At 40.1% G+C, this 115,343-nt stretch carries 101 protein-coding genes, 1 other RNA gene and 3 pseudogenes (2 of these 105 only partly in view); 87 read left to right on the top strand and 18 right to left on the bottom strand.

Annotated elements, in window-relative coordinates; all coding sequences use genetic code 11:
- From cls to QR40_RS00460, 15 genes are all read left to right on the top strand, one after another.
- Nucleotides 1-1,002: the 3' portion of a cardiolipin synthase gene (gene cls / locus QR40_RS00530; protein WP_027293802.1), read on the top strand. It extends 549 nt beyond the left edge of the window; 1,002 of the gene's 1,551 nt are visible here — the last part of the coding sequence; its start codon lies off the left edge, out of view; it ends in the stop codon at nt 1,000-1,002.
- Nucleotides 1,003-1,105: 103 nt separating this feature from the next.
- Nucleotides 1,106-2,047, top strand: a complete 942-nt coding sequence (gene metA / locus QR40_RS00525; RefSeq protein WP_044292891.1) for a homoserine O-acetyltransferase MetA — start codon at nt 1,106-1,108, stop codon at nt 2,045-2,047.
- 446 nt (nt 2,048-2,493) lie between these two features.
- The gene (locus tag QR40_RS00520) at nt 2,494-4,074 is read left to right on the top strand and encodes an SH3 domain-containing protein (protein WP_052430639.1); all 1,581 of its coding nucleotides are present in this window, start codon (nt 2,494-2,496) and stop codon (nt 4,072-4,074) included.
- Nucleotides 4,075-4,266: 192 nt separating this feature from the next.
- Nucleotides 4,267-5,205, top strand: coding sequence for a metallophosphoesterase family protein (locus QR40_RS00515; RefSeq protein WP_044293422.1), 939 nt, complete (start codon nt 4,267-4,269; stop codon nt 5,203-5,205).
- Nucleotides 5,202-5,963, top strand: coding sequence for an endonuclease/exonuclease/phosphatase family protein (locus QR40_RS00510; RefSeq protein ID WP_044292890.1), 762 nt, complete (start codon nt 5,202-5,204; stop codon nt 5,961-5,963). The genes QR40_RS00515 and QR40_RS00510 overlap by 4 nt, the downstream gene beginning before the upstream one ends.
- A 74-nt stretch (nt 5,964-6,037) precedes the next feature.
- A complete protein-coding gene (locus tag QR40_RS00505) occupies nt 6,038-6,991 on the top strand; it encodes an ABC transporter permease (protein ID WP_027293806.1) in 954 nt (317 codons plus the stop codon).
- A 69-nt stretch (nt 6,992-7,060) separates the two neighbouring features.
- A complete protein-coding gene (locus QR40_RS00500) occupies nt 7,061-8,812 on the top strand; it encodes an extracellular solute-binding protein (RefSeq protein ID WP_044292889.1) in 1,752 nt (583 codons plus the stop codon).
- A gap of 33 nt (nt 8,813-8,845) precedes the next feature.
- A complete protein-coding gene (locus QR40_RS00495) occupies nt 8,846-9,775 on the top strand; it encodes a carbohydrate ABC transporter permease (protein ID WP_081820230.1) in 930 nt (309 codons plus the stop codon).
- A gap of 51 nt (nt 9,776-9,826) precedes the next feature.
- Complete coding sequence (locus QR40_RS00490) at nt 9,827-12,919, top strand: alpha-mannosidase (RefSeq protein ID WP_044292888.1); 3,093 nt, start codon at nt 9,827-9,829, stop codon at nt 12,917-12,919.
- 112 nt (nt 12,920-13,031) lie between these two features.
- Nucleotides 13,032-14,456, top strand: coding sequence for a M17 family metallopeptidase (locus QR40_RS29365; RefSeq protein WP_052430637.1), 1,425 nt, complete (start codon nt 13,032-13,034; stop codon nt 14,454-14,456).
- A complete protein-coding gene (locus tag QR40_RS00480; protein WP_044292887.1) occupies nt 14,457-16,040 on the top strand; it encodes a hypothetical protein in 1,584 nt (527 codons plus the stop codon).
- Between the two features lie 40 nt (nt 16,041-16,080).
- Complete coding sequence (locus QR40_RS00475) at nt 16,081-17,727, top strand: DUF4091 domain-containing protein (RefSeq protein WP_044292886.1); 1,647 nt, start codon at nt 16,081-16,083, stop codon at nt 17,725-17,727.
- An 88-nt stretch (nt 17,728-17,815) separates the two neighbouring features.
- Complete coding sequence (locus QR40_RS00470) at nt 17,816-19,597, top strand: sensor histidine kinase (protein ID WP_044292885.1); 1,782 nt, start codon at nt 17,816-17,818, stop codon at nt 19,595-19,597.
- Complete coding sequence (locus QR40_RS00465; RefSeq protein WP_044292884.1) at nt 19,597-21,213, top strand: response regulator transcription factor; 1,617 nt, start codon at nt 19,597-19,599, stop codon at nt 21,211-21,213. Before QR40_RS00470 ends, QR40_RS00465 begins: the two co-directional genes overlap by 1 nt.
- 2 nt (nt 21,214-21,215) lie before the next feature.
- The gene (locus QR40_RS00460) at nt 21,216-22,490 is read left to right on the top strand and encodes an MFS transporter (RefSeq protein ID WP_242858425.1); all 1,275 of its coding nucleotides are present in this window, start codon (nt 21,216-21,218) and stop codon (nt 22,488-22,490) included.
- Nucleotides 22,491-22,547: 57 nt separating this feature from the next.
- Here the strand turns inward: QR40_RS00460 and arcC are convergent, their stop codons facing one another.
- Nucleotides 22,548-23,480, bottom strand: a complete 933-nt coding sequence (gene arcC, locus QR40_RS00455; protein WP_027293815.1) for a carbamate kinase — start codon at nt 23,478-23,480, stop codon at nt 22,548-22,550.
- Between the two features lie 1,453 nt (nt 23,481-24,933).
- Here arcC and spoIIIAA point away from each other — a divergent pair.
- From spoIIIAA to QR40_RS00410, 9 genes are all read left to right on the top strand, one after another.
- Nucleotides 24,934-25,899 carry a stage III sporulation protein AA gene (gene spoIIIAA, locus QR40_RS00450; protein ID WP_027293816.1) on the top strand — a complete coding sequence of 322 codons (966 nt, stop codon included), beginning with the start codon at nt 24,934-24,936 and terminating at the stop codon, nt 25,897-25,899.
- Nucleotides 25,893-26,411 (top strand): stage III sporulation protein AB, encoded by a 519-nt coding sequence (locus tag QR40_RS00445; RefSeq protein ID WP_027293817.1) that lies wholly within the window; start codon nt 25,893-25,895, stop codon nt 26,409-26,411. Before spoIIIAA ends, QR40_RS00445 begins: the two co-directional genes overlap by 7 nt.
- A 112-nt stretch (nt 26,412-26,523) precedes the next feature.
- The gene (spoIIIAC, locus tag QR40_RS00440) at nt 26,524-26,718 is read left to right on the top strand and encodes a stage III sporulation protein AC (RefSeq protein WP_027293818.1); all 195 of its coding nucleotides are present in this window, start codon (nt 26,524-26,526) and stop codon (nt 26,716-26,718) included.
- A 15-nt stretch (nt 26,719-26,733) separates the two neighbouring features.
- Nucleotides 26,734-27,120, top strand: coding sequence for a stage III sporulation protein AD (gene spoIIIAD / locus QR40_RS00435; protein WP_027293819.1), 387 nt, complete (start codon nt 26,734-26,736; stop codon nt 27,118-27,120).
- A gap of 82 nt (nt 27,121-27,202) precedes the next feature.
- Nucleotides 27,203-28,345 (top strand): stage III sporulation protein AE, encoded by a 1,143-nt coding sequence (locus QR40_RS00430; protein ID WP_242858445.1) that lies wholly within the window; start codon nt 27,203-27,205, stop codon nt 28,343-28,345.
- 21 nt (nt 28,346-28,366) lie between these two features.
- On the top strand, nt 28,367-28,930 hold the full coding sequence (locus tag QR40_RS29360; RefSeq protein WP_052377773.1) for a stage III sporulation protein AF: 564 nt from the start codon (nt 28,367-28,369) through the stop codon (nt 28,928-28,930).
- Between the two features lie 5 nt (nt 28,931-28,935).
- The gene (locus tag QR40_RS00420; RefSeq protein ID WP_027293821.1) at nt 28,936-29,514 is read left to right on the top strand and encodes a hypothetical protein; all 579 of its coding nucleotides are present in this window, start codon (nt 28,936-28,938) and stop codon (nt 29,512-29,514) included.
- A gap of 13 nt (nt 29,515-29,527) precedes the next feature.
- A complete protein-coding gene (locus QR40_RS00415; RefSeq protein WP_027293822.1) occupies nt 29,528-30,346 on the top strand; it encodes a SpoIIIAH-like family protein in 819 nt (272 codons plus the stop codon).
- A 205-nt stretch (nt 30,347-30,551) separates the two neighbouring features.
- Nucleotides 30,552-32,150 (top strand): peptide chain release factor 3, encoded by a 1,599-nt coding sequence (locus tag QR40_RS00410; RefSeq protein ID WP_081998779.1) that lies wholly within the window; start codon nt 30,552-30,554, stop codon nt 32,148-32,150.
- Here QR40_RS00410 and QR40_RS32915 read toward each other — a convergent pair.
- Nucleotides 32,068-32,286: pseudogene (locus QR40_RS32915) on the bottom strand (DUF6783 domain-containing protein); the annotation flags it as partial. The gene QR40_RS00410 and the pseudogene QR40_RS32915 overlap by 83 nt on opposite strands.
- Between QR40_RS32915 and QR40_RS32910 the strand changes: the two are divergent.
- Nucleotides 32,209-32,412 (top strand): annotated as a pseudogene (locus tag QR40_RS32910) (DUF6783 domain-containing protein). The pseudogenes QR40_RS32915 and QR40_RS32910 overlap by 78 nt on opposite strands.
- A gap of 38 nt (nt 32,413-32,450) precedes the next feature.
- Here QR40_RS32910 and QR40_RS00405 read toward each other — a convergent pair.
- Nucleotides 32,451-33,050 carry a hypothetical protein gene (locus QR40_RS00405; protein WP_027293824.1) on the bottom strand — a complete coding sequence of 200 codons (600 nt, stop codon included), beginning with the start codon at nt 33,048-33,050 and terminating at the stop codon, nt 32,451-32,453.
- Nucleotides 33,051-33,203: 153 nt separating this feature from the next.
- On the opposite strand from QR40_RS00405, the gene QR40_RS00400 reads away from it, so the two are divergent.
- The 16 genes from QR40_RS00400 (at nt 33,204) to QR40_RS00325 (ending at nt 47,863) form a co-directional block, all read left to right on the top strand.
- Nucleotides 33,204-33,590, top strand: coding sequence for an Asp23/Gls24 family envelope stress response protein (locus QR40_RS00400; RefSeq protein ID WP_027293825.1), 387 nt, complete (start codon nt 33,204-33,206; stop codon nt 33,588-33,590).
- Nucleotides 33,591-33,683: 93 nt separating this feature from the next.
- Entirely contained in the window at nt 33,684-34,082 is a 399-nt protein-coding gene (nusB, locus tag QR40_RS00395) for a transcription antitermination factor NusB (protein WP_027293826.1), read from the top strand.
- An 8-nt stretch (nt 34,083-34,090) separates the two neighbouring features.
- Complete coding sequence (xseA, locus tag QR40_RS00390; protein WP_044292879.1) at nt 34,091-35,365, top strand: exodeoxyribonuclease VII large subunit; 1,275 nt, start codon at nt 34,091-34,093, stop codon at nt 35,363-35,365.
- A gap of 18 nt (nt 35,366-35,383) precedes the next feature.
- Complete coding sequence (gene xseB, locus QR40_RS00385) at nt 35,384-35,605, top strand: exodeoxyribonuclease VII small subunit (protein WP_044292876.1); 222 nt, start codon at nt 35,384-35,386, stop codon at nt 35,603-35,605.
- A complete protein-coding gene (locus tag QR40_RS00380) occupies nt 35,595-36,482 on the top strand; it encodes a polyprenyl synthetase family protein (RefSeq protein WP_027293829.1) in 888 nt (295 codons plus the stop codon). The genes xseB and QR40_RS00380 overlap by 11 nt, the downstream gene beginning before the upstream one ends.
- 11 nt (nt 36,483-36,493) lie before the next feature.
- A complete protein-coding gene (gene dxs / locus QR40_RS00375) occupies nt 36,494-38,359 on the top strand; it encodes a 1-deoxy-D-xylulose-5-phosphate synthase (protein ID WP_044292875.1) in 1,866 nt (621 codons plus the stop codon).
- Between the two features lie 24 nt (nt 38,360-38,383).
- Nucleotides 38,384-39,196, top strand: coding sequence for a TlyA family RNA methyltransferase (locus QR40_RS00370; RefSeq protein WP_027293831.1), 813 nt, complete (start codon nt 38,384-38,386; stop codon nt 39,194-39,196).
- Nucleotides 39,197-39,224: 28 nt separating this feature from the next.
- The gene (locus tag QR40_RS00365) at nt 39,225-40,085 is read left to right on the top strand and encodes an NAD(+)/NADH kinase (protein WP_027293832.1); all 861 of its coding nucleotides are present in this window, start codon (nt 39,225-39,227) and stop codon (nt 40,083-40,085) included.
- A 10-nt stretch (nt 40,086-40,095) separates the two neighbouring features.
- On the top strand, nt 40,096-40,557 hold the full coding sequence (gene argR / locus QR40_RS00360) for an arginine repressor (RefSeq protein ID WP_027293833.1): 462 nt from the start codon (nt 40,096-40,098) through the stop codon (nt 40,555-40,557).
- Between the two features lie 32 nt (nt 40,558-40,589).
- Nucleotides 40,590-42,272 carry a DNA repair protein RecN gene (gene recN / locus QR40_RS00355; protein WP_027293834.1) on the top strand — a complete coding sequence of 561 codons (1,683 nt, stop codon included), beginning with the start codon at nt 40,590-40,592 and terminating at the stop codon, nt 42,270-42,272.
- A 199-nt stretch (nt 42,273-42,471) separates the two neighbouring features.
- Nucleotides 42,472-43,725 (top strand): SpoIVB peptidase, encoded by a 1,254-nt coding sequence (spoIVB, locus tag QR40_RS00350; RefSeq protein WP_242858423.1) that lies wholly within the window; start codon nt 42,472-42,474, stop codon nt 43,723-43,725.
- Between the two features lie 132 nt (nt 43,726-43,857).
- Nucleotides 43,858-44,655, top strand: a complete 798-nt coding sequence (gene spo0A, locus QR40_RS00345) for a sporulation transcription factor Spo0A (RefSeq protein WP_027293836.1) — start codon at nt 43,858-43,860, stop codon at nt 44,653-44,655.
- A gap of 73 nt (nt 44,656-44,728) precedes the next feature.
- A complete protein-coding gene (gene glgA / locus QR40_RS00340; RefSeq protein ID WP_027293837.1) occupies nt 44,729-46,168 on the top strand; it encodes a glycogen synthase GlgA in 1,440 nt (479 codons plus the stop codon).
- 69 nt (nt 46,169-46,237) lie between these two features.
- The gene (locus tag QR40_RS00335) at nt 46,238-46,423 is read left to right on the top strand and encodes a hypothetical protein (RefSeq protein ID WP_027293838.1); all 186 of its coding nucleotides are present in this window, start codon (nt 46,238-46,240) and stop codon (nt 46,421-46,423) included.
- Nucleotides 46,424-46,442: 19 nt separating this feature from the next.
- Entirely contained in the window at nt 46,443-46,691 is a 249-nt protein-coding gene (locus QR40_RS00330; RefSeq protein WP_027293839.1) for a spore coat protein, read from the top strand.
- Between the two features lie 341 nt (nt 46,692-47,032).
- Nucleotides 47,033-47,863, top strand: a complete 831-nt coding sequence (locus QR40_RS00325; RefSeq protein ID WP_052430636.1) for an acyltransferase domain-containing protein — start codon at nt 47,033-47,035, stop codon at nt 47,861-47,863.
- On the opposite strand, the gene QR40_RS00320 is transcribed toward QR40_RS00325, so the two are convergent.
- Nucleotides 47,858-49,660, bottom strand: a complete 1,803-nt coding sequence (locus QR40_RS00320; RefSeq protein WP_044293413.1) for an ABC transporter ATP-binding protein — start codon at nt 49,658-49,660, stop codon at nt 47,858-47,860. The two genes, QR40_RS00325 and QR40_RS00320, sit on opposite strands and share 6 nt — an antisense overlap.
- A complete protein-coding gene (locus QR40_RS00315; protein WP_044292873.1) occupies nt 49,647-51,368 on the bottom strand; it encodes an ABC transporter ATP-binding protein in 1,722 nt (573 codons plus the stop codon). The genes QR40_RS00320 and QR40_RS00315 overlap by 14 nt, the downstream gene beginning before the upstream one ends.
- A gap of 236 nt (nt 51,369-51,604) precedes the next feature.
- Here QR40_RS00315 and QR40_RS29355 point away from each other — a divergent pair, with 236 nt between their 5' ends.
- Nucleotides 51,605-52,477 (top strand): hypothetical protein, encoded by an 873-nt coding sequence (locus tag QR40_RS29355; protein WP_052430634.1) that lies wholly within the window; start codon nt 51,605-51,607, stop codon nt 52,475-52,477.
- Between the two features lie 25 nt (nt 52,478-52,502).
- Here QR40_RS29355 and QR40_RS00305 read toward each other — a convergent pair whose 3' ends face one another.
- Complete coding sequence (locus QR40_RS00305) at nt 52,503-54,026, bottom strand: putative polysaccharide biosynthesis protein (protein WP_027293844.1); 1,524 nt, start codon at nt 54,024-54,026, stop codon at nt 52,503-52,505.
- 286 nt (nt 54,027-54,312) lie between these two features.
- Here QR40_RS00305 and QR40_RS00300 point away from each other — a divergent pair, with 286 nt between their 5' ends.
- The 36 genes from QR40_RS00300 (at nt 54,313) to QR40_RS00125 (ending at nt 93,635) form a co-directional block, all read left to right on the top strand.
- Nucleotides 54,313-54,771, top strand: a complete 459-nt coding sequence (locus QR40_RS00300) for an RrF2 family transcriptional regulator (protein ID WP_027293845.1) — start codon at nt 54,313-54,315, stop codon at nt 54,769-54,771.
- 13 nt (nt 54,772-54,784) lie between these two features.
- Nucleotides 54,785-55,972, top strand: a complete 1,188-nt coding sequence (gene nifS / locus QR40_RS00295) for a cysteine desulfurase NifS (protein ID WP_044292872.1) — start codon at nt 54,785-54,787, stop codon at nt 55,970-55,972.
- Nucleotides 55,973-56,051: 79 nt separating this feature from the next.
- Nucleotides 56,052-56,495, top strand: coding sequence for a Fe-S cluster assembly scaffold protein NifU (gene nifU, locus QR40_RS00290; RefSeq protein WP_027293847.1), 444 nt, complete (start codon nt 56,052-56,054; stop codon nt 56,493-56,495).
- Nucleotides 56,495-57,571, top strand: coding sequence for a tRNA 2-thiouridine(34) synthase MnmA (gene mnmA / locus QR40_RS00285; RefSeq protein ID WP_027293848.1), 1,077 nt, complete (start codon nt 56,495-56,497; stop codon nt 57,569-57,571). The genes nifU and mnmA overlap by 1 nt, the downstream gene beginning before the upstream one ends.
- A 59-nt stretch (nt 57,572-57,630) precedes the next feature.
- Complete coding sequence (locus QR40_RS00280; RefSeq protein WP_044292871.1) at nt 57,631-58,440, top strand: histidinol-phosphatase HisJ family protein; 810 nt, start codon at nt 57,631-57,633, stop codon at nt 58,438-58,440.
- Between the two features lie 273 nt (nt 58,441-58,713).
- Nucleotides 58,714-59,727, top strand: a complete 1,014-nt coding sequence (gene gap, locus QR40_RS00275) for a type I glyceraldehyde-3-phosphate dehydrogenase (protein WP_027293850.1) — start codon at nt 58,714-58,716, stop codon at nt 59,725-59,727.
- Nucleotides 59,728-59,927: 200 nt separating this feature from the next.
- On the top strand, nt 59,928-61,118 hold the full coding sequence (locus QR40_RS32155) for a phosphoglycerate kinase (RefSeq protein WP_044292868.1): 1,191 nt from the start codon (nt 59,928-59,930) through the stop codon (nt 61,116-61,118).
- A gap of 72 nt (nt 61,119-61,190) precedes the next feature.
- Nucleotides 61,191-61,940 carry a triose-phosphate isomerase gene (tpiA, locus tag QR40_RS32150; protein ID WP_027293852.1) on the top strand — a complete coding sequence of 250 codons (750 nt, stop codon included), beginning with the start codon at nt 61,191-61,193 and terminating at the stop codon, nt 61,938-61,940.
- A 381-nt stretch (nt 61,941-62,321) separates the two neighbouring features.
- Nucleotides 62,322-63,620 carry a homoserine dehydrogenase gene (locus QR40_RS00255; RefSeq protein ID WP_027293854.1) on the top strand — a complete coding sequence of 433 codons (1,299 nt, stop codon included), beginning with the start codon at nt 62,322-62,324 and terminating at the stop codon, nt 63,618-63,620.
- A 26-nt stretch (nt 63,621-63,646) separates the two neighbouring features.
- The gene (locus QR40_RS00250; RefSeq protein WP_044292864.1) at nt 63,647-65,026 is read left to right on the top strand and encodes an NCS2 family permease; all 1,380 of its coding nucleotides are present in this window, start codon (nt 63,647-63,649) and stop codon (nt 65,024-65,026) included.
- 457 nt (nt 65,027-65,483) lie between these two features.
- Nucleotides 65,484-67,025: a 2,3-bisphosphoglycerate-independent phosphoglycerate mutase gene (gene gpmI, locus QR40_RS00245; protein WP_044292862.1), complete on the top strand. Its 1,542-nt coding sequence runs from the start codon at nt 65,484-65,486 to the stop codon at nt 67,023-67,025.
- A 104-nt stretch (nt 67,026-67,129) separates the two neighbouring features.
- Nucleotides 67,130-67,456 (top strand): DUF3837 family protein, encoded by a 327-nt coding sequence (locus QR40_RS00240; RefSeq protein ID WP_044292860.1) that lies wholly within the window; start codon nt 67,130-67,132, stop codon nt 67,454-67,456.
- Between the two features lie 61 nt (nt 67,457-67,517).
- Nucleotides 67,518-68,783 carry a phosphopyruvate hydratase gene (eno, locus tag QR40_RS00235; protein WP_044292859.1) on the top strand — a complete coding sequence of 422 codons (1,266 nt, stop codon included), beginning with the start codon at nt 67,518-67,520 and terminating at the stop codon, nt 68,781-68,783.
- An 81-nt stretch (nt 68,784-68,864) separates the two neighbouring features.
- Nucleotides 68,865-69,086 (top strand): preprotein translocase subunit SecG, encoded by a 222-nt coding sequence (gene secG / locus QR40_RS00230; protein ID WP_377140450.1) that lies wholly within the window; start codon nt 68,865-68,867, stop codon nt 69,084-69,086.
- A 184-nt stretch (nt 69,087-69,270) separates the two neighbouring features.
- Nucleotides 69,271-71,409: a ribonuclease R gene (gene rnr, locus QR40_RS00225; RefSeq protein WP_044292858.1), complete on the top strand. Its 2,139-nt coding sequence runs from the start codon at nt 69,271-69,273 to the stop codon at nt 71,407-71,409.
- On the top strand, nt 71,410-71,874 hold the full coding sequence (gene smpB, locus QR40_RS00220) for an SsrA-binding protein SmpB (protein ID WP_027293861.1): 465 nt from the start codon (nt 71,410-71,412) through the stop codon (nt 71,872-71,874).
- 114 nt (nt 71,875-71,988) lie between these two features.
- Nucleotides 71,989-72,222 (top strand): hypothetical protein, encoded by a 234-nt coding sequence (locus QR40_RS00215; protein ID WP_027293862.1) that lies wholly within the window; start codon nt 71,989-71,991, stop codon nt 72,220-72,222.
- Between the two features lie 102 nt (nt 72,223-72,324).
- Nucleotides 72,325-72,861 (top strand): rubrerythrin, encoded by a 537-nt coding sequence (gene rbr / locus QR40_RS00210; protein WP_027293863.1) that lies wholly within the window; start codon nt 72,325-72,327, stop codon nt 72,859-72,861.
- A 433-nt stretch (nt 72,862-73,294) separates the two neighbouring features.
- Nucleotides 73,295-73,645: a transfer-messenger RNA gene (gene ssrA, locus QR40_RS30520) on the top strand.
- 292 nt (nt 73,646-73,937) lie between these two features.
- Nucleotides 73,938-75,962 carry an Ig-like domain-containing protein gene (locus tag QR40_RS29350; RefSeq protein ID WP_052430633.1) on the top strand — a complete coding sequence of 675 codons (2,025 nt, stop codon included), beginning with the start codon at nt 73,938-73,940 and terminating at the stop codon, nt 75,960-75,962.
- 124 nt (nt 75,963-76,086) lie between these two features.
- A complete protein-coding gene (locus QR40_RS30630) occupies nt 76,087-77,700 on the top strand; it encodes a CpsB/CapC family capsule biosynthesis tyrosine phosphatase (protein WP_081998732.1) in 1,614 nt (537 codons plus the stop codon).
- Nucleotides 77,701-77,716: 16 nt separating this feature from the next.
- A complete protein-coding gene (locus tag QR40_RS00195; protein WP_044292857.1) occupies nt 77,717-78,451 on the top strand; it encodes a YveK family protein in 735 nt (244 codons plus the stop codon).
- A 10-nt stretch (nt 78,452-78,461) separates the two neighbouring features.
- On the top strand, nt 78,462-79,217 hold the full coding sequence (locus QR40_RS00190) for a CpsD/CapB family tyrosine-protein kinase (RefSeq protein WP_044292855.1): 756 nt from the start codon (nt 78,462-78,464) through the stop codon (nt 79,215-79,217).
- 31 nt (nt 79,218-79,248) lie between these two features.
- Nucleotides 79,249-80,655 (top strand): sugar transferase, encoded by a 1,407-nt coding sequence (locus QR40_RS00185; RefSeq protein WP_027293868.1) that lies wholly within the window; start codon nt 79,249-79,251, stop codon nt 80,653-80,655.
- Between the two features lie 231 nt (nt 80,656-80,886).
- Nucleotides 80,887-81,669 (top strand): glucose-1-phosphate cytidylyltransferase, encoded by a 783-nt coding sequence (rfbF, locus tag QR40_RS00180; RefSeq protein WP_044292854.1) that lies wholly within the window; start codon nt 80,887-80,889, stop codon nt 81,667-81,669.
- 18 nt (nt 81,670-81,687) lie between these two features.
- A complete protein-coding gene (gene rfbG, locus QR40_RS00175) occupies nt 81,688-82,749 on the top strand; it encodes a CDP-glucose 4,6-dehydratase (protein WP_200889727.1) in 1,062 nt (353 codons plus the stop codon).
- A 16-nt stretch (nt 82,750-82,765) separates the two neighbouring features.
- Nucleotides 82,766-83,803, top strand: a complete 1,038-nt coding sequence (locus tag QR40_RS00170; RefSeq protein WP_044292852.1) for an Ldh family oxidoreductase — start codon at nt 82,766-82,768, stop codon at nt 83,801-83,803.
- Complete coding sequence (locus QR40_RS00165) at nt 83,778-84,935, top strand: acyltransferase family protein (protein WP_044292850.1); 1,158 nt, start codon at nt 83,778-83,780, stop codon at nt 84,933-84,935. Before QR40_RS00170 ends, QR40_RS00165 begins: the two co-directional genes overlap by 26 nt.
- Nucleotides 84,922-85,938: a beta/alpha barrel domain-containing protein gene (locus QR40_RS00160; protein ID WP_044292848.1), complete on the top strand. Its 1,017-nt coding sequence runs from the start codon at nt 84,922-84,924 to the stop codon at nt 85,936-85,938. The genes QR40_RS00165 and QR40_RS00160 overlap by 14 nt, the downstream gene beginning before the upstream one ends.
- A gap of 32 nt (nt 85,939-85,970) precedes the next feature.
- A complete protein-coding gene (locus QR40_RS00155) occupies nt 85,971-87,002 on the top strand; it encodes a glycosyltransferase family 8 protein (RefSeq protein WP_044292847.1) in 1,032 nt (343 codons plus the stop codon).
- A gap of 4 nt (nt 87,003-87,006) precedes the next feature.
- A complete protein-coding gene (locus QR40_RS00150) occupies nt 87,007-87,924 on the top strand; it encodes a glycosyltransferase (RefSeq protein WP_052430632.1) in 918 nt (305 codons plus the stop codon).
- 61 nt (nt 87,925-87,985) lie between these two features.
- Nucleotides 87,986-88,837, top strand: coding sequence for a glycosyltransferase family 2 protein (locus QR40_RS00145; RefSeq protein WP_044292845.1), 852 nt, complete (start codon nt 87,986-87,988; stop codon nt 88,835-88,837).
- Nucleotides 88,800-89,882: an acyltransferase family protein gene (locus QR40_RS00140; protein ID WP_044292844.1), complete on the top strand. Its 1,083-nt coding sequence runs from the start codon at nt 88,800-88,802 to the stop codon at nt 89,880-89,882. The genes QR40_RS00145 and QR40_RS00140 overlap by 38 nt, the downstream gene beginning before the upstream one ends.
- Before the next feature lie 79 nt (nt 89,883-89,961).
- On the top strand, nt 89,962-90,948 hold the full coding sequence (locus QR40_RS00135) for a glycosyltransferase family 2 protein (RefSeq protein ID WP_044292842.1): 987 nt from the start codon (nt 89,962-89,964) through the stop codon (nt 90,946-90,948).
- 20 nt (nt 90,949-90,968) lie between these two features.
- Nucleotides 90,969-92,426, top strand: a complete 1,458-nt coding sequence (locus QR40_RS00130) for a flippase (protein WP_044292841.1) — start codon at nt 90,969-90,971, stop codon at nt 92,424-92,426.
- 48 nt (nt 92,427-92,474) lie between these two features.
- Nucleotides 92,475-93,635: an EpsG family protein gene (locus QR40_RS00125; RefSeq protein WP_044292840.1), complete on the top strand. Its 1,161-nt coding sequence runs from the start codon at nt 92,475-92,477 to the stop codon at nt 93,633-93,635.
- A 225-nt stretch (nt 93,636-93,860) separates the two neighbouring features.
- Here the strand turns inward: QR40_RS00125 and tnpC are convergent, their stop codons facing one another.
- From tnpC to QR40_RS00105, 4 genes are all read right to left on the bottom strand, one after another.
- A complete protein-coding gene (gene tnpC / locus QR40_RS00120; protein WP_044292839.1) occupies nt 93,861-95,477 on the bottom strand; it encodes an IS66 family transposase in 1,617 nt (538 codons plus the stop codon).
- Between the two features lie 152 nt (nt 95,478-95,629).
- Nucleotides 95,630-95,917, bottom strand: a complete 288-nt coding sequence (gene tnpB / locus QR40_RS00115) for an IS66 family insertion sequence element accessory protein TnpB (protein WP_044292838.1) — start codon at nt 95,915-95,917, stop codon at nt 95,630-95,632.
- A 127-nt stretch (nt 95,918-96,044) separates the two neighbouring features.
- The gene (locus QR40_RS00110; RefSeq protein ID WP_044292837.1) at nt 96,045-97,067 is read right to left on the bottom strand and encodes a tyrosine-type recombinase/integrase; all 1,023 of its coding nucleotides are present in this window, start codon (nt 97,065-97,067) and stop codon (nt 96,045-96,047) included.
- Nucleotides 97,060-98,043, bottom strand: a complete 984-nt coding sequence (locus tag QR40_RS00105; RefSeq protein ID WP_044292836.1) for a tyrosine-type recombinase/integrase — start codon at nt 98,041-98,043, stop codon at nt 97,060-97,062. Before QR40_RS00105 ends, QR40_RS00110 begins: the two co-directional genes overlap by 8 nt.
- Before the next feature lie 224 nt (nt 98,044-98,267).
- Between QR40_RS00105 and QR40_RS31245 the strand changes: the two genes are divergently transcribed.
- Together QR40_RS31245 and QR40_RS00100 are read left to right on the top strand one after the other, a co-directional pair.
- Nucleotides 98,268-98,429, top strand: coding sequence for a hypothetical protein (locus QR40_RS31245; RefSeq protein ID WP_160295750.1), 162 nt, complete (start codon nt 98,268-98,270; stop codon nt 98,427-98,429).
- A 37-nt stretch (nt 98,430-98,466) separates the two neighbouring features.
- Nucleotides 98,467-99,768: an IS110 family RNA-guided transposase gene (locus tag QR40_RS00100; RefSeq protein ID WP_027295830.1), complete on the top strand. Its 1,302-nt coding sequence runs from the start codon at nt 98,467-98,469 to the stop codon at nt 99,766-99,768.
- A 95-nt stretch (nt 99,769-99,863) separates the two neighbouring features.
- Here the strand turns inward: QR40_RS00100 and QR40_RS00095 are convergent, their stop codons facing one another.
- The 3 genes from QR40_RS00095 to rfbB all read right to left on the bottom strand — a co-directional run bounded on the left by QR40_RS00095 (nt 99,864) and on the right by rfbB (nt 103,530).
- Nucleotides 99,864-101,765, bottom strand: coding sequence for a tyrosine-type recombinase/integrase (locus QR40_RS00095; RefSeq protein ID WP_160295749.1), 1,902 nt, complete (start codon nt 101,763-101,765; stop codon nt 99,864-99,866).
- 173 nt (nt 101,766-101,938) lie between these two features.
- A complete protein-coding gene (gene tnpA, locus QR40_RS00090; protein ID WP_044292833.1) occupies nt 101,939-102,346 on the bottom strand; it encodes an IS66 family insertion sequence element accessory protein TnpA in 408 nt (135 codons plus the stop codon).
- 164 nt (nt 102,347-102,510) lie between these two features.
- On the bottom strand, nt 102,511-103,530 hold the full coding sequence (rfbB, locus tag QR40_RS00085; protein ID WP_044292831.1) for a dTDP-glucose 4,6-dehydratase: 1,020 nt from the start codon (nt 103,528-103,530) through the stop codon (nt 102,511-102,513).
- A 166-nt stretch (nt 103,531-103,696) separates the two neighbouring features.
- Between rfbB and QR40_RS33460 the strand changes: the two are divergent.
- Nucleotides 103,697-105,059, top strand: a pseudogene (locus QR40_RS33460) (ISNCY family transposase).
- A 184-nt stretch (nt 105,060-105,243) separates the two neighbouring features.
- On the opposite strand, the gene rfbA reads toward QR40_RS33460, so the two are convergent.
- Complete coding sequence (rfbA, locus tag QR40_RS00075) at nt 105,244-106,140, bottom strand: glucose-1-phosphate thymidylyltransferase RfbA (RefSeq protein WP_044292829.1); 897 nt, start codon at nt 106,138-106,140, stop codon at nt 105,244-105,246.
- Nucleotides 106,141-106,380: 240 nt separating this feature from the next.
- On the opposite strand from rfbA, the gene QR40_RS32145 reads away from it, so the two are divergent.
- Together QR40_RS32145 and QR40_RS32140 are read left to right on the top strand one after the other, a co-directional pair.
- Nucleotides 106,381-106,596, top strand: coding sequence for a helix-turn-helix domain-containing protein (locus QR40_RS32145; RefSeq protein ID WP_242858421.1), 216 nt, complete (start codon nt 106,381-106,383; stop codon nt 106,594-106,596).
- A gap of 711 nt (nt 106,597-107,307) precedes the next feature.
- Nucleotides 107,308-107,637 (top strand): hypothetical protein, encoded by a 330-nt coding sequence (locus QR40_RS32140; protein ID WP_242858420.1) that lies wholly within the window; start codon nt 107,308-107,310, stop codon nt 107,635-107,637.
- A gap of 340 nt (nt 107,638-107,977) precedes the next feature.
- Here the strand turns inward: QR40_RS32140 and QR40_RS00065 are convergent, their stop codons facing one another.
- The 3 genes from QR40_RS00065 to QR40_RS00055 form a co-directional block, all read right to left on the bottom strand.
- The gene (locus QR40_RS00065) at nt 107,978-109,162 is read right to left on the bottom strand and encodes a MerR family transcriptional regulator (RefSeq protein ID WP_044292828.1); all 1,185 of its coding nucleotides are present in this window, start codon (nt 109,160-109,162) and stop codon (nt 107,978-107,980) included.
- 201 nt (nt 109,163-109,363) lie between these two features.
- A complete protein-coding gene (locus tag QR40_RS00060; RefSeq protein WP_044292826.1) occupies nt 109,364-109,804 on the bottom strand; it encodes a hypothetical protein in 441 nt (146 codons plus the stop codon).
- A 90-nt stretch (nt 109,805-109,894) separates the two neighbouring features.
- Complete coding sequence (locus tag QR40_RS00055) at nt 109,895-110,899, bottom strand: LCP family protein (RefSeq protein ID WP_052430629.1); 1,005 nt, start codon at nt 110,897-110,899, stop codon at nt 109,895-109,897.
- Nucleotides 110,900-111,174: 275 nt separating this feature from the next.
- On the opposite strand from QR40_RS00055, the gene QR40_RS00050 reads away from it, so the two are divergent.
- Entirely contained in the window at nt 111,175-111,738 is a 564-nt protein-coding gene (locus tag QR40_RS00050; RefSeq protein ID WP_052430628.1) for a VanZ family protein, read from the top strand.
- 12 nt (nt 111,739-111,750) lie between these two features.
- Here the strand turns inward: QR40_RS00050 and QR40_RS00045 are convergent, their stop codons facing one another.
- On the bottom strand, nt 111,751-112,464 hold the full coding sequence (locus QR40_RS00045; protein ID WP_044292824.1) for a hypothetical protein: 714 nt from the start codon (nt 112,462-112,464) through the stop codon (nt 111,751-111,753).
- A gap of 243 nt (nt 112,465-112,707) precedes the next feature.
- Here QR40_RS00045 and QR40_RS00040 point away from each other — a divergent pair, with 243 nt between their 5' ends.
- The 3 genes in view from QR40_RS00040 to QR40_RS00030 are tightly spaced (at most 47 nt apart) and all read left to right on the top strand, a layout consistent with a single transcriptional unit that may run on beyond the window.
- Complete coding sequence (locus QR40_RS00040) at nt 112,708-113,382, top strand: GTP pyrophosphokinase (protein ID WP_044290089.1); 675 nt, start codon at nt 112,708-112,710, stop codon at nt 113,380-113,382.
- A gap of 47 nt (nt 113,383-113,429) precedes the next feature.
- Complete coding sequence (locus tag QR40_RS00035; protein ID WP_027294797.1) at nt 113,430-114,107, top strand: response regulator transcription factor; 678 nt, start codon at nt 113,430-113,432, stop codon at nt 114,105-114,107.
- On the top strand, nt 114,108-115,343 hold the 5' portion of the coding sequence (locus tag QR40_RS00030) for a sensor histidine kinase (protein ID WP_044292823.1). The gene runs 264 nt beyond the window's last position; the window shows 1,236 of its 1,500 coding nt (coding positions 1-1,236); the start codon lies at nt 114,108-114,110; its stop codon lies beyond the right edge, outside the window.

Here is a 115,343-nt window from a genome sequence, read left to right as displayed (position 1 = left end):
GAACGCGGTGTCATGTGGGATACAATTTTAGAGATTCTGGAGCGCAAGGTGAAAGAAGGCGTGGAAGTTCGTTTTATGTATGACGGGATGTGTTCCCTTGTTTTACTGCCTTATAATTATCCCAGGAGAATGCAGGAGCTGGGAATCCAGTGCAGGATGTTTTCACCGATTAAACCGGCGCTATCTACCATCCAGAATAATCGTGACCATCGAAAAATCCTGGTGATTGACGGATATCTTGCATTTACCGGGGGAATCAATCTGGCAGATGAATATATCAATCAAAAAGAACGCTTCGGACATTGGAAAGATACTTCTATCATGATTCAGGGTGAGGCAGTAAAAAGCTTTACGCTGCTGTTTTTGAAGATGTGGAATGTGGATAAGCGCCACAGTGAAGAAGACTACAGAAAATATGTGGACGTGCCCCAGCTTAAGATTCCTGCACCCGGGGATGGATTTGTAATCCCTTATGGAGACAGTCCCGTAGATAAAGAGCAGGTTGGGGAATTGGTGTACATGGATATCCTGTTTACGGCGAAAAAATATGTACATATCATGACGCCGTATCTGATCCTGGATCAGGAATTGAAAGTTGCATTGACATATGCAGCGAAAAGAGGTGTGGAAGTTATTATTATGATGCCTCATATTCCGGATAAGTGGTATGCTTTTGTTTTAGCGAAAACCTATTATAATGAATTACTGGATGCCGGAGTGCAGATTTACGAATATACCCCGGGATTTGTACATGCAAAGGTCTTTACATCCGATGACGAAAAGGCAGTCGTGGGGACAATTAACCTGGATTTCAGAAGCATGTATCTGCATTTTGAGTGTGCAGCACTTTTATATAAAAATGCGGAGATTGCTAATATTGAAGCGGATTTCCAGGAGACGCTGAAAAAGTGCCGGAGAATAACTCAGGAAGATTATAAAAAACTCAATCCGGTGATTAAACTCATTGGAAAAGTACTGCGATTATTCGCACCCCTCATGTAATGTCTGTGGCACACGCACAAGTGTGCCATAAAATTGGACTTTTACTGGAAGAAAAGAATGTGTTATACTAGTGGCAACGACAAAATAAGAAAAGGTGAAGATTATGCCAATTAAAGTACAGGGTGATTTACCAGCAAAAGAGATCCTTGAGCAGGAGAATATATTTGTTATGGATGAGAACCGTGCAATGCACCAGGATATCCGTCCAATTGAAATTGCGATATTGAACCTCATGCCATTGAAGGAAGAAACAGAGCTGCAGCTTTTGCGTTCCTTATCGAACACGCCGCTGCAGGTGAATATAACCTTTCTGATGGTAACTTCTCATGAATCGAAGAACACAGCAACAAGCCATCTGAATCAGTTTTACATAACCTTTGATGATGTGAAAAAACGAAGCTTTGACGGTATGATTATTACCGGTGCACCGGTAGAACAAATGGAGTTTGAAGACGTGGATTACTGGGAAGAACTGACCCACATAATGGAATGGACGAAAACAAATGTAACTTCCACAATTCATTTGTGCTGGGGAGCGCAGGCTGCCTTGTATTACCACTATGGACTTCAGAAAAAGCCTCTGGACAGGAAAATGTTCGGATTGTACTGGCACAGGGTATTAAATCGAAAGATTCCTCTGGTAAGAGGATTTGACGATATGTTCCTGGCGCCTCATTCCAGGCATACGGAGGTACCGAAGGAATCTATCGAGGCATGTGACGATCTAATGATTCTGGCTGATTCTGAAGAAGCCGGGGTTTTTCTGGCTATGAACAGGGACGGCAAACAGATCTTTGTCATGGGCCATCCGGAATATGACCGGGTAACACTGGACGGAGAGTATAAAAGAGATGTAGGCAAGGGATTGGATATCGACATGCCCATGAATTATTATCAGGGGAATGACCCGGAGAATAAGCCGGTTCTCATGTGGAGGTCCCATGCGAATAACATGTATACAAACTGGCTGAATTATTATGTATATCAGGCAACTCCTTACAGTTTAAATGAAACAGGTGATTTAAAAAAGAATGATGATGACTGACAAAGCAGAAGAATGATTTATCTGATGTAACAGTAGCTTATAAAAAGCCGGATCAGTATATGTAAACCCCATCCAAGGATAGGGTTAGCGTATATTGATCCGGTTTTTTTATAACTATTAGTACTGCAGCAAAAAATTCAAGATCTTTTTTGAAAAAGTAAGGGGCGCTTATCTTATTGATCATTACCCGCAGTACAAAGCAACTCCTTAACTGAACCCAGAGTTGTTACGAAATATTTCGATAATATTAATAAAAAATATGAATAAAGAATAAAGAAAAAATAAAATAAATGGCTAAAATCCTTTTGAATACTGGGGATTTAGAGTGGCGTAAAACAATATATCATCTTGAGGTTGACAAAAAATGTAATTATGATATAATGAAAACGTAATAAATTTAACAATTATGTAACAATTAAATATAGCAATATGGAGGTAGAAATTTCATGAAGAAAAGAATGATGATGATTGCAGCATGTCTGATGGCAGGATCTATTACGTTTTCAAGCCTGGGTCTTGTTTCAAAAGCACAGACTATTCAGGTTCCGCTGGCTGGTTTACAGGCGAGTATAAGCGGGAGCCAGGATTCGGAGCAGGGATCTGCTGACAAACAGGATGGGACGGACGGAAGCAGTGAAGCGCAGGCACAGGTTTCGAATCCTTATGACAATTTGGCGATTGCACAGATTAATGATGATGCTTATGTTAATATACGAAATAAACCAAACACGGACGAAGGAGAAGTACTTGGAAAGCTCTATGATAATTCGGCAGCCGAGATACTGGGCGAAGAAGACGGATGGTACCATATCCGTTCCGGTTCTGTAGAAGGTTATGTTAAAAAAGAATATTTTGTCACAGGTGCAGAAGCAGAGGCACTGGCTGAACAGGTGGGGAAAAAAGTCGCTACCGTTAAGACCACTACTTTAATGGTAAGGTCAGGAGCCGGAACGGATCAGGATATTGTAGGCATGGTGGGTGACTCGGAGAAACTCCGTGTACTGGATGACCAGGGAGACTGGGTAAAAGTAAGAGTAGATTCAGATATGGAAGGCTACGTGTCGAAAGAATATGTGGATTGCAGCATGCATTTTAAAGTAGCAGAATCCCTGGAAGAAGAAAGACAGCGGCTTGCAGCTGAAGAAGCAGCTTATCAGGCAGCTTTAGAAGAAGCGCGTAAGGCAGATGAAGCGGCATCCAATACGCAGGGTTCATCTCAGGGACAGAACAATGCATCTACAGATGCACAGCAGACAGAAACACCGGAGACAGGTGCCCCGGAAACCAATGTACCGGAAACAGAGACTCCGGCAGTCAATGCCCCGGAGACCAATGCCCCGGAAACCGAAGTCCCCTCGACCGAGGCACCGGAGACAGAAGCTCCGCAAACAGAAACAACCTGGACAGAAACGCCAGAGACCAATGCACCGGAAACCAATGTGCCAGAGACCAATGCACCGGAAACCAATGTGCCAGAGACCAATGCCCCTGAGACAGAGGCTCCTGCTACAGAAGTACCAGAAACGGAAACTAATGCTCCTGAAACAGAGGCTCCGGCTACAGAAACACCTGCTACAGAAACACCTGCTACAGAGCCGCCTCAGACGGAAGCTCCCGGAAACCAGGATCCATCCGGCGGCAGCGGACAGGGTTCCTCCACTTCCGGTACCAGACAGAGTATTGTAAGTTTTGCGCTTCAATTTGAAGGTAATCCTTACGTATGGGGAGGCACCAGTCTGACAAACGGAGCAGACTGTTCCGGATTTACACAGTCCATAATGGCAAACTTCGGTATCAGTATCCCGCGTGTGGCTGCAGACCAGGCTTATGGAGGAAGAAGTGTTGACTTAGGAAGCGTTCAGCCCGGAGATTTACTGTTCTATTTAGATGACAGCGGATCTATCGGCCACGTAGCCTTGTACATCGGCAACAATCAGGTAATTCATGCCAGCACACCGGAAACGGGAATCATCATTTCCGATATCAGCTATAGACAGGCATACAGCGCAGCAAGCTATATTGACTGATCATATAAATAATAAATAAGAACTGAAAAAACAGATGCTTCCGGGCATCTGTTTTTTCGTTGTAGAAATATCCACTGATTTATAAATTTCTGTCTATTGCAGAATATCCATAATACGGATAAGCTATATAGGAATTTAGTTTGCTTTATATACTTCACATAAGTATATGTGAAAAAAGAAAGGACAGTGGATATGAATAACAGATTATATTTCAAAAATGACGGGACTTTTAAAGTAATGCAGTTTACGGATATCCATTACACCAATGACGATGCCGATGATGCAAGAACGACGGCAATGATGGGCAGGCTGATTGCCCGGGAACGTCCGGACCTGTTAATTACCACCGGGGATACGGTATACGGGGAACAGAATCTTAAGTTTCTTCCAAAGGCATTGGCACCTTTTATCGAATCCGGGATTCCATGGACTTTTGTATTTGGGAATCATGATGTGGAATTTAACAGCAGCCACGAAGAATTATTTGAAGAAGTGAGAAAACTACCGGGATGCCTGGCATTTGATGGGGGAACCGGTTTGGAGGGAACCGGTAATCATATGATTGAGGTCTGCAGCAGAGAAGAAAGGCTGCGCTGGCTGGTCTGTGGTTTGGATTCCGGAGATTATAACCCAATGCCCCAGGTAGGAGATTACGCTTATCTGGGGAAAAAACAGATTAACTGGTACCAGGAAATGATGCGGGAATATGAAAAGCAGAATCCTGGCGAAGATTTTTCCGCACTTACATTTTTACACATGGCGATTCCTGAGTACCATGAATTATGGGATATGGAAGTCTGCTATGGTGAGAAAAATGAAGGTATCGGCTGTCCCCGGATCAATTCTGGATTTTTCACTGCAATGCTGGAAGAAGGGCATACCAGAGGACTATTCGCAGGCCATGACCATGCAAATGATTTCTGGGGTAAAATGTACGGAATCGTTCTGGGATACGGAAGGGCAAGCGGATACGGAGGCTATGGGAAAGAGGGCCTGAAAAGAGGGGCAAGAATATTTGTGCTGCAGGAAGATGATCTTACCGGATTTGAAACCTACGTGTGCCAGGAAGATGGAAGCGTGGTAAAAAATCCACCGCAGCATAAACCAGAGAGGGTGAGGGATGAAGGATGATAAAACTGGCTACTTTTAATATCCGATGTGATTACAATCAGGATGGCATAAATTGTTTTTCCAACCGAAAACCGTTGATTATAAAGAAAATAATCCAGGAACAGCCTCATGTTATCTGCTTTCAGGAGGTATTACCCCACGTTGCGGTGTGGCTAAAGGAAAATCTGACGGATTATTATATCATCGGGTGCGGGAGAAGCAGCTCTTTGGAAGATGAGCAGACTTCTATCGCATATCAGAAAGGGAAGTATAATCTGATCTCTATGGAAACTTTCTGGCTTTCCGAGACGCCGTCACAGCCCGGCAGCCGCTATCCCCAGCAGAGCATCTGTCCCCGGGCTTGTACGGAAGCAGTACTTCAGAATCTCCAGACTAAAGAGCTTTTCCGGATTATCAATATTCATCTGGATCATGAAGGAACCAAGGCACGGCTTCTGGGACTGAGCCAGATTTTTCAAAAGTTAAAGGCGGAAAAAGGATTCCATGATATACCGGTGATTCTGGCAGGGGATTTTAATGCTTTTCCGGATTCCGAGGAGATGCAGATTATGAAAGAATATCCAAGATTCCGTGATATGACAGAACTGGCAGGAGGAACCTTCCATGATTACGGGAACCTGTCAGAACCAGAGAAAATTGATTATATCTATGCTGAAGACAAACTGTGCAGCTGTGGCATCGAAAAGTGGATGGATTGCAGTGAAGGTGTATATTTGTCGGATCATTATCCTCTGTGTGTAGAAATGTACACTAAATAAAAAGGTTTTGTCCATTGTTGAAAATATGGAAAAAAATTTATAATAAACTCATCAAATAAAAGGAGGAGGAACAAATGCAAACTGCTGCTGCAAGAAAGCCTGTCAGGCAAAAGCCGGTCAAGGCACCGCTTGGAAAGCGGCTGCTCAAATACTGGCCCCTGTATCTGATGCTGCTGCCGTGTATTATATATTACATATTAATCTGCTACGTTCCAATGGCAGGAAGTGTTCTGGCTTTTAAAGATTATTCGTTTCGAAAAGGGATCTGGGGAAGTCCCTGGGTTGGGTTCCGCTACTTTGAATCCTTTTTCAAGAGCTATGACTGTTTCAGGCTGATTCGCAATACCTTAAGCGTTGGTGCGATTAAATGCATTCTGGAGTTTCCATTTGCTATAATACTTGCACTTCTGCTCAATGAAATCCGTAATTTAAGATTTAAAAAGATTACCCAGACCATCACCTATCTGCCGCATTTCTTATCATCGGTTATTATCGTAACCATGCTGCAGAGAATTCTGGCTCCCAATACCGGAGTATTAAATCAGATTATCACACAGATGGGCGGTGATGGAAGCACCTTCTTCCTGATGGAGGCTAAATATTTCTTCAAGATCTTATTTTCCATGGATTTATGGAGAAATATCGGATGGGATTCCATTATTTATCTGGCGGCAATCAGCAGTGTGGATCTTGCCCTGTATGAGGCGGCAGAGATGGATGGCTGCTCTAAGCTTAAGAAAATGTGGCACATTACGCTGCCAAGTATCCGGGGAACCATTGGACTGTTGTTTATTATGGGAATCGGGGGCTTGCTTTCCTCCGGATTTGAACAGATTTATTTGTTGAGAACGCCTGGCAATATGGCTTTGGCAGATACTCTGGATACCTATGTAGTTCGTGTGGGATTGCAGGGAGGTCAGTTTGGGTATGCCACGGCAATTGGTCTGATCCAGGGGATCGTAGGACTGGTAATGGTCATTATCTGTAACCGGATATGTAAAAAGACCACGGAAGTGGGACTATGGTGACAGAAATATGATAGAGAGATATAAAGTGAGCTATGAAATAGAGAGAGTTAAGAAGGAGGAATTGTTGATATGAAAAGGAAACTGGCAACAAAAATACTGGCGGTAATGATGGTAGGAACCATGGCAGCAGGGCTGCTGGCAGGCTGTGCAAAGGAAACAGGAAAGAATACGGATACCAAATCGGCGGATACGGGAGCGGAAGCAGCCGCTGACAAGCCGGATACCTGGATTGCAGACCGGACTATTAATGTGCAGGTATATGTGGATGACATTGGCTATACATTACCTGAGGACATAAACAGTACTCCGGTTATGCAGGAATTGACGAAAAGAACTGGTATTAAATTAAATATTCAGTATACACCAGGTGACAGCGATGCGAAAGTCCTGGCTTCCCAGCTGGCGGCAGGAACCATTCCGGACGTGATTGTCACTTATCTAAATGACTCCACCAGACCGGAGTTTCCGTTGCTTTTGAAAGCGGCAAAAGAAGGCATGTTTGCGGATGTATCCGGGTATATGAAAAACTCCAGGGTATATTCCAAATATTATGAAGACGATTATCTTCCTCATGATTCCCAGAAAAATATCGTATTCCGTGATGACTTTAAGGGGGCCGTGTATTTGCTGCACCTTGGAATCGATGAAATAGACCGTTCCCTGGAATACATTCCGGAAAATGAATATCTGGGCGGACCTTATATCCAGAAAAAGATTGCAGATGAACTAAAAATTGATCCAAGGGAAATACGTACCCCCGAACAATTTTATGACCTGCTTGTAAAAATTAAACAGGGCGGATTCAAAGATGATAACGGCAATGATGTATGGCCGCTTGGACCTAAATTCTGGGGAGGCTCTGTAGATGCATTGGAATTTGATATTGCAGGCCTGGACTGGGGCGTAAGCGACGGCTATAACATTGATGAAAATGGAAATGTCATGCATGAAGCAGAAACAGACCATGTATACGATAAAATCAATTATGTCAGAAAATTATTAAATGAAGGGCTGATGAATCCGGAGTTCTTTACTATGGACAGTACCCGCGCAGAGGAAGTATCCAAGACACATAATTCAGCGATTATCGGTGATGTTCATAACTATCAGGAAATTATTTACGGATCAGATGAATGGGTACCCCTTGGACCGTTAAATGACATCCAGGGCGACAACAAGAAAGTAACTCATGGAAAAACAGCAAATGGTGCCTGGGCGATATCTGCAGATGCCGAAAATCCGGAAGAGATCTTTAAATTCTTCGATTACCTGTCTACAAAAGAAGGAACACTCCTTTGCCAGTACGGGGTAGAAGGCGTTTCCTACAATATGGTGGATGGAAAGCCACAGCTGACCGATGAAGTGACCCAGAAGTTAAATGAAGGAGATACAGACTGGCTGGTAAATCAGGTTGGAGCCGGAATGGGCGGAAGCGGACTGGAATTTTTCAATTTTATATTAACCAATTTAAATCCTCTGGACAACTTTGGTGAAAGCCGTCCAGGTGCCTCATCCAGTACTACTTTTGAGCGTTCCGTTGAGGTGGCGAAAGAATACCCCAGAGTGAAAAAATTGATCGAAGGACTTGATGCAACGGCGTATCTGTCAGCAGAAGGAATGGAAGACGTTAAAGCACAGATGGATCTGTTAAACTATAAAGAAGTATTAACCCAGGCATTCTTTGCAAAGGATGACGCTGAAGTAAAATCCATCGTAGAATCTTTCCGTGCGCAGTTAAAATCAGCAGGTAATGACAAGTTTAAGGATTATCTGAAAAAGATGTATGAGGAAGATAAGACAGCAATCAATTTTTACAGCTAAATGAGGAAGCAATAGAAAGGACCGGATGCTTGCATGGGCAGAGAAAATAAACAAACTATCAAGGTGGCAAAGAAAATTAAGAAAAATCCAATGGATCGGTTTATACAGGTAATTATTTATCTGATCATCATCATCATATGTCTGTTAATCGTGCTTCCATGCCTTAACGTAGTGGCACTATCATTAAATGACGGAACCGATGCAGCCAAAGGCGGTGTATATTTCTGGCCCAGATTATTTACCCTGGACAACTACAAGGAAGTATTTGCAGATGGAAGTATCATGAAAGCATATGTAATTACCATTGCAAGAACGTTTATCGGAACAGCCGCCAGCCTGGCGGTAACATCTCTGGCAGCCTATTCCCTCCGGGAAAAGAAGCTGCCGGGAAACAAGGTTATCACCATGCTGATCACATTTACCATGCTCTTTGGAGGCGGTATGATCCCGACTTATATCCAATACAACAACCTTCATCTTCTGGATTCCTTCTGGGTGTATGTAGTACCCGGACTGGTAAGTGTTACCTATCTGCTTATGATGCGTACCTTTTTTGAATCTGTTCCGGAAAGTCTGGAAGAGTCAGCAAAACTGGATGGATGTGGATTTTTCGGGATCTATGGAAGGATTATGCTTCCCTTAAGTAAACCCGTAATTGCCGTTGTAGGATTATACACAGCCGTAAATCACTGGAATGACTGGTTTGCCGGAGCATTCTATATGAAGTCCAGTGCTATGTGGCCGGTACAGACCGTACTGCAGCAGATGCTGGCAAGAGCAATGGCAGCGCAGAAGGAAATTACATCCGTATCCCAGGCGCTGGCGCAAAATGCCAATACCGTCACATCGGATTCACTGAAGATGGCAGCGGTAGTAGTTACCACCCTGCCGATATTATGCATCTATCCCTTTGCACAGAAATATTTCGCAAAAGGTGCCATGATTGGAGCAGTGAAGGGGTGATGTCTATACACTGGAGCGTGTTTAAAATTCTGTAACATCCTGGAGGATAATATGCCATTTGATTTTCATAACAAAGACAGAATAAAGAATTTATTGGAAGAATTGGAAGAGCTGCGTTACCACAGCTTACAGGAAATACCGGAGTTTCTCTGGTATGAGGATGACGGGAAGACAGGAAACCGTACCCCCATGGGAGAACCCCGCGTGGTAAGCCCGGGATTTCGTTGGAAAGGATGGGACCGCTATAACTGGCTGTGTACCCGCATCACCATACCAGAAACAATGAAAGCGGAAGACGTAGTCGGGCTCTTTGACTTTGGGGCACGGGTGGGAACCGGAAATAACAGCCATTTTGAAAGCTTACTGTATTTAAATGGGGAACCTTACCAGGGCGTGGATGGAAACCACAGGGAAGTCTTCTTAAAGCCAGGGAAAAACGGATGCAGCCTGGAATTGAATTTCCGTGTCTGGTCTGGGTTAAACGGCGGCGGAAGACCCCGGGAAATGGCAATGGAAATAAAGCGTGCGCAGTTTGGTATACTGGATCATACGACAGACGATTTTTACTTTCTGGCAAGGACTGCCCTGGAGGCTTACGAGCTGCTGGATGACAGCCATGAGTATAGAGAATGGATTTTAAATACACTGGTGAAAGCTTTTGGGTATGTGGACTATACCGAACCCGGCAGCGGCGAATTCTATGAGAGTATAAAAAAAGCATATGCTTATTTAAACGGACAGATGGATGGAAAGGGAAAACCGGAAGTAGAAGTGACTTTACTTGGGCACACCCATATTGACGCAGCATGGCTTTGGAGGCTGTGCCATACCAGAGAAAAGGCGGCACGTTCTTTTTCCAGTGTGAACCGTTTAATGGAAGAATATGACCAGTATACTTTTTTGCAGTCTCAGGCACAGCTTTACGAATTTATCAAAGAAGATTATCCGGACATCTATGAACAGATCAAAAAAAGGGCTGCACAGGGGAAGTGGGAACCCTCAGGCTCCATGTGGGTGGAATGCGACTGTAATCTGGCTTCCGGAGAATCCATCATCCGCCAGATCCTGGTGGGAAAGAATTTCTTTATGCAGGAATTCGGCTATGAGAATGATTTTCTGTGGCTCCCAGATGTGTTCGGATATTCCTGGGCGCTGCCCCAGATACTGAAAAAGTCCGGCGTGAACACATTTATGACTACGAAAATCAGCTGGAATGACACCAATAAACTGCCCTATGATACCTTTTTATGGAGAGGGATAGACGGGACAGAGGTTACCACACATTTCATTACCACTACAGACCAGGGAGATTCATATTATACATATAATGGTGATACCAGACCATATGCTGTCAAGGGTGTCTGGGATAATTACAGCAATAAAGATCTGAACCGGGAACTTTTAATCGCGTATGGATATGGTGATGGCGGCGGAGGTCCCAATCGTGATATGATTAAGACCATGACCCAGCTGAATAAAGTACCGGGTATTCCCAAAGTCAAAACAGAAACTGCCCGCAGTTATTTCAAAAGGCTGAATCAGACCCTTTTGGAAAATCCCATGAATGGGTTCCTGCCTGTCTGGGATGGAGAGTTATATCTGGAATTTCACCGGGGAACTTATACTTCCCAGGCATATAATAAGAAAATGAACCGCAGAATGGAATATTGGTTAAGAGATACCGAACTGCTGAGTGTGCTGGCACTACAGCTTACCGGCTTACCTTATCCGTCAGAAACAATCTTAAAGGCATGGAAAATTGTTCTGTGTCACCAATTTCATGATATTCTTCCGGGTTCTTCTATTAAGGAAGTATATGAAGACAGTCATACCGAATATGAACGTGCCAAAGGGCTGTTGAAGCAGGTGAATGAAAATCTCAGCAAAGCCTTATATCAGCCGGAGGAAGGTGTGTATACGGTATTTAATAATGCAAACTGGAAGCGGAATACCTATGTCCTGATACCTGATACGGAAAAGACGGATTTCTTTATTGATGAAAATGGGAAAAAGCTGGATTCCAGATGGGAGAATGGGAGAAGTGAAGTATATTTATCGGATATAGAGCCATTTTCATTTGTATCCATTTATAAAAAAGAGGGTACAGCCGGTTCCAGACAGGAAATAGAGATCTTTGAAGCAGATACCCCGTATTATATAGTCTCCTGGAACAGACAGGGGCAGCTTACCAGAATATACGACAAGGAAGCAGCAAGAGAGGTACTCCCATCGGGAAAATGCAGCAATGTACTCCAGGTCTTTGAAGACAAGCCAAGATGTTTTGATGCATGGGAACTGGAGCCTACTATTGATTTAAAGCGAGAAGAAATCACCAATTGTATCAAAATTAAAGCAGAAGAGCAGCCGGCTGGAATTTATGTCACTTTCACCTGGTCTTATCATAAATCCAGGATCAGACAGACAATGTGCCTGTACCGGAACAAAAAAAGGATCGATTTTCGCACTGAGGCAGACTGGGAAGAACGCCAGAAGCTTTTGAAAACCGCATTTCCTGTGGATATCCGGGCGGTGGATGCCAGATTCGATATTCAGGAAGGCAATATGAGAAGACCGATTACCCGCAATACCCCCTGGGAAAGTGCCAAATTTGAAGTAGTGGCGCATAAGTGGGTAGATCTGTGGGAAACAGGATATGGAATGGCGGTCTTAAATGACTGTAAATATGGACATGACATAAAAGAAGATACCATTCGCCTGACGCTGATAAAATCGGCGGTGGACCCGGATTATACAGCAGATCTGGGACATCATGAATTCACGTATTCTATTTTGCCCCATCACAGAGAATGGTACCGGGCGGAGATAGAACAAGAGGCATTCGATCTTAACAATCCATTATCTGGAAAACCCGGAAAACCGGTTATGGAACATAGTTTTATTTCGTTTGACAGAGATGCAGTTGTAGTGGATGCGGTGAAAAAGGCAGAAAACAGCGATGCCATTGTAATTCGTTTTCATGAATTTAAAGGTTCCAGAGAAACGATCAAAATGCAGAGTGCTTTTAATATCAGGCAGTGGTGTGAATGCAGCCTGATGGAAATACCGGAAGGAACATTTCAGGAAGGGCCGGTAGAAATCTTCGTTAAGCCCTACGAGATTAAAACCATTATGGTGAATTTCTAACATAAAATACATACTTGTGGAAGCAGCCGGATGGACCCGCAGGCGCGTCCGTTTGGCTGGCTGCTCACGGGAATAAATGTCGGGCGAAAATGTCTGCGGGAGGAAAATGAAAATGCAGTTTCATATTAATGCCGGCTTAGATCCAATGGGAGAAGAAAGCAGGCTGATACTCATAGGAAAAAAAGGGGAGAAACTGAATGCCCCAATCATAAACAGCAGTATACAAAAAAGACAGATCACCAGGTGGGATATTCGAGAGAACAAAGAATATCCTTTTTGCGATTTACAGAAACAATCCCGGATACTGGGGAAAAATGCCGTGGGTGATATCCGGATTTACCTGGACGGAGTGTGCAGGGAAGAGGAAAGCGCAGCAGAACTGATTCGGCTTATGGTTAAGGCAATTGTGAAAGGCGGATATTCTTTTGCAAAAGAAGGGTTAAAAAAAATTGGAAATAATAGTATATTTATTAACAGGGAATTGTTTTCAAAATATCCCAAATGCCATTATACCTTTATTACGAGATTTGATCTGTGCAAAATCCTGGAGGAAGCAGTTATGGATGCCAGGTGTATCAGCCATGCCAGAAGTCTTGGGAACCTTCCGGGCAATTATTTTGGAATCCGGGAGATGGAAGGGTATGTCAGAGAACTGGCGGATTATTATCATATAAAAGCGGAAGTGTTTGATGACAGAGCTTTGAAAGAAATGGGATGCCAGGGAATTCTTGCAGTAAATCAGGGGAGCAGCAAAGAGGCAAGACTCCTGGTACTGTATTATGAAGGAAGTGGAGAAGGGAGCCTTACTGCCCTGGTAGGAAAATCGGTTATGTTTGACAGTGGGGGCTATCATTTAAAAAACATGGGTGACATGGAGGGGATGCAGTATGATATGTGCGGTGGTGCCAATATACTGGCGGCTTTTGAAACTGCAGTGCGTAATAAAAGCAAACAGAGAATCTGCGCCATTTTACCCTGCGTGGAAAACGTGATCAGTCCGGATGCCTGTAAAATGGGAGATGTAATTACGACCATGTCAGGTAAGACGGTAGAGATCTATAACACCGATGCAGAAGGGCGCCTGATACTCTGTGATGCGCTGACTTTTGCAGCAAAAATCGGTGCAGAGAGTATCATTGATCTTGCAACGCTCACCTATTCCTGCCAGAACGCCCTTGGGAGTGAGATAGCAGGGATATTTTCCAATTGTGACGAATTTTATGGGGAATTTCAGGACCGGGCAAAAGTCTGCGGTGAAAAACTCTGGAGACTGCCTTTAGATGCGTATTTTCAACAGGAAATCAAAGATTCTCTTACGGCAGATTTGATAAACTATGTTCCTGGAAAGGGCGGGGGTGCAAGTGTTGCGGCATCTTTTCTGGAAGAATTTATCGAGGAAGGAATCCGGTGGATTCATCTGGATGTGGTAGGACCTGCTGTAAATAAGCAGGAGACGGAAAGCTTGTGTAAAGGTGCCACCGGCGTTTTTACAGATACGATTGCTTCACTATTAGATGATAAAAGGAGTGACAAATAGATGACAGATTATATCTTCGATACGTACATAAAAAAGGATGTTCTGGAAAATTATCTTTCCAGGGCAGTGACAGCAGCGGGATTATTTGAAAGCAATACTCTGAAGGATGACTTGAGAGTCATTCGTGATCTGGGGGTGAAGTTCTTAGGCAGAGCCTCGGGAGTCTGGTATATGACAATGGACGATGAGGTACATTTTGAAAAAAGCAGGATTCTGGCGGAAAAAGTCCATGCATTAGATGAGGAGATCATATTGCAGGCTTGTATATTCGAGATAATTGTAGAAAAAATCAATGAGATTCCCATTCCAGAATATGTTTTTGAAGCATTTGGCGAGAAACCGGAAAAAAGAAATTTTTGTCTGGAAAAGACCTTGTTTCCACAGAAACCGCCGGGGTTTATACATATAAGCCGTGAAAAAGAAAAAAACGGTGGGATACCCGACCTGAACCGTCTGGAGGCGAGAATGTGGTTTTATTACAGGGCCTGCCGTTATATTGACTGTGGATATGAAGCGCTCCATATGGGGCAGATTCACTTGTATACTGCCAATGATAAAGGATTTCTAAAAACAGAAGAGCTGTTTCAACTGATCAGGGATTATGCGAAAAAACATGCCCGCCGGCATAAAGTACTTCTGGATGCCCATACACATGGTATTAATATCAGTGGAAGATTGTTGTTTGATTATCATGCCATGCCATTTACGGGTTTTCCGCTGCTTGCGCATCCGGGGCATAAGCAGGTGCTGGTAAAAGAAGGGTTTAGCGAAGGCGGCAGCAATCCCAATGGATGGAGTGCCCAGGCAATGCCCTATCTTATGGAGTATGACAACTGGGGCGGGAAAGTAATAGAGCGGTTTGATGAGTTTACCAGAGAAGAGCTGGCAAGGAAAGACTGGTGGGGATATGACCAGATCGGATGGTTTGCTAACCAGGATGCAGCAACCCGTAATCATTTTCTGGAGTATACTTATTACTGGACAGAAATACAGAATCCAAATGCCTATTTTGAAATTCCGTTTCGAAGAATGCTCAGTGATGCAGCTCTCATGATGGAGAAAGAAGATGGAACAAAAGAGATTCAGGAGTTCTACCAGATCAACCAAAAAAGTAAAGACTGCCCCATGGGATTTTCCCAGGAAGAAGCTTTGCAAAGACTCTGGAAAATGAATCACAGCCTCCGTGAAAAAGCAGCCAATCCCGGAAATCTGATGGATTATGGAGCAAGAGACGTCTATGATAAAGAAACCGGTGTGAAACTTCCGGAAAAAGTAGTGGTTTATGGAAGCTTTCAACCTTCGGCGGGAGCCGTGGAAAATGATTCCAACAGTGAAGTGACCCGTATGTATTATCTGGGTGAGGGTATGTATACGCTGACAGTAGTGATTCCCTATGCGGGAACATATGATTATGCAATATCCACTTATGGCACGCTGTCTGCAACATACTGTTACGACAGCTATCCAAGAAGCGGTTCATCAAATAAGGCAAGCCTTGTTACATACAGGGATAACGCTGTTGTGCGATTTACTTACCGGTTTACTGACAATAAAGTTTGTGCAGAAATCATAGAACCTGATTAAAATTGATATTAATTATTTTCAGTGAAAGGTAGATAACAACATGATCAAATATGAATTTAAATTTATAAGTTCCCTTACCAAAGTATTTCCAGGAATAGAACCGGAAGATGACTTAAAGGGAATAGTGTTATCCGGCTTCCTGGGAGAAACCATCTCCCTTCAATGTGCATATCGGGCAGAGACTTCGTATACCCGGTATGGGGAGGTAAAGGTGAAAGGGAGCTTAAAGGATGCGGTACGGATACGGGAAGTGAAGCTGATGCCCTCTATCCTGCCCTGCAACGGAGACTGCGATGAGCATTATCTCTCCAAAGAACCCGGACTTTATCCGGATTTATTAAGAGATATTTCGCTTGAAAAGATTCCATTTATTCCACGCCAGTGGCACACATTATGGATTGATATGGAAGCAAAAGAGGGAATGGAGGGATTACAGGATCTGACCTTGCAGTTTTATGATGAAGATAATTTACTGGTCGGTGAGGTACATACAGAGATCTGCATCTATCCGGTTAATCTAAGCCCCCAGACCTGTATTCATACAGAGTGGTTCCATTGTGACTGTCTTGCTGACTATTACCGGGCAGAGCCCTGGTCTGCGCGGCACTGGCAGATATTAAAGAATTTTATCACTCTATATGTAAAACGCGGCATTAATATGATTTTAGCGCCCACATTTACTCCTCCTTTGGATACCGTTATAGGCGGAGAACGCACCACGGTGCAGCTGGTAGATGTGAGTGTTTCGGATAAAAAATATATCTTTTCCTTTGAAAAACTTTATACCTATTTTCAAATGTGTATGGATTGCGGTGTGAAATATTTTGAAATCGCCCATCTTTTTACACAATGGGGGGCAAAAAGTGCACCCAAAGTGATGGCAGTAAAAGATGGTGTTATGGAACAGATATTTGGATGGGAGACGGATAGTCAAAGCTCTGAATACCAGGAATTTCTGGCACAATATCTGGATGCGCTGGTTCAAAAACTGGATGAATGGGATTTAAGAGGACGGGTATTTTTCCACTTATCGGATGAGCCGGAGGAAAAAGACCTGGAAATGTACCGGAAAGTAAGGGAATCCGTATCCGGCCATCTAAAGGGATACCCCATTATGGATGCAGTTTCCAGATATACTTTTTATGAAAGCGGAATCGTGGATAAACCGGTTCCGGGAATTGATCATCTGAATCCTTTTTTAGAACATCAGGTACAGGGACTTTGGACCTATTATTGCGGGGCCCAGGGAAAAGATGTTACAAATCGTTTCTTCGCCATGCCTTCGGGAAGAACACGGATTCTGGGAGTACAGATGTATCAGTACCGCCTGGAGGGATTTCTGCACTGGGGATTTAATTTCTACAATTCGCAATATTCCCTGTCCCACATTAATCCTTATGAGGTCACGGATGCAGGGGCAGCATTTCCTTCCGGAGATGCCTTCCTGGTATATCCGGGAGAGGACGGCTGCCCGGAAGAATCCATACGCCTGATGGTATTATCCGAAGCCATGCAGGATATCCGTGCATTTCAGATGCTGGAAGAACTTACGTCAAGAGAGTATGTATTAGAACTGATCAGACAGACGGCACAGATGCCGGTAACCCTTGTTTCCTATCCGTACAGCAGTCAGTTTTTTCAGAAGCTCAGAGAAAAGGTAAACAGGGAGATCGCGAAAAGGCATTAGAGCGTATTTTAAATCACGCTCTAAGACCTTTCTGAATACCCGGATAAATATAGACACAGCAGCTTATGACAGCAAGAAGGGCAGACAGATGAAAAGTAAAAAAATTTACAGTTATTCCATATTTAAACAGCTGGTTTCTTTCACTATCGTGATCAGCGTAGTACCGATCATATTAATCACCGGCTTTCTGTTTCAGAAAATAGAGCGGCTGATCGTAGGGGATCTGGTTAATTCACACGAACAAATTACAGCACAGTATATGAAAAATATTGAAGAAAAAATGCTGCAATACCAGAACAGCCTGGATTTTATCGCGAATAATACCATAATACTGGACACCCTCACAAATTCATCGGCGGCAAAGAGTCCATACAAGAAGGGACAGGAAATCAGCACAGAGGTAACGAAATCGCTGCTGCTGGACCGTCCCAGTGAGATACGAAACTGTATGATTTATTCCAAAATCGCTGAGAACCCTGTGTATGGCAACAAAGCTACCATGATAGAAGCAGCAAAAAAAGAGTCCTGGTACCGTAATAAAAAAGCTCTGAATGAAGGCTGGTTTACTTACCTGTCTGCTGGAAAAGGTCAGACGATCTTGTCCATTCTGCGGGAAATAGAAAAGATAGACCTGCTTAATTACACAAAAAAAGATATTGGAATCGTAAAACTTGATATATTTATGGAACGTCTGTTTTCCCCCGGTAAGAACTGGGAAAATGATAAAAGTAATTTTGATGTTATCGTATATGGTGCAGACGGCAAAGCCCTCTATGATTCAGACCAGAATAAAGGGGAAGTTCTCTCGGAATTTTTAAAGCGTCAGGCAGATGGAGAACAGTATCATAACGGCAAAATCCATACCATATCAGACTATGTGGTAGCCAGTACCTCATTAGAAGAATATGGAATGAACATTCTGTTCTTATTTGCAAACAGTGAACTTATGGAGAAAAAAGGAGAGATACAGCTTCTGGTGATCCCCCTTTTACTGCTGGTTATCCTGGCAATATTATTTTTTTCATACTTATTCACATACCGTTTTTCTGCAAGGGTTGGGGCGCTGGTACAAAAAATTAAAGTTGCGGAGACCGGCGACCTTACCATTACAGAGCCCATTGCCGGTAGTGATGAAATCGCTTATCTGGACAAACAATTCAGCCATATGCTGAAAAAACTGGAAAAGCTGATTCGAAAAAACTATATACAGCAGTTGGAAAATAAAGAAACACAGCTGCGTAATCTGCAGCTTCAGATTAATCCGCATTTTCTATACAATACACTGGAGACGATCAGCTCAATCGCTGCAGTCAATCAGGCGTTTGTGGTATGTGATATGTGTGAGAAGCTGGGCGAAATCTTCCGTTACAGTCTGGGTAAAAATTACGGAGAATTTGTAACAATTGCCCAGGAACTGCATCATACACAGAATTATATATTTATTCAGAAAATACGTTATAACGAACGCTTTGAAGTCTTTTATAATGTGGAGGCAGATGTGGATCGTTACATGATTCTGCGGTTTATTTTACAGCCGATTGTAGAGAATGCGATTGTACATGGGTTGGGGAATCTGACATCAAAAGGGACCCTTGAGATCTCGATACGCAGGGAAAAGGAGGCATTGCTCATTGTTATTGAAGATGACGGAGTTGGGATGGATGAAGAACGGGTACGGGATTTAAATGCTTTTATCAATGAGCCGAAAGAGGTACAGGATAATAAAAAAAGCATTGGGATCCGCAATGTAAATCAGAGGATACAATTATCGTGTGGGAATGAATATGGGATATCCATTGATAGCATGCCATATCAGGGAAGCCGGTTTTGCATTCGGCTGCCATTAATACAAAGGGGAGGAGATATGTAATGAACTACCGACTATTGATTATCGATGACGAAGAGCTAATCAGAAAAGGTTTTCTTGCCAGATTAAAGTATTTAAACCTGGAATTTGAGGAAATTCTGGAAGCTTCATCCGGGCAGGAGGCCCTGACGATTCTTCAGGAAAAAAGTGTGGAAATCGTAGTGACAGATATCCATATGCCGGATATGGACGGGCTGACATTTATAGAAAAAGCAAAGCCGCTGTATCCCCATATGAAATTTATCATCTTAAGCGGTTATGCGGAGTTCGCCTATGCGGAACAGGCAATTTCCCTGGGGGCAAAAGCTTATCTTCTAAAGCCGTTGTCCAATGATGAACTGAAAAAGGTTATGGAAAAAACCATACAATCACTGCAGGAAGATGAGATGATACGCAATACCATATCCAGCCAGACCAAACTGCAAAAAGAGAAAGAGCAGTATACACTGGAAAAAGGCATACATGCGCTGGTCAGCAAACAGGTGATGGAGACTGAAGAGAAAGGGCTCCTTTATGAAATGCTAAAAAGTGACCATCCCCGTTTTTTCAGCTCGGGCTGTTTGCATTTTCTTGGAATTATAAATATTGACGGGAGAAGCTATTCCGGCAGCAAATTTGGGCATGAAGATATTGAATTAATCCGGTTCTCCATCAGAAATGTATTCTCCGAAATCGTTTCCGCCTGTGACAAAGTAATGGTGAATAACCTGTCAAATTATAATCAGCTCTTTGCAGTATTTTCGTTAGAAAGAGAAAAGCTTTTGCGAAATGAAATAGAGCAGATTTTCCTGAAACTGCAAAATATTTTTGAAAAGCAGATGGATATTTTTCTGACCATGGGATTAAGCAAAAGTACGCTGCATTTATCTGCAGCCAGTAAAAACGAAGCGATGGAGGCATTAAAGCAAAGGCTTGTCTATGGAACCTCTAACATTTATTTCTATGAAGATGCCAGGATATTCAGTGCAGAACAATTTCCCACGGCTGCATTAAATATGCTGTATCACTATATCGAAAGGCACGATATTGGTAATATCCAGACCCTGATTCACGAAATATTTTCGGAAGAAAAACTATTCAAATATAACGTGACTTACATCCGGGTCATGTGGGTGAGGATCTTAAATATGGTTCTGCGTAACTTCAATTCAAAAGGCATCCATAATCCCAAAAGCATGGAAAAGCTTCTTTCCAGTTTCAGCATATTGGATGAGCTTCACAGCGTGGAAGAAATGGAGGGCTATCTCATCAATGTGGTAATGGAATGCATGCAGAACGAAGGCGCTGTAGATACCAATGCCAGGAATAAAATCATGCTGGCAATTCAGTACATACAGGAAAATTATAATGAGAATATAGCTATAAATGAACTGGCGGAACGATATGGGATGAGCCCCAATTATTTTTCCTCCGTATTTAAGAAAGAACTAAAGCAGTCAACCGTAAATTATATTACGGAATTTAGAATCAAAAAGGCAAGGGAATATCTGGTGGAAACAGATAAAAGCGTTGTAGAAATCGCAAAGAAAGTGGGGTATGAGGACAGTCAGTATTTTTTCCGGGTGTTTAAAAAGTCCACAGGGCTAACGCCTCTGCAATACCGGCAGCAGAACAGGTAAAAATGATGTATCAGGGAGGAATTACATTGCATAAATATAAGAAAATAGCAGATGTGCGAATGACAACCATGTTGTTTGTATTATGCTGGATTGCCTATTTTACGTCCTATCTGGGGAGGCTCAACTATTCCTCAGCCATGACGGTCATGATCAAAGAAGCAGTACTTTCAAAATCCCAGGCAGGATTTATCAGTATGACTTACTTCTTTGCATATGGAATCGGGCAGCTGTTAAACGGATTCCTGGGGGACAAAGTAAATCCCAGAAAAATGATTTTTTTAGGGTTGTCAATTTCGGGGGTAGCAAATCTTGTTATGGGATGTTTTGCTGATTTTGGTATCATGGGGCTAGTCTGGTGTATAAATGGTTATGCCCAGTCTATGATATGGCCGCCCATTATCCGCATTTTTGCAGAAATGTTAGAAGAAAAAACGAAACTCCGTTTTTGTATTAACATTATATCCACGCAGGCACTGGGAACGCTGGCGTCCTATCTGCTGTCTGCTGCCGTAATTTACCTGAATGGCTGGCATGGGGTGTTTTTTGCAGCAGCAGCATTGCTTATAGCAGCGGCACTTTTATGGGATATTAAATTTCGAAAAATAGAAAAGTTTTCCAGGGAATTTGGTGTGGACGTTGAGAAAGAAGATAATAATCGGAATAATATACAAAAGCCGCAGGTTGCCTTTCACAGGATTTTGGCAGGAAGCGGAATTCTTGTCATTCTGATTCCGGTAATTGTACATGGGGTTTTAAAAGACGGTGTAACCTCCTGGGTTCCTACTTATATCAGCGAAACCTTTCTGACATCCCCGGCACTTTCAATTCTGGTGACAACCATTCTGCCTGTTATTAATCTGACAGGTGCTTATGCGGCTCAGTATCTGTACCGAAAATGGAAAAAGCAGGAGACAAAGACAGCAGCATGCTTCTTCATGGCAGCAACGGTATCACTGCTTTGTCTGTGGCTCTTTGGCAGTAAGTCATTGATACTTACCGTTATTTTATTATCCGTCATTACAGCATCTATGATGGCTGTAAATACGGTCTTCGTAAATCTTCTTCCTTTAAGGTTTGAAAAAGCAGGAAGGGTCTCAACCGTATCCGGTTTCCTGAATTCCATGGCATATCTGGGCTGTGCCATTTCTACATTTACAATCGGGATTCTGGTACAGCAAACAGGCTGGGACAATACAATTTTAAGCTGGCTTGGAATCACCTTCTTAGCACTAATAATGTGTATGCTGTTTCGCAATAAAAAGATTGCAAGTGAATAACGGAGAAAAGGGACATGCTTTGACGCATGCCCCTTTTGTGATTAATATTAATTTATATTATTTTGTGATAACAGTACCCGTCTTACCAAGATAAGCATCACAGGCATGTTCCATATTTGTAATAATTGCCTTGCGGTCATTGCCGGATGCAACAAAATCAATGGATGCCCGAATTTTAGGAAGCATGGCAGCCTCACCGAATTCATGATGGTCAATGTGTTCCTGTGCTTCTGCAGAACTAATCCGGTGGAGTTCCTTCGGTGCATCGGATTTATAATCAATGCAGACATATTCTTCGTTTGTTAAGATGATCAATGCGTCAGCGTCAATCAGTTCAGCTAATTTTCCGGCTGCATAATCTTTTTCAATAATTGCGCTGGCACCTTTGAGCTCGCTGCCCTGTTCCAGTACCGGAATACCGCCGCCGCCGCATGCGATTACGATCTGGCCGGCATTTACAAGGGCTTTAATGGCATCGATTTCAATAATATCCTTAGGTCTTGGAGCCGCAACAATTCTGCGGAAACCCTTGCCGGGTTCTTCGATAACATAGTTGCCCTTCTTTTCTTCTTCTTCTGCTTCTTCCGCAGTAAGATAACGTCCGATTACCTTAACGGGATTATAAAAAGCATCGTCATAAGGATCCACCAGAACCTGTGTGAGAATCGTGCTTACCGTATTGAAAATACCGCGTTTAATTAACTCTGCACGGATTGCATTCTGTAAATCATATCCAATATATCCCTGGCTCATGGCAGAGCATACGGACATAGGAGCCTGTGTATAATCCTCATGAACCTTCCCGAATTCATTCATGGCTGTATGGATCATCCCTACCTGGGGAGCATTACTGTGAGAAATTACCAGCTGGCATCCTTCTTCTATTAAATCAGCAAGGATCTTGGCAGAATTTTTAACTGCAATCTTTTGATCCGGAAATGTAGTGCCAAGCGCTTTATGGCCAAGTGCAATAACAACCTTTTTCTTCATAATTCAGTTACCTCTTTCAATCTGTATTCTTTGTTTCACTCCGTAAACTTATATTCTATTATATAGTTAGGGGAGGGAAAAAGCAATATTTTTCAAAAGAAGGTTGGGATAAACTTTTACGGTGCAGTGGTATTGGAATGGGTTATATCAACAAGAACTGTTCTTTTCTGTGTAAGATATAAAATATAAAATATTAGAATAATTTAAAATTATCAGATAATTAACACAAAAACAAAGCATAAAAAATTAATATAAAAAAATATAAAAAAGAGGTTGACAAATTGGACTATGGGGAATATAATGAAGACAACAAAAAGATAAAAGATCAATTAAAACTTAATTAACTAAGGAGGAGAGTCCCATGGGAACTTAATCTTAACATTTTAATTTACAAAAGTGAAACGAATGGAAAAGTAGATGTTGATAAGCAAATGTAGAAACAAAAGCGAAAGCAAGCAGTATACAGATGTGGTAAACCAAATACAAAGTACAGAAGAGAACAGATGTAAGTTTAAATGATATAATCTAAGAAAGCGAGGTATGGACCACCAAAATATTAAGCGCAGTTGCTTTTGTAAAACACAGAAGTAACCAAGAACGGATGACATTGTAAGCAATGTATATAAAGTTTTAAGAGCTCAAGAAACAAATGGTTAAGAGGTAGAAAGTTTTAATCATGTAACAAACCGATTTGAAAGCGTCAGCTTTCAGAATCAAAAGAGTTTAAAGTTAACAGTTTTAAACAGAAGAAGTTTAAAAGAAGTTATTTAAGTAAAAAGAATTAAAAGGTTTTAAGCAGCAAGAGGTTTGAAGTGAGCAGTTTTAAGCAATTGTAGTTGAAGTAGAAGAATTTAGACGAATCGTTTAAGAGATTGGAGTTTTTAGGAAGTAATTTAATATTTTTGATCAGGGTGTAAATGATCAGAGGTTTTGGATGAAGAGTTAAGAGCCAATACTTAAAAAGCAAATGTTTAAATAAGTATTTTAACAAAGTGGTTTGAAATGAAGTATCAGAACCAGAAGTAGTTTAAGAATTTTATGAAAACTTAGAAAGCGAGGAATTTAAACAACAGAAGTTTAAAACAGAATGATTTTAAACAAAAGAAGTTTAAAATGTAAGAGTTTTAAACGGAGAATTAAGGTATAATCAAAACCTTAGAAATTGTAATTGAGAAAAGTCGACGAATAAGATTACAAAGATGAAAAAGAGGTAAAAGAATGATTGAAGTTCATTAGGGACGAGTATCAACAAGGTGATGTATAGTTGATGCTCGTTCCTATTTTTTTGCGTTCTGATATATATTTACAAAAAGCGGGGCTTTGCCGGTGATCGGGAAGTATAAAGCTGTAAGGGGGAAACTCTTTGCGGCTTTTTTTGCGGATGGAATAAAAAAATTTTCCTAAAGGTATATTTCATGTACAACCTCATATATTGGTTAAAAGGGGTGAGGGCATGAAAGGAAAAGATGATTTCGTTAGAATTTTTGCGACGGGAATCCGGGACATTTTACAGAAGATAGATGTTGATTTTGAAAAACTCCAGGAGATCAGACTAAGAGTTGATAAGCCGCTGTTGATTACCTGTGCGGGCAGAGAGTATTTCGTTTCCGGTAAGGGACGGTTAAGTACAAGGGAAGCAGATGGCTACATGGTTCAGAAGAAAGAACTTCTTGAGACGATGGAATATATTTCAAATTATTCCCTATATGCTTTTGAAGATGAATTGAAGCAGGGATTTATTACAATACAGGGCGGGCATCGGGTTGGAATAGCAGGAAAAATTATTATGGATGGGGAAAGGATTAAAAGTGTGAAGTATATTTCTTTTATAAATGTCCGTTTGTCACATCAGATAAAGGGATGCGCAACAGAAGTGCTTCCTTATGTAATACAGGGGGATGAAATCTGCCATACGCTGATTATCTCTCCGCCCAGGTGCGGAAAGACAACCTTATTAAGGGATATGATCAGGCAGCTTTCCAATGGGACTTCTTATTTTCAGGGGAGTACGATTGGGGTAGTAGACGAACGGTCGGAAATTGGAGGAGCATATCTTGGAGTGCCCCAAAATGATCTGGGTATCCGGACAGATGTGCTGGACTGCTGCCCAAAAGCGGAGGGGATGATGATGCTGGTGCGTTCTATGTCTCCCAGAATTATTGCCGTGGATGAAATTGGAGACTATGAGGATATTCATGCCATTGAATCCGTGATACATTGCGGCTGTAAGCTGCTGGCTACGGTGCATGGAAGTTCCATTGAAGATGTAAAAAGAAAACCATTACTTCAAAAACTGGTTCTAGAACGGGTATTTGAAAGATATATTATTCTACACAACTACAAACAGATAGGCAAGGTCAAAGAAATATTTGATGAACGTGGGACAAGGCTGTATGAAAAGGAGGTACTTTCATGCTGAAGATGCTGGGAATAGGTATGGTAATCGCAACATCCTCGGCGATTGGTTTTTCAATGAGCAAAGACCTGGAGAAGAGGGTAGTGCAGTTAACTGAGCTAAAGCGTATGTTTGTAATGCTGCAGGGAGAAATAAAATATGGAAAAACACCGCTGGCAGAAGGGTTTGGCAAAGTGGGACAACGATCAGGCCCGTTGTTTCAGGGGTTTCTGCAATATCTGTCAGAGGAAATGGAGAAGCGGGATGGAAGAAGCCTTTCCAGGATTTTTGAAGAGGGGGTGGATTTAAAGCTGGAGCACTGCTACCTTGCAAAAGAGGATCTGGAACAATTGAAAACGGTGGGAAGCCATCTGGGCTATCTGGATATTGACATGCAGCTTAGAAACATTGACTTGTATTTAGAGCAGTTAAATGAAAATTGTATACAAGCCAGGCAGAATTACCAGAATAAATCAAGGGTTTATCACTGCCTTGGCGTGATGGGAGGGCTGTTTCTGGCAATCATCTTAATCTGACAGCGTGCCGGCAGTATGGCACATATTATGGAATATAGGCAGGGTCAAAAAGCCAGGTACTTCGTTTTGATTAGAAAACGGTGTATCAGCAGATGAAGGTGAGGGGAAAAAGATGAGTGTAAATTTAATATTTAAAATTGCGGCGGTCGGAATTCTGGTTTCGGTACTCAGCCAGGTACTAAAGCATAGTGGAAGGGAAGAACACGCATTTTTGACTAGTCTTGCCGGACTGGTGCTGGTGCTTTTCTGGATACTGCCTTATATTAATCAATTATTTGAAACAATTAAGAGTCTGTTTGCGCTTTAAGGGGGTGCATCGGTAATGGATATGATGAAAATAGGAATTCTTGGGATAGCAGGAATTCTGACAGCTCTGTTTATCAAAGATGTAAAGCCCCAGTTTGCCGTATTTATCAGTATGGCAACATGCATATTAATATTTTTCTATGCAATTGAAAAACTAACCTTTTTGACCCAGACCCTGGAGACGTTGAAAAATTATATTGCATTGAAAGATTCTTACCTGAGTATCTTACTTAAAATAATCGGCATTACCTATATCGCTGATTTTTCCTCAAATGTCTGCAAAGATGCCGGATACTCGGCAATTGCCGGGCAAATTGAAATCTTTGGAAAGATCTCCATTTTTGTGGTAAGTGCTCCGGTGTTAATGGCGCTTTTAGACACGATTCATGATTTTATGAGTTAGAGCCTGTTTGTAAATTTATTTCTGCACTCACCTGTCAGAAAGCAATTTCCAAACACGCTCTGGAAGGAGGAGTATGGGGGTGATGAAAAAATTCTGGTTTGTCCTGACCTTAATCGGCCTCCTCTTCCTTGGGACATCCATGGTGGTACAAGCAGAAGCGAAAGAAGAGGAATTGCAGGAGTCCTATTTGGACGAGCTGGATTTAAATGAAATTGAATCTACGCTGGACAACATACTGGGGGATACAAAATTTGATTTTAAGGATGCACTTGGGAAGCTGATAAAAGGGGAAATGCCCATGACGCCGTCCAGTATCCTGCAAATTGTAAAAGAAGCATTTTTTGCAGAGTTAAATCAGTATAAATCAACTATGATGCATATCATAATGATCGCTATAGCGGCAGCTATTTTTACAAATTTTACCGGGGTATTTGAAAAAAGCCAGATAGCGGATATTAGCTTTTATATGATGTATCTTCTGCTGTTCACGGTTTTGATTAAGGCATTTTGGGATATGAGCCAATTGACAATGGACACACTGGGACAGGTTCTGAATTTCATGAAGGTACTGCTCCCCGCTTATTTTGTAGCAGCCACTTTTGCAGCTGGTTCCATAACTGCAGCTGGATTTTATGAATTGACGCTGATTCTGATTACTGTGATTCAGTGGGTTTTAAAATATCTGCTGCTGCCGGGAGTAAATCTGTATGTGCTTTTCCTTTTATTAAATCATCTGGCAAAAGAAGAGTATTTATCAAAAATGGCAGAATTATTAAATTTAATGATTTCCTGGGTATTAAAAACGCTTTTGGGAGCTGTGATTGGGATACAGACAGTACAGTGTCTGATCATGCCGGCAGTGGATTCTCTTAAAAATACCCTTTTGCATAAAACTTCCGGGGCAATTCCTGTTATCGGAAATGTGTTCAATGCAGTTTCTGAGGTGGTGGTGGGGTCAGCAGTGCTGGTCAAAAATGCTGTAGGTGTTGCAGGACTGATTGCAGTATTGATAATCTGCCTGATGCCCTTAGTCAAGCTGGTGATAGGTACCTTTATGTACAAGCTGTTAAGTGCAGTGATACAGCCTATTTCGGACAAGCGGATGATTGACTGTATTGCCAGTATAGGAGATGGGGCGGCACTTCTTGTGAGAATCCTGTTTACTGCCGGGGCGTTATTCTTAATTACGCTGGCAATGGTAACTGCGTCCATTCGGGGATTGTAGCGTTTATAGGGAGGTGAAGGAATGTCCGGGATTTATACCTGGGTGCGCAATATTGCCTGCTATCTCTGTGTCTTTAATGTGATCCTTCATATTGTGCCAAATGAAGGCTTTAAACGGTATGTACGGTTCATTGGCGGCATCCTGCTGGTAATACTGGTTATGGCACCACTTGCTAACCTTACAAATATGTCGGAATCTTTTGACCAGGCACTGCGCATTGAGGGGCTTAAGGAGGAACTGGATAATGTAAAGACAGCAAAAGAGGGACTGGAGGGTTTAAAATCAGATAAGATCGAACAGGCTTTTTCAACAGAAATAAAGAGGCAGGTCGAACAGATCGTGATCCAACATGAGTATTATCCGGTTTCTACTTCGCTGGAATATCAGAAGGATGGAGAAAGTATCGTCGGTATTGAATCTGCCGATCTGGTGATTTCCAAAAAGAATACAAAAATTGATATTCACGTGGGACAGGCAGCAAAAGGGGATGGAAAGGAGAATGAAGCTGTGAAAAGTATAAAAAAAGAGATTGAGGAAGTATATCAGATACCGGTTGGACATATAAATATTGATGTACGGGAGTAGTTCACATGGGAAAAGGATTAGGGCCGATTATTGAAAAATTAAAACATATGAATAAAGACCATCTTCTGATTGCCCTGCTGGCGGGGGTGCTGCTTCTGGTTATTGCAATTCCAACACAGGATAAAAATAGTACGCCGTCCGTTCCGACTACTGAAAATACGTCAGGACTTACAAATACCACAAAGAAAGATGATCTGGATGTTCTGCAAGGGCGGCTTGTACAGACACTGAGCAAGGTGGAAGGGGTGGGTAAAGTAGAGGTAATGCTTACGCAGAAATCTTCAAAAGAGAAAATTGTGGAAAAAGACTCGCCGGTAACAGATAAAAATACGGAAGAGAAGGACAGTGAAGGGGGAATCCGTTCCACTATGGAAAATGTAACGGGGGAAGAAACTGTCTATGAAAAAGACGAAAATGGAAACCAGGTTCCATATGTAGTAAAAGAATTGGAACCGGAAATTGCGGGAGTACTGATCGTGGCAGAGGGCGGAGGTGATCCGGTGACAGTTAATAATATTACTGAGGCAGTTATGTCATTATTTGATATCGACGCGCATAAAATCAAAGTAATGAAGATGAATTAAGGAGGGGGAAAGTGTGAAACATATTTTTAAGAAGAATCAAATTATTATTACGGCACTTGCAGTCATGATTGCAGTTGCAGGGTACTTAAACTACTCGGGAAATAAGCTTGGCAAGGATGCCACACAATCTGCACTTGATAAAAATGGGGTAGTAAGCCAGAAGGAAACGGAAAGTGAGATGAAAAATGAGAGTGCATTAGTGGACATTCCAAGCCTGGATCAGGATTTGGAAGACGTATCAAGCGACAGTGCATCTGCAGACATTACAACGGGAACTGAGAGTGCATCCGCAGACATTTCTACGGATGGAACGGCTTTGGCAGATACATCTGATTCCAATACCGCTTCAGCTGATCTCTCATCAGAAGACACTGCATCGGCCGACACGGCTTCATCAGATGCCAGCATTGAAACAGCAGAAGGCGAAATCAGCGATACACCAGGGGAAGCAGTTCTTACAAGTTCAGCTACCAGTTCCGGATTTGCTGCAGAGGCCAAACTGTCCAGAGAACAGGTTCGTGCTAAAAATAAAGAAACTCTTCTTGGCGTTATAAACAACGAAAGCATCAGCCAGGACCAGAAACAAAATGCAATTGATGATATGACAGCTATGACGGATATCACAGAACGTGAAGCAGCAGCAGAACTGATGCTGGAAGCAAAAGGATTTAAGAATTCCGTTGTCAGCATTACAGATGATAAAGCAGATGTTGTTATCGGTATGGCAGAAATCTCTGATTCTCAGAGAGCCCAGATCGAAGATATTGTAAAACGTAAAACAAACATCGCCGGAGAAAATATTGTAATTACACCTATGACGCAGAGTGAATAGTGTATTATCAAGGGGAGCCAGACTGAAAAAAGTCTGTCTTCCCTGATTGACAGTTGACAAGAACCTTGTTAAAATAGCTAGTGCATCCCGACGTATTTACGCCGGGATGCACTAGTGGCTGTCAAAAACTGCCTCAAATTGGAAAGCACATCCTGATACGAGCAATTTTCAGACACGATCAGTGAAAATAGATATATATGGAGGAATTACCGTGGGTAACAATATAACAAATGAAATAAAGAAAAGAAGAACCTTTGCCATCATTTCACATCCGGATGCTGGTAAGACTACATTGACGGAAAAGTTCCTGCTTTATGGAGGAGCAATTAATTTAGCCGGTTCCGTAAAAGGAAAAGCGACTTCCAGACATGCGGTGTCAGACTGGATGGAAATAGAAAAGGAAAGGGGTATTTCGGTAACTTCCTCTGTACTGCAGTTTAATTACGGCGGTTTCTGTATCAATATTCTGGATACACCGGGACATCAGGATTTCTCGGAAGATACCTATCGTACACTGATGGCGGCGGATTCCGCAGTTATGGTAATCGATGCTTCCAAAGGTGTGGAGGCACAGACCAGAAAGCTTTTTAAAGTATGTGTGATGCGTCATATCCCCATCTTTACATTTATCAACAAGATGGACAGAGATGCAAACGATACATTTGAATTATTAGATGACATTGAAAAGGAACTGGGAATTGCAACCTGCCCGGTAAACTGGCCGATTGGTTCCGGTAAAAACTTCAAGGGTGTTTACGAGCGTACAAGCCATAAAGTAACCACGTTTACAGATACAGAGAAGGGAACAAAAGAAGGAGAAACCAGAGAATACGATCTGGATGATCCCCAGTTGGAAGCCTTTATTGGTACGGAAAATAAAGAACAGCTTCTGGAGGAAGTAGAGCTTTTGGATGGAGCCAGTGCTGAGTTTGATCAGGATCTGGTAAGCAAGGGCGAATTATCCCCGGTATTCTTTGGATCTGCTTTGACGAATTTTGGAGTTGAGATTTTTTTAAAGCACTTTTTAAAGATGACAAGTTCTCCCCTTCCCAGAAATGCAGACATTGGAGAAGTAAATCCGATGTCGGAAGATTTTTCAGCATTTGTGTTTAAAATTCAGGCGAATATGAATAAGGCACATCGGGACAGGATTGCATTTATGCGTATCTGTTCCGGTAAATTCGATGCGGGTATGGAAGTTTATCATGTGCAGGGTGAGAAAAAGCTGCGCCTTTCCCAGCCACAGCAGATGATGGCACAGGAACGCCACATTGTGGATGAAGCATATGCAGGAGATATCATCGGCGTATTTGACCCGGGTATTTTTTCAATCGGAGATACCATCTGTATGCCGGGGAAAAAATTTGCATATGAAGGAATCCCTACCTTTGCGCCGGAGCATTTTGCACGGGTACGCCAGGTGGATACCATGAAGAGAAAGCAGTTTGTGAAGGGAATCAATCAGATTGCCCAGGAAGGTGCGATTCAGATCTTTCAGGAATTTAACACCGGTATGGAAGAGATCATTGTGGGGGTAGTAGGTGTCCTGCAATTTGAAGTATTAAAATACCGTCTGGAAAATGAGTACAATGTGGAAATCCGTATGGAAACTCTGCCTTACGAACATATCCGCTGGATCGAGAATAAAGATTATGATATGACGAAACTGATTGGCACTTCTGATATGAAGAAGATCAAAGACCTGAAAGGTAATCCACTGCTTATCTGGGTAAATTCCTGGAGTATCCGAATGACCCAGGAGAGAAATGAAGGGCTTGTGCTCTCAGAATTCGGAAGATCCTAAGTAAAAATACTAGAGCCTCCCGGCGTTTACGTCGGGAGGCTCTAGAGCGTGTTTTAAAATTGCTTTCTGGCAGCTGTGCGTCACAGTTTGTGGGAGATTTGTCCCGGATGAAGGGCGCGTAGCGGGCTACGTAACCTGAATTCGGGGCAAATATGCCGCAAAGTGGGGCGTGCAGATGGCAGGAATGAATTTTCAAACACGCTCTAGTGCTCCTGCTAGGCAGAAGTTAAATTTCTGTCCGGCCGTACCTGGTCTGTTATGAAAAATTTTCTATCCCCGAAGCTGGACGGGCACAGATTTTTAATACTCCTGTGACTGCTTTTCCTCAAGAACATGGGAATCAAATGCACTCCAGGCATCTCCCTGGGGAACCGTAGAAAACCAACCGCCGCAATATGGGCACTGTGCAGTGCTATCCTGCTGGTTTTCCGTGATGTCATAATTATTGCCTTCCTGGGCCACATGGCGGCCATAAGGGCTTGTACCGCTTTCATCCTGTATGGTGGAGAACCACTCGCCGCAGTACTGGCACTGGGCATCCGCATCGGTTGGGATGCTTACGGATGATTCTGTGGTATTAGCAGAACTTGTCTGGGATTGTGTTTCGGTAGTTGCTTCCTGAGTCACAGCTTCCGTTGTCTGAGGCGTTGTCTCGGGAGTAGTCTGCGGTGTGGTGACAGGCTCTGTTTCCGGTGCGGTTGTTTCTCCTTTTAATATCGGTGTATTTTTTTTGTTTTTAGAAGTATTACTGCTTTTCTGGGTTTCTTTTGCAGTAGTCTTTTTTGTGGTTTCAGTTTTAGCTGTTGTTTTTTCTGTGTCTCCGGAAGAATCCCTCTGGCATGCAGTTATACCAAGAGATAAACAAGTCAATATTAAAATTAATAGTCCTTTTTTCTTCATGAATAGTACCTCCTCATATATGTATGGTTATATTTTAGGCGAAAAGGAGAAAATAGGCAAGTAGAACTGCAAAATATTTTCATTTGCAAAAATCAGAAAATTTGGTATAATAAACATAGTGTAATAGAACAACGTGAGTAGGAGGTTGTTATTATGAGTAAAGAAGATAATCAATACGGTTATAATATACCAACAGATGAGAGTTTCGGACAGGTTCAGATTGCTGATGAAGTAGTAGCAATTATTGCCGGACTGGCAGCCACAGAAGTAGAAGGTGTAGCCAGCATGGAAGGAAATATTACTAAAGAGCTGGTAGGAAAGCTCGGAATGAAAAATTTATCAAAGGGTGTAAAGGTTGCGGTGCTGGATGGCATTGTAAATGTGGATATGACTTTGAACCTGGATTATGGTTACAGTATCGTAAAAACCAGTAAGAAAGTTCAGGAAAAAGTAAAAGCATCCATAGAAAATATGACAGGACTAACCGTGGCAGATGTAAATGTCAGAATTGCCGGCGTGACTATGGAAAAACGCAAATAATCAGTGGGATGTCTGAGACAGGACATCCCTTTTTTGCATGGATAGAATATTTGTGGTAAGATACGAGAAAAAGGAAGACCCGGAGGAAAAATAATGGGCAGAAGAGAATTACGAGAACACATATTTAAATTACTGTTTTTTACGGAGTTTCATGATGCAGAGGAAATGGAGCAGCAGCTTTCTATTTACTTTGAGGATCTGGGTGATGTGGAAGAGAAGAACCAGGAATATATTGAAGGAAAGTACCAAATGATCCTGGAGAAAGAAACGGAAATTGATGCGTCAATCGATCAGATCGCGGAAGGCTGGAAAACCACCCGTATGGGTAAAGTGGACCTGACGATACTACGTCTTGCAGTATATGAAATGAAATTTGATGAAGAAATTCCCGTAGGAGTTGCCATTAACGAGGCAGTTGAACTTGCAAAGAAATTCGGTGGAGATGATTCACCTGCATTTGTTAACGGAATTTTGGCTAAACTAGCTTTATAGGAGATAAAATGCAGAATGTTTATTCCGTAGGCCAGGTGAATGCGTATATTAAAAATATGTTTACGCAGGATTTCATGCTGGCACGTATTTATGTAAAAGGAGAGGTTTCCAACTGTAAATACCACATTTCAGGGCATATCTATTTTTCTCTGAAGGATGAAACGGGCACAATGGCCTGTGTGATGTTCGCAGGTGCAAGAAAAGGGCTGGCGTTTCCAATGAAAGACGGACAACGTGTAATTGCCATGGGCAGCGTCAGTGTATATGAACGGGACGGGAGGTATCAGCTCTATGCCAGAGAAATTATTCTGGATGGGGCAGGGCTTCTCTATGAAAAGTATGAGGCATTAAAAAAAGAACTGGAAGAAATGGGTATGTTTGCGGCGGAATATAAGCAGGAAATTCCGGGGTTTGCCAGAAAGATTGGGATCGTAACGGCTCCAACCGGTGCTGCAATCCGTGATATTATGAATATCTCTTACCGCAGGAACCCTTATGTCCAGTTGATTTTATATCCGGCACTGGTTCAGGGGGAAGGTGCAGCTGACAGTATTGTTAAGGGCATCCATACTTTGGACAGAAGCGGTGTGGATACTATTATCGTAGGAAGAGGCGGCGGATCCATTGAGGATTTGTGGGCATTTAATGAAGAAAAGGTTGCCCGTGCAATTTTTGAATGCCGTACGCCTGTGATCTCGGCAGTGGGACATGAAACCGATGTTACAATAGCAGATTATGTGGCGGATCTTCGGGCGCCCACTCCTTCTGCGGCAGCAGAGCTTGCAGTGGCAGACATATATGCCGTAAAAGAACAGTTGCTGCAGTATAAGAGAAGACTGGATGGAAGAATGCAGGAGTCGCTGGTGAGAAATCAGGAGAGACTTACGAAGTATCAGCTGAAGCTGAATTATTTAAGTCCCCGGAACCAGATTCAGGAAAAGCGCCGGGCATTGACAGAAAAAGAAGAAAAACTGAAGCGCCTAATGGAAAGCCAGTTACAGGAAAAGCGCCAGTTTTTAATTGATAAAGAAGATAAAATACAAAATCTGATGAATGACCGCCTCTTGGAGAAGCGGCATCAGTTTCGAATATATATAGAAAAGATGAAAGGCCTGTCACCCCTTGAAAAGCTGAATCAGGGATATGCTTATGCGACAGATGATAAAGGAAGTACCCTGAGCAGTATCACGCAGGTAGAGCAGGGAGAAAGGCTTAAGATATATGTAACTGACGGACGGATAGATGCAGAGGTGAAAAAGAAAGAGCCGATGGACTATCGATAACAATCAGGAGTTTGACCAATGGAGAAAAAAGAAGAAGCAAAAGTCCTTACTCTGGAAGAATCCTTTGCACAGCTGGATAAAATGATAGAGGCGCTGGAGAGCAGGGATATTTCACTGGAAGATTCTTTTAAGACTTATCAGTCGGGAATGGAACTTTTAAAGAGCTGTAATGAAAAAATTGACACAGTGGAAAAGAAAATGCAAGTGATTAATGAAAATGGTGAGCTGAATGAATTTTAATGAAGAGATGAAAGAGCAGATTGCTCAGGTAAAGAACGTAATCAGACAGTATCTTCCACCGGAAGAAGGTTTTCAGAAAACACTGCTGGAAGCCATGAATTACAGCATGCTGGCAGGAGGAAAAAGACTCCGGCCGCTGCTTATGATGGAGTCTTACCGCCTGTTCGGCGGGACAGGCAGAATAGTGGAGCCTTTTATGGCGGCGATGGAGATGATTCATACCCATTCCCTGATTCATGATGACCTTCCTGCAATGGATAATGACGAATACAGAAGAGGAAGAAAAACCACCCATGTAGTCTATGGTGAAGCCATGGGAATCCTGGCTGGTGATGCTCTTTTGAATTATGCTTATGAGACAGCCTCTAAAGCATTTGACATGGAACCTGAAAATGCGCGCATTGGACAGGCTTTTCGGGTATTAACGGTAAAAACAGGGATAAACGGCATGATCGGCGGACAGTCAGTGGATGTGGAAGCATCCGGAAAACCTCTGGAACGGGAGCGGCTGGATTTTATTTACAGATTAAAAACCAGTGCCCTGATCGAAGGTTCCATGATGGTTGGAGCTGTCTTGGCAGGTGCAGACAAGGAAGAAGTTAATCTGATGGAAGCGATTGCTGCGGATATCGGACTGGCATTCCAGATCCAGGATGATATCCTGGACGTTACCAGCACCACGAAAGCGCTTGGAAAACCGGTAAAGAGTGATGAAAAGAATCATAAGACCACATATGTAACCCTGCGGGGACTGAAAGAAGCGAAACAGGACGTGGCACAGATTTCAAACCGTGCAATACGTATCCTGGATTCTCTTCCCCAGAAAAATGAATTTCTGCGCAGTCTGATTCTGCAGCTGGTGAATAGAGAGAATTAGAAGGTGAACCAATGGTTTTAGATAAGATTCAAAAAGAAAATGATATTAAAGAACTGAATGCAGAAGAGCTTACTCTGCTGGCAGATGAGATTCGGGAGTTTCTGATTCATAAAATCAGCATCTCAGGGGGACACCTTGCCTCAAATCTTGGCGTAGTTGAACTGACCATGGCAATGCATCTGACATTTAACCTGCCGGAAGATAAAATGATCTGGGATGTAGGCCATCAGTCCTACACTCATAAACTCCTGACAGGCAGAAAGAATGGATTTGACCATCTGCGTAAATATGGAGGCATGAGCGGTTTTCCCAAGCGTAAAGAAAGTCTTTGCGATGCATTTGACACCGGTCATAGTTCTACTTCCATATCAGCGGGGCTTGGATATGCCCAGGCGAGGGATATCAAAGGAGAGAAGCACTATGTAATCTCTGTTATCGGAGATGGTGCCCTGACCGGAGGAATGGCTTATGAAGCCCTGAATAATGCTTCCCAGATCAAAACCAATTATATTATAGTACTCAATGACAATAACATGTCCATTTCGGAAAATGTAGGCGGAATGTCCTCTTATCTTGGAAATCTTAGGACGGCAGATGCTTATACCGAACTGAAATCCGGAGTGACAAATACCCTTTCTAAAATTCCGGTATATGGTGACCGCATTGTAAAACGGATCCGTAAAACCAAAAGCGGGATCAAACAGCTTTTCATTCCGGGAATGCTGTTTGAAGAGATGGGGATTACCTATCTGGGTCCTATCGACGGGCACAATATGGAACAGGTATGTAAGACCTTTCGAGAGGCAAAGAAAGTAAACGGAGCTGTCTTGGTGCATGTGTGTACGAAAAAGGGAAAAGGCTATGAACCTGCGGAGCGTCATCCCGCCAGATTCCACGGGGCAGAGCCCTTTGAAATTGAGACAGGAATTCCAAAATCAAAAAGAGTAAAATCTAATTATACCGATATATTTTCTACAGTTATGCGAAAGCTGGGAGACCGGGAGCCCGAGATAGTCGCAGTGACAGCTGCGATGCCCGACGGCACAGGATTAAAGAGGTTCCGCAATATGTTTCCGGACCGGTTCTTCGATGTGGGAATTGCGGAAGAGCATGCGGTCACCTTTGCGGCAGGTCTGGCGGCAGCAGGACTTAAGCCTGTAGTCGCTGTGTATTCCTCATTTTTGCAAAGAGCCTATGATCAGGTGCTTCACGATGTCTGCATACAGAATCTTCATGTGATTTTTGCGATTGACAGAGCAGGGCTGGTTGGAAGTGACGGAGAAACCCATCAGGGAATTTTTGATCTTTCCTATTTATCCAGCATTCCCAATATGTGTATAATGGCACCAAAGAATAAATGGGAGCTTTCTGATATGATGAAATTTGCGGTGGCCTATCACGGACCTATTGCACTGCGTTATCCCAGAGGAGAAGCTTATGATGGACTCAGGGAATTCAGGGAGCCTGTGAAGTATGGAAAAAGCGAAGTAATCTATGATGAAAGTGAAATCGCCCTTGTGGCAGTTGGGAGTATGGTCAAGACAGCCAAAGAAGTCCGGTCACGGCTGCGGGACACGGGTTACAGCTGTTCTCTTGTGAATGCCAGATTCGTGAAACCCTATGACAGCGAACTTTTATTGGAACTGCAGAAGGAGCACAGGCTGGTGGTAACACTTGAGGAAAATGTAAAAAGCGGTGGATTCGGTGAAGCAGTACTGGATTATTTTAACCAGATCGGAAGCCGGGTGAAAGTCCTGAATATTACCTTGCCTGATGACTATGTGGAGCATGGAAATGTGGATATGTTAAAGCAGGAAGTGGGAATTGACGCAGATTCTGTGGAGAAAAAGATTCTGGCGGCTTATATTGGATTGTAATAAAGCTGCCAGTAAGGAGATACAATGAAAGAACGTTTAGATATATTATTAGTGCAGCGGCAGCTGGCTCCTTCGCGTGAGAAGGCCAAGGCGATTATTATGTCCGGAAATGTCTATGTTAACGGACAGAAAGAGGACAAAGCCGGTTCCACTTTTGATGAGAAGTCAGAAATAGAAGTAAAAGGAAATACCCTGAAATATGTCAGCCGTGGAGGGCTGAAGCTGGAAAAAGCGATGAGCCATTTTGATATTACCCTGGAAGGAAAAGTCTGCATGGATGTAGGCTCTTCCACCGGTGGTTTTACAGACTGTATGCTGCAAAACGGAGCAGTTAAAGTATATGCGGTGGACGTAGGCCATGGTCAGCTGGACTGGAAGCTTCGACAGGATGAACGGGTAGTCTGCATGGAAAAGACGAATATCCGCTATGTGGAGCCGGAAAACATAGAAGAATTAGTGGAGTTTTCCTCCATTGATGTTTCTTTTATTTCTCTGACAAAAGTCCTGCTGCCGGTGCGGAATTTACTGACGGATCAGGGGCAGATTGCCTGCCTGATAAAGCCGCAGTTTGAAGCCGGACGGGAAAAGGTCGGAAAAAAGGGAGTGGTCCGTGACAGTGCGGTCCATGAAGAAGTAATTAGAAAAGTCATTGCCTATGCGGTCAGTATTTCCTTTGAAGTACTGGGACTGGAGTTCTCCCCCATTAAAGGTCCGGAAGGCAATATAGAATATCTGCTCTATCTGCAGAAACTGCCGGAAGGCACACAGAATGAAGAGATTCCATTTTCTGTGGAAGATATTGTAAAGGAAGCACATAAAACGTTAGAGCGTGTTTAGGCACACTCAGAATTAGAGGTATATCAGTATGGATAAATTTTATGTGATAACGAATTGCTTAAAAGATCCGGATATGGAGACTACAAAATCTATCCGGGATTATCTGGAAAGTCAGGGAAAAGTCTGCATGATACAGCAGCGTCCGGGCAAAAATAAATTACATAATTATAAGTATACCAATGCAGCGCTTATCCCTCCGGATGTGGACTGTGTATTGGTGCTGGGCGGTGATGGAACGCTTTTGCAGGCATCACGTGATCTTGTCGAGCGGAATATACCTCTTCTTGGAATTAACCTGGGAACACTGGGATATCTGGCTGAGATTGACCGTTCTAATATTAAGCCGGCGCTGGATAAGCTGCTTCTGGATGAGTATGAGATTCATGAGCGGATGATGTTAAGCGGAACGGCATATCATCAGAATAAAAAACTGATGAGTGACATTGCGTTAAATGATATTGTAATCGGACGTAATGGAAGGCTTCGCATTATAGATTTAAATATTTATGTAGATGATGAGTTTTTAAATTCTTACAGCGCAGACGGCATTATCATCTCTACGCCTACCGGATCTACCGGGTACAGCCTGTCCGCAGGCGGTCCGATCGTATCTCCTGAGGCAGAGATCATAATGATAACGCCGATTGCGCCCCATACATTAAATACCAGAAGCATTGTACTGCCACATAATGCGAAGATAACAGTGGAAATCGGAGAAGGACACAGTACCAGAGAGGGTGCGGAAGCCACCTTTGACGGAGACACTTCTGTAAATTTAAACTGTAATGATCAAATTGTCATTACAAAGGCAGACCGCTGTGCAAGACTGGTCAAAATAAATAATATCAGTTTTTTGGAAATATTACGAAAGAAAATGTACCAGACATAGGAGGTGTGGCATGAAAATAGCAAGACATGCTAAAATAGTAGATATCATCAACCGCTATGAGATAGAGACACAGGAAGAACTGGCAGAGCGGTTAAACCAGGAAGGTTTCCGTGTGACCCAGGCTACTGTGTCCAGAGATATCCGTGAATTAAAACTTACTAAAATTGCCATTAACGGCGGACGGCAGAAATATGCGGTGATGCAGGCAAACGGAAATGGAATGAACGAAAAATACCTGCGGGTATTAAAAGACGGTTTTGCATCTATGGACATGGCGCAGAACATCCTGGTTGTGAAAACGGTATCCGGGATGGCTATGGCGGTAGCAGCAGCCCTGGATGCCATGCATTGGCCTGAGATAGCGGGATGTATTGCAGGAGATGATACCATTATGTGTGCCATCCGAAGCGTGGATGATACACTGCTTGTTATGGATAAAATCCGTAAAATTGTAGGAACAGAGCACAAATAATCTTTTGTCGGGAGAGGTAGAAGGATAAGCTTATGTTACTAAATCTACATGTAAAAAATATGGCGTTAATACAGGAACTGGAAGTGGACTTCAGGAAAGGTCTGAATATACTGACAGGTGAGACAGGAGCTGGTAAATCTATTATTATCGGCTCTGTTAACGTTGCACTTGGACTTAAAAGTTTTAAAGAATTCGCAAGAGAGGATGCAGATTACGCATTAGCCGAACTGGTGTTTTCTGTTGAACAGGAAAATCAGAAAAAGCAGATTCTGGATATGGATATACCGATTGAAGACGATCAGGTGATCATCTCCAGGAAGCTGATGAATGGAAGAAGCATCACAAAAGTAAATGGGGAAACGGTTCCGGTTTCCGTTGTTAAGGAACTGGCGGAGATTTTGATTGATATTCATGGACAGCATGAGCATCAGTCACTGCTGAATAAAAAAAATCATTTACAGATATTGGATGAATTTGCGAAAGAAGAGCTGGCAAAATATAAAGATAAAGGTGCTGCTCTGTATAGAAATTATACAAAAATTAAACATCAGCTGTCAGACACCAGAATGGACGAGGCACAAAAGGCAAAAGAAATGGATTTTCTGCAGTTTGAAGTAGATGAAATAGAAGAGGCCGGGTTAAAAATCGGGGAGGATGAGGAACTGGAGGCTCAGTTTCGAAAACTTTCTAATGGTAAGAAGATTATTGAATATATTACTGAGATTCATGATCTGTGTGGAAACGACAGTATGTCAGGAGCCGCCGAAAATCTGGGCAGATCCTTAAGGAATCTCTCCCTGGTTACGGAATATGATAAGGAACTGGAAGGACTGTATAACCAGCTTGCCGATGTGGAAAGCCTTCTGTCGGATTTTAACCGGGAACTCAGTGCCTATATGGGAAGCATCTCATTTGACGGAGAGGATTTTGCCAAGATAGAAGACCGCCTTGATTTTATTAATCATTTAAAATCAAAGTGCGGCAACAGTATCAAAGCGATATTGGCATATAAGGATGAAAAAGAAAAGAGGCTGTCAGAACTTCGGGATTACGATGCCTATATGGAACGTTTAAACGGGGAATTTGAGGCTTGTAAAGCAGAACTGGATAAGAATGCCGCTAAGATGTCTGCGATCCGTAAATCCTATGGTAAAAAGCTTGCAAAGACTATCCGTGAGGCTTTGGTGGACCTGAACTTCCTTGAAGTGCAGTTTGAAATAGCCGTAGACCAGACCGGACAGGCAGATGCAAATGGATATGACGAGGTTTGTTTTATGATCTCCACAAACCCCGGGGAAAGTGTAAAACCGCTTGGCAGCGTGGCATCCGGAGGGGAACTCTCCAGGATTATGCTTGCGATTAAAACTGTTCTGGCGGATAAGGATGCTACGGAAACCCTTATTTTTGATGAAATTGATGTGGGAATCAGCGGCAGGACTGCCCAGAAAGTATCGGAAAAGCTGGCAGTTATTGCCAGGAACCATCAGGTTATCTGTATTACCCACCTGGCTCAGATTGCATCCATGTCAGACAGCCATTATGTCATCGAGAAAAAAATTGTTAAAAACAATACGATTACATCCATCCGTGAACTGTCTGAGGATGAGAGTATTCATGAGATTGCCCGGATTCTGGGCGGTGCAAAAATCACGGAAACGGTTATGGAAAGTGCAAAGGAAATGAAAGAATTGGCATTATGTACAAAAAAATACTAGAGTGAATCTGCTGCGATACTCACATACTAAAAAAGGATATACCAAGTGTATATTCTTTTTATTTTTGCAATCTTTTGATTAGAAAGTGTAAAAGATAATACACTACTGATTTGGGAATAGTACAAGAGAGCTTGTGTTAATTCCGGGGTCAGGCATGAGAATGCGAAATAATTGAATGATGATGAAAGGATGTGAGCATGTGGCAAAGAATAGAAAGCGTTGCAGGAAGATCATTATTTCGGTTTTAACAATTGTTCTTTTTGTCAGCGCAACGGGGGCATTTTTAATAGACCGCAGCATACCGGATCGCTTACAGGTGGTATCGGGCGACAGGAAAACTCAGATTTTAAGATATCCATTTGATACGTTTATTGAGGAAAACGTAGCACAGGCCGCCAGTCAGAACGGTTCTAACATTCCGCAGGATAACCTGAAGATGAGTTCTCAGGAACCGTATACTATTGAATGTAAATTGTTTGGAGTTATTCCGGTAAAGAACATCCAGGTAGATGTGGTGGAACGAAGTAAGGTAATCCCTTGCGGCAGCCCGGTGGGAATCTATATGAAAACAAGAGGAATTCTGGTGGTAGGAACAGGAGCAGTAAATGGAATGGATGGGGTAGATTATGAACCTGCGGCTTCCGTTGTTCAGTCCGGAGATTATATATTGGGGGTAAATGGAAATCCAATATCCGATAAAAAAGAATTAATTTCCCGTATAAATGAATCAGGCGGATCGGATATAACGCTGGAAGTTCAGAGAAAAGGGGAAATCACGGATTTAAAGGTAAAACCGGTTATGACCGGAACGTCTGAATACAAGACCGGCATCTGGGTACGTGATGACACTCAGGGTATCGGAACCCTTACGTATGTGGATGAAAATGGAAATTATGGAGCTCTGGGACATGGAATCAGTGATGTGGATACCAGTACGCTGTTATCACTTCAGGAAGGAAAATTATATCCTTCAGACATTATTTCTGTAGTAAAGGGTGAAAAAGGCACACCGGGTGAACTGGCAGGAGTAATCCGCTATGACGAAAACGAAGTCATGGGCAGTATTACGGCAAATACTGAGGCAGGCATATTTGGTAAAGTGACAGAATCTTTTAAATCCCAGCTGAAAGGGACACCAATAGAGGTTGGCCTTAAACAGGAGATCGAAACAGGCCCTGCAACGATACGCTGTACCGTAGATGGTACTGTAAAAGAATACGACATAGAAATCGAAAAAGTTTTATTAAATAGCAGCGATGTAAATAAAAGCATGGTGATTAAAGTGACAGATGAGGAATTACTGCAGAAAACAGGCGGAATTGTCCAGGGAATGAGCGGAAGTCCCATCATTCAGAACGGAAAATTAATCGGCGCAGTAACCCATGTTTTCATCCAGGATTCGACAAGCGGATTCGGTATATTTGCGGAAAACATGATTTTTGTCGATTCTTGATGACAAGTTTTTCTTGATAATAGGTTCAAATGTTATATAATACAATTAGTTTTTGTTCGTGACAATTTATGGTATGGGCAAACATTAAATTTAGCGTACAATGACAAAAAAGTAAAATTGGAGGAGAGATTTGTGGAAAAATTAAATATAGCGATCGCTGACGATAATGAAAGAGTCGTCCAGTTACTGGATAATATTGTTGGCAGCGATGACGAACTTAACGTTGTGGGGAAGGCGGCGAATGGTGAAGAGCTTGTAGACATTATTAAACAAAAAGAACCGGATGTAGTACTATTAGATATTATTATGCCGAAGGTTGACGGTTTAACCGTCATGGACCGGATCAATAAAGATAAGACGGTTAAGAAACATCCGGCATTTATTGTCATTACAGCAATTGGACAGGAAAAGATTACAGAAGATGCATTTGATCTTGGGGCGGATTATTATATTTTAAAACCATTCGACAACGATATGGTAATCAACAGAATTAAGCACGTAAGAAGAAATAGAGAAAGAAACTTTGCCGAAGTGCGTAAAGTAAATGCGTATGAAAGCAAGAATGAATATATGGAACGCAATCTGGAGACGGATGTAACAAATATTATTCATGAGATTGGCGTTCCGGCACACATTAAAGGATATCAGTATTTAAGAGATTCCATCATCATGTCGGTAAATGATATGGAAATGCTGAACTCAATTACGAAAATTTTATATCCAACAATCGCGAAAAAGCATCAGACGACACCGAGCCGTGTAGAAAGAGCGATTCGCCATGCGATTGAAGTAGCCTGGAGCCGTGGTAAGATGGACACAATCGACGAACTTTTTGGCTATACGGTAAGCAATGGAAAGGGTAAACCAACGAACTCAGAGTTTATTGCCCTGATTGCAGATAAGATCAGATTGGAATATAAAAACAGATAATGCTTTTCATAACGCCTAAAATGAGGTATAATGTATGATTATAAGACTAAATCTACATTAGGGAGGGTATGGTATGAAGAAAGTATTATTTGTCGCATCTGAGTGTGTCCCTTTTATTAAAACGGGAGGTCTTGCGGACGTAGTAGGATCACTTCCAAAATGTTTTAACAAAGAAGAATTTGATGTGCGTGTAATTTTGCCCAAATATATGTGCATGAAAGAAGAGTACAAGAGCCAGATGAATTATGTGAGTCATTTTTACATGGATTTAGCATGGCGTTCTCAATATGTGGGAATACTGGAAATGAAATATGAGGGAATTCAGTTCTATTTTATTGATAATGAATATTACCTTTCAGGACCTAAGCCCTATGGGAATATTTATGAAGATATTGAGAAATTTGCTTTTTTTTCCAAGGCTGCGCTCTCTGCGTTACCGGTAATTGGATTCAGGCCTGATATTGTACACTGCCACGACTGGCAGACAGGGTTGATACCGGTTTATCTGAAGGATCGGTTCCATGAAGGAGAATTCTTCAGCAGCATGAAATCTATTATGACCATACATAATCTGAAATTCCAGGGAGTCTGGGATATGAAGACTGTAAAAGATATGACAGGACTGCCTGCATACTATTTTGCTCCGGACAAATTAGAAGCTTTCGGGGATGCAAATTATTTAAAAGGCGGCATCGTATATGCCGATGCAGTGACAACAGTCAGCGATACTTATGCGGAAGAAATTAAAACACCATTTTATGGCGAGCATTTAGACGGGCTTATGAGAGCCAGAGCTAACTGCTTGTCAGGGATTGTCAACGGTATTGATTATGAAGAATATAATCCGGAGACAGATCAGTATATAGTTAAGAATTATAATGCGAAAAATTTCCGAAAAGAAAAGATTAAGAATAAACGCGCTCTGCAGCAGGAATTAGGCTTGGAACAAAATGATAAGAAGTTCTTGATAGGTGTTGTATCCAGGCTGACAGATCAAAAAGGGTTTGATTTGATCGCCTATATAATGGATGAAATGTGCCAGCAGCAGGATTGGCAGTTCGTTATATTAGGTACTGGTGAAGAGAAATATGAGAATATGTTCCGGCATTTCGCATGGAAATATCAGGGAAAGGTAGCGGCTTGTATCTATTATTCCGAAGCGATGTCCCACAAGATTTATGCTTCCAGTGATGCGTTCCTGATGCCATCTTTATTCGAACCATGCGGACTCAGCCAGTTAATGAGCCTTCGTTACGGTACCGTACCGATTGTAAGGGAAACAGGAGGTTTAAAGGATACCGTTTGGCCATATAATGAATATGAAAGTACAGGAACCGGATTTAGCTTTGCAAATTACAATGCCCATGAAATGTTTAATACGATTAAATATGCATATTACGTATTCAATGAGAAAAAACGTGAATGGAATAAGTTGATCGACAGAGGCATGGCAGCAGATTTCTCCTGGGATACTTCTGCCCAGAAATATGCAGAGCTTTATAACCGCTTATAAGAATAGTTTTCCTCCTTTTTAGACATACTAGTAAAGTAAAATAGATATGTCAAAAAGGAGGAATTTTTTATGGCAGAAATATCAGAATTAGATTTACAGAACCTGCGTCATCTCATCGGTGGTTGTGCTACTACGCACTGTAAAATGACTGCATACGCATCTCAGGCTCAAGACCCGGGTGTAAAACAGTTTTTCCAGAAGTCAGCTCAGTCTGCAATGGAAACAAAGCAGCAGTTAATGGGATTCTTACAGTAATCAACAGGAGGAAAAAAACATGGATGAAAAAACAATGGTATCTGACACGCTTGTAGGTATTAACGGTGAATTAACACGTTATGCTGAGATGATTACCCAGTCTGAAAATCCACAGCTGAAACAGACTTTAAAACAGATCCGTAATCAGTGTGAAATGTCTCAGGAAGAAATTTACCAGATTGCAAGAGCAAAAGCTTATTATGTGCCGGCTGCAAAAGCAACGGCAGAAGAAATCTCTCATGTACGTTCTATTCTGACTCAGGGTTAATTAATGAGCCTCGGCTGAATATATTGGCCAAATAGAATGAAAAAGAAAGACCCGGATTGTCGGCTGTGGATTGATATGCAGCCTGCTTGTCCGGGTCTTTCTGTGCTGTTTCAAAGTTTTTCCTCCGGATACTGTAAACCAGGCTGTACATCTTACTTTAGTCGAAGCGAAATTATCCAATTATCAAATAAAGTTAACTTAAATAAACATTAGTTCTTGTCTGCCTTGAATAATATAGTTATAATACAGATAGTTTTTTATATAGTCATCAGAACAGGATGCCTAATGGATGTTCCTGGTCACTTTGCCGACTGCAATTCCGGCTGCAAATGAAGTTATCAATGAGCAGAATAGAAAGGTATAAGATAATGAGTATGAGTTTAAAAGATTTATGTGAAAAAATAGAATTACCCGAAGCAGTAATCAGCAATGTAATATTACTGGAACAAAGTTTAGAGTTGGATCAGTTAGACGAAGTGAACCTGCTTATGGATTCCGGAAACTGGGATACCGGGCTGAAAATACTGCGTACCCGGCTGGGGGAAGATAAAGAGGGATTTAAAATTCTTACCGTGATGCTTTATGCAGCATTAAAAACGAAGATGACTTATGACCGGCTGGGGATTGAGGAGTCTGTTTTCTTAGATACGATGAAATGTTTTACGAGATTTGTCAATGAATACAGGGAAAGCTATGGTGACTATGGTTTTGACCGAGATTTTTGGGTACCCAGACAGTTATCCTGTCTGTTGTTTCGGCTTGGAACTCTTGAATTCGAAATGAAAGTGATTGATAATGACGGGGTACTGGATATACACATACCCTCAGACGCTGATCTATCCAGAGAAAAGTGTGATGAATCTTACGAAATGGCAAAGCGGTTTTTTTTACATTATTTTCCGGAGTTTCAATACAAAAATATCTGCTGCAGCTCCTGGCTCCTTTCTCCTGAATTGAAAGAGGTGCTTCCGGTGGAATCAAAAATTATTCAGTTTCAGAATCAGTTTAAAATCACAGAGGTATATCCGGATAACCAGGAGTATTTGATCTGGATTTTTAAAAGTAAGGATATTCCATTTGAAAAATTGCCTGAAAATACTTCTCTGCAAAAAAATGTGAAGCGGTATCTCCTGGAAGGAAAACACATTGGTAGTGCAGATGGGATATTATAATCCCATCTGTGTTTGATACATATCATAATAAAGACCTCTTCGGGTAAGCAGTTCTGTATGGTTCCCCATTTCAGCAATTTCTCCATCTTTTAATAAGAGTATAACATCTGAATCCCGAATCGTTGATAATCGGTGGGCGATTATAAAAGAAGTACGGTTTTGTGTCAGATTCAATACGGCTTTTCGGATCTTCTGTTCTGTTCGGGTGTCTACGGAGCTGGTTGCCTCGTCCAGAATAAGGATAGGAGCATCTGCAAGGATTGCTCTGGCTATGGTAATAAGCTGGCGTTCGCCCTGGCTGAAACTGCCAACCTCTTCTCCCACTAGTGTATCATATCCGTTTGGCAGGCGGCTGATGAAACTATGTGCTCCTGCGGCTTTCGAGGCGGAAATCACTTCCTCATCCGTTGCATCTTCCCGCCCATATCGGATATTTTCCCGAATGCTTAGATAAAATAGTGCCGTGTCCTGCAATACGATGCCGAAACTGTTTCTAAGACCAGCTGTTTCGTAATCCCGCAGGTCATTGCCATCCAACAGGATGCGCCCGCCAGTTACATCGTAAAATCGTGCCAGAAGACTGATGATTGTGGTTTTTCCGGCTCCGGTGGGTCCTACAATCGCAATGCGGGTACCGGAAGGAACTGTGAAGCTTAAATCCTTTAAGATTGGGATATCAGGGTTATATCCAAACCAGACATGGTCAAACACAACTTCCCCCGTTGGATGTTCAACAGGCAAAGCATCCGGTTTGTCTGCCGGTTCAGGTGTTTCATCAAAAATATCAAAAATTCGCTCTGCCCCTGCCACAGCCGTCTGAAACACGTTGAATATGTTGGATACCTCAATGAGGGGCCTGGTAAACTGTCTGGAATACAGCAGAAAACTGGATATTACACCTACGGTAATGAGACCGCGGGATGCCATAATACCGCTGACAACAGAGATACAGATAAAACCTAAGTTATTAATAACATTCATGATGGGCATTAGATAACCGGACCAGATTAGAGCTTTTGTTCCAACCTTGCACAGGGATTCATTGTAACTTTCAAATTCATCGGTAACCTGCGTTTCCCGTCCGAAAGCTTTTACCAGAGACAGTCCTGCTATGCTTTCTTCAATATGTCCGTTTAGAGAGCCAAGTACATTTTGCTGTTCCCGGTATAATTTCCGTGTATGTTTTGTAATTGTTTTTGTAAGCAGAAAGACAAATGGAACGGTAATCAGCGCGGTTATGGTAAGCCAGAGGTTTAACCAAAGCATAATGCAGAGAATGCCCGTTAAAGTAAAGGCGAGCATCATAAGCTGAGTTAAGGAATCTGAAATAGTAGTGCTGATATTGTCTATATCATTTGTAAGTCTGCTCATCAAATCGCCATGCTGGCTTTTGTCAAAATAAGAAAGGGGCAGGTCTTTCATTTTAGAAAATAATGTTTTTCGGATAAAACAGATTATTTTCTGGGATACGGATGCCATTAGAAAGGACTGCAAAAAGCGGATTGCCCAATCAGCAAGATACACAATAAATAATGCTGCTAACAGAAATGGTACCGGAGTTAAAGCATCAATATGATCAATAATGCGCCCAATCAGAAAAGGGGTCAGCATTGCAGAAAGAGACGCAAAACCGGATAGTAAAAAGACGGTTAACAAGCCATGACGGCGGCCTTTCGTAAGATTCCACAGCCGTAGTAATGTGCCGCCTAAGTTTCTGGGCTTAACTACAGGCAGCCCTCTTTGATGCCTTAAAGATGCTTTAGAGGGCGGTATTCCATTTGATTTAAGCTCTGGCAATTTCATCATCTCCTATCTGTGAACGGTATATTTCCTGGTATACGGTGCATTTGTTTAAAAGCTCTTCATGGTTTCCCTGGCCGCAAAGTACACCGTCTTCCATGCAGAGGATCAGATCGGACCGCATAACGGAAGAGATTCGCTGGCTGATTAAAAAGACGGTAGTGCCCTGGGAATGAGATCGGATATTGTGCATCACGGCAGCCTCGGTAGATGCATCTAATGCACTTGTGCAGTCGTCCAGAATCAGAATCCCGGGCTGACGGATCAGAGCTCTTGCAATGGACAGCCTCTGTTTCTGTCCCCCGGAGAGATTGACGCCGCCCTGACCGAGAATGGTATCGTATCCATCCGGAAAGGATTCAATAAAACTGTGGGCACAGGCTGCCTTGGCGGCTTTATAAATGGAATCATCCGCAGCTTTTGAATCACCCCAGCGGAGATTGTCAATGATACTGCCGGAAAACAAAAATGATTTCTGAGGCACAATGCCAATGTGGCTGCGCAGGTGTCGGGTTTCTACGGTACAGACATCTTGACCGCCTACAAAGACAGCACCTGCGGATACATCATAAAATCTCGGTATCATATTAACCAAGGTGGATTTTCCGGAACCGGTGGAACCGATGATTCCTATGGCAGATCCGGAGATGGCGCTAAAGCTGATGTGCTGCAGTGCCATTCGTTTGGAACCGGGATAGGAAAAAGATACATCCTCAAATTGTACTTCTCCGGTCAGAGTGGCTTCTTTTGGATTTTTAGGTTCGGACATGGCCGGTACCTCATCTAATACCTGCTGGACACGTTTTGCTGAGGCGGTGGCCCGAACCATGCTGTTTAAAATATTGGAGACCATACTGAGAGAAAAAAGTACCTGAGTCATATAATTAACGGAAGCCATTAATTTACCAACGTCTGTTTGTTCCCCATTGCCTCCAAGCCATAGTAATACCACAATTCCGGTGTTGACAGTTAGATTGATCAAAGGGCCGAAGACGGAAGTTACACGCATGGCTGAAGTGCCGGAAGCAGCCAGTTCATCGGCGGCATTAGCAAATTTGTCTGTTTCAAAGCGCTCCCGCCCAAAAGCTTTTACAACCCGGATGGAGGTTAAAAATTCTCTGCTGACATTATTTAGCCGGTCCAGCTTTTTTTGCAGGCGTGCAAATCTGGGATAACCCAGGAGCATATTTCCAAGGATCCAGATGGAGCAGAGTATCAGAATCAGAATGATCATAGGAATCTGTTTAGGTGTCCGGGTTACGATTAAAAAAATGGCACCAATGCAGGTAATGGGGGCCTTTACCAATATCCGCATACTTCCGTTAATGAAGTTCTGAATCTGCGTCACGTCATTGGTCAGCCGTGTTATGAGGGAAGCCGGGTTAAGCTTATCAATATTTGCATAAGAAAACGTCTGGATTTTTTGAAATAGAACAGAACGCAGTTCTTTTCCTATCTGCTGCGAGGTTCGGCTTGCAAGGATATTCCGCATAACGGCACCTAAGGCGCCAAGGAGTGCCACGCCAAGCATCACCATTCCGTAATATAGAACCACGGATGTATCCTGGTATTTAACACCTTCATCTACGATGCGGGACATAAAAGCCGGCTGAAGCAGATCGCAGAGCGCTTCTATTGTTAAGAAGAAGATTGCACAGCAAAAAAGCAGTAAATGTTTTTTGATCATAGAGAATATCAGTTTCAAAATGTTACCTCCCTGTCTTTTGTCAGATAAATTATATCATGAAATAGAAAAGCGTGATGGAAAAAATAGTGTCTGTTATTCTATCCGATATTCTATTTGCAAGTATATCTTAAATTTTACTTAATTAGCAAACCAGCCGTGCAAAAATCTTGTCATGATAAAGAAAGTATGACATAATATACCTATTCAATATGGTATGCAAAAAGGCAGGAAAACATTTAAGGGAGTGACCGGAAATGGAGAAAAGAATGAATAAAAAGTGGAAACTGTTGATCTTGACATTAACAGCAATATGTATGTTTGGGATGCTGTCTGTTACCTCTCTGGCAGGTTTCCGGCAGACAGAAGGCGGATATCGTTATTACATGGATGGAACGGATCAATATCTGAAGGGTTTTCAGACCGTGGATAACAATACGTATTACTTCAATAAAAAAGGCTATATGCAGACCGGCTGGGTGAAAATAGGAAAAAGTTATTATCACTTCACCGACAATGGCATTATGACGAGAAATAGCTGGTATGGACCATATTTCCTGGGACGAAACGGTAAGATGGCAGTCAATAAGTGGATTGGCGGCCGGTATGTGGGAAAAGACGGTGCATGGATTCAGGGATATGATAAGAAAAGCAAGCCCGGATTTGTACAGACGGCAAAAGGAACCAAGTATAAAAAACCAAATGGTAAATATGCAAAAAGAGAATGGCTCTGGATTGGCAAGAACGGTAGTGTGACAAATGGGTATTGGTATTATTTTTATACCAACGGCATTATGGCAAAGAACACCTGGCTGAATGGGATCTTCCATATGAACAGCAAAGGACGTCTGGATACAGACAAATGGATAAGCGGGAGATATGTGGATAAGGACGGAGAGCTGGTCCGCAATGCATGGGTAAAAAATACATATTATGTGGGTTATGACGGCAGAAAATACCGCAGCATGTGGATCGATGACCATTATGTGGGCAGCAATGGTAAAATGGTGAAGAAAAGATGGGTTGGTAATAAATATCTGCAAAAGGATGGTACGCTGGCTAAAGATAAATGGATTGGTGAGCGCTATGTGGATGTGAACGGCAACTGGATAAAAAATAAAAAGAAATAAGATACAGATATTAAAAAGCTGTCGGTCATTTGGCCGGCAGCTTTATTACGCGAAAAACGAAAAGCAGTAGTACGTAAGACAGGGTTAAGAGGATTGCTAATGAAAACAGCTCGATCAGCGGAGGGGGAACAAATCCCAGCGAATGTACCGACTGTCTTGCGAAAAGAATAATGCCGATGCTGAGCACCAGTGCCAGCACAGGAAGAACGATGGATGCCTGCACATGGAAGGAATAGTCATATTCCTTTTTCAGGGAACGCAGAGCCATAAATGCTATAACCAGTTCACTTGCCAGTAAGCCCCAGAGATACCCGGAGATTCCAAACAGGGGGACAGCGAACCATACAAAGCCAATTCTGAGTAAAAGACCGATGGTGCTTTGAATAAAAGTAGTAGTCGTTTTGCCAAGTCCATTTAAAACACTGGTCAGGGTAGTGGTCAGATAAAGAAACGGACAGATCCAGGAAAGCGTTAGGATAAAAGGACCAGCCAGATCACTGTGAAACAATACCTCACCCATTTCATTGCCCAGTGCAAGGAAAACTCCGGTGCACAGAATTCCAAGAATCAGGCTGTATTTAATCGTATTTTCAATGGTTACGGTAATTCGCGTACCGTCCTGGGCGGACTGGGCTTCGGAAACGGTGGGCAGCAGTAAAGTAGACGCGGATGCGGTAATTGCGGATGGAAATAATATGAGTGGTATCGACATACCGGTCAGGACGCCATATGTACTCAGTGAAGTAGAAACATCCATTCCATATACTCTCAGGCGAAGGGGTATAAAAAGGGCTTCCATGCTTTGCAAAAGGTTTAGCAGTACGCGGTTTAAAGTAAGGGGTGTAGATAAGGATAACATCTCCTTGAAATTGGTTACCATAGAACTGGTTGGAGAATCCTTGTAGTTTTCATTTCCAAAGTGTACGGCGATAACCGTACTGCATAACAGGAATGAAACCACTTCTTCCGTAACCATACCATATACGGCAAGTGCCGGTGTGATGGCAATTCCTTTTTCAATAAAGATAATGTAAAGAACGTATGAAGTTCCCATGCGGACCAGGGATTCAATCAGCTGGGAGATAGCAGGTACATTGGTGCGGCGTAGTCCATAATAATATCCGTTAATACAGGAGTGAACCGCGGCAAAAGGAACCGAGTAGGCAAGCAGGCGCAAAAGTTCGGCACATCGTGTCTCTTCCAGGAAATGCACGGATATAAAATCAGCATAAAAGAAGAGGACATAGCAGGCAAGTGCGGATAGAGCCAGAGAGATAGTAAGACCGGTTATGAATATATTCCGGGCACCTTTTTTATCACCAACCGCCATTTTCCCGGATACGAATTTGGAGATGGCAGTCTGGATACCGGAAGCAGTCAGGGAACAACTCATAGCATAGATTGGGAAAATTAACTGGTAAATCCCCATTCCTTCCGCACCGATTGTATAAGAAAGGAATATTCTATAGAAGAAGCCGATGATGCGGCTGGCGAAACCGGCAAGGGTCAGAATGATGGCTCCCTTAATGATAATATGCTTTTTGTTCATAGGAAGTCTCCCACAAGTTTTCTTTAATATATATTCGATATAAGTGCTTGACAGAACTATGCAGTGGTGTTATATTTTACCTATGAAATCCGAGTAAATTACTGGGGATTAAAGTCAGATCCGCGGCAGCAAGCCTGGCGGGGGGATTTGTTCGATGCTCTGCTTCGATCCGTGCTAAACGTGCATTACCGGCGCACAGCACTCCTCGCGGCAGTCGCCAGGTGGATGTGCCCGCACATCCGTTTGGCTCGTTGCCCGCGGAAATAAATTTTAAGAAGGTGAGCAGATGAAGCTTTCTACAAAAGGCAGATATGGGCTTCGTGCGCTGATAGATTTGGCGATGTACAGTGAAAAGGAAGCAGTGTCCATCAGCAGTATTGCAGCCAGACAGAATATTTCGGAGAGCTATTTGGAACAATTAGTAGGAAAGCTTAAAAAAGCAGGAATCGTACTTAGCATCCGCGGAGCTCAGGGCGGCTACAAGCTGGCAAAACCCGCATCCGATATATCAGTAGGTGACATCTTAAGAGCTTTGGAAGGGAATCTGGATGCCGTAGAGTGTCCGGGACTGAAAGAAGAAAACGGATGTGAAGGCGCAGATCTATGTGTCACCAAATACGTATGGCAGCGTATCAATGAAAGTATAAGCCACGCAGTGGACGAAATGAAATTAGATCAGTTAGTAGAAGAAAGTAAAAAAACAAAAAATAAAGGGCAGCAAAAATCAAAAGCATGTGAAAATTAAGGAGATGGTTATCATGAAGAAATTAATATATCTGGATAATGCGGCTACAACTAAAACTGCTCCGGAGGTAGTGGAAGCAATGCTTCCTTATTTCACGGAGAATTATGGGAATCCATCCAGCATTTATGAATTTGCAGGTGTCAGCAAAAAAGCCGTGTCACAGAGCAGAGAAATTATTGCAAAAGCATTAGGCGCAAATGACAATGAGATCTATTTTACCGCAGGAGGCTCAGAAGCAGATAACTGGGCACTTAAGGCTGCAGCTGAAGCATATCAGTCAAAAGGAAACCATATCATTACCACAAAAATAGAGCATCATGCCATTCTTCATACGGCTGAGTATCTGGAGAAAAACGGTTTTGAAGTGACTTATCTGGATGTAGATGAAAATGGTGTAGTGAAACTGGATCAGCTAAAGAAAGCAATCCGTCCAACCACAATCCTCATTTCTGTTATGTTTGCAAATAATGAAATCGGAACCATTCAGCCGATTAAGGAAATTGGAGAAATTGCCTGTCAAAATGGCATTCTTTTTCATACAGATGCGGTACAGGCTTTTGGACAGCTTCCGATCAATGTAGATGAATGTCATATCGATATGTTAAGTGCAAGCGGACATAAGTTAAACGGACCAAAAGGGATCGGCTTCTTATATATCCGTAAAGGTGTGAAAATCCGCTCTTTCGTTCATGGCGGAGCACAGGAGAGAAAAAGACGAGCAGGTACAGAGAATGTACCGGGCATTGTGGGGCTTGGAGCAGCGGTACAACGTGCTGTAGATACTATGGAAGTAAGAACGGCTCAGGAAATAAAATTGCGTAATCATCTGATTGAACGGGTGCTAAAGGAAGTGCCGTATACAAGATTAAACGGACACCACACATTGCGTCTTCCTAACAACGTGAACTTCAGCTTCCAGTTTGTTGAAGGAGAATCCTTACTGATCATGCTTGATATGGAAGGTATTTGCGGTTCCAGCGGTTCCGCCTGCACATCCGGTTCTCTGGATCCGTCCCATGTATTACTGGCAATCGGGCTTCCTCATGAAATCGCCCATGGTTCATTGCGTTTAACATTGAGCGAAGAAACCACAATGGAAGACATTGACTTTGTAGTAGAAGTCATAAAGAAAATCGTTGAAAAGCTGCGCAGCATGTCACCGCTATATGAAGATTTTATGAAAAAGGCAGTACGTAAATAAATATAGATAAAAATCATAGATTTGAGAAAAATAATAGAACAAGTGATAACAGGTCACAGAGAATATGGAGGAACTTAGAATGTACAGCGAAAAAGTTATGGATCATTTCCAACATCCAAGGAATGTAGGAGAAATAGAAAATGCAAGCGGTGTAGGTACCGTAGGAAATGCAAAATGTGGAGATATCATGAGAATTTATCTGGATATCGATGAAAATAAGATTATCCGCGATGTAAAATTCAAGACTTTCGGATGCGGCGCTGCAGTTGCTACCAGCAGTATGGCAACGGAACTCGTAAAAGGCAAAGATATAAACGAAGCACTGAAGATTACAAATAAAGCAGTAATGGAAGCCTTAGACGGACTTCCGCCTGTAAAAGTACATTGTTCCCTGCTGGCTGAAGAGGCAATTCATGCTGCACTGTGGGATTATGCTGAAAAGAACCACATTCAGATAGATGGATTGGAAAAACCAAAGTCAGATATTCACGAAGGTGAAGAAGAGGAACAGGAAGAGTATTAATGGAAAAGAAAAAAGTAGTCGTAGGAATGTCCGGAGGAGTTGATTCCTCCGTTGCGGCCTACCTGTTAAAAGAGCAGGGATATGATGTAATTGGTGTCACCATGCAGATATGGCAGGATGAAGACAACGAAGTGCAGGAAGAAAATGGCGGATGCTGCGGGCTGAGTGCAGTAGATGACGCCAGAAGAGTGGCGCAGGATCTTGAGATTCCATACTATGTAATGAACTTTAAGTCGGAATTCAAAGAAAATGTGATGGACTATTTTGCAAAGGAATATCTGCAGGGAAGGACCCCCAATCCTTGTATCGCCTGTAACCGTTATGTGAAATGGGAATCTCTTTTAAAAAGAAGCCTGGACATCGGAGCGGATTATATAGCCACTGGGCATTATGCCAGAGTGACACAGCTGCCAAATGGCAGATATACATTAATGAAATCAGCAACAGCGGCAAAGGACCAGACATACGCATTATATAACCTTACTCAGAATCAGCTTGCCCATACCCTAATGCCGGTAGGGGCATATACCAAAGACGAGATCCGCGAAATTGCAGACAAGATCAATCTTCGTGTAGCACATAAACCGGACAGTCAGGAGATCTGTTTTGTTCCGGATAAAGACTATGCATCATTTATCGAAGAATATTCCGGAAAGCGGATACCCCAGGGTAATTTTGTAAATACAAAGGGAGAAGTGATCGGACGTCATAAAGGAATTACCCATTATACAATCGGTCAGCGTAAAGGATTAAATCTGGCAATGGGACATCCTGTTTTTGTGGTGGAAATCCGTCCGCAGACAAATGAGGTGGTTATCGGTGAAGGAGATGAGGTATTTGGACATACGCTCTATGCTAATCATCTGAACTTTATGTCCATTGAAGATCTGGATGGGGAGATGGAAGTAATGGCGAAAATCCGTTATAACCATAAAGGCTCTCCCTGTACCGTAAAAAGAGTAGAAGAGGATAAAGTACTCTGTACTTTCCCGGAACCGCAAAGGGCCATAACACCCGGACAGGCTGTAGTTTTCTATGACGGCGACTATGTGCTTGGGGGAGGTACCATCCTGTAGCGGACTGGTGCATCATTATGCGATGAGGTACCGGAGCGTGTTTGAAAGGAGTATTCAAGATGAAATCAGATTACCATCTGCATACCTGGCATTCCGCAGATTCGGAAACGCCCATGCGTTCCATGATCGAAGAAGGCATACGGATTGGACTGAAAACCATGTGTTTCACCGAACATATGGATTATGACACCCCAAAGGAAATGGGGGATTTTGAATTAAATACAGAAGCATATTTTAATGAATACCGGTGCTTAAAAGAAGAATATCAGGATAAAATGGAATTGCTTTTTGGCGTAGAATTGGGATTGCAGGCACATCTTGCAGAAAAACACGAAGCTTATGTGCAGAAATATCCTTTTGATTTTATTATCGGTTCCTCCCATGTGGTCAGGGGATGTGATCCCTATTATCCCAGCTTCTTTGAGGGAAGGACAGAAGAATCCTGCTATCTGGAGTATTTTGAGTCTATTGAAAAGAACATACGGGCATTTTCTGATTTTGATTCATACGGGCACCTGGATTATGTAGTCCGTTACGGGCCTAATAAAAACCGGGATTATTCCTATGAAAAGTATCGGGAGATTCTGGATGGCATCCTAAGGCTGCTGATTGAAAAAGGGATTGCCCTGGAAGTAAATTCCGGCGGGATCAAGTATGGACTTGGAGAGCCGAACCCATCGGTGGATGTGATCAGGGCTTACCGGAAACTGGGCGGAGAATTGATCACCCTGGGGTCAGATGCCCATACACCGGAATACCTGGCTCATGAATTTAAGAAGCTTCGGCAGATTTTAGAAGAATGCGGTTTTACCCGTTATACCGAATTTCGGAAAAGAAAACCGGAATTTGTAGAACTTACGAATATATAAGGCGTATATGAGATACGGAAGCTTGTCTCCTGCGGGGCAATCTATAACAAAAAGACATGTTTCCCCGCTAATATGCCATTTTTAATGTGCAGGTATACAGAAATTTGTAAAAGAAGCATAAATTTTGAAATTGCACTTGAATTTTAGAAGGAAATTAGGTAAAATAGCAAATAGGTTGATGTTTCTTTAACAATCTTAATGAAACTCTAAACTAACCAGGTACATATAATATGCTCCCGGTTATAATATTTTATTCTTAGGAGGAATTAAATCATGGCAGTAAAAGTAGCAATTAATGGTTTTGGACGTATTGGACGTCTTGCTTTCAGACAGATGTTTGGCGCAGAAGGATATGAAGTAGTTGCAATTAACGACTTAACAAATCCTAAAATGTTAGCACACTTATTAAAATATGATTCAGCTCAGGGTAGATATGCATTAGCTGATAAAGTTACTTGCAGCGAAGATTCCATCACAGTAGACGGAAAAGAAATCAAAATCTACGCACAGAGAGATCCTAAAGATCTTCCTTGGGGCGAATTAGACGTTGACGTTGTTCTGGAGTGTACAGGCTTCTTTACATCCAAAGATAAAGCTTCTGCTCATATCGCAGCAGGCGCTAAGAAAGTTGTTATTTCTGCTCCAGCAGGAAATGACCTTCCTACAATCGTTTACAATGTAAACCATACAGAATTAAAAGCAGAAGATACTGTTATTTCAGCAGCTTCCTGTACAACAAACTGCTTAGCTCCTATGGCTAAAGCTTTAAATGACTTAGCTAAAATCAAAACTGGTATCATGGCTACTATCCATGCTTACACAGGAGATCAGATGACTCTTGACGGACCTCATCCAAAGGGAGATTTAAGAAGAGCTCGTGCAGCAGCAGCTAACATCGTTCCTAACAGCACAGGCGCAGCAAAAGCTATTGGTTTAGTTATTCCTGAATTAAACGGAAAATTAATCGGATCTGCTCAGCGTGTACCAGTTCCAACAGGTTCTACTACTATCTTAACAGCAGTTGTAGAAGGAACAGTTACAAAAGAAGATATCAATGCAGCTATGAAAGCAGCAGCTACAGAATCTTTTGGTTACACAGAAGAAGAATTAGTATCCAGTGATATCATTGGAATCAGATTCGGTTCCCTGTTTGATGCTACACAGACAATGGTACTGCCATTAGATAACGGCACAACACAGGTTCAGGTAGTTTCATGGTATGACAATGAAAACTCCTACACAAGCCAGATGGTTCGTACAATCAAATACTTCTCTGAATTAGCATAATTCAAGCAAAACAGAGATAACAAGTTAGATCCTGAAGGGTCCGGTCTTAGGACTGGACTCTTTTGTGGTTTTGCTGGTGCATTTGATCATATCCAACCAATTTAACAGTACGTATTCTGCTCCACAGTTGTGTTCCAATGATTGCGGAGCAATAATATAAAGTTCATAATTATAATAAATAACCCAGGAGGCAGATACACATGCTTAATAAAAAATCAGTAGATGATATTAATGTAAAAGGCCAGCGCGTACTGGTTCGTTGTGATTTCAACGTACCATTACAGGAAGGCAAAATTACAGATGAAAACCGTTTGGTTGCAGCTCTTCCTACAATTAAGAAATTAATTGCTGACGGCGGAAAGGTAATTCTTTGCTCCCATCTTGGAAAACCCAAGGGTGAGGCAAAACCGGAATTATCTTTAGCTCCAGTTGCAGTTCGTTTATCCGAATTGTTAGGACAGGAAGTAAAATTTGCAGCAGATCCTGAAGTAGTGGGAGCAAATGCAAAAGCAGCTGTTGAAGCAATGAACGACGGGGATGTAATTCTTCTTGAAAATACACGTTACAGAGCAGAAGAAACAAAGAATGGCGAAGCATTCAGCAAAGAATTAGCTTCTCTTTGTGATGTATTTGTAAATGATGCATTTGGTACTGCCCACAGAGCACACTGCTCAAATGTAGGGGTTACACAGTATGTGAAAACAGCTGTTGTAGGATACTTAATGCAAAAAGAGATTGATTTCTTAGGAAATGCAGTAAATAATCCGGAGAGACCATTCGTAGCGATCCTTGGCGGATCCAAAGTTTCCTCTAAGATTTCTGTAATCAACAACCTGCTTGATAAGGTAGACACTTTAATCATCGGTGGTGGCATGTGCTTTACATTTGCAAAAGCACAGGGCATGGAAATCGGTAAATCTTTAGTTGAGCCGGATTACCTGGATTACTCCAAAGAAATGGTAGAAAAGGCAAAAGCAAAAGGTGTAAACTTATTACTGCCGGTTGACTATATTGCAGCAAAAGAATTTTCAAATGACTCTGAATTCCGTACAGTAGAAGGAAATTTAGATGCAGATGAAATGGGACTCGACATCGGACCTAAATCTGCTCAGATGTTTGCAGATGCATTAAAAGATGCGAAAACAGTAGTATGGAACGGACCAATGGGATGCTTCGAAATGTCCAACTTCGCAGGCGGAACAGTTGCAGTAGCAAAAGCACTTGCTGAAATCGATGCTACAACAATTATCGGCGGCGGTGACTCTGCAGCAGCAGTTAACCAGCTTGGATTTGGTGATAAAATGACTCATATTTCAACAGGCGGCGGCGCTTCACTTGAATTCCTGGAAGGAAAAGATCTTCCCGGAGTAGTAGCTGCAAACGATAAATAAGATTCAGTATAACTATAAAATCCGGGCAGTATCATATCTGCCGGATTTGAAGAAAACAGGAGAATAAGAAAAATGGCAAGAAAGAAAATTATCGCAGGAAACTGGAAAATGAACATGACTCCTAGTGAGGCAGTTGCTTTAGTAAATGAATTAAAACCATTAGTAGCAAGTGAAGAAGTAGACGTAGTATTCTGCGTACCTGCAATCGACATTATCCCGGTTATGGAAGCAGCTAAAGGATCCAATATCCAGGTTGGTGCTGAAAATATGTACTATGAAGAAAAAGGCGCTTACACAGGAGAAATCTCACCTGCAATGTTAACAGATGTTGGTGTTAAATATGTAGTTCTGGGACATTCTGAAAGAAGAGAATACTTCGCAGAAACAAACGAAACAGTAAATAAGAAAGTATTAAAAGCTTTCGAACATGGAATTACCCCAATCGTTTGCTGTGGCGAAACATTAGAGCAGAGAGAACAGGGCGTAACCATCGACTTCATCCGTCAGCAGATCAAAGTTGCATTCTTAAATGTAACAGCAGATCAGGCTAAGACAGCTGTAATCGCTTACGAACCAATCTGGGCAATCGGAACAGGTAAAGTAGCAACAACAGAGCAGGCTCAGGAAGTTTGCGCTGCAATCCGTGTCTGCATCGGCGAAATCTATGATCAGGCAACAGCAGAAGCAATCCGTATCCAGTACGGCGGATCTGTATCAGCAGCAAGTGCAGCAGAATTATTTGCTCAGGCAGATATTGATGGCGGCCTTGTAGGCGGAGCAGCTTTAAAACCAGACTTTGGTAAAATTGTAAATTACAAATAATTTATAGTTAAATAGATATAATTAATCAAACCCTCCGGCATCTTGCCGGAGGGTTTTTAAAGCGCTAATGTGAAAAACATGATTGTATACGGCTGTTATGTCGGATGCATATTTTTATAAAAGGTATATCCATTCCGGCCCAGTTTTGACTTTCTTTCATATAAAGCCTGGTCAGTCTTTGATATAATCAAAAAAGTTTTTATTATAAGTGTGGCACAGATTGTTGCATAATCATCACCATAGTAGCGTATTTGCATATTGCTGCATAAAAGCATTTCATGGGGAGAAAACCCCAAATTTGAATTGCAGCCCACCGGCGTTTAGTGCTATAATATACAACGTAAGTGATGTCCTGTTACAAAAGGATAAAAAGGAGAAGAAATGAGCGAGGTAAAGAAAATCAACATTGCCCTGCTTGGTCTGGGAACAGTGGGTACCGGAGTTTACAAGGTTTTGAAGAGCCAGCAGGAAGAAATGCCCTGCAAGATTGGCGCAGAACTTGTGATTAAGAAAATTCTGGTCCGCAACCTGGAGAAGGCTGCAGCCAAAGTGGATGATCCGTCAGTTCTTACGAATGACTGGAACGAAATCATTCAGGATGGGGAGATTGAAATCGTCATTGAAGTAATGGGAGGGATGGAACCCGCCAAAACTTATATGATGCAGGCCCTTGCGGCAGGGAAAAATGTAGTAACAGCCAACAAGGATCTGGTTGCTGTTGATGGAAAAGAGCTGTTGGATATGGCAGCGCTCCATCAGAAGGATTTCTTGTTTGAAGCGGCAGTTGCGGGTGGAATTCCGATCATACGGCCACTGAAGCAGTGTCTGGCTGGAAATCATCTGTCGGAAGTCATTGGAATAGTGAATGGAACTACCAATTTCATCTTAACGAAAATGACGGAAGATGGCATGGAATTTGCAGATGCGCTGGCAATGGCTACGGAACTGGGCTATGCAGAAGCAGACCCCACCGCGGACGTTGAAGGTCTGGATGCAGGGCGTAAAGTGGCAATTATGGCATCTATTGCATTCAATTCCAGGGTAACCTTCCAGGATGTGTATACGGAAGGAATTACGAAGATTACGGCAACCGATATCCGCTATGCCAAGGAAATGGGATGCCACATTAAGCTGTTAGGCGTTGCCAGGAATACAGAGGGCGGAATAGAAGCAAGGGTACATCCCATGCTGATTCCAAGTACACATCCTTTGGCGGCGGTAAACGATTCCTTTAATGCAGTATTCGTCCATGGAGATGCAGTGGATGATGCCATGTTCTATGGCAGAGGAGCCGGGGAATTACCAACAGCCAGTGCCATAGTAGGAGATGTATGTGATATTGCCAGGAATATCCGGTTTGGGTGCACCGGCAGGATCAGCTGTACCTGCTATAAGAATTTGCCGATTATGAAAATAGAGGATGTAAGAAGCCGCTATTTCCTGCGTATGCAGGTGGAGGACCACCCGGGTGTATTGGCAAGTGTAGCCAGTGTTTTCGGCAACAATGGAGTAAGTATCGAGAAGATTATTCAAAAGACAAAACGAGGTGATCTGGCTGAAATTGTCGTGATTACAGATTCTATTGAAGGGCGGCATTTTGATGATTCCCTGAAAATATTTGCAAGCATGTCAATGATCAATGAAATTTCAGCAGTAATCAGAGTGTACGGGCACTCATAAAATACAGACAGGATGGAAGAGAAAACGTGGAAAAACTATTTAAATTAAAAGAAAATCATACGAATGTAAAAACGGAAATCATTGCAGGTATTACCACATTTATGGCTATGGCCTATATTTTAGCAGTAAACCCGAATATTTTGTCAAGCACTGGTATGGACAAAGGCGCAGTCTTCACTGCAACAGCCCTTGCTTCTTTGGTAGGAACACTGTGTATGGCGTTATTCGCAAATTATCCATTCGTATTAGCCCCGGGTATGGGATTAAATGCATATTTTGCCTATACCATTGTGGCTGATATGGGATACAGCTGGCAGGTAGCGCTGGCCGCAGTCTTTGTAGAAGGTATTATCTTTATTCTTCTTTCGGCAGTTAAAATCAGAGAAGCGTTGTTTGATGCAATCCCTATGACTTTAAAACATGCCGTGAGCGTGGGAATTGGTTTGTTCATCGCATTTATCGGATTGCAGAATTGCCACCTGGTATTAGGGGGATCAACTTTGGTTACCCTGTTTTCAATGAAAAAATTCCAGGGGCTTAATGAAGGAATGGGAAGTTTCCAGGATGTTGGGATTACAGTGTTATTAGCAATTATCGGTATTATCATTACAGCAATTATGGTGGTCCGTAAGGTAAAAGGAAATATTCTGTGGGGAATGTTGATTACCTGGCTTTTGGGGATCGTTTGCCAGCTCACCGGCTTATATGTTCCCAATGCGGAAATCGGACTGTTTTCTTTAATTCCGGATTTCAGCGGCGGAATATCCATTCCCGATATATCACCGGTATTCTTTAAAATGAGCTTTTCCGGTATGCAGATCGGACAGTTTGCCATGGTAGTGTTTGCTTTGTTGTTCGTAGACTTGTTTGATACCCTGGGTGCACTTATTGGACTTGCAACAAAGGCAGACATGTTGGATAAAGACGGAAAACTGCCGCATATCAAAGGTGCATTGATGGCGGATGCAGTAGCTACAACGGCAGGTGCGGTATTTGGAACGTCCACCACTACCACATATGTTGAAAGCGCAACCGGAGTTTCAGAAGGAGGCCGTACGGGGCTCACAGCGGTAGTAGCAGCAGTACTGTTCGGATTAGCGTTGTTCCTGTCTCCAATCTTTCTTGCAATTCCGTCTTTCGCTACAGCACCGGCATTGATCATGGTAGGATTCTTTATGCTTTCCAATGTAACCAAGATCGATTTCAATGATATGAGAGAAGGAATTCCGGCATTTATCTGTATTGCAGCAATGCCATTCTTCTATAGTATTTCAGAAGGTATCGCAATGGGAATGATCTCTTACGTGGCACTTCACCTGGCATCTAAGAAGGTAGAACGTAAGAAGATGAGCGTTATTATGTACATTTTAGCGGTATTATTTATCCTGAAATATTTGTTCTTATAAGGATTTAAGGATAAGTTTTATGGATATAGGGACACTTTGCAGACAGATGTAGTGCCCGGAAAGAGAAGGGGGCGGACCATTCTCTTTCCAGGATGCAGTTTATTGATAGAAAGCTGGTTTTCTCAGCATGGTGGGACCCTGGGGGTATAACATGCTGGACGATGAAATTGTTCGCTCGAGGGGGTAAAGCGTTACCAATACAAATTTACAGCTGTAAAACAGGTATTGTATGATCCGGCAGGAGAATTACAATACCTGTTTTAATTTATGCAGATGATTTGTGAGGAAGGCAATTTTGCGTACACATAAGATAAGTCGGTCAATAAATTGGTGTAGTTGATGAAATATTTCACTTTGCAAAAATTAATCGGGGGTATTGTTGACAAGAAGCCCAACCATCATGTAAAATAAGCTTTTGAGAACGTTAATAATTTATTTAAATAAAGGAGAAAATATCATGAGTAAGAAACCAACCGTTTTGATGATACTTGATGGATATGGATTGAATAAGAAGGAGCAGGCAAATGCAGTAGCAGAAGCAAACACTCCGGTAATGGACAAGTTAATGGCTGAATGCCCGTTTGTAGAAGGTCAGGCAAGCGGAATGGCAGTTGGACTTCCGGAAGGCCAGATGGGTAATTCAGAAGTAGGACATCTGAACATGGGCGCCGGACGTATTGTATATCAGGAGCTTACCAGAATCACCAAAGAGATTCAGGATGGTGATTTCTTCAAAAATGAAGCATTATTAGATGCAGTAAGAAATGCAAAGAAAAATAATACGGCACTTCATATGTTTGGTTTATTATCCGATGGCGGAGTTCACAGCCACAATACACATGTATATGGTCTGTTAGAGCTGGCTAAGAAAGAAGGCCTTGAGAAAGTATATGTACACTGCTTCCTGGACGGACGTGACACACCTCCTTCTTCCGGTAAAGGATATGTGGAACAGTTAGCTGACAAAATGAAAGAGATCGGCGTTGGCGAGATCGCATCTGTAATGGGACGTTATTATGCAATGGACAGAGATAACAGATGGGACAGAGTGGAACTGGCTTATAATGCTATGGTAAATGGCAAAGGAGAGACCGCTGAGTGCGGACCCTGCGGCGTTCAGAAATCCTATGACGCAGACAAGACAGATGAATTCGTACTTCCTACCGTAATGGTAAAAGACGGAGCACCGGTTGCAACCATCCAAGATAAAGATTCCGTAATCTTCTTTAACTTCAGACCGGACCGTGCAAGAGAAATTACCCGTGCTTTCTGCTGTGATGATTTCGATGGCTTTCCACGTGAAAAAAGATTAGATCTGACTTATGTTTGCTTTACGGATTATGATGAAACAATTCCTCATAAAGAAGTAGCTTTCCATAAAGTGGCAATTACCAATACATTTGGCGAATTCCTGGCTGAAAATCATCTGACACAGGCCAGAATCGCAGAAACAGAAAAATATGCACATGTTACTTTCTTCTTTAACGGAGGAAAAGAAGAGCCAAATGCAGGTGAAGACAGAATTCTTGTAAAATCTCCAAAGGTTGCTACCTATGATTTAAAACCGGAGATGAGTGCTTATGAAGTTTGTGATAAGTTAGTTGAAGCAATCAAATCGGATAAATACGATGTGATCATCATTAACTTTGCAAATCCGGATATGGTTGGACATACTGGTGTAGAAAATGCAGCTATCAAAGCAATTGAGGCAGTTGATGCATGTGTTGGAAGAACCGTGGCAGCTCTTGAAGAAGTAAATGGACAGATGTTCATCTGCGCAGACCATGGAAATGCAGAGCAGTTAGTTGATTATGTAACAGGAGTTCCGTTTACTGCACATACAACAAATCCGGTTCCGTTCATTCTGGTAAATTATGATAAGGACTATACATTGAAAGAAGGCGGATGCCTGGCTGATATTGCACCTACATTAATTGAAATGATGGGGATGAAGAAGCCGGCGGAGATGACAGGGAAATCGTTGCTGATCAAAAAATAAGGGATTCTTATGCAAGGGGGCGTGATGCACCGAAAGGTGCGGGCGCTCCTGTTTATATATTTAAAAGTGCAGATTTATTTGAATATTTGACGGAGGTTTTGGATATGGTAAAGGATATTGTGAAATCGGCTATTATGATTAAGCTGAAATGTAAATCGGAGAGTCCTTTGATTTCGCCGGCGGAGTTTTGCTGTGCGGCGGGTGTGGCAGTGAAGGTAATTGGGCTGGGTGAAAGATTTGTGGAGAAGTTTCGGTCTTTGGACTCTGTGGCGGAGATGAAGGAGGTTTTGTTTCCGGAACTGGAAGCGGTGAAGGAGGAGTATCAGGAGGATGCCGTAAATAAGAGGCTTATACATTTGCTCCTTTCCTGCAAGGTGGAAGGGGAAGTGACGGATGAGCTCCGTGAGATATTTGATATGGGCATGCACTGATTTTTTTGATTATTTTATGAAATAAATGGGCACACTACTCTCTAAAGGAGGGCAATGTTCTATGTTTGAATATATACCAATTGTCGATGTTTACGGAAGAGAGATCCTGGATTCCAGGGGAAATCCTACAGTGGAAGTGGAAGTACTGGCGGAAGGCGGTGCGATTGGAAGGGCAGCGGTTCCTTCTGGAGCATCTACCGGACAGTTCGAAGCGATGGAACTTAGGGATGGGGAAGAACGTTATCTGGGACAGGGTGTTTCCCAGGCAGTACATCATGTGAATACAATCCTGGCTGATGCAGTTATCGGTGAAAACGTGCTGCAGCAGACTACGGTTGATAAAATACTTTTAAGAGAAGATGGAACCAGGAATAAATCGAGAATTGGAGCAAATGCCATATTGGGAGTTTCCATGGCAGTTGCCAAAGCAGCTGCCCAGTCACTGAAACTGCCTTTGTTTCGTTATATGGGCGGAATGCAGCCGGGAGAACTTCCGGTTCCGATGATGAATGTGTTAAATGGCGGATGTCACGCAGATAACACCGTAGATCTTCAGGAATTTATGATTATGCCCAAAGGAGCGAAAAGCTTTCATGACGGATTGCAGATGTGCTCGGAAATTTATCACAATCTGAAGAAAATTATTAAAGCCAAAGGACTGTCTACCGGAGTCGGAGACGAGGGCGGATTCGCACCGGATCTGCCGGATGCATCAGCAGTGATAGAATTGCTGATAGAGGCAGTGGAAAAAAGCGGCTACCAGATGAAAAAGGACATTGTTATAGCCATTGATGCAGCAGCATCTGAACTATACGATGAAAAGAAGAGAGTTTATTATTTTCCGGGTGAAAGCCAGATGAAGGGGCACCGGGTAGAACGTACGGCGGATGAGATGATAGAGTACTACAAGGAGATGACGGATAAATATCCGGTTGTATCCATTGAAGACGGTTTGTTTGAGGATGACTGGGAAGGCTGGCAGAAGCTGACGCAGGAATTGGGTGACCGGATTCAGCTGGTTGGGGATGATTTATTTGTTACCAATCCGGAACGTTTGAAAAAAGGAATTGAGTTGGGAGCGGCAAATGCAATCTTAGTCAAGGTCAATCAGATTGGTACGCTGACAGAAGCATTTGAGGCCATTTACATGGCGCAGCGGGCAGGATACCGTACGATTATTTCCCATCGTTCCGGAGAGACAGAAGATACCATCATCGCGGATATAGCAGTTGCAACGGGAGCGGGGCAGATCAAAACAGGAGCACCGTGCAGGAGTGAGCGGGTAGCCAAGTATAATCAGCTCCTTCGTATCGAGGAAAATTTTTAAATTATTGACTTTTTTTCCAGCCTGTGGTAAACTCAATATTGTCGTTTAACATAGGAGGTGCAGAGCGTGGAAGTTTTAAAAATGATCCTTACTATAATTTATATCTTAGTATGTATTGCGTTGACAGTAATTGTATTGATGCAGGAAGGCAAGTCAGCAGGACTTGGTACAATTGGTGGAATGGCAGATACTTACTGGGGCAAGAACAAAGGACGCTCCGTAGAAGGTGCGCTTGTTAAATCCACCAAGTTCTTGGCAATTGGATTTATCGTGCTGTCAGTAGTATTGAATCTTAAGTTTTAAAGTTAGAAGACACTCTTGTAGTTACTGCAAGGGTGTTTTTTTAAACCATGTCGAAAAACATGGAATATAGTCATAGTCAGTGTATCTAAGGTTGTGCCGGCGGGTAGGTTTCAGGCAGACAGATTTACCGGGCACCGTAAAAACAAACAAGCAGATGCTGCCAACTAAGAAAGAGAGAAAATGAATGAATCAAGAATTATTAGATAAGAGAAAGAAAGTCATATACGATATGATTTGTGATAAACAATACATTCCGATGAAGATTAAAGAAATCGCGATCTTACTTCAGGTTACAAAAGAAGACCGCCCGGCGCTGGAACTGGTGCTGGAAGAGTTAATCCGGGAAGGAAAAATTGAAATATCCAAAAGGGGCAAATATAAAAAAGCAGAGGATACATCCCTTGTAGGGAAATTTATCGGACATCCAAAAGGATTTGGATTTGTAGAGATCGAAGGCAGGGAAGAAGATATTTTTATCCCGGAAACTGCAACCGAAGGAGCAGTACATCAGGATACAGTGCAGGTAGCGCTGGTTCCGGGAAAGAACGGGAAACGACAGGAGGGTGCCATTATTAAGATCCTGGAACATGGCATGAAGGAAGTAGTCGGAACCTATCAGCAGAGTAAAAATTTTGGCTTTGTCGTACCTGATAATTTAAAGCTGACCAAAGATATCTTTATCCCTATTGAGCGCTCAAAAGGGGCTGTGAACGGGCATAAGGTAGTTGCGGAAATCACAGATTACGGCACAAAAACGAAAAATCCGGAAGGAAAAGTTAAAGAAATTATCGGGCATATCAATGATCCGGGAACGGATATCCTTTCCATCGTTTATGCCTATGAGCTGCCCCTTGATTTTCCGGAAAAAGTAATGAATCAGGCACAGCGCATGCCCGATGAAATCATAGATGGTGATATGGAAGGCAGAAAAGATCTGCGTGATTTGCAGACAGTAACCATTGACGGTGAAGATGCAAAAGATTTGGATGATGCCATTTCCCTTACAAAAGAAGGAAATATTTATCATCTGGGAGTTCATATAGCGGATGTAACCAATTATGTACAAGAGAACAGTGCATTAGACCGGGAAGCCTTAAAAAGAGGCACCAGCGTTTATCTGGTAGACCGGGTAATACCTATGCTTCCTCACAAATTGTCCAACGGAATCTGCTCCCTGAATCAGGGTGTAGACAGACTGGCACTGAGCTGTATCATGGATGTGGATGAAAAAGGAAACGTCATCAGTCATGAAATAGCAGAAACTGTGATTAACGTAGACCGAAGAATGACTTATACCAGCGTAAAGAAAATCCTGACAGAGCAGGATGAAGAAGAACGCTTAGAATATGAATCACTGGTACCAATGTTTGAACTCATGCAGGAACTGGCAGGTCTATTGCGGGAGAAGAGAAAGCAGAGAGGTTCCATCGATTTTGACTTCCCGGAGACTAAGATTATTCTGGATGAAAAAGGAAAGCCCCAGGAAATCAAACCATACGACCGCAATATAGCCACTAAAATTATAGAAGATTTCATGCTGCTGGCAAATGAAACCGTAGCAGAAGACTATTACTGGCAGGAACTTCCCTTTGTATACCGTACTCATGACACACCGGATCCGGAAAAAATAGAAAAGCTGGCATTGTTTATCAACAACTTCGGATATGGAATTAAAAACAGCAAAAATGATATCCATCCCAAAGAACTGCAAAAACTGCTGGCAAGAATCGAAGATTCGCCGGAAGAAGCCATGATCAGCAGATTAACTCTGCGTTCTATGAAACAGGCGAAATATACACCGGAATGTACCGGACATTTTGGTTTGGCAGCGCAGTACTACTGTCATTTCACGTCACCGATACGCCGCTATCCCGATCTTCAGATCCACCGTATCATCAAAGACAATCTTCGTGGCAGAATGAATAACGGCAGGATCAAACATTACGATGGAATTCTGACCCAGGTTGCCGATCAGTCCAGTAAAATGGAACGCCGTGCGGATGAGGCAGAGCGGGAGACAGATAAGCTGAAAAAAGTGGAATATATGGAAGCCCGTATAGGTCAGTGTTTCCAGGGGGTTATTTCCGGAATCACAAGCTGGGGTCTGTATGTAGAGCTGCCAAATACCATAGAGGGTATGGTTCATGTTACTCATATGTACGACGACCGCTATTATTATAAGGAAGAAACTTATGAAATGTTCGGTGTAGACACCGGTAAAATATATAAACTTGGACAGAAATTAACCGTTAAGGTAATAGACTGCGACCGACAGAGCCGCACCATCGATTTTGAGATCGCAGAAGAAGGGGGAGAAAGTTAAGTGGGAGCACAATCCATTAAACTGATAGCAAATAATAAAAAAGCGTTTCATGATTATTTTATAGAAGATACCTATGAAGCAGGCATATCTCTGCATGGAACAGAAGTAAAATCCCTTCGCATGGGGAAATGCAGTATCAAAGAATCCTTCGTCCGCGTTGATCGCGGCGAAGTATTCATATATGGAATGCATATCAGTCCTTATGAGAAAGGAAACATTTTTAATAAAGATCCGCTGCGGGTGAAAAAGCTTTTATTACACCGCTTTGAAATCAACAAGCTGACCGGTAAAATGAAAGAAAAGGGATTTACACTGGTTCCGCTTAAGGTTTATTTTAAAGGAAGTCTGGTAAAGGTGGAAATCGGACTTGCCCGAGGTAAAAAACTCTATGATAAACGACAGGACATAGCAAAAAAAGATCAGAGAAGAGAAGCAGAGAAGGAATTTAAGATCCGGAACCTGTAGAAGAGATCACATAAAATTTGTTTAGTACCAGAAAAGAGCCAGAAAAAAACCCAACAAGAGCCAAGAAAGAGCCAAATAAGAGCCAAATAAGAGCGTATGCAGGAGGAAATCGGTATGGTACCCACATCAAAAGAAGACTTGACAAAACTGGTAACCCAGGCTACTTTAGAAACTTATGAAGAATTATCACCTCAGCTGATCGTACTGCTGGATCAGGTGAAACACAATGATCAGTTAACAGAATCCCAGAAAAATGACGAGATCATGCTGAACATGATGGGTTATGTTAAATCCTGTACCAATGAAATCATCATTGAAGTATTATCAGAAATACTCGGACTGGATTAATGAAAATATATTTTCTAATTTAATTGACAAAATATAGAAATGGTGCTATATTAAAATAGTAATAGTTACTGATATTAAAAAATACAAAGGAGGATTTTACACATGGAATTAAAAGGATCAAGAACAGAAGCGAACTTACAGGCAGCATTTGCAGGTGAAAGCCAGGCAAGGAACAAATATACATATTATGCAAGCAAGGCAAAAAAAGAAGGATATGTTCAGATCTCGAATCTCTTCTTAGAGACAGCAGATAACGAAAAAGAACATGCAAAAATGTGGTTTAAATTATTACATGACGGTATGCCGGATACCCTTACAAATTTAAAAGATGCTGCAGAAGGCGAAAACTACGAATGGACTGACATGTATGCAACCTTTGCAAAAGAAGCAAAAGAAGAAGGTTTTGATCAGATTGCATACTGGTTTGAAGAAGTAGCAAAAATCGAAAAAGAGCATGAAGAAAGATATCGTAAATTGTTAGCAAATATCGAAGAAGGCAAAGTATTCATTAAAGGTGAAGAAGTAGCTTGGCAGTGTTCCAACTGTGGACATATCCACTATGGTACAGATGCTCCGGAAGTATGTCCGGTATGTTCTCATCCACAAGCTTATTTCCAGATCCAGGCTAAAAACTTCTAAAAATCATTACATAAATTTTATTAAGAAAAAACGGGTAAATCTGTGTGCATATATAATAGGAAGAAATAAGTTATCGGAATGATAATTAGTGTGCAACGGATATGAGTTGGAATATATTTAAATATAATGGAACACAGTAAAATAGCGAAACGAAATAAATGAACGAAACGTGATATAACTTATTGTAACGTGAGATATATAGTAATTAAAGATATGGAATAGATATCGAAATAATGTTGAAAATGCTGCGTGATAAATATTTAAGCGCAGCATTTTCGCATATGATAAAGGTTTACATAATATGTTAATACAAAATATCTGAATAACCTTGACATTCCTAACAATATCAACTATAATGGAACAACTGAGAAACATAAATTTTAATTTATATTTCTAAAATGCAAACGTCTGCAAAACCAAATACACCTGATCAGGGGTTGTACTGGTTTCGACGGGGGTTTTGCAATTGGAGAAGCCATCCGTGGGCCGGGACCACGCAGCAAACCGGACAAAAAATATAAACGCAGACGATAATTATTCGTTAGCAGCAGCCTAATGCTGCTTGTCGGCCTTGGGTCACTCACAGCTTAAGTCACCGGCATCAAATAATGTGAGGCACTTTGTTTCCAAAGCTTTGAGGGAATAAAAGAACTTATGAAGCTACTAAAGTCTGCAGCTTGTCATTAAGCGGCAGATAGAGGGAATGTTAAATTAATGACTGTGATGGGAGATGCTTCAATGAATAGGCTTTCGGACAGGGGTTCGATTCCCCTCAGCTCCATCTATAAAATGCTATAGGTTCTGAACGATAACAGAGGCTATAGCTTTTTTTTGTGTAAAAACCCACTATTCTGGTATGAATTACATATGTTTCTCATAATTCCGGTTGCACATTATTGTATAAAAATTTATACAATTGCAAATAAGGGAAATGTAACAAACAACCACGTTTATGACATAAATGACAATTGGCGGGGATTGACATATTCACCAAAAAGTAGGATAATAACTCTGTAGTTGGAGAACGAGCATCCGACAAAATATGCCAAGGCAAAAAATTATAAGGAGGTAGTGTTATGAAACGAATCACGAAAAGCATCATGGTGATTATGGTTATGTCGTTGTTCTTCGGATTAACTGCGAATGCTGCTGTTAAGAGCGTAACAATTACTAAACCGACCAAAGAGTCAAGCGCAGTTGTTTGGTTGACAAAGAAAGGTTCTACGATAGTAGATCTGAAGACCAGAGTTTCTGTGACGGATAATAGCAGCAAGGCTGTGACTTATAAGTCCAGCAAAAAGTCTGTAGCTTCCGTTGATGAAAAGGGTCGCGTTACCTGTAAGAGACCAGGTCAAGCTACAATCACGGTAACTTCCAAATCTGATAAAACAAAAACAGATACGATTACGCTGAATGTGAGACAAAAAGTTAAAACAGTGTCTGCTAGTAAAAAGAGTTTTAAATTATATGTTGGGAAAAAAGCATCAATCAATCCTACATATTCTCCGGATACAGCAGTATTTGATCGTTGGGGTTACAAAAACTACAATAGCAAGATTATAAGCGTTAGCAAAGATGGTGTTATCACAGCAAAGAAAATTGGTAAAACAACTATTACAGTTAAAGCTTATGATGGATTTAAAAATGGTGCGGACGCATCGTTAAAAATTCCGGTAGAAGTAAGACCTCGTTATGTATCTTCTATTGTACCAGAAAGCAAAAAAGTAGAAATAGGTGTTGGCGGCAAGCTCTTGTTAAGCCCAAAGGTTTCTCCATCAAGTGCTACGAACAAAGATCTTTCTTTTAGCTCCAGTGATCGGAAAGTAGCGACAGTTAGTAGCAATGATATTGTGACAGCAAGAAGCAAAGGAACTACTACAATTACCATTACCGCAAAAGACGGAAGTAAGAAGAGTACTAAAATTACAGTTGAAGTAAAAGATACTGTAAATGTCAAGAGTGTTGATTTAAAGGCGACAAGAAGTACTTTAACAGTAGGTGGAGCCAGAACAAAACTGAATGCAGTGACTACTCCGTCTAAAGCAACTGTCAGAACTGCATCTTATTCAACCAGCAATAAAGCGGTTGCGATTGTAGAAAAGACCAGCAAAGGTGTTGCTATGGTAAAACCTGTGGGACCTGGTACAGCTACAATTACAGTTAAGATTACAGATGGTAATTTGAACAAAGTTTATGGCAAGGTTACGGTTAAGGTTGTTCAGCCTGTAACAGGTGTTACGCTTAATACTTCAAATTTAGTACTTTCTACTGACAGTACATTTGGAGATGTAACAGCTCAGCTAACGGCAAATGTCCTTCCACAAAATGCAAGTAACAAAAATGTTACATTTGTATCCAGCAACCCAAATGTTGCAGCTGTTAATTCTTCTACCGGTCTTGTAAGTGCTAAAGCAGCCGGTACTGCAAAAATTACGGTTACGACAGCAGATGGTAAAAAGACAGCTTCTGCAGATGTGAAAGTAAATGGTGTTACTATTAACAAATTAGCGGTTAAGAAAAATGTTAGTACAGGTAACACAATTGAATTGTATGTGAATGGAAAAATGTCCTGGGATGAAAATAAGACTTCGGAAATCAGAGAAACATTGAATCGTTTTGTTGGAGATTTAGTTACGGCTGCAAAGAGTAACTTCCCAGAGTTTGCAAAAGCTTTCAATGTTGTTATGAATGGACAGACTTATAATGTTACATTAGGAAAAGATGGATTTACATTTACAAAAGATGGAAAAGATATGTTCCCAATGTTAAACGGTAAGTCATTTGATGTAGTGAAACTCACCTTTGCTCGTGGTGTGAATTCAGATCAGATCCAGAAACTTATTGATGGCATTAGTACAGGATTAATAGCTTTAGGCGACAAAGAATATAAATTTGATGGCGGACTATTTGTTGAAAGAGGTGTTTCAAAATCTAATATCACGAATATTTCCTTAAAAGATAGTCAGATCGTATTTAATATCAATGGAACTAAAGCTGCAGTTGGTACAAATAACGCAGGAGAATTAGTAATTAAAAATTCACCTGAAGTTGCTAATACAATTTATGAAGTATTCAGAAATTACCTTGTAGTAGTACAATAACAAATATCAGTTGATATTTTAAACCAAAGTTAGAAGGCAGAGGTGCCTGAAAATGGTGCCTCTGCTTTTTACCTGAAATAGGATTGGCAGGAAAAGTTATCCAGGACAGACGGAGGAACCTTAAATGAAAAAGTGGAAAACCCCCATTATATTTGCACCCATACTACTATCGACAGCAATGACGATGACAGTATACGCTGGTGACATAAATGGACCGGAATCGAGTATCATAGGAGCGGCAAGCGGGACATTTACCTATAATGGAAGAACATATGTGGCAGGAAGCGAATATCTTGGAATGCTGCAGGCGAAGCTGGCTGAAGATGGGGTAGACTTGACACAGGCGCAGGCTGACGAATTAATAGGGCAGATGTATGCTTCTGTGGGCAGCGGAGTGAATCAGGGATATCTGGTTCCAACGGATGGAGGAGACTCGGGAACGGGACAGCCTTCAACAGAACCTGATACATCAGGAAGCGATAACGGCAATGGAAATGGATCGGGAACAGGCGATAAGAAAAAACCGAATAATAAGAATGATAAAGATAAGACGGATACAGACAAACCGGGAAGTGATACAAATGAAGGCGAAGCAAATACAGCGGGCGATGGAAAAGACAATTCAAATTCAGATACATCAGATAAAAATGCATCTGCATCTATAAATTCAGATGATAGTAAAGGCGATAGAGATAGCAAAGATTCCAAAGATGCATCGAATAAAAGTCAAAAAGAAACAGATATAGCAGAGAAAAAGAAAAAACCTGAACTCTTGGATGATAATGTATACACAGATACATCTAAAGAAGAGCAGGATTACATAGATTCATTAATTAAGAATGCAGAAGGGACAAAAGGTCTTACCGAAAAAAATGATCCATCTGCAATTAACAAAGAAAATAAAGGAAACAGCTTAACCAGCATCCTTGCAAATAAAGGTCCTGTAGCAGCGATTGGTGTATTGATAGTCTTGGGTATCATTGTTGTAATACTGGCAATACGCAAGATTCGCAGAAGCGTAAAAGGATCTAAAATAGACGTAAAAAATTACATAGACATGCATAGCCACATTTTACCAGGTGTAGATGATGGTTCGAAAGATATGGAAACGACAATGAAAATGGTAGACATTGCGTACCAGCAGGGAACACGTAAAATGATTGCAACCCCGCATTACCATATCGGACATCATAAAAAAAGTAAAGTAGAGTTAGAAGAAATTTTACAAAATACTCAAAATAGGATCCATGAAAAATACCCTGATTTTGATCTATACTTAGGAAACGAGTTATTCTGTTCAGATGGAATCATCAGAAGAGTAGAAGAGGGGAAGGCATTAACCCTGGCGGGCAGCCGCTATGTACTGGTAGAATTCAGGACAGACGAATCCTATCGTAAGATTTATGAAGCGGCAACAGGATTTTTACGTGCAAGATATATTCCAATCATTGCCCACGTAGAGCGTTATAAAAATGTAATGGATAATCCCCAGAATTTAAAAGAACTGAAAAACGCAGGGGCATTACTTCAAATGAATCATGCAAGTGTGAAAAGGCACTTGAAATTGATAAAAAATGGCGATATTGATTTCCTGGCAACAGATTGTCATGATGCAGGTCACCGCACTCCGGAAATCAAAGAGTCATTGCAGCATCTGGGAACCATCTGCGATTCTGCGCAGATTAAAAAAATGTTAGTAGACAATCCAGAATGCATTTTACAAAATAAATACATTTAGAGAAAGGTAATTACGAATGGAAACCAATCAATTACAAAACGACGAAGTGGAAATTGACTTAAAAGAAATATTCTTTGTCCTCTTGCACAAATTGTGGATTATAGTATTGGCAATGGTAGTATGTGCCGGAGTTGCCGGAATATTTACAAAGACAATGATTACACCTCAGTTTAAATCTTCATCAATGTTGTATATTTTGACAAAGTCAACAAGCATCACATCCCTGGCAGATATACAGATGGGATCACAGCTAACAAAAGATTATTCTATATTAGTGGAGAGCCGTCCGGTTCTGGAAGAAGTAATCAAAAATCTGAAACTTGATCTGAAATATGAAGAGCTGTTAAAGAAGATTGAGATCTCAAATCCGGCTGATACACGAATTATAACAATTACAGTGACAGACCCGGATCCAAAAATGGCGAAGACAATTACAGATGAAGTAGCTGAAGTTGCTTCTGATCGTATTGCAGATATTATGAAGCAGGAAGACAAACCAAGTATTGTCGAGAAAGGTCATATAGCAGAGACAAAAAGTAGTCCTAGTACAGTTAAAAATTGTGCCATTGCCGGTCTCTTAGGAGCAGTAGTTGCAGCATTTATTATAATATTAATCTTTATGATGGACGATACCATTAAAACAGCAGATGACATTGAGAAGTATCTTGGAATCACAACATTAGGAACAATACCAACTGGTGATAAAAGTAAGAAACAATCCAGACAGAGAAAATTACCATTCAGGCGGTAAGGAGAAGATTATGAAAAAAGTAAATTTTGAAAAAATAGATGCACTAAATTTCCAGTCAAGTGAAGCATACAAAACTTTACGTACGAATATTCAATTTTGTGGAGAAAAAATAAAAGTTGTTTCATTTACAAGCTGCCTTCCAAACGAAGGAAAATCAACATTAGTCTTCCGGCTTGCCAGTTCTATGGCAGAGGCTGGGAAGAAAGTATTGATGATCGATGCAGATATTCGTAAATCAGTAACCGTTGCAAGATATCAGGCGGATAAAAAGGTTCAAGGTTTATCAGAGTATCTGACCGGACAATGTGCATTGGATGATTGTCTGTGCGGTACAAATATAGAAAATATGGACTTTATCTTTACTGGGCCAGTGGCTCCGAACCCATCAGAATTGCTGGGTAGTGATAAATTTGAAGAATTAATCGCCCGGTTACGTCCGGAGTATGAATACATATTTATTGATTGTCCGCCATTGGGAAGCATTATTGATGCAGCAATTGTTTCCACAGTTAGCGATGGTGCTGTATTTGTAATTGAAGCTGATATTATTAGTTATAAATTTGCGCAGAAGGTAAAACAGCAGTTGGAGAAGAGCGGTTGTAAAATCTTAGGTGCAGTATTAAATAAAGTTGATATGGATGGAAAAGGTTATTATGGCCGTTATTATGGAAAATATTATGGTAAAAAGTATGGCGGTTATTATGGCTATGGTTATGGGGAAAAAGATGTTCAAAATGCAGCAAAAGAGGCAGTAGCGGGAAATTAGATTATATTAATAGGAAACGGGAGAGTTATGAATGAACCCACGTGCAAATAAATTATATAGAACTTATATAGCAATAATTGAGTTTGCGATACTAACGGCAGTTTATTTCTTGTGTATCTATTTAAGAACAGGCAGTATAGCATTATTTCAGAGCAGTGTGTTTTTGCTGGGGTACTTTTTGCTTGTGGTATTGCGGGTTGTACTGATTAAGATTTTAGATCCCTATAAGGATATGTCTCACAGAGGATACTACAGGGAATTTCGGAATGTGTTAAAAATCAGCACATTTGAAGTTGCCCTGCTGATTGTGAGTCTGTATATGCTTGGCAAAGGAAAAGAGTTTTCAAGAACCGTATTTATAGTATTCTACTTGCTTGAGATAGTATTTGACTGGATTGTTCGTTATTGGTATAAGGAATATTTTAATACCAAGCATAAAGGTAATGGGACAAGCCAGAAGCTATTGGTGATTACTACATCTGATAAGATTGGTGCTATACTGAAAAGCATGAATGAAAATGACGATTGGTTTTATGATGTCTTTGGCTGCGCAATACTGGATAAGGAAATGACAGGGCAAACGATAGCGGGAGTTCCTGTGGTAGCCGGGCATAGTACGGTACGGCAGTATGTTATACAGAATGTGGTTGATGCTGTCTTTTTAGATGGAAATATGAAGAATGATGATTTTCAGAAGTTAATAAATCTTGTTAGTGATATAGGCAGTATGTTATATATTAATCTGGCTAACTTTGGGATGGAATTGACAAATGAGAGAATTATCAGGATAGGTGGATTTACGACGTTGGCTTCCAGCCGAAGAGAGATTTCGCCTATTCAGAATATTGCTAAAAGGGCTATGGATATTGCAGGTGGGTTGGTAGGAAGTATTTTTACGGTGTTACTAACCATTATACTTGGACTGATTATAAAGATAGATTCTCCAGGGCCTATTTTCTTTAAGCAGGAGAGGGTAGGTAGAAATGGACGTCGATTTAAGATGTTTAAGTATCGTTCTATGTATATTGATGCGGAAGCACGGAAAGCAGAGCTTATGAAGCAGAATAAGATGAGTGGGCTGATGTTTAAGATGGATAATGATCCGCGTATTACGAAGGTTGGTAAGTTTATAAGAAAAACAAGTTTGGATGAGTTTCCTCAGTTCTTTAATGTGCTGTTGGGAGATATGAGTTTGGTTGGTACCAGACCCCCTACGGTAGGGGAATTTCAGCAGTATGAATCTCATCATAAGAAGAGGCTTAGTATGAAACCGGGGCTGACTGGTCTTTGGCAGGTTAGTGGGCGGAGTGACATAACGGATTTTGAAGAGGTTGTGGAGTTGGATTCTCAGTATATTGATAGTTGGGATATTGGGATGGATTTGAAGATATTGGTGAAGACGGTGGGGGTTTTGTTTGGGGATAGGCATGCAAGCTAGGAGAATGCCTGTCTAATAGATTGTGTGTTATAATATAAAAATTACATTTTGTTTTTACAATTATGATTCCATTCTATGTTGAAGTGTTAGGAAAGATTAAAGTTTTTACGATATTAGATCTGGATAGTTTATATCAAGTAAAATTAAGAACCATTATTGTAAAGTTAAGGAAAAGCACAGTGATGCTTAATAAATTAATAGAATATACTTGAAGAAAATTGGAGGAAATATATGAAAGTTGTACTTTTAGCAGGTGGTTTTGGGACTAGAATATCTGAGGAATCGCAGTTAAAACCGAAACCAATGGTAGAAATCGGTGGAAAGCCAATCATTTGGCATATAATGAAGGAATATTCTTACTACGGTTATAATGAATTTATTATTTGTGCTGGTTACAAGCAACATGTAATTAAAGAATGGTTTGCGGACTATTTTCTTCATAACAGTGATATTACTTTTGACTTTACAAGAGGTGGTAATGATATGATAATTCATAACCAACATTGCGAACCTTGGAAAGTTACTGTGGTAGATACCGGACTTAATACTATGACGGGAGGACGTATTAAGCGTATACAACCTTTTGTAGGAAATGAAACATTTATGATGACTTATGGAGATGGTGTATGTGATGTTAATATCTCAGATTTAGTTAAGTTTCACCAAGCACATGGCAAAATTGCTACTTTAACTTCAGTGATGATTGAGCAACAAAAGGGTGTGCTGGACATTGCATATAATAATTCAGTTAGGGCATTCCGTGAGAAGAGTCAGTCTGATGGAGCTCTCATTAATGCTGGGTATATGGTATTAAATCCTAATGTTTTTGACTATATTGATTCAGATGAAACAGTTTTTGAGAAAGAGCCAATGGAGAGCATTGCAAAAATAGGTGAGTTAATGTCATTTAAACATAATGGTTTTTGGCAGTGTATGGATACAAAGCGTGAAATGAAAGAATTAGAATTGATGATTATGGATGGGACAGCTCCATGGATAAAATGGGATGAATAGTTATTAAAAATAGGGGGAATGAAAATGTTTGATTTATGTTTTTATAAAGGGAAAAAAGTACTTGTAACAGGGCATACTGGCTTTAAAGGAGCATGGCTATGTAAAATGCTTGTAAATGCTGGGGCAATTGTATGGGGGTATTCATTGGAGCCTCCCACAGAACCTTCAATCTTCAAAATTGCTGGGATTGAAAAAGATATCAATTCAGTGAGGGGTGATATTCGTGACTATAAAACATTGAAAATGTGTTTTGAGGAAGCACAACCTGAAATTGTATTTCATTTAGCTGCACAACCAATTGTTCGTGATAGTTATAAGAACCCATTATATACATACGAAACAAATGTAATGGGGACAGTTAATGTTTTAGAATGCATACGAAATAGTAGCTGCGTGAAGTCTTTTTTGAATGTAACTACAGACAAGGTTTATTTGAATAAAGAATGGGTATGGGGATATCGTGAAAGTGAAGAATTAGATGGATATGACCCGTATTCCAATTCTAAGTCGTGTTCCGAATTAGTAACTCATAGCTATAAAAACAGTTTCTTTTCTGATGGATGTGTGGCTATTTCCACGGCACGTGCTGGTAATGTTATTGGTGGTGGAGACTTTGCAAATGATCGCATCATTCCAGATTGTATACGTGCAGCAACTATAAATGAGGATATTGTTGTAAGAAATCCATTTTCTACACGTCCATATCAGCATGTGCTTGAGCCGTTATTTGTTTATTTGATGATTGCTGCCATGCAATATAAGGACAGAAACTATTCTAACTATTATAATGTGGGGCCTGATGATGCAGATTGTTTTCAAACGGGGGCACTTGTTGATTTATTTGTTAGAAAGTGGGGAGATGGAGTAAAATGGATAAATCAATATGATGGAGGACCACATGAAGCGAATTTTTTGAAATTAGATTGTTCAAGATTGAAAAATACATTTAATTGGAAACCACGTTGGAATCTAGAAATTGCTATTGAAAAAGTAGTTGAATGGAGCAAGTGTTGGATTAGTGGTGAAGATATACGATTGTGTATGGATAAACAGATTATGGAATTTTTAAAAAATTATTAATAGTAAAGGAAATATTATGAAAATTTCAGAATTAATATTAAGAGATGCTATGATAAAGCTGTTTCATAAATTTGGATTAAAAATAGATGACGCCAAGATTGTTACAAATTGCTTAATGGATGCGGAACTTGCTGGCATTTCTACCCATGGTATTTCTATGGTTCCAGAACATATTAAGAAACTAAAGAATGGTTACAGCCTAAAGGCAGAATTAGTAATTAAAAAGAGCACATCAGCATTTACAGTGTGCGATGCAGAAAATGCAATTGGAATGCTTTCTGCATGGAAGTGTATGGAAATAGCTATAGAGAAAGCTTGTATTTCAGGAATTCACATGGTTCTTTGCAATAATGCAAATACTTTTAGTGCTGCTTATTGCTATGCAAAATATGCAGTCGAGAACGGTAAAATAGCATTTATCAGTTGTAATTCGCCGGCTCAAATGGCTCCGTTAGGTGGTAAAGAAAAAATGCTTGGAACTAATCCTTTGGCTATCGGTATTCCGGCTAAGGATCAAGCACCGTTTATTTTGGATATGGCGACTAGCGCAGTTGCAAAGTCTAAAATTAACCAGGCAATTCATAATGGGGATGAAAAGATACCTTTCGGATGGGCAAGTGACATAAATGGAATTCCGACAGATAATCCACATGAGGCAGTTCGTGGGTTAATATTACCAATGGCAGGACCGAAAGGTTATGGTCAGTGTATGGCAATAGATATTATTGCCGGGGTTCTTTCACATGCATCTTACCTAGACAATGTAGGCAGATTTTATTCCAAGGATAATCAATGCATGAATGTTGGTCATTTTTTTGTTGTAATTGACCCTAAAATTGTATACGGAGAAAATTTCTATTCAGAAATGGATCTATATTTTCGTCGGGTGAGAACATCCCCCTCAGCAACGTCAACGCCAGTTCTAGTGCCTGGCGATTTAAATATGAAGTATAGAAACGACAAGATCAAGAACGGCATTGAACTTCCTGAAAAAGTCATAACTGAATTAAACGAGCTATTGATAGCAAATGAATTTGAAGAACTATCTATATAAAATTATAGTAAAAGAGAAAAGGAATGAAATAATGGAGTATACTAATAAAGTTAGAATAACATACATTTCTGTAGCTAAGGGTATAGGTATTATACTCGTTGTTATAGGGCACTGTACAATTTTTACTTATTTAAAAAATTATATTTATTTGTTTCATATGCCTTTATTTTTCTTTATATCAGGTTACTTGTTTCTAGATGATTCTTGTCAAAATATATTTCATTATACAATTAAAAAGATTAAGAGGCTGTATATACCGTTTTTGCTATGCAATCTATTTGCTTTGATATTTCATCAATGGTTTTGTAAGATTGGTATTTATTCAAGTAGTGAGTTATTTACTTCCGTTGGAGAGTTTTTAAAGCATGTTGTTAAAATTTTTTTGTGTATAAAAATGGAAGATATTGTAGCTCCACTATGGTTTTTACCTATTATGATGGTTACAAGTATTATTTTTGCTTTATTCAGAAGAATGGAACTAATATTGACATCTCCAGCATATTGTAGACATATTTTGATAGTGTTGTTATATCTTCTAGCATTTATCATGGACCCAGGTGGATTAAAGCGTGCATATATACTAGTTGCATTGGCCCTTTTGTTATTCGATTTAGGGTATACAGCAAAGCAGTTTGCACATTTTAATATTCATAAGAAGGGAAAATATGATTTAATAATAGCAGTTTGCACATTTTTAGTCTTACTGATTGGTGCTCGATATAAAACAATTAATATGATACAAATGCGAATTGGAGATCCAATTAGTTTTGTTTTTTTTAGTATCTGTGGGATATATCTTACTTTTTATGTGGCTAAAAATTTAACGGGATGGTGTGGTCGTGTGTTGGCATATTGTGGAGATCATTCTATGATTATTCTAAAATGGCATTATTATGTGTTCGCATTGGTAAGTGTTATTCAGTTAGCTATTAATCAGAATATGGTTTCTGGATTGCATGGATTTGTAATGTATAGTGAAATGTATGGTATTTTTGAAGTTATTATTTGGTCGTTTTTATACTGCTTTGCTGGAATTAGTATTCCGATAATAAGTGGATGGGTGATTAATTTAATCTTAAAAGGTAGAATTGAAAGACAACTAATAGGAGGAATAAAGAGTGAAAAAAATTAAAATATTAGATTGTACATTGCGCGATGGTGGATATGTAAATAATTGGGAATTTGGTTATAATAATATTTGTAATATAAGAAATAAATTAGAAATTACTGGAGCAGATATACTTGAACTTGGTTTTATGAGAGATGAGCCATATCAGAAGCATCGTGCAATTTACAATTCAATTGAGCAGGTAACAGATATAATCAAAGAAAAAAAAGAAGGAACAATATATTCGGCGCTAATTGAAATGGCAAATTATTATCCATTAAATTTACTTGATGCTCGTAAAGAGGATGGTCCTGATTTAATGCGATACTCTTTTTGGATGAGATGCATTGATGAAGCTTATGAATATGCAAGCAAAATAGTTGAGAAAGGCTATTTGCTTGGTGTGCAGCCAACTCGAGTAGAGCAATATAGCGATAAACAATTCGCATCTATGTGTGAGCATTTTAGTCAGTTAAATCCTTATGCTATATATATTGTAGATACCTTTGGTCTATTGTCTAAGGAAAAATTGATACATTATGCCAGAATTGCAGATGAATTTGTTGGTGAAGGAGTTCTCATTGGTTATCATGCTCATAATAATATGCAGCAGGCATTATCAAATGCAATAGCTTTTACTGAGTTAGATTTAAAACATGATGTAGTGATAGATGCCAGTGTTTATGGAATGGGACGTGGAGCGGGTAACTTGAATTTAGAACTTATTGGAAATTATCTCAATTATGCTGAACCTGATAGATTCAAAATAAATTCTGTTATAGACATCTGGGATCAAGCATTACAAGAAGTTTTTGAACGACAACCTTGGGGATATTCACTAGAATACTTTCTTGTGGCAGCAAATCAGTGTAATCCCGATTATGCGAGCTTTTATTTAAATAATTATCCTGATATGAAAGTAAGTGAATTAATTAAAATTTTAGATAAAATTCAGGGAGCCAATAAATATCTTTTTTCAATAGAAAAAGCAAAATTGTTTTATCAACAAAGTAAAATTTCATATTAAGAAGGAGTTTTTTGTTAATTAAGGAGAATTATATGTTTGTAATTTATCATAGTAGCGATTCTTTTGCCTCTGTTACGGGTGTAGCGATGCTTTCATTATTTGAAAATAATCAGCATATGGATGAAATAGAGGTCCTGTATATTGAGCGTGGTATAACAAATGAAAATAAAGCACGGCTAATGACCATTGCAGAGCGATATGGAAGAATCCTAAAATTTATGCCTATGCCCAATTGGTCAGAAAAATTTAACTTAAAGCTGCAGTCATGTAAAAATGCTTGGTTAGGTTTTGGTTATAATCGTTTATTTCTTTTGGAATATATTCCTTTAAGAATAAATCGTGTTTTATATTTAGATTCAGATACTATTGTGGAAGGACCATTGGATGAACTATGGAGTATAGATTTGACTGGTTATTATTTAGCAGGTGTTGATGACTGTCTGAGCTCAAAATATAGAAAGATTGTAGGATTATGCGATGAAGGAACTTATTGCAATGCAGGAATGTTATTGATAAATCTTAATGAATGGAGAGAATCACGAATTACCCCAATATTTATCAATAAAATTCAAGAATGCAATGGCTATTTTGTGTTTAATGAACAATCTATTTTAAATTCAATTTTTGCTGGTAAGATAAAGATTCTACCGCAGAAATATAATATGAATTCTCTTTATTATGTTTTTGATTATGAAGAATTGCTTATGTTAAGAAGACCATACAGTTTTTCATATGATAAAATTGAATACTATAATGCACGTATATATCCAGTTATAACACACTATACAGGGTTATTTTGTGTGAACAGTAGACCATGGATTATAGATAGTGATCACCCGCATAAAGATGTATTTTTAAAATATAGAGAAATGTCGCCTTGGAAAGGTATACCGCTTAGTAGCAATAATAGAAAATGGCATAGTAAAATATTAGTTAAAATAACTCATATTTTACCTAAACAGATTATGATTAAATTAGTTTCTATTTTGTATAATGATATTAGACCATTAACCTTTCAAAGAAAGTTAAAAAGGGAAAGAGAAGATTTAATGAAGGGGTGTTAAGAAGATGTATACAGTTCTTATAGTGATGTCTACATATAATGGAGAAAAATTTATACAGGAACAGATTGATAGTATATTAACACAAAAATTTGTTAAAGTTGTATTAAAAATACGTGATGATGGTTCAACCGATTCAACACCTGAGATTATACGGAAAAATGCTGTCATACATGATAATATATTATTTGATTTAGGTAATAATGTGGGATTTCAACGGAGCTTTTTTGAAACATTAATAAGTACCCCAGATTTATATGATTATTATGCATTTTCAGATCAAGATGATGTGTGGGAACCAGAAAAACTCTATCATGCTATTTCTAGGCTAGAACAGGAGCCTAGAGACGTAAAATTGTATTCTTCTGGGCTAAAAGTAGTTGACCAAGATTTGAAGTTTTTATATGACAACGTATTCAATGGACTTCGCATTTCATTTGGAAGTGCACTTACTAGACAAAGGCTCGCAGGGTGTACTATGGTATTTAGTAAGGATTTATTTCATTTATGTCAAAAATTTAAGATTACAGAACGAATGGGAAATCTATTTAGTCATGATGCTGTGGTTTACTATGTTTGTTTGGTATGCGGTGGTACAATAGCATTCGAACCCAAAGGTGAAATCAAATTTCGCCGGCATGAAGGAACAGTAACTGAACATGGAAAAGGATGTATTAAAAGAATAGGGTCGGTCCTTAATATTTTTTGCAGATTTAGAAAGCGTCGCTTTAATCAAGTTAAAGAACTTATGGCAGTATATCAAGAGCAGATGCCATATGAAATACTAAAGTTGACTGATGAAATATTGCATTACAAGGATTCAATCCATAATACATTTATGCTATGCTTAAATTCAGAAATTAATTGTGGTATAAAATCTGTTGATTTAATTAATAAACTAGCAATCCTTTTTCGTTGTTATTGAGAATAACTAGAATTTATTAGCTATATAGGTTTCATATTTTATTAGATTCAAAGGAGAAATTATGGAATTGAAATCAGAGATACCCGTTGGAATTGTACTGTATAATCCAGAGATTAAACGATTGAAAGAAAATTTAGATGCAATATATGAATTTGCTGCTGAAATTATATTAATCGATAATGCATCATGTAATTGTTATGAAATTAATTTATTAATATCTGCTTATGATAAAATAGTGTTTATACAAAACAAAAAAAATATAGGAATAGCAAGAGCACTTAATCAAATATGTAGGCAAGCTCTTAATGATGATTTTTCATATGTATTAACTCTTGATCAAGATACAGTATGCCCTGAAAATATATTTGATAAATACCAAGAATATATGTCAAGTTCTGTTGGGATTTTATGTCCAAAAATCAAAGATAGAAATTATGATAGTAATTTAAAGTTTAAAGATGATACTTCAGAAATACGTTCATGTATTACGTCAGGATCACTAGTTTTACTTAGTGCTTGGCATAATGTTAATGGCTTTGATGAAAATATGTTTATTGATAATGTGGACATTGATTTTTGTTATAGAATTCAAAAAAAAGGATATAAAATTGTATGTTTAAATACAGTATCTATATTACATGAAATTGGACATATACAAATGAGAAAATTTTTATTATGGAATGTACGCATAAAGAATCATAATGCATTTCGAAAGTACTACATAGCAAGAAATACTATTTATTTGGCTAGAAAATGTAATTCTATTTCTTTAATATTAAAATCATATTTACAGATTGTAAAGCAATATATATGTGTATTGTTTTATGAAAACAAAAAAAAAGAAAAAATAAAAGCAATTTCGAAAGGACTTATAGATGGTAATAAAATGGAGATCGATATTAGGTGGAGCTAATGATAGTAATAGAATAAAAGAGATTGACATAGCAAAAGGGATTGGTATTTTGCTTGTTATTCTAGGTCATATGGAAGATTTAACAAGTGATATTTGGAAACAATTTGCTGCTTCTTTTCATATGCCGTTGTTTTTTCTGTTATGTGGATTTTTATTTTTAGAGAATGAACCGACATTGCTAAATTGGAAAAGATTTATTCAGAAAAAAGCAAAACATATTCTAATACCTTATTTATTGTGGGCATTAATTTATTCAAACGGTATTGGAGTCAAACAGCTCATTTGTATTTTTTATGCTAATAATAAAGTCTATGCAGAAGCAGGATTATGGTTTTTACCAACTTTATTTGTAGCAGAATGTTTGTACTATTTTATTAAGTTAGTAACACAACATTCAAAACGCTTATTAGAACCATGCATTGTGATTGTTTTTGCGGTATTAAGTTTCTTAATGAATCAAATGGCAGAGGGAACTGCAATAGAACGATTAGGCTATCCCTTTTCTTTTGACATTGCACTCACCGCGGTTGTTTTTATTGCATTGGGGTATTGGGTAAAACCAGTTTTTTTCTATATTTTGAATTTTGCAAATAATAATAGAAATAAAATGTATTTAACTTTACTAGGCATTTTGTGTCTACTTAGTGTGTATATAATGTCAAGAATAAATTACAATTTTATTACGGATCATACGTTTGATAGAGTTGTTATGGCGAGAGCTAGTTATGGACTATATCCACTTTTTTTAGTTGCTGCAGCGGTGGGAAGTATTGGAATTAGTCTTTTATGCCCTATGCTAAAGAATATTAAGATATTACAGTATATAGGAAAGAATAGTCTTCTATATATGTGTCTAAATCACTTTGTGATAGTCATAGTAATGAATATAGTAGAGTATATGCCGTTTCGTATAAAGTCATTGCCTGCATTTCTTGAATTCATTATAGTGGTTATTGTCTTATTTTGTATTACTGTTGGATGCAGTTTAATGAGTGTAATATTAAATAGGTATTTACCAGTTTTAAATGGCAAACAAAAGTTATGATATTATCTGCTTTATATTTAAAATTGAAAAAACATCATAGTTGTTATAAATTTGATTTATATGAAAGGAAAGAAAATAAGTGGATAGAAGAGAACAGATAACAATAATGATTCCAACATATAATAGAAAAGAGAGCCTTACAAAACTTCTTAAATGTCTTAAAAATCAAACTTGTCAAGAATTCCAAGTTGTCATTTCTGATAATTGCTCAAGTTATAATGTAAAAGATGTAATTAGAGAATATATTAATTTTTTTGGAGACCGAGTGATTTTGCAAATAAGAAATGTAAATGTTGGATCAACTGTTAATATAAATGGTGTATTTACATTGCCTAAAACAAAATGGGGTTGGTTATTAGGTGATGATGACTACCCACTTGAAAATGCAGTTGAAACAATTTATTCATATTTAGACAACTCTATTGCAGCACTTCACTTTTCACTTTATGACTTAGGAAACTATATTCAAGATTATAAAGATATACATGATTTAAATCATTTTATTCATCTATATTGGGAGATGTCTAATGGATCGAATGAAATTGTAAATCTTCAAGGTGATTTGATTTTTATGTCAAACAAGGTATATAATTTAGATATCATGAGGGATTATCTATTCCAACAAAATACATATGGATATACTCGAGTACCTCAAATTGTAAGCATACTTTTTATGTTAAATAATAAAGATGCATATTTTCGTATAGTTAATACAAATTTAGTGACAGTTTCAGATACTAGCAATCAATCGTGGAAAATGACAAATATTGCACTGGGTATGTCAACCTTTTCTCATATAAAATTTGATATTGACTTAATGGAGAAAAAGAAATTAAATCTAATAATTATGTTCAAATTTTCACATGTATTGAGATATAGACTTCAAGGAGAAATCACCAGATATGATATTGGCTTGATTTATGATGGGATTTATAAGCGTAATTTGAATTTTTTCGAGAAAAGTATTTTTAGTATTTTGATGCGATTAAATCCAAATGGATATATTGCAAAAAAAATAGTCACTTATAAAAACCGGCATATACGTTTGCCGAAGTCGAAAGCGTAAATGCGGAAAGATTAAAAAAAATGAAGACAAAATCTATAACAGTCAATACGGCATTAAATACGGTTAGAATGTCTTTGACAATTTTGATTCCTTTAATTACATATCCTTATATTACAAGAATATTTGGTGCAGAGGGTATTGGTCAATATGAATGGGTAAAATCTGTTGTTAGTATTTTTACTTTAATTGCCTCTATGGGAATAACTACTTATGCAATTAGAGAAGGGTCAAAGATAAGGGATAATCGTAAAAAATTCTCACAGTTTGCCCAGGAATTGCTCATTTTAAATATGTGTTCGACGATTATTTGTTATATTATATTGTTAGCATTGATTTTATCAGTTCCTAAATTTAGCATGTATAAGCTATATTTAGTTATCTATAGTGTCAATATAGGATTATCAGCATTAAGTCTTGATTGGGTATATGGAGTATACGAGGACTATTTGTATATTACAGCCAGACAAATTATTGTGCAAATCATTTCAGTTTGTGGTCTATTTCTGTTTGTGCGTGATGAAAATGATTTAGTGGTATATATTGTTATTACAACTATATCAAATTCAGGGGCTAACATCTTCAACTTTTTGCGTTCGAGAATGTATATTGATTTTAAGGTCTTAAAGCACTATAATTTGGCGATACACCTAGCCCCTGTAATTGTATTTTTTGGTACACGATTCGCCATGAATGCCTATAATTCTTTGGACACATTTATATTAGGCATGCTAACAACAGATAGAGCTGTAGGATACTATAATGTTGCAGTTAAAATGAATACAATATTGGTGACATTTTTTAGTGCAATGAGTCCAGTATATTTACCTAGAATGATGAAATATGTTTCTACTCACGATCAATTACATTATGATAATCTGCTGGAGAAAGCAATAAAACTTAAGGCAATATTGATATATCCCATGATTGGAGGTTTATTTTTCTTTGCCCCTCAAATTGTTTGGGTAATTGCGGGCGAAGAGTTTAGTAATGCAGTTTTAACACTACGAATTCTTTGTTTTGTGCTCGGATTTGTAATTTTATCAAGTATAGTACAGAAAGATATTATGATTCCAAAAGGGAAAGAGAAATCTGTTTTGGTACTGACAGTATTTGCCGCGTTCGTCAATGTTATTCTTAGCATTGTGTTGATTATGAACTTAGACTATAATGGTGCAGCATGGGGAAGCTTGATTGCGGAATGTTTGACTTTTTTAATAGGTGCATTTTTGGTAAAGCGAAGTGGAATAAATCTTTTTCGAATTATACCACGATGTAGCTATAAATATTTTATATCAACGCTGATAATGTCGATTGCTTGCTATATGGCTACACAAGTACTAGAAAAAGATGAATTAATTATATTGGTTGGAATTCCGATTGCAGTAATAATCTATTTTGCTTCTTTAATTATATTGAAAGATTCATTTTTGATTTCCACCATTAAGATGATTTTATCTAAATTACATATCATACAATAATAAAATATTTTATTTAAAGGTCATAATCATAATTGGAGGAAAGAAGAGTTGGCTGTATATGTTATTGAAATATTATTAATAATGTTTGTACCATTATTATTTCAAGCGAGATCTACATTATCATTAAAAAAGTCAGAAGATTTAAAAAAAAGGTGTTGTTATTGCATTTTTTTAATCATGCTTTTAGTTATGGGATTTCGTAGTGAAACATTAGGAATGTATGATGTTGAATATGTATATTTGCCTATGTTTCATAATGTGCAGTATTTAAATTTTCAAGAAGTATTTATGAGATATCCGTTTATTCGTGGAAATATGCTTCAATTGATTACTAAAATATTCACACTATTCTGTACTAATGAACACATATGGATTTTTATTACTTCAATTCCATTTTTAGCTTCACTTACTTTTTTAGTAATAAAATATGGAGCAAATAAATATACTTGTTCATTTAGTTTTTATATGATTATAGGTTTAAGAATATATGGATCAAATTTTTATTTGATAAGACATAGCATTGCTATGGCAGCACTTATTATTGCATTTGATTGTATTATTGAAAAAAAAAGATGTAAATTTATTGCTTTTGTTTTAGTGGCGACATTGTTTCATTCTGTATCTATCGTTTTCTTGATCGCATATCCTTTGGCTAGAATAAAAGTTTCATTGAAACAATTACTTATAATTGGAGGTGGATTTTATTTTGCGACTTATCTAGCGTCTGATTTCATGAATAGTTTTTTTAAAGTAATAGGAAATGATAATTACTATGCAAATTATTCAAACAAAGGTGGTTTTAAAAGTAATATTTTTATTTTAATTTGCTTACTGCTCTTTGCTTTAGCTTATATACTTTCTAGGCGGAATAATTTAAATATTAGCAATAATAAATATCTAAAAGATCAGAATAAAAAGATTCTATTAAGGCAAAAAATGAAAAATGAATTGAATATCATCACGGTAAATATGCTGTGTATTGCAACGTTATTCATGGGTATGAGTACAGTTATTAGTGAATTTCAACGCATTGCTTTTTTCTTTTTAGCAGTAAGTACAGTTGGATTTAGCAATATTATACATTGTGAAAAAAATCGTTCAATCAGAGTCTTTATTTATGTATGCTTGTTTATATTTTTGCTGATTTTTATGATTAATTCTCTTAAACCGGAAATGCTAAGCCCCTACAGAACTTGGATTTTTAATTGAAATTTATTTAAAGGTGAATATTCCAATGTGTGAGTAATCCGGTGCTGATTACACCACCTGTCCGGACTACGGAATTCGCTATTCTTTAAAAGGGGTTCTTCCACATTTTTCCTTTATCTTTCTACCTGAATACATCAGTTTTGCTGCTAGGTAAGCGCAAAATAGTCTTACGCTATTAATAAATATCGCTTGCACCAAAGATAGATGCAAGCATTTTACTCTATTTTAGTTTTGACAGCTAGCTTTGGCAGCTTCGCTCCATGGAGCAAGTTGCTCTAACTGCTCATCTGACATGGTTTCAGTTGGCCGCCCGGCCAATAGATAAGTCAGATATTGATAGATGTTCAGATCATTCGCTTTCGCCATCTCAACCATGGTATATACCATAGAACTGGCGGTTGCACCTTTGGGACTGGTACTGAACAGCCAGTTCCGGCGCCCCACTGTGAATGGGCGGATGGCATTTTCGCTGAGATTATTAGAAAGACTGCAGTGTCCATCTTCAAGATAGGTAATAAGCGTATCTTTCCGGTTTTGGGCATAGTTCACCGCTCTATCAAGGCGGGTACCCTTGTTTGGTTTCTGCTGATCCAGCCATTTCCAGAATGCTTCCAGTACTGGCTTTTCTTTTGCGAGCCGGAATTCTTTTCGCTGCTCAGCTGAATGGTTTTTGGCTTTTGAATACCGTTCGCATTCAAAAAGTTTCGAGCAGAATTGGACGCCCTGTACTGCAGGATTGCTGTAATCATATTCCTTGCCTTTTGGTACAGCATCTATAAAGTAGCGTCTCGTATGAGACCAACAGGAGCATCGCTTGATACCGGGAAGATTATTATATCCCTGATATCCATCCGTTTCCAGATACCCGGCAAAACCATTCAGGAATCTCTCAGCATTATACTTGGCTCTTGTTTCTGTATAATGATAGAGCACAATCGGCGGCAGTTCATCTTCCCCACTGCGGAACAGCCACATCCAGGAGTCTGTTTCTGGATTCCGTTCCGGCTCTCTTAATACCTGCACCCGAGTTTCATCTGCCATAAGATACTGTCTCTTAAGCAACTGGCGATGAAAGTAATCATATACAGGGCTAAAATAGTACTCCGCACAGTAAATGACCCAGTTCGCAAGTGTTGTACGATTTAAGGCAACCCCAAGCTGCGCCCAGTCCTGCTCCTGCCTTTTCAGCGGCATACCATTCTGGTATTTCTGGTTCATTACCCAGGCAACTACAGATTCCGATGCATAGCTTCCAGGAATCAATGCATCTGCGACAGGCGCTTTCACAAAGACCTGTTCATCCGGATTTTCCTCTGATATTACAAACTCTGGACATTTGTAGGTCTCCCGGTAAATATTTACAACTTTACCCTTTGCAGGTGAAAAACGAAATTCGTGACGAACGAATTCTTTGCCGATATATTCCATCTGTGCACCGCAGGAAGGACAGTTTTTCTCTTCCTCTGGCAGAGGGATAATCTCATCACAGGATGGGATATTTTTAAAGAGCTCTGCATGCGTGCGTTTTGCTTTACGTTTATGCGTTGGAGCAGTGATATCATCTGGCAGTTCGGGATTCCAGTTATTGTCAGCTTCCTGCTCAGCTTCATCAAAAAGATTCAGCTGACCCTCCACATCCTTGCGTTTTTCACTGGAAGTGCCAAAGAGTTTCTTCGTTAGATATTCAATCTGCTGACGAAGATTTTCTTTCTCAAGACGGTCTGCCTCTAAGGTCTTTTGCAAAGACTTGATGAGTTCTGTCTGTGCAGCAAGAGTTGTATTCAATTGACTGATGGTATCCTTATATGCAAGGATTTTTGAATCTTTTGAATTGCCAGCCATAGGTTTTCTGCTCCTTTTTCTATGCTTTTATTTTACCATAAAAAGCATAGAAAAAGAAGCGGAAAATCCAGTATTTACAAGGGTTTGAAGCCTATCCCGAGTAGTGGAAAATGATCCACTTCCCGACAAAAAAGTGTGGATATTTTCCACCGTTAGTCAGTAGGTTTGAATGCTTTGGGCTGTTCGATTTCAAGACCAGACATGAGCCAGTCGAATTGCTGCCAGGTAAGCTGTCTTACTTCAAGCTGATTTCTTGGCCAGCGGAACCTGCCCTGTACTTCCATTCTTTTGTAAAGAAGTACAAAACCGTCAGTTTCCCACAGTAATGCTTTGATTCTATCACAGCGTTTGCCACAGAAAAGATAAAGTGCACTCCGTCTGGGATCCATATGCAGCTGTTGTTCCACGATTGCACACAGACCATCGATGGATTTTCTCATGTCCGTACGACCAGTTTATCCAAACATTAAGATAAACGGGCTTATCCTCACGATATTTTTATCCTCATCTTTTCTGATAAAAGCCATCGTTCTTTGCCAGAGATTCAAAAAGATGAGGATAACGTTTTCATCTTAATCCACAGATTCGAGCCATTTCCGCTTCATCATCAGGCCACAACGGCTTCTCATCTGTTGACATATTTCCGGATTCCATGGCTTTGCGCATCATTTCCATTGAAGGAACTGCATAAATACGAGTTGTCTCCGTTGAGGAATGTCCAAGTATTCTGGAGATAAGCTCCAGTTCAATTCCATCCTGATACAGGTTTGTTGCACGGGTTCGGCGAACCATATGCGGGTAGCACCGTTCTGGAAAATGGGGATGTTCAGGTCGTATCTTTGATGCATATTTTTTAATGATACGTTCTACATTTCCTACAGACATTCTATCTTTCCGCCCTTTTATGATTGTATATATTAATGGTAAGTCAGGATCCTTCTTTGGATGATAAGCCTTTAAATACTTCTTTATGTGGCTAGCAGTTGATTCTGTGATAGCAACAACTCTTTCTTTATCACCTTTTCCATAAATTCTAAGATATGGTATATCAGCATACAGATTCACAGAAGAAACATCAAGTGATAATAACTCAGAAACCCGGATGGCAGAATCATAAAGTAAAATAAGAATCATCTGATCCCTCTGACCGTTCTTTGTGTCCGGAGGGGCTGATAGCAACGCTTTAAGATCATCCTCTGATATCATTTCTCTTGTCAGTTTTGGCACTCTGAGAAACGGAACGTGTGAAGCCGTCAGCGCCACTGACTGTAAAGAAATATCACCATCCGCAACATACCAAAGGTATGCCCTAATCGCTGCCAATCTATTATTGCAGGTGGTTTCGGCATTCCCCTTTTTATTCAAAAACTCTATGTAGGACAACAAAAGATCATGTGTACAATCTTCGAATCCGAATGATCGTATCGACAGATGTAGAGCATCTGTGACATATCGTCTGAAAACGGTCAGTGCATCCCGATAAGTTTCTACAGTGTTTCGACTTTTAAGCGCCTGCTCAGGCAGGTAATGTTCAAGGAATTCGAGAGTCATTGAAAAAAATAGTTTTTTCTGGCTTCTTGGTCTACTCATAATCGTTCACCTCCGGAATCACAAGCTGTCCAGTTTTATCTTTGTATCTGATGATACGGAACGCTTCATTAACCTGATGGTAGTAATAAAAAGTTCCATCTGGACTTTGATGTCCCAAATATCTGCTAAGGAATGGAAGCATCTCCTTTAATGAAAGACCTTCTTCCATCCATAGGTTCATTCTTTTCACTACAAAAGTATGCCTGAAGCAGTGTACAGTCGGAGTTTTGTCGCAGCATTCTGCATACGGTGTCAAAGCCCAGAATTCGCGGAACTTATAATCGATTGTGACATTACTCAGACATCTGTCTGTCTCTCTTGCTGGGAAAACCCATTCTGACAGGCAGCTGTATTTATCATGCAGGTCTTTTTCATATGTCCGTAACAGTTCAGTAAGGTCTTCAGCCATATATACCAAGCGATCCTTGTGACCTTTAGACTGCAGAATGCGAACTGCTCCCTGCTTAAAATCCACATCCTTCCAAAGCAGTTTCCTTGCTTCTGAAATGCGCAATCCGCAACAATAGATAAGCCGGAAAATTACTTTATACTCAGCAGCCAGTCTATAAAATCCAGCTACTTTGATAGCAGGAGTATAACTGTCAGCTTCTTCGAAAAATGCTTTTATTTCAGCATCTGACAGGATATGCACCACTTTTTTCTCTACTTTGCAAAATTTAGATGGTATGTAAGCTTCTATGTCCATAGAAGCCAGGAACAATGCAAACTGCCGTATTACGGATGTTCTGGCTGAGCAAGTGGCAAGGGCTTCACCATTACGTAAAGTGCCCCATTTCTTTACAATCTCTCTCTTCAGGAACGGCTCTGTAACTGATTCCTCTGCACAGAATGCGTCAAAGTGTTTGAGTTTCCATTCTTCGCTTTCATAGAGAAAACCGGCAGCTCGTTTTTCCTGTATAAACTGTTCAATGTATGGTGCAAAACAACTTTGGAACTGATATCCACTGATTTTCATGTCAGACCTCCTCGTATAATAAGTTTGTAAGCAAGAAAAACACAGCTTACAGACTTATTCTTTTTTATGGTATAGAGGTAAGGACATCTCTGAGGATTCCCCTCATCCTATTCCCATCTATACAGTCAATAGTTACTTTTTCATATGGTTAATCCTGTGGTATGATATCAGCAGAGTCTGATGTCCGAAGGCACTGCTTCGTCTCCTTTCAGCCGGCTTTGTCCGTGACTGCTTCAAAAGCATGCAGCCTGGCACACATGGCACATTCCGCTTACACAGAAGCTGCATCTCCAGCCGGAGCACCAGCAAAAAATGCTGACTGGATGAATGCTCATAACGCGAGGCTGCGGTCACCATATGTAGCACAGGATAAACCTTTTGCTTAAGGCTCCAATAATCTGGATCGGAAAGGAGCGTGATTACATGATAAAGATCAACTATATGTCCACTTTGTTTGTTGGTATTGATGTAAGTTCCAAATCCAACGTTGTATGTGCCATCGACTTCGATGAAAACAAATACATTTCTTCATCCTTTCAGAACAACCAGCCCGGGGCGGAAGAACTTGCCGCCATGATAGCTGACTGTATGGCACATCATAAAAACCTCAATACGGTTGTGGCTACACTGGAAGCCACCTCCGTTTACAGCGTTCACATCGCCAATTTTCTGTCTACCTGTGAAACGCTCATGCCCTATCGCCCTTACGTGTTTTGTGTCAATCCAAAGATGACTGCAAACTACCGTAAATCTTATATTGGCATGGACAAGACAGATCCGCTTGATGCGTATCTCATCGCTGATTTTGCACGATGCGGACGTATTAAAAAATGTCAGCCATGGCGTGGCAGCCAGTTTCTGGCTCTAAAACGTCTGACCAGACACCACCTCCATCTTGCTGAGTGCATTACAAGAGAGAAAACCTATATGGTATCAAATCTTTACTTGAAATTCAGTGAACTTCAGCTTCTGGATGATGATTCGCAGCCCTTTAGTAACCTGTATGGTGCTACTTCTTCTGCTGTTTTAACAGAATACCTGTCTCCACAGGAGATTATCGATTCTTCCGAAGAAGTACTTCTGCAATTCCTTTCCCTGAAAAGCAGAAACCGCATCGCTGATCTATCAAAGACCTCTGAACTTCTAAAAAAAGCTGCAAGAGATTCTTATCGACTGGACAAATGCATGTATGAGCCGCTAAATGTTTCTTTAGCAAGTTCATTTAACTGTATCCATACCTATCAAAAAGAAATGAAACTGGTAGATCAGGCAATCGAAAAAAGTATGAATGGCATGAATCCAAATGCATTTACTATCCTGAAATCCATTCCAGGAATAGGGCCTGTATGGGCTGCTGGTATGCTGTCTGAAATCGGCGATATTAATGTGTTTCACTCATCAGATGCACTTGCCAAGTATGCAGGCCTGACATGGCGAAAAAGCGATTCTGGAGATTTCTCATCAGAAGACAATCCGATTACCAGAGCTGGTAACGCCTATCTGCGTTACTATCTGGGTGAAGCTGCAAACAGCGTCAGGCGACACATACCGGAATATGGTGAATACTATGCTAAAAAATATGCTGAAGTAACCAAACATCAGCACAAGAGAGCACTCGCGCTTACATCTCGTAAATTTGTACGACTCGTTTTTGGTTTGCTGGTCAAAAACCAACTGTACACCGGCGAACAATTGGACGCCGAATATAATATTGAATCGAACTGATATTCGAAACTGACTTCATTTTTTCGAATGTTTATTAAGTGCACCCTTTTTTCAGAAAAACATATCAAAATCTTTTTCATTTTAGTCTTGACATATCACCAGAATGCTTCCATGAGGAGCCCGGCACTGTCCAGAGATAATCCACATTTTCTGCTTCTTTCATCATCCAGAAGCAGATATTTCATGACACTTGTAGAATCACGATGTCCAAGAGCATCCATGACATCATCAATTCCTGCATGGTTACGTAAAAGATTTGTAGCAAAAGTTCTGCGAGTTACATGAAAGCCACCGCCTTTTACCTCTTTTCTCTCTGGAAGAATGCGATAAAGTGCATTTGTGCATACCCTGCCTGTAAGTTTTCCGTATGGAGCTTTTGATCTGACAAAAATATATTCAGGACTGGCCTTTGGGCGACCAGATCTTATATATGAATACATAGCATTTCCCACTTCAACAGGCATCGGAAGTGTAATCTGCGTTTTTGTTTTCTTCATGACAATTGAAATCTGACGATTTTGCCAGTCGATATCCTGAAAGCGGAGTGCCAGGACATCATATGCCCTTAATCCAAGCCTCAGTCCGAGTAACACTATGGCAATATCACGAAGCTCTATAGATTTATTATGTTCTGTTCGAAATGCATGGATTCTCTGTAACTGCTCGTCAGACAGAATATCAATGATCTTATCCTGTGGAGCAGTCCCTGACACCAGGCATATATCCAAACCATGGTCATCTGTATATCCTTTTTCATCAAGATAACGCAGGAATGCCCTTATGCTCACAAAGCGGCCAGAACGTCCCTTAAAAGTTGCGTGTTCATCATTTCTTGAAAAATCTTTGATAACTGCTACTGAGAGTTGATTGAAACTTTCATAACCATGGTCAAGTAGAAATCTGCAGAAACGTGTACAAGAGCAACGGTAACTTTTTATTGTACCGACATCTCGAAATTCACACCTTTTCTGGTCAAGAAGTCCTGATATTGCCTCCTTGCACCATGACGGAAGTTCATCAAACATCACTGGATTATATTTGTACTTTCCATCTGGATGTATATCACCCGACACGGTATAATCTTCGTAAAATTTCAGAACTCTCCGCCAGTGGAGCCATGAAGCTCCCATTGCTCTACTGATTTCAGCAAACCAGATCCACATGATATCCTGGTGGAATCCGAAAGAATGCATATCCAGGAACAGGTACAATGCAGTCAGGGCGTGTGTGGCAAGTTTCAGGGTTGTACCAACATATCCATGAGTTTTTAAAAGTTCCACAAAGGGTATGACTGACTTGCAGAATTCATCCGCCGACATAATTACATTAGTTATCTTATCCAGAGCCATCCTGTTTTCAGCTGAAAACTTGGCTACCGAACCGATATGGGGATATATCTGACTGTTAAAAATAAAGCTGCAGTTCATAGGGCAAAGTCCTTTTTTACCATAAAACCTGATTATACGTGCAGCGTTATTCAGTATCACTGCTTTTGTATCGTCAGAACAGTACATTTTTGTTTCTATCAGTTTTATGACTGCCTCATAGGTGACTTCAGTAATGTCATGCACCCCTATGTCATCCAGAAAAAGTAATCCCTCTGAACAGTAAACACGGGTTAATTCTAATGTCCGGTCTGTATAGCGACTGCTGCAATCATTAAGATACACATCAAGATCTTTCTTCCATAGTGCAGGCAGTTTGTTGTAGTAAGACTGGTTAAGATAAAGCCTGCGGTCAGAAATGGTTCCAGTGGAGTCCATTTCCTCTAACTGGTATGCATACTGTACCCATATAGCACACCTTTGACGTGGCAATTCGTTTTTGATATCAGCAAGCCACCTTTCACGGATCGCATCTGAATACCCCTCGTTCCTTTGAGTAATAAAAAGTCCAAGGGATTCATAACAATCTCTATGTGACTTTCGGCTGCTGGAACACACCTCCTTTTCTTTCAACAGTACCATTACCTTGTCTACTGTTTCATTGTAATTCATGAAATCACATCCTTTCGGCTTTATTGTGATTTCATTATCGCATATGAAATTTTTATCCTCACATTTTTCTGAAAACAGCTGAAAATTCATGCTTACTCAGAAAAGATGAGGATAAAAATATCGTGAGGATAAGCCGGTAACAATAAAGATTTCATCGGCAGCTGTGATATCCCCTAGCATTCAAACTCCTTCAGTACGTTGAATACCTGTGCGAGAAGAAGCGGATCGGTTCCATTGGGGATGGATAAAGTGCATCTGCCTATCGAAAGATTTATGGATGGTATATCTGGAACTGATACGCGGGTGCATGAAGTATCAAGCATAAGATCATTCTGGCTACATGAAGCTTGATTTTTAAAATCGACTTTTACTACTTCCTGTTTTTCAGGAGCGTTACAGCTGCGTCCGGTAGCTGGTGGAAGATCAGAGCAGCCTTTTTGGCGAAGTCTTTTCACCCAGTTGTAAAATGTCCCTGGTTTAATATCATGTTCCACACACCATTGGTGATCAGTGAGACCACTGCTGCGGCATTCCATAATTAAGAGATATTGTTCGTGTGCTGGTATTCTGGTACTTCTCATGAGCAATCCTCCATAAATGTAAGTAGAGTAAAATGCTCGCATCTATCATTTCTATCAATAGAAAAATGAAGTAAAATGCTTGCATTCTCTAACTATAATTATGGACTGGGTTTTAGGACAAAACAATCCGTGGAATTATTTTGCGCTTACATTTCAAACACACTCTAGCGGTCTACATACATCTTTTCATAATAATTTTGATATTCCCCAGAAATAATGGTTTCCCACCATGTTTTATTATCCAGATACCATTGTATCGTTTTTTTAATTCCGTCTTCAAATTTTGTTTCCGGCAGCCATCCTAATTCATTGTGAATTTTGGTAGGATCGATAGCATAGCGCATATCATGGCCCTTACGGTCTTTGACATAGGTAATCAGACTTTCCGGTTTATCCAGTGATTTACAAATAATTTTAACAATATCGATATTCTTCATTTCGTTATGACCGCCTACATTATAGACTTCGCCTACACGTCCGTTGTGAATGATTAAATCTATTGCTTTGCAATGGTCTTCTACATATAGCCAGTCACGAACATTCAAGCCTTCCCCGTATACCGGCAGTGGCTTATCGTTTAATGCATTGGCGATCATCAGAGGTATTAATTTCTCTGGAAAATGATAAGGCCCATAGTTGTTGGAACATCTGCTAATTGTAACCGGTAGCCCATAAGTTCGGTGATAAGCGAGAACTAATAAATCTGCACTTGCTTTTGAGGAACTGTAAGGACTGCTGGTATGTATCGGTGTTTCTTCCGTAAAGAATAAGTCGGGACGGTCTAGTGGAAGGTCGCCATATACTTCATCGGTAGATACCTGGTGATATCTCTGTATTCCATATTTGCGGCAGGCATCCATAAGGATTGCCGTTCCTTTGATATTGGTATCTAAGAAAACTTCCGGATTTTCTATAGAACGGTCTACATGGCTTTCAGCAGCAAAGTTTACAACCATATCGGGATGCTCTTTTTCAAATAATCCGTAAACTGCTTCACGGTCAGTGATGCTTATCTTGATGAAGTCAAAGTTGGGATGATCCATGACTGGTGCCAATGTTGAGAGATTACCAGCATAAGTCAGACAATCTATGCAAAATATACGATAGTCAGGGTATTTATTTAACATGTGGAATACGAAGTTAGAGCCAATGAATCCTGCTCCGCCAGTTACGATAATATTCATAGTTTTTATTCTCCTTTGATTTTAGTTTTATAGGTGTTTGATAAACACCGTAACCCATTGATGTTACTGGGTTTAGTTACTCGATTTATATAAATTTTCTATCCAATGGTGGTAAAATATAGGTAACGACACCAATACATCTCACAACCAAAGGAGAAGAAAATTTATGACTACTAAATACCATCAGATTTCTTTAAGTGATATTTTTTCAGACTGTCAAAACAAACTCATCGATGATTCAACATCATTCTTTACTCTGCTTGCAGGGTATATGAATCTTGATGAATTCATCCCTCCAGAATTCCAATCTGTTTTTTATCTGTCGATTGGGCGGACACGGATCTATTCGCTTCACGGTTTTCTTTCTGCTTTTATTATTCAAAAGATTTTTTTCATGATTTTCCAAGATCCCTAACGCTACTCTGATGTCTCGTTTCAAACATGACTTTGAACCTTATATTGAGCTGATGTTTCAATAGATGGTTGATTATACAAAACCCATCTGTCAAGTGATTGATTCCACATTGGCTCAGATGCTTACTTTTGATACATACGGCATCGAGCTTTATGTTACAGAAACAATCCGAAAACACTGAATGCTTTCATTAAAAAGCTGAAGACTTTCTTTAAGGACAAACCTTCGGTTGATCCTTATAAGATGGCTTATTGTCTTATGCCTTCACAGGCGGCTTCCTGTTCGGATGCCAAGCAGATGTATATCAATGGTCACTTCTGTTATGCCGACAAATTCGCCATTCTTACCAATGGATTAGGTATTGTCCGACACATTTCCTTTATTGATTACGATGATTTTAAATCTGCTCATCCTGACCTTATGGTTGAAAAGAAAACGGATTCGCCAGATGAAGATAAGTCTGTAGGCGATGCCTCTGCTCTTGTTCCTGTTTTACAGGATTTCTTTTCTCTTCATCCCGCTTTTCACCCGGATACATTTCTTGGCGATTCTGCTTTTGACTCTGCTGAACTCTATGGAACTTTATTCCATGACTTTTATTTTTCCAAAGCGCTGATCCATTACAATCCAAGGAACGAAAGCACATTGAAGAAAGTTGGTTACAACGAATACGGATATCTTGCCTGCCCCAATGATTCCTCACTGGCAATGAAATGCTGTGGTGTCACCAAAGAAAAGTAACGTGCAGACCGTATCAAATGGATCTGTCCAAAAATGCATTACCATAAAGGCTGGGTCAACGATTGTGAAAATCCATGCAGCATCGCTTCACATGGCATAACAACTTATACTTATAAAAACATGGATTTACGCATGTTACCGGGTATTCAACGCGGTACGAAAAAATGGCATGACACTTACAAAATACGTACTATCGTAGAACGTCAATCATTTCAAAATCAATATGTGCATCGCTGGAAGAAAAACTCGAAATCACACCACCACCAAAGCCGATGTTTTTCTGGCAGGCATTGCCAGCCAGCTGACTGTCATCGTTGCGCATGCAATGGATTGTGCACAATACATTCGAAGTCTAAAAACTTTAATTGCCTGAAAAAATATTCAATTGTCATAAATCTTATTTCGGCTTGTATAAGTACGCGCAAAAACTGATGTTTTATGTCAGTTCAGAAACAATTCTGAATACGGACCTGTTTTTTCTCCTTATATAGGGAAAAGTTATCCACAGGAACTGATAAAATCATTTATTAATTTCCTATTTTAGTTTTATATAAAGATTAGTGAAGGATATCCATATATTTTCCGTCTAAGACATCTTTCAGATATTGGCCATATTGATTTTTCTTTAAAAATTCATATACCTTTACTAGGTCATCTCTTGTAATCCAGCCATTTAAGTAAGCTATTTCTTCCAGGCAGGCAATCTTGCGGTGCTGATGAGATTCTATGGTTTTGACAAAATTAGTGGCTTCTACAAGGCTTTCATGTGTACCTGTATCCAGCCAGGTGAATCCTTGACCCAATAATTCAACGTTTAGGTTATTATTTTCTAAGTAGATGCGGTTTAGGTCCGTGATTTCCAGTTCGCCCCGGGCACTGGGCTTTAAGTTTTTAGCATATTCTACGACCTTATTATCATAGAAATACAGACCGGTTACACAATAATTGCTCTTTGGCTGCACGGGCTTTTCTTCAATGGAAATGGCTTTCCCCTCAGAATTGAATTCCACAATTCCAAATCGTTCCGGATCATCCACATAGTATCCGAAGACAGTAGCGCCTTTGCCGGTTTCTGAATTTACCACTGCAGCATTAAGCCGTTTTTTTAGGCCGTGACCTGCGAAGATATTGTCTCCTAGTACCATGGCAACGGTATCATTGTCGATAAATTCCTCACCAATTATAAATGCCTGTGCCAATCCGTCCGGACTTGGCTGTATGGCATAAGATAAATTTGTCCCGAATTGATATCCATCTCCTAATAGCTCTTTGAAACGTGGTGTATCCTGAGGCGTTGAAATAATAAGAATATCACGTATGCCTGCATTCATCAGAACGGACATAGGGTAATAGATCATTGGTTTGTCGTAAATAGGTAATAATTGTTTTGACGTAACCATAGTTAGTGGATATAGGCGGGTACCGGAACCGCCTGCAAGTATAATACCTTTCATAATTAAATTCTCCTTTTTAAAATAGATTTTTATCTTCAGCATAATGAAATTCCATCGAGTATAAATTCATTATAAAAGGTGCCCTTAGGGCACCTTCAAGTACTTTTTTAAAAAATTATCTAAAATATAATATTAAATTCGTGTTTCACCGTTTAAATTTGTGTTTGATGATTTTAGTGTTACACTTTTCATGGTATGATGTTCTTGGTAAGTGGATTCTCTATCAAAGGAGAATTATTTATGTCTAAGAAAAAAACATATGATCAAAAGCACCTAACGATAAGCCAAAGAATTCATATCGAAAAGGGGCTAAATGATGATCTGTCATTTGCAACGATAGCCAGAAAACTTGATAAGCATCCAAGTACAATTGCCAAGGAAGTGAAGAGTTATCGCACCTTTCAAAAACGAGAGGTTGATACAGGACATCCTCTCCGCTGTGTCAGGTTTAAGTAATGTTCCTTACGTTTTCTTTGCGACAAACCGAATTGCGTAAAAGTCTGCAAATACTGCTATAATAACAATGATCGTATTCCTGTATGCACCGCCCTTTGTCCGGAATATCTGGAACCACAATGTGAATCTATTTGCAAAGCTCCTTATGTTTGCAATCATTGTGCAAGACAGCGTACCTGTAATAAGAACAAAGCTTTCTACATTGCGCAGAATGCGGACGGATCCTCTCAAGATCTGCTTGTTTCATGCAGACAGGGAATTAATTAGGCTCCTGTTGATATCGCACTCCTTGATGAGCTTATCTCTCCGCTATTATCGCGAGGGCAGTCGCTGGCACACATTTATGCTTTTCACGGACATGAAATTCCCTGTTCCAGAAAGACGATCTACAATTATATAGACCAGGGCTTTTTTACTGCTAAGAACATCGATTTACGCCGCAAGGTACGTTACAAATGCAAGCCAAGAAAAACTGGTACAAGGGTCAGCCTGGCTGCAAAAGAATTCCGTATGGGACGAACCTACGAGGATTTTTAAAAATTCATTCAATAGAATCCCGATATTCCAGTTGTCGAACTTGATACCGTAGAAGGCGGGCGGGATAATAGCACGCAAGCTTTCCTTACCATCTTTTTCCGAAACTGTTCTCTTATGCTTATTTTTGCACTACAAGAGAAATCACAGGACCAGGTCATAAAAGTTTTCAATTATTTGACAGAAAAACTCGGTTTTAGGGTATTCCAGGAACTGTTCCCTGTAATATTGACAGATAATGGTGTGGAATTTCAATTTCCAAAACGATTGGAATGCGATAAAAATGGTGAGATCTGCACTAAAATCTTTTACTGCAATCCAAACTCTTCCTGGCAAAAAGGATGGATCGAGAAAAATCATGAATACATCCGGTATGTGATTCCTAAAGGTCAGAGTCTGGATAACTATAAGCAAAGAGATGCCTACGTACTTATGAATCATATCAACAGTGAAGCCAGAGACAGCCTAACGGCTGCACTCCATTTAGGCTGTCTAAGATGCTTTTAAATAGCAGGTTACACAGACTTTTATGTCTCCTGGAAATACCTGGTGACCCAGTCTATTTAAAACCATCGTTACTTAAAAAATAGAATTAAAATCAAAACGGAATACACTGCCGAATTTACCCCTACAAAAATTTGGCATGTGGAATTTAGTCCTGCACATTTACCCAGATGCCTGTTTGCCATGCTTGCACACATGAAAACAGGCTCCTGTAAGGTCATTGTAACTCTATTTTTGTAACTCTATTTTTGTCACTCGTAAACCGAAATGAAGCGAATTAAGTACTGCAAAATCAATGTTTGTAGAAATCACGAATTCTTTGAAATTTTACCTTTTTAAAAATTTATTTATTTCTACAAATAAAAATTCCAGCATCCTTCGTAATATAAAAACCACCAGTTGTCTTCTTCTTCACAAAAGAACGAAAATCTTTGAAACGATCTACAATATACTGATTTTGATTTCCGTGGCAGGACAGTACATAGGAGATTAGCGTTTCTGAATCCGGAACAAGCAGGGAATCATCGTATGACTTCCAGAGAACCTCAGAAAAGAAAGGAGATAATATCTCATTTCCATTTTCACGTCCGAACCGTTCATACAGCTTATCGGCGGAAAGGACAATACGATCGTCAAAATCAGATACAAGCTGGCTCACTTCATTCATGTGCAGGCTTCCATAGGTACTGCAGATAAATGTGCCCCCATCCTTTAAGACACGGTTTACTTCCCTGCATACCTGAGCAATATCTTCACAGTAGAATAGTACATGGTTGGCGAGAACCAGATCAAAGCTGTTATCTTTATATGGAATATGACAACAATCGAAAGTGTTAAAATCAAAACGGGAATCTTCGGAACCGATACTTCGGCGGGTATCACGCAGCATTCCTTCAGAAATATCGGAAAGTGTGATATGTATATGAGACGGTATAATAGAAAAGTTTTCTGCCCATTGAGTACCATCACCGCATCCCAATTCCAAAATATTGTTTCCTGATTTTATGTGACATTGTTCGTAGATCCATGGAAACCAGCCTTGTGTATTTTTAGAGTACAAATGATGAAGATTAATTCTTGCGGCTATGTTAGAAGCATTTTGGTATTGGTTTTTTAAGCTCTTTTCCATGCCCATCACATGAATCAGTTCCAGCATATGGCACCAATCCACTGTTTTTTGTTCTTGCAGGGATTGGGATGTATCCCGTATTGTTTGTGCAACTAATTGCATTTGTTCAATGCGGTCTTCCACAAGTTTCAGCTGAAGATTTAGTGAATCAACCATAAAATGTTCATCTGTATTCGTAATTGTCATTTCCCGGATATCATCCAGCGAAAATCCTAAATATTTGAGCAAGAGTATCTGTTGTAATCTGGCAAAATCGTCGTATGTATAGAAACGTGCACCTGAATCATTGACGTAAGATGGCTTTAGAATCTGATGTTCATCATAATAGCGCAGTGTTTTCTTCGTAATATGGGAGAGTCTGGCAAATTCACCGGAAGAATAGTAACCTGGTATTTTCATCCACATTAATTCCTTTCATAATTAAATAATAAAACTATTATATATAGTAAAGTCCGTGACTTCAATAGAAACCTGCCGCTATACCATTTTAAAAGAAGTAAAGACATAAGAAAACCATTGAAACATCAAAAAACCTGCCGCCTAAAAAGGCAGCAGGCTCATAACCCAACAGTATACCCAATATTCACAAACATTTCTGTATTATTTCTTATCTACTAAAAACAGTACCGGTGACAGAGATTTAAATGTCACAGTTACTTCCTGGTCCTCCACACTATCCGGTGTAAGTACTTCCCACTTATCATCTTTCTGTAAATGAAGAACTTTTACGTTTTCATCTTTCTGGATGCTTGGGATAGCAAAAGTAATAGAAACTTCATCAAAATCAACTCCATCCAGGCTTACGTCAACTGCATAAGCAATTGCCATATTCTTCAGGGAAGGATCAACTGTTGCAGGATCTACGGTTACTTTTGTTTTTGTGATTTTCAATTTGCTGATATCGATGCTCTTACCATTTACCATAACTTTACTTGCTTTTACGTTAACAGTAGGACTTGGAGCAGCGAAAGCTGACATTGTAAAGGAAAGCATTAATGCAAATGCCAATACAAGAGAGCCAATTCTTTTTATGTTTTTCATGTTTGTTACCTCCATTTTGCGTTAAATTATATTGTGAATACCCCTACAGAAATGTAAGTGTATACTGTCCACCAATTTGAGGAGAGCACTCTATTTTTGCTTTGTATAGAAGAGATCCAGAACCAGTTCTTTCAGTCCCTTTTCATCTGCATGGAATTCAGCATAAAATTTCCCCTCTGTAAGCTTTCCGGGAACCATATGGAAATTTTCATCTCCAAGACCGGATTTTGCGAATTTGTCAAATAAAGTCTGCATTTGAGCAGTGTTTAAATCGGTTACTACATATTTCTGAATCTGTTTATAAAGAGTAAGGATACTAAATGGATCTTTCGATGTTTCAGACGCCAGCTTTTTCGTAAATGCAGTAATATATTGTTTTTGGCGCTGTATTCTCAACTGATTGGAATCCAATTTGTCAGTATCGCGGTATTTTACGTATTGTAAAGATTGTTTTCCTTTTAATTCAACTGTTTTTCCTTTTGCCAAAGCCGGATCCTGGCTGGTAAGGTCTTCCAGTACTTCTACAGATACCCCTCCGATAGCGTCGTTAATCGTAGGAATAGCGGCCATTTTCATAGCAACATAATGGTCAATTTTGATGCCGCCAAATAAGTTTGACACCGCTTTTACTGTATTCAGACAGCTTTGTTCCTTGCCATCCCCATATCCATGGGAAAGTGCGATCTGAAGATTTGCGGTTCGAAAATATTCACCATAGATATCCAGCATATCCACATCTGTCATGGTATCCCGGTTGATTCCAATAATTTGGCTCTTGCCGGTATCTTTGTCCGATACAACTAAGAACAGACAGTCAGCCATTCCGCTATCCCCCAAGGAATCAACAGTGCCATCTTCCTGTTCATTGTTTACGTTGTCAATACCCATGAACAATGTTGTCTCAATATTAGATTTCAGAGTATAAGTTTCCTTGTTATATGTAATCTTGGATTCGGCTTTTTTTGTTTCGCCTTGATTTTTTGCATCCGCAGCATGTACAAATTGTGTACTGCACAGTATATAGGTTATACTAAGAATGCAGGTACAAATCAGTGCTAATTTCTCAAATATAGTAAACCCTTTTTCTTTGTACATAAATAATACACCTCCTTTCATTTGGATTTAGGATATCTCGTTTAGCAGAATTTGTCAATGAATTTATGCGATTTAGTACAATGACTGAGAGTATATTTTACAAAATTTAATGGTAGAAAACATAACTCATTCAGTGAAAATTCTTTAAGAATAAATATGGCAAATATTAATAAAAACAATTAGAATATTTGTACATGGTATGGTATCATTAAAATTTAATCATGTCATTTCGATTTATCTGAAAAATAAAAACATTAGCAGGGAAGTTTATCATTATGAAAGCACTTATTATTGAAGATTTTACAGAATTTATTATTGAATACGGATTTAGAGGTATCCTGTTGGGGATTGGAATCGTACTTATTTATATCGCAATCCTATGGTTTGTTAAAAAATTACATAATCCGCAGATGAAAATAAGAGCATCTCTATTACCGGTTATCTATATATTTTCTGTTTATTGTTATCTGGTTCTGGAGATTGCTTATTTTTCCAGGGAACCGGGATCACGTACGAGAGCGGATTTAATGATCGGAGCTACATTTCAAAATACACCAAGAGCAATTTCATATATTATTGAGAATATTATTATGATGATACCTTTAGGAGTCTTGGTACCTGTACTATGGAAACGGATTCATACGGTCTGGAGATGCCTTGCCGTTGGATTCTTTACAAGTTTGGTTATAGAAATATTCCAGTTTGTATCTGAACGGGGATTTTTCCAGACAGATGATATAATTACAAATGTATTTGGAACTTTGATTGGCTATTGGATCTATTTATGTGTTGTAAAAGTACGTTTGATGCTCACTGAAGTTTCTCATGAGTCTGAGTGAATGTTCTATATATTATGAGGAAGGGAATTTTTCCCCAATCCGCACCAATCGCCCGTCCATCCTCATCCACCCGGACAACGTCACCATAACCTGCCCCGGTATATAAAACACCCATACCATACTGGGGGCAATCCGGTACCAGCTGTCCAGCCATCCCCCTCTGCTTAATTCTACATATAAGGTCAGATTTCCTATCCCCACATGTATATCGCAAAACAGCAGCAGGCAGATCCCAAGAGCAAACAGTCCCATCTGTCCCTTCCATGCATTTACCAGATTAAACAAAAGACAGAAGAAGTAAACCGCCGCCAATGCAGCAGTACTGTTAATATCAATCGAAACCAGCCAGCAGATCAGGCAGAACAAAAAGCTTCCGCCAATTCCAAATGACAGCATATTCCAAACGTTCATCTGAATAATTTTACAGTAGCAGATCTGCACAATCAGAAACATACAGATTCCCAGGAAATAAAATTTTGTGAATATAAGAAAATAATCTGCAAATAATGAGAAAAATAAAGATGCAGTAATAAAAATAAAATAGTGGCTGGAAGACTTTGAGCTCAGCTGATACCAGATGCTGAAAAAGAGGCAGGTCAGTACGGTACAGAATTTCAGCATAGTAATGGGCAGATGTGGAAATAATCCGAGAAAATCGGATAAAAATATCATAGAATAAAAAGATATCTCAATTAAAAGAAAACACTTCAAAGAAAATTTTTCCATTGCTCTGCCACCTCTTTTTCTCATAGTTTGGTATGTATCTTTATATTTGACAACATAACCATAATATTGCCAAAAGAGCCTTAAAATAAACGTTAAAATAGTATAAACTTTTGCTTTTGCCTTGTATGGCTGCAACACTTATGCTAGAATAAGGAAGGTATTATGAGACGCCCTTGCAGCTGCAAAAGTATGCAGGGCTGGCGTTTTGGTATTACAAAGGAGGAGATTACTTTGGAAAAAGAAATGAGTTTTATAAATAAACGCATTATTCCGGATTCAGCAGGCCCGTTGTTCAGACAGGCGAAAGAATTCGATGAATTGATGATGATGTATAATTGTGCAATACGTGAAATTAAAACAAAACTGGAAGTGTTAAATGACGAGTTGTCTGTAAGATATAATCGCAATCCCATTGAATTTATTAAATCCCGGATTAAAAAACCCATTAGTATTGCGAACAAACTCCAGAGCAGAGGGCTTGAAGTTTCGATAGATTCGGTCGTGAATAATTTAAATGACGTAGCAGGTATCCGTGTTATCTGCTATTTTATTGATGATATTTATGATGTGGCTAAGATGTTGGCAAGGCAGGATGATGTGAAGCTTCTGGAAGTAAAGGATTACATCCGCAATCCCAAAGAAAATGGATACCGAAGCCTGCATATGATCGTGGAGGTGCCGGTCTTCTTTTCCAAGGCAAAACAGAACATGAGAGTAGAGGTACAGATCCGTACCATCGCTATGGATTTCTGGGCAAGCCTGGAGCACCAGCTTCGTTATAAAAAGAATATAGAAGATATCAAAGACAGCGAAGACATCAGTCTGGAACTTAAGAAATGTGCTGAGGTTATTGCAGATACCGATTGCAAAATGCAAAATATTCGTGAACGGATTGGGGTTTTCACAGAACTGACATAATTTGTTGTTATACTTCATACAGAATACAGGTTCGGAGGTTGGAGATAATGGATAAATTAAAAGTTTTAGTTGTAGATGACGAAAGCAGAATGAGAAAGCTGGTAAAAGATTTTCTTGTAAAAAAAGACTTTGTCGTATTAGAAGCGGAGAACGGAGCGGAAGCTCTGGACGTTTTTTTTGAAGTGAAAGATATAGCGTTGGTGATTCTGGATGTAATGATGCCAAAAATGGATGGATGGCAGGTGTGCAGGGAAATCCGTACTTATTCAAAGGTGCCCATTATTATGTTAACGGCAAAAAGTGATGAACGAGATGAGCTTCTTGGATTTGAGCTAGGTGTTGACGAATATATTTCCAAACCTTTTAGTCCAAAGATTCTGGTTGCAAGAGTAGAAGCGATTCTTAGAAGAACAAATTCTATTTCACCGGATGAAATCATTATAGCAGGTGCAATCGAGATTAATAAGGCGGCCCATCTTGTAAAAGTGGATGGAAAGCCGGTAGATTTAAGCTATAAAGAATTTGAGCTGTTGGCTTATTTTGTGGAGAACCAGGGACTGGCACTTTCCAGAGAGAAGATTCTGAACAGCGTTTGGAACTACGATTACTTTGGTGATGCCAGAACGATTGATACACATGTGAAAAAACTCCGCAGTAAATTGGGAGAAAAAGGTGATTATATCAAAACGATCTGGGGGATGGGCTACAAGTTCGAGGTGGAATAGATGAAGCATTCAATTCGGAAACAAATGGCGCTTATCTTTATCGGACTGGTATTACTGATGTTGATTGCAAACTGGCTGATCAATAACTTTTTCCTGGAAAGTTACTATGTGGTAAAGAAAGAGAAAGTGTTGGTAAATGTATTTCAGGAAATAAATAAAGAAGATATCAATAGCAACTATTACACAAATGAATTTTTAGAAAATGTAAATAGTTACTGTGCCCAGAATAATATTATTATGGCTATCTTAAATCAAAATCTGTTGCCTTTATATACAAGTAATGACAGCCAGGACGTAAGAAACATGGTAGGCAGGGTGTTTGGATATGTTATGGGAACGGATAATTCAGATATCCGTATATTGAGACGGGAAGATAATTTTCTTGTCCAGAAAAACTGGGATGATAAATCAAAATCAGAATATCTGGAAATGTGGGGCATTTTAGATTCCAATGACTATGTGATCATGCGAATTCCGCTGGATAGTATCCGGGATAATGTTAAAATTTCAAATGAATTTCTGACGTATATCAGTATTGTTTTCATTTTACTGGCAATTATTATTATCTGGTGGTTGTCGAATCACATAACAGCACCGATTCTGGAACTTACCGATTTATCCAAACGGATGGCAAGCCTGGATTTTAATGTAAAATACAAAAGCGGCGGCAAAAATGAAATCGGTCAGTTGGGTGAACATTTTAACCAGATGTCAAAAACTCTGGAGACAACAATTTCAGAATTAAAGACTGCTAATAATGAACTGCAAAAAGATATCGAGCAAAAAATACAAATAGATGAAATGCGTAAAGATTTCTTATCGAATGTGTCTCATGAATTAAAAACGCCGATTGCCCTGATTCAGGGATATGCGGAAGGACTTAGAGAATGCATTAATGATGATGAAGAGAGCCGGGACTTCTATTGTGAGGTTATCATGGATGAAGCCTCGAAGATGAATCAGATGGTCAAAAAACTTCTGACTTTGAATCAGCTTGAGTGTGGTCAGGAAAAAGTCATTATGGAGCGATTTGATTTAACAGCGCTGGTACGTGGTGTCGTACAGTCCGCCGGCATCCTGGGACAGCAAAAAGGGGCAAAAATAATTTTCGAACAGGAACAGTCTGTCTATGCATGGGCAGATGAATTTAAAATAGAAGAAGTGATCACCAATTATGTCAGCAACGCACTCAATCATGTGGCAAATGAAATGATTGTAGAAGTTAAGATTTGCAGC

Source organism: Robinsoniella peoriensis (genome assembly GCF_000797495.1).
In the GTDB taxonomy this organism is placed as follows: Bacteria; Bacillota; Clostridia; order Lachnospirales; family Lachnospiraceae; genus Robinsoniella; species Robinsoniella peoriensis.
Note: the sequence above shows the minus strand (reverse complement) of the source record. Positions and strands in the feature narration are given on the sequence as shown.

Bases quoted from the DNA above. Each gene is read 5' to 3' on its own strand.
- metA (WP_044292891.1), top strand. From the start codon at position 1,106: ATGCCAATTAAAGTACAGGGTGATTTACCAGCAAAAGAGATCCTTGAG.
- QR40_RS00520 (WP_052430639.1), top strand. From the start codon at position 2,494: ATGAAGAAAAGAATGATGATGATTGCAGCATGTCTGATGGCAGGATCT.
- QR40_RS00515 (WP_044293422.1), top strand. From the start codon at position 4,267: ATGAATAACAGATTATATTTCAAAAATGACGGGACTTTTAAAGTAATG.
- QR40_RS00510 (WP_044292890.1), top strand. From the start codon at position 5,202: ATGATAAAACTGGCTACTTTTAATATCCGATGTGATTACAATCAGGAT.
- QR40_RS00505 (WP_027293806.1), top strand. From the start codon at position 6,038: ATGCAAACTGCTGCTGCAAGAAAGCCTGTCAGGCAAAAGCCGGTCAAG.
- QR40_RS00500 (WP_044292889.1), top strand. From the start codon at position 7,061: ATGAAAAGGAAACTGGCAACAAAAATACTGGCGGTAATGATGGTAGGA.
- QR40_RS00495 (WP_081820230.1), top strand. From the start codon at position 8,846: ATGGGCAGAGAAAATAAACAAACTATCAAGGTGGCAAAGAAAATTAAG.
- QR40_RS00490 (WP_044292888.1), top strand. From the start codon at position 9,827: ATGCCATTTGATTTTCATAACAAAGACAGAATAAAGAATTTATTGGAA.
- QR40_RS29365 (WP_052430637.1), top strand. From the start codon at position 13,032: ATGCAGTTTCATATTAATGCCGGCTTAGATCCAATGGGAGAAGAAAGC.
- QR40_RS00480 (WP_044292887.1), top strand. From the start codon at position 14,457: ATGACAGATTATATCTTCGATACGTACATAAAAAAGGATGTTCTGGAA.
- QR40_RS00475 (WP_044292886.1), top strand. From the start codon at position 16,081: ATGATCAAATATGAATTTAAATTTATAAGTTCCCTTACCAAAGTATTT.
- QR40_RS00470 (WP_044292885.1), top strand. From the start codon at position 17,816: ATGAAAAGTAAAAAAATTTACAGTTATTCCATATTTAAACAGCTGGTT.
- QR40_RS00465 (WP_044292884.1), top strand. From the start codon at position 19,597: ATGAACTACCGACTATTGATTATCGATGACGAAGAGCTAATCAGAAAA.
- QR40_RS00460 (WP_242858425.1), top strand. From the start codon at position 21,216: ATGATGTATCAGGGAGGAATTACATTGCATAAATATAAGAAAATAGCA.
- arcC (WP_027293815.1), bottom strand. From the start codon at position 23,480: ATGAAGAAAAAGGTTGTTATTGCACTTGGCCATAAAGCGCTTGGCACT.
- spoIIIAA (WP_027293816.1), top strand. From the start codon at position 24,934: ATGAAAGGAAAAGATGATTTCGTTAGAATTTTTGCGACGGGAATCCGG.
- QR40_RS00445 (WP_027293817.1), top strand. From the start codon at position 25,893: ATGCTGAAGATGCTGGGAATAGGTATGGTAATCGCAACATCCTCGGCG.
- spoIIIAC (WP_027293818.1), top strand. From the start codon at position 26,524: ATGAGTGTAAATTTAATATTTAAAATTGCGGCGGTCGGAATTCTGGTT.
- spoIIIAD (WP_027293819.1), top strand. From the start codon at position 26,734: ATGGATATGATGAAAATAGGAATTCTTGGGATAGCAGGAATTCTGACA.
- QR40_RS00430 (WP_242858445.1), top strand. From the start codon at position 27,203: ATGAAAAAATTCTGGTTTGTCCTGACCTTAATCGGCCTCCTCTTCCTT.
- QR40_RS29360 (WP_052377773.1), top strand. From the start codon at position 28,367: ATGTCCGGGATTTATACCTGGGTGCGCAATATTGCCTGCTATCTCTGT.
- QR40_RS00420 (WP_027293821.1), top strand. From the start codon at position 28,936: ATGGGAAAAGGATTAGGGCCGATTATTGAAAAATTAAAACATATGAAT.
- QR40_RS00405 (WP_027293824.1), bottom strand. From the start codon at position 33,050: ATGAAGAAAAAAGGACTATTAATTTTAATATTGACTTGTTTATCTCTT.
- QR40_RS00400 (WP_027293825.1), top strand. From the start codon at position 33,204: ATGAGTAAAGAAGATAATCAATACGGTTATAATATACCAACAGATGAG.
- nusB (WP_027293826.1), top strand. From the start codon at position 33,684: ATGGGCAGAAGAGAATTACGAGAACACATATTTAAATTACTGTTTTTT.
- xseA (WP_044292879.1), top strand. From the start codon at position 34,091: ATGCAGAATGTTTATTCCGTAGGCCAGGTGAATGCGTATATTAAAAAT.
- xseB (WP_044292876.1), top strand. From the start codon at position 35,384: ATGGAGAAAAAAGAAGAAGCAAAAGTCCTTACTCTGGAAGAATCCTTT.
- QR40_RS00380 (WP_027293829.1), top strand. From the start codon at position 35,595: ATGAATTTTAATGAAGAGATGAAAGAGCAGATTGCTCAGGTAAAGAAC.
- dxs (WP_044292875.1), top strand. From the start codon at position 36,494: ATGGTTTTAGATAAGATTCAAAAAGAAAATGATATTAAAGAACTGAAT.
- QR40_RS00370 (WP_027293831.1), top strand. From the start codon at position 38,384: ATGAAAGAACGTTTAGATATATTATTAGTGCAGCGGCAGCTGGCTCCT.
- QR40_RS00365 (WP_027293832.1), top strand. From the start codon at position 39,225: ATGGATAAATTTTATGTGATAACGAATTGCTTAAAAGATCCGGATATG.
- argR (WP_027293833.1), top strand. From the start codon at position 40,096: ATGAAAATAGCAAGACATGCTAAAATAGTAGATATCATCAACCGCTAT.
- recN (WP_027293834.1), top strand. From the start codon at position 40,590: ATGTTACTAAATCTACATGTAAAAAATATGGCGTTAATACAGGAACTG.
- glgA (WP_027293837.1), top strand. From the start codon at position 44,729: ATGAAGAAAGTATTATTTGTCGCATCTGAGTGTGTCCCTTTTATTAAA.
- QR40_RS00335 (WP_027293838.1), top strand. From the start codon at position 46,238: ATGGCAGAAATATCAGAATTAGATTTACAGAACCTGCGTCATCTCATC.
- QR40_RS00330 (WP_027293839.1), top strand. From the start codon at position 46,443: ATGGATGAAAAAACAATGGTATCTGACACGCTTGTAGGTATTAACGGT.
- QR40_RS00325 (WP_052430636.1), top strand. From the start codon at position 47,033: ATGAGCAGAATAGAAAGGTATAAGATAATGAGTATGAGTTTAAAAGAT.
- QR40_RS29355 (WP_052430634.1), top strand. From the start codon at position 51,605: ATGGAGAAAAGAATGAATAAAAAGTGGAAACTGTTGATCTTGACATTA.
- QR40_RS00305 (WP_027293844.1), bottom strand. From the start codon at position 54,026: ATGAACAAAAAGCATATTATCATTAAGGGAGCCATCATTCTGACCCTT.
- QR40_RS00300 (WP_027293845.1), top strand. From the start codon at position 54,313: ATGAAGCTTTCTACAAAAGGCAGATATGGGCTTCGTGCGCTGATAGAT.
- nifS (WP_044292872.1), top strand. From the start codon at position 54,785: ATGAAGAAATTAATATATCTGGATAATGCGGCTACAACTAAAACTGCT.
- nifU (WP_027293847.1), top strand. From the start codon at position 56,052: ATGTACAGCGAAAAAGTTATGGATCATTTCCAACATCCAAGGAATGTA.
- mnmA (WP_027293848.1), top strand. From the start codon at position 56,495: ATGGAAAAGAAAAAAGTAGTCGTAGGAATGTCCGGAGGAGTTGATTCC.
- QR40_RS00280 (WP_044292871.1), top strand. From the start codon at position 57,631: ATGAAATCAGATTACCATCTGCATACCTGGCATTCCGCAGATTCGGAA.
- gap (WP_027293850.1), top strand. From the start codon at position 58,714: ATGGCAGTAAAAGTAGCAATTAATGGTTTTGGACGTATTGGACGTCTT.
- QR40_RS32155 (WP_044292868.1), top strand. From the start codon at position 59,928: ATGCTTAATAAAAAATCAGTAGATGATATTAATGTAAAAGGCCAGCGC.
- tpiA (WP_027293852.1), top strand. From the start codon at position 61,191: ATGGCAAGAAAGAAAATTATCGCAGGAAACTGGAAAATGAACATGACT.
- QR40_RS00255 (WP_027293854.1), top strand. From the start codon at position 62,322: ATGAGCGAGGTAAAGAAAATCAACATTGCCCTGCTTGGTCTGGGAACA.
- gpmI (WP_044292862.1), top strand. From the start codon at position 65,484: ATGAGTAAGAAACCAACCGTTTTGATGATACTTGATGGATATGGATTG.
- QR40_RS00240 (WP_044292860.1), top strand. From the start codon at position 67,130: ATGGTAAAGGATATTGTGAAATCGGCTATTATGATTAAGCTGAAATGT.
- eno (WP_044292859.1), top strand. From the start codon at position 67,518: ATGTTTGAATATATACCAATTGTCGATGTTTACGGAAGAGAGATCCTG.
- secG (WP_377140450.1), top strand. From the start codon at position 68,865: ATGATCCTTACTATAATTTATATCTTAGTATGTATTGCGTTGACAGTA.
- rnr (WP_044292858.1), top strand. From the start codon at position 69,271: ATGAATCAAGAATTATTAGATAAGAGAAAGAAAGTCATATACGATATG.
- QR40_RS00215 (WP_027293862.1), top strand. From the start codon at position 71,989: ATGGTACCCACATCAAAAGAAGACTTGACAAAACTGGTAACCCAGGCT.
- rbr (WP_027293863.1), top strand. From the start codon at position 72,325: ATGGAATTAAAAGGATCAAGAACAGAAGCGAACTTACAGGCAGCATTT.
- QR40_RS29350 (WP_052430633.1), top strand. From the start codon at position 73,938: ATGAAACGAATCACGAAAAGCATCATGGTGATTATGGTTATGTCGTTG.
- QR40_RS30630 (WP_081998732.1), top strand. From the start codon at position 76,087: ATGAAAAAGTGGAAAACCCCCATTATATTTGCACCCATACTACTATCG.
- QR40_RS00195 (WP_044292857.1), top strand. From the start codon at position 77,717: ATGGAAACCAATCAATTACAAAACGACGAAGTGGAAATTGACTTAAAA.
- QR40_RS00190 (WP_044292855.1), top strand. From the start codon at position 78,462: ATGAAAAAAGTAAATTTTGAAAAAATAGATGCACTAAATTTCCAGTCA.
- QR40_RS00185 (WP_027293868.1), top strand. From the start codon at position 79,249: ATGAACCCACGTGCAAATAAATTATATAGAACTTATATAGCAATAATT.
- rfbF (WP_044292854.1), top strand. From the start codon at position 80,887: ATGAAAGTTGTACTTTTAGCAGGTGGTTTTGGGACTAGAATATCTGAG.
- rfbG (WP_200889727.1), top strand. From the start codon at position 81,688: ATGAAAATGTTTGATTTATGTTTTTATAAAGGGAAAAAAGTACTTGTA.
- QR40_RS00170 (WP_044292852.1), top strand. From the start codon at position 82,766: ATGAAAATTTCAGAATTAATATTAAGAGATGCTATGATAAAGCTGTTT.
- QR40_RS00165 (WP_044292850.1), top strand. From the start codon at position 83,778: ATGAATTTGAAGAACTATCTATATAAAATTATAGTAAAAGAGAAAAGG.
- QR40_RS00155 (WP_044292847.1), top strand. From the start codon at position 85,971: ATGTTTGTAATTTATCATAGTAGCGATTCTTTTGCCTCTGTTACGGGT.
- QR40_RS00150 (WP_052430632.1), top strand. From the start codon at position 87,007: ATGTATACAGTTCTTATAGTGATGTCTACATATAATGGAGAAAAATTT.
- QR40_RS00145 (WP_044292845.1), top strand. From the start codon at position 87,986: ATGGAATTGAAATCAGAGATACCCGTTGGAATTGTACTGTATAATCCA.
- QR40_RS00140 (WP_044292844.1), top strand. From the start codon at position 88,800: ATGGTAATAAAATGGAGATCGATATTAGGTGGAGCTAATGATAGTAAT.
- QR40_RS00130 (WP_044292841.1), top strand. From the start codon at position 90,969: ATGAAGACAAAATCTATAACAGTCAATACGGCATTAAATACGGTTAGA.
- tnpC (WP_044292839.1), bottom strand. From the start codon at position 95,477: ATGGCTGGCAATTCAAAAGATTCAAAAATCCTTGCATATAAGGATACC.
- tnpB (WP_044292838.1), bottom strand. From the start codon at position 95,917: ATGAGAAAATCCATCGATGGTCTGTGTGCAATCGTGGAACAACAGCTG.
- QR40_RS00110 (WP_044292837.1), bottom strand. From the start codon at position 97,067: ATGAGTAGACCAAGAAGCCAGAAAAAACTATTTTTTTCAATGACTCTC.
- QR40_RS00105 (WP_044292836.1), bottom strand. From the start codon at position 98,043: ATGAAAATCAGTGGATATCAGTTCCAAAGTTGTTTTGCACCATACATT.
- QR40_RS00100 (WP_027295830.1), top strand. From the start codon at position 98,467: ATGATAAAGATCAACTATATGTCCACTTTGTTTGTTGGTATTGATGTA.
- QR40_RS00095 (WP_160295749.1), bottom strand. From the start codon at position 101,765: ATGAATTACAATGAAACAGTAGACAAGGTAATGGTACTGTTGAAAGAA.
- tnpA (WP_044292833.1), bottom strand. From the start codon at position 102,346: ATGAGAAGTACCAGAATACCAGCACACGAACAATATCTCTTAATTATG.
- rfbB (WP_044292831.1), bottom strand. From the start codon at position 103,530: ATGAATATTATCGTAACTGGCGGAGCAGGATTCATTGGCTCTAACTTC.
- rfbA (WP_044292829.1), bottom strand. From the start codon at position 106,140: ATGAAAGGTATTATACTTGCAGGCGGTTCCGGTACCCGCCTATATCCA.
- QR40_RS32145 (WP_242858421.1), top strand. From the start codon at position 106,381: ATGTCTAAGAAAAAAACATATGATCAAAAGCACCTAACGATAAGCCAA.
- QR40_RS00065 (WP_044292828.1), bottom strand. From the start codon at position 109,162: ATGAAAATACCAGGTTACTATTCTTCCGGTGAATTTGCCAGACTCTCC.
- QR40_RS00060 (WP_044292826.1), bottom strand. From the start codon at position 109,804: ATGAAAAACATAAAAAGAATTGGCTCTCTTGTATTGGCATTTGCATTA.
- QR40_RS00055 (WP_052430629.1), bottom strand. From the start codon at position 110,899: ATGTACAAAGAAAAAGGGTTTACTATATTTGAGAAATTAGCACTGATT.
- QR40_RS00050 (WP_052430628.1), top strand. From the start codon at position 111,175: ATGAAAGCACTTATTATTGAAGATTTTACAGAATTTATTATTGAATAC.
- QR40_RS00045 (WP_044292824.1), bottom strand. From the start codon at position 112,464: ATGGAAAAATTTTCTTTGAAGTGTTTTCTTTTAATTGAGATATCTTTT.
- QR40_RS00040 (WP_044290089.1), top strand. From the start codon at position 112,708: ATGAGTTTTATAAATAAACGCATTATTCCGGATTCAGCAGGCCCGTTG.
- QR40_RS00035 (WP_027294797.1), top strand. From the start codon at position 113,430: ATGGATAAATTAAAAGTTTTAGTTGTAGATGACGAAAGCAGAATGAGA.